Origin of the sequence: Pseudoalteromonas peptidolytica (genome assembly GCF_012641745.1) — a bacterium.
GTDB classification, from domain to species: domain Bacteria; phylum Pseudomonadota; class Gammaproteobacteria; order Enterobacterales; family Alteromonadaceae; genus Pseudoalteromonas; species Pseudoalteromonas peptidolytica.
Genome location: NZ_WEHZ01000003.1, coordinates 115344 through 230686, shown reverse-complemented (window position 1 = coordinate 230686; position 115343 = coordinate 115344). Strand labels below are relative to the sequence as shown.

Here is a 115343-nt window from a genome sequence, read left to right as displayed (position 1 = left end):
GCATTTGGACATCAACCTTCAGCATCAACTCAGGTTATGACGGGCGCTTCTGAGCTTATAGATGAGCTGAAACAGCTTGATCCGAATATAAAAACGCTACTGGTTGGTGGCCATGTGTCGGCACTGCCTCAGGATACTTTAGAGAAAACTAGAGTTGACTTCGTATGTCAGGGGGAGGGAACGATCACTAGCTTTCAGTTATGGCGGGCATTAACTGAAAATTTACCGCTAGATGAAGTGAAGGGGCTTGTATATAAGGACGATAAGGGAGTGTTTGTATACGGACCAAAAGCTGAAATATCGGATGACTTAGACAAAGATTTACACGGAGAAGTGTGGCATCTTCTACCGATGAATAAGTATAGGGCGCACAATTGGCAATGCTTCGGTGAACTAGAATCGAGGCAGCCATATGCTTCGATTTACACGACCTTGGGGTGCCCCTACAAGTGTGTATTTTGCTGTATCAATGCGCCATTTGATACTAATAAGTATCGTACACGAAGCCCCCGCGCTGTTGTCAATGAGATAAAACATCTTTACGAGATATATGGAGTGAAAACCTTCAAAATCATTGATGAGATGTTTGTACTTAAAAAGAATCACTACATACCTATCTGCGAGATGCTTGCGGAGCTACCTTTTGCGAGCGAACTTAATATTTGGGCTTATGCGCGGGTTGATACTGTAAAAGAAAATACCTTACCTTTGTTAAGAAAGGCAGGTATCAGGTGGCTAGCTTTAGGTATCGAATCTGGAAGTGAAGTCGTAAGAGATGGTGCCAAAAAATCATTTTCTCAAGATGATATAAGAACGATAGTCAAACAAATTCAAGATGCAGATATTAACGTAATGGGCAATTTTATTTTTGGATTGCCTGATGATGACATGAAGGCTATGCAACAAACCTTAGATTTAGCTATTGAGCTAAGGTGTGAGTTTATAAATTTTTATTCGGCGATGGCATATCCTGGTTCTAAACTTTATGTGGATGCTAATAGCTTGGGGTGGGAGTTGCCAAAAACCTGGTCCGGATATTCCCAGCACAGCTATGATTGCCAGCCTCTTCCAACGAATCATGTTTCAGCAGCTGATGTGTTAGCTTTTAGGGATAAAGCATTTCATCGGTATTTTGAAAACGTCGAGTATTTAAATTTTGTAGAGAAAAAGTTCGGTTTTTCGACCCGGCAGCATATAGAGGAGATGGCTCAAACCCGATTACGCAGAAAAATAGTCGAGCGAGAGACAAACAAAATTGGAGTTCAGTATCTGTAGCGTGAATACATTACCAACATTAGTCGTTTTAGCTGGGGGTAAAGGCACAAGGCTAAAAAGTGTTGTGAATGACCGACCTAAAGTTTTGGCGAAAATCAATGGAGTACCCTTTATTCAACACTTATTGACTTGGTGTCAAAAGCAGGGAATTACTCGTATTCACTTTTGCCTAGGGTATAGAGCCGAGCAGGTTATTCGGTGGCTCAGAGAGGAAAATAAGTCACAGATAGCTGTATCTTGGCAGGTAGAAAAGGAAGCGAGAGGAACGGGTGGCGCGATTTGTGACGCTATATCTTATTTAGAGAGCAAACATGAGTGCACCGAGATATTAGTGTGTAATGGTGATACTTTTGTCGAGTTTGAGGTCGAGCAATTTGTAAGTACCAGCCAAGTCTGTGGAGGAGGGATATTAACTACAACTGTAGACAACGCGTCTAGATTTGGTGCGATAAAAAAGTCACAAGGACTGCTGACTTCCTTTGTTGAAAAGGAAGAGAAACAAGAGGAGGGTGAGATTAATGCTGGGTGGTACTACTTAGGAAAGTCACATTTAGATACTTTACGAGTTAGAGCTATTTTTTCGTTTGAAAGGGAATACCTAATGGATCTCAGTAGGCCGCCGATACAGTGTATAAATAAAGGTAGTAATTTTCTGGATTTTGGCACTCCAGAAAGTTATCTGCATGCTCAATTTATATTCCAGGAGCTATTATGATAATTACAAGAACTCCCTTCCGAGTATCTCTTTTTGGCGGAGGTACGGACTATCCTGCTTGGTATTTAGAAAATGGTGGGGCTGTAGTTGGCACAACCATTGATAAATATTGCTATCTCAGTGTTAGAACTTTGCCTCCATTTTTTGAGCATAAACATAGGATCGTTTATTCAAAAATAGAAAACGTATGTGATCCATCAGAGATACAACATCCTGCTGTTCGTGCAGTGATGCAGCAGCACCCAACAAACCATGGTATTGAAGTACATCACTTTAGCGATTTGCCTGCGCGCTCTGGTCTTGGCTCTAGTTCTGCATTTACGGTGGGACTTATCAACGCTTTGCGCGCGTTAGAAGGAAAGATTACTTCAGCTACCCAACTTGGTCTAGAAGCTATCCGTATCGAACAAGAAGTCATTGGAGAAAAAGTTGGTTCACAAGATCAAGTTTGGGCCGCTCATGGTGGTACTAATAGCATCGAATTTAATCAAAATGGTCGAATAGATATATCTAAATTGATTATGAGGCCAGGTAATCACGCATTACTTAATGATCATATTCTACTATTTTTTACAGGTTTTACTCGAATTGCAGAAACTATTGCGGTGAAAAAAATCGAGAATGTAAAAAAGAAATTTTCGCAATTGACAACCTTACATCAGATGGCTCTGGAAGCGAAAAGCATATTGCAATCAAAAGACCCCGAGTTCAATAATTTAGGGGTAATGCTTGATGATGCTTGGCAATTAAAGCGTGAGCTAGCTGCTGGCGTTTCTAATTCTGAAATAGACGATATCTACAATGCTGGCAAAACTGCAGGAGCGTTAGGAGGGAAACTGTTAGGTGCTGGAGGGGGAGGGTTTATGATGTTTTTTGCTCCACCACATACTCACCAGAGAATAAAATCGGCGTTGTCTGACCTAATACATGTTAATTGTAATATCGGCAGTGAAGGCAGTAAAGTAGTAAGCTATGAGCATTATGAATAGGCCGCTAATCAAAAGTTTTCTCAAAGGCTGCTCGGTAGATAGGTTGTTTTACTGTGCTAGATAAAAAACCACTCGCTAATTCTTATTGTGTATATATTTATGCAAATGCTAATGAGTTAATAGGCTTTGGTCATGTCATGCGACAAATAACCCTAGCTATTGAACTCAAAAAGCTAGGAGTCTCAATCACTTTTATTTTTTCATCAATGGCGGACATGCTGCTTGAACGGTTAGGAAAGTTAGGATTTGAGTGTCAAGAAGTCGCTCCAATGAGTGTGCTGAATATACCTTCTAGAGGTTCACTGCTGATTATCGATGATTACGATGTCTCAAGCCTGAAACTTTCAAAGGAGTGTCCATGCATATACCCGATTATTTGTATGGACGATAATGTTGAGCAAATAGATTATCTATTTGACGCTGTCATCGCCCCGAGTGATGTTCTAAAACCTATACTTATGGCTAAACAAGTGTTTCAAGGTATTGAATTCCGCTTCATTCGAGATGAAATAAAAACGGCGAAAACGTCGTCCAAATGTAGTAATAGAGTGGAAGGTGTATCGGTTACTATAATGCTAGGAGCGACAGACGTTCAGGGTTTACAGCTAAAAGTGATTAATGTTATCAGCACTGATAGACGTATAGCTAGAGTCAATGTAGTGTCTACGCTTCGACTGAGTAAAGATATAGAAGAAGTGATTACTGCGAATCAACATATTGAAATACGGTACTATCAATCGCCAAAAAAACTAGGAAACATTATGTCTAATAGTGATATAGCTATTTGCGGAGCTGGCGGCACTCTATACGAGTTTTTATATCTAGGTATCCCTACAATAGCTGTTACGGTCGCTGATAATCAACTGCAGGCTCATAGCTCTGAGTTAAACTCTAAAGCCTATTTTTGTGTCGATGCGTCGAAAGATATTATGGCAGCAGTTGCTCTGATAAAACGGCAGTTAGACAAACTGATCACAAGCCCGTTTCGAAGAGAACTTATGGCTAAGTATGCAGCAAAGAGTGTCACGGGTGAAGGGGCGAAGTTGATCGCAAAGGAAGTTGTTAGGTTACTCGAAGAAAAGAGAGTAAAAATTGATAAGCATTACGATTTAAGAGAAAAGAGTTAAGGAACAAAGCAGAAATGCAGCAGCGGTTAACAACAAAAACAACTCAGTTTAAACAAGATTTTAAGATTGAAGGTAACATAGTAGGTAAAGGCCATTCTCCATACATCATCGCAGAGCTTTCTGGAAACCATGGTGGCAGCCTTGACCATGCTCTCAAGCTGATTGATGTAGCAGCGCGAACGGGTGTAAGTGCACTTAAAATTCAAACATATAAACCTGATACGATTACTTTGAATCATAACGGCCCTGAGTTTGTAGTAAAAGAAAAGCTTTGGCAGGGAAGGACGTTATATGATTTGTATGAGGAAGCCCACACACCATGGGAGTGGCACGCGGCTTTATTTAAGCAAGCGAAAATAAACAATATAACTTTGTTTTCTTCACCTTTTGATAATACAGCAGTCGATTTACTGGAAGATCTTAATTGTCCAGCATATAAAATTGCGTCTTTTGAACTCACCGATATTGGCTTAATAAAGTACGCCGCGAGCACAAAAAAACCAATTATTATGTCCACTGGTATGGCGACCTTTGATGAAATCCAAGAAGCCGTTGCAGCAGCTGCTGATGCCGGAGGTACAGAGCTTGTCGTTTTACATTGCATTAGTGGTTATCCAACTCCAATTGCTGATTGTAATTTAACCACACTTACTGATCTGCAACGAAAGCTTGGTGTGCCTGTTGGACTCAGTGATCACAGTCTTGATGATACTGCTGCAATAGCCGCTACGGCTTTAGGAGCATGTGTGATTGAGAAGCACTTTAAGCTCAAAGGAGATGATTCCAGTGTCGATTCGGCTTTCTCTTTGGATGAAGAGCAATTCAGTCGACTCGTTACAAGGGTGAAAGATACTCACGCGAGTTTAGGTGAGGTCAATTACCGTCTAACTGACAGTGAGCAGGATAATGCACCATTTAGACGCTCTTTGTACGTTGCTAAAGCGATCAAACGAGGCGAGATTTTCACCGCTGAACACGTACGTTCGGTGCGCCCAGGTAAAGGGTTGCATCCAAGACACTTAAATGAAGTAATTGGGCAAGTGGCTGCGCAAGACGTTGAATTTGGCACACCTTTAGCTTGGGAGCATGTAGTGCAATGAGTGTGTATATATTTTCCCAAGCTCGATTTGATTCCACGCGTCTTCCGGGGAAAGTATTAAAAGCAATAAATGGCCGCAGCTTGCTCGATTATCATATTGAGCGAGTAGCTCAGGTAAAACAAGCTCATCAGCATGTTATTGTCACCAGCATTGAAAAAAATGATGACTGTATTGTCACACACTTGTCCGATAAAGACGTCATCGTTCGACGAGGCAGCAAGCACAATGTTTTAGAGCGCTTTGTTCAAGCTGCTCAAGCACTTGCATTAACTGAAAGTGATTATATCGTTAGGTTAACAGGTGACTGCCCACTTGTTGATCCAACCTTGATTGATGCGCTTATTCAATTTCATTTAGAGTCAGGGACTGATTATTCAAATATTGATGTAAATACCATTCCCAGAGGTTTTGATGCTGAAATCTTTAACTTTAAAGGGCTTCTCCAGGTATTTAACGACGCTAAAGAGGCGTATCAACAGGAGCATGTTACACCTTATTTTTATCAACATCCGACATTATTTCAATGTGCTAGCCTTTCTTTTTCACCACCGCGCTCTGCCCATTTGCGCCTTTGCGTTGATGAGTTGGAAGATTTCCAACTCGTTGAAAGGGTGATAACGCATTTTGGTAACGATATAGATTTTGTATCTGCAAATGAGATTATTGACTTTTTGAATATGACTCCCGCTGTTGCAAGTATTAATGCTTGTGTGGGGCAAAAAAAGTTAGGGGAATAAGTATGATAGCAACTAAGCTTCACGGCTACGCTATTGAGCTACATCAGCTCACCCATGATGATATGGAGCAAGTTTTCAGTTGGCGTAATCAGCCAGACGTCCGAGCAAATATGCTAGATGACAAGCCTATCGCCATTGCACAACATCAAGCTTGGTTTTCAGCGATGCTTAAAAGTGATAGGGAAGCACATTATAAAATCATCGTAAAGGAAAAAGAGATCGGGGTCGTTAATATACGTGCAAATACCGCGCTGAGTGATGCCAGTGAAGCAGAAATTGGAATTTACATCGCAGACAATGACTATAAGGGAAACTTAGTCGCTTTCTCTCCGTCTTTACTTTTAATAGATTATGCCTTTGAAGAGCTTGGAATTAACGCATTAGGATCCGTAGTTAAAGCAGAAAATCGAGAGGCGCTAAGGTATAATGAGGTGCTTGGCTACACCTTGGCACCAACTGACAGCCAAGGTTTAATTAAGATAAGATTAACGCCTGACGCATACATCACAGCAACCAAGCGGATTAAAACATTTTTGAGTAGAAGTTAATGAACGAAAAATTACGAAATATTTTTGCTAGTGTTTTGGATATTCCATTAGAAGAAGTTACCGACGAGCTTGCTTATGGACAGCATGATAAATGGGACTCTATGAGTCATATGATGTTGATTGCGGATATAGAATCAAATTTTGATATAATGATCGACACTGACGATATTATTGATATGAGTTCATTTGCAAAAGCGCAAGAAATTGTTGCTAAATACGAGAGTGAATAGTGACGAACTCGGTTAATCATATCGTTGTCATCACCGGAGCCTCTTCTGGAATTGGGCTCGCTGTAGCCAAAAAAGCGGCTTTGAATGAACAATGTGTTGTCATCATGGTAGCTAAAAATGAAGAAAAGCTGGTTGCAGCAAAGAGTCAACTCGTTGCAGCAGGGTATTTGAATGTTGAACACTTCACTGCAGATATAACCATAAATGAACAGGTTACCCAACTTTTTAAATTTATCCAAAAAATAAAGCTACCTGTTTATGGGTTTGTGCACTGTGCAGGCACCATGTACGAATCCCCGTTGCTGATGACTCGCGATCATTTGGTTGATGAGCAGTACCATCAACATGTGAAGAGTGCGATTATGCTTGCTCAAGGCATAAGCAAGATAATGGCTCGAAATAAGTCCGGCAGCATCGTTTTCATTAGCTCAGTCGTCGCGCAGCAAGGCAGCCGTGGTCAAAGCGTTTACGCGGCGATGAAATCTGCATTACATGGCTTAACTGCGAGCTTGGCCGCAGAGCTTGGTACTATGAACATTCGTGTAAACGCCGTTGCGCCTGGTGTAATTGACACCGCACTGGTTGCGCATATTCCTGATGAGAAAAAACAGCAGTTAATAAAAAATACAGCATTGGGGCGTATTGGTCAGCCAGAAGAGGTTGCTGATGTGATTAACTTTTTATTTGCAGAAGAAAGTCGCTTCATTACTGGGCAAGTCATCCATGTTGATGGGGGGTTAAAGCTGGGCTTATGAGTAAGTTTTGGGCGCTTGGAAAAGCGAGTAATAGCTTGATTGTAGATGGCGAGCGCACGTTGAACTATTCACAGTTAGATACTGAAGTACAATCTGCGCTCAGCAACTTGCCAAAAAAGAAACAGTTAATTGCCATCGTTGCGCACAATTCCTTACCCTTTGTCATACACTACTTGGCTGCACTTCGAGGTGGGCATACGGTGCTGCTGCTAGACAAAAGTAAGGGAAAGGAGCAGCATCAGGTAATGCTCACGCAGTTTCATGCGAACTATTTAATTGATGGTGATTTAGTGTCTCACCTTGACCCCGATACGGTTACTCTCGCACCTGAAATTGCACTCTTACTGGGTACTAGCGGCACCACCGGTCGAGAAAAAGTAGTTAAGCTAACCTTTGAAAACCTTACCTCAAACTGCGCTGCAATAACGCAGGTTTTGCCTATATCCAAAACTGACTGTGCTATGGCTTCTTTGCCATTCTCGTACAGCTTTGGGCTCTCAATTTTACATAGTCATTTGCTTGTAGGGGCAGGAATCATTCTTGGCCAAGAAAGTTTGATGTCAAAGTCATTTTGGCAGCAGTTTACCCAGCATAATGTTAACAGCTTTTACGGGGTGCCATTTAGCTTTGAGATACTTTTTCGATTGGGGTTGCAAAGGCAACCACTGCATCAATTGAAATATATGGCTCAAGCAGGTGGACGCTTGAGTGGAGAGTTATGGGAAGCTTTAAAAGAGTTTTGTGGTTCCCAGAAGCTGCCTTTCTACGCCATGTATGGCCAAACAGAGGCCACCGCAAGGATGGCTATCATGCAGCCTGACGATTTTTTAGCTGCACCAGCTGGCGCAATTGGTAAGGCTTTACCTTTCTGCAAACTTTACATCGCCAGTGGTGAGAAAGAAGGAGAGTTATGTTTTGAAGGGGCAAATATATTCGCCGGTTATGCCTCATCTTTAGAGGATTTACGAGAGTGTGAAGACAGCACGATATTAAAAACGGGTGATGTGGCACACCAGCTAGATAACGGTATGTTGCAAATCGTTGGCCGGATAAAAAGAATCGCGAAGCTTGAAGGTAGAAGAATAAACCTTGATGATTTAGAGCGTCAGCTCAATCAGCAATTTAACTCGAGCTGTGTCATAACGAGCGATGATAAACAACTGCGAGTTTTCATCTGTGGTTCTGAACTTGGCGTTGAAAAGCAAATTGCCGAAATAGCACAATGTCACCATCGAAATGTAAAAGTTTTTAACATTGAGACCATCCCTAGACTAAGTAACGGCAAAGTGAATTACAATGCACTTATCTGACGAAGAATTGCTTGAGTTACCAGTATACGACCTCTGTCAAAATGAGAAATGGGAGTTGTTAACACCATTGCTCGATGAGCTGCATCATTTTCATAAGGTGCACTGTGAAAAATATAGCGCAACTCAGCAACTAGGAGGGACACCTCTTGCTGTTCGTGCCTTCAAAAACCAGCTCCTAAGTAGCATTGACGCTGATAAGATTCACCGCATACTCAAATCATCGGGAACGACAGGTACGCAATCTCAAATAGTCTTGGATAGCGATACTGCCCGTTTACAGTCAAAGGTACTCTCAAAAATAATGCAGCATTGGCTTGGGCCGAAAAGATTACCGCTGTTAATTCTTGATTCCAGAAAGGCGCTTGATGTTCACTCAGGTATGTCTGCCAGAGCCGCAGGTATACAGGGTATGTCTTTTTTTGGGAGAGATTATCACTTTGCACTTGATGAAAATATGGATCTGGACCTCGCGGTAATAATGAGCTTTGCTGATAAATACGCAGGTAAACCGGTTTTTATGTATGGTTTTACGTTCATAATATGGCAAAGAATAGTGCAACAACTAAGGCAGTTGGGAAAGCAGGTGGCGTTTTCCGACGCATTTCTATTGCATGGTGGCGGGTGGAAAAAAATATCTGAGCAAGCAGTTGATAAAAAAACGTTTAAACAGGAGTTGAGCGCTTGCTTTGGCAATGTCACAGTACATGATTATTACGGTATGGTAGAGCAAACAGGAACCATTTATGTTGAGTGTGAGCATGGTATGTTACATGCCCCCGTTTGGTCAGATATCAATGTAGTAGACCCTGTGACACTGCGGCCTTTGCCAGCGCATACCGTAGGTGTGGTGCAACTGCAATCCGTTATTGCTAGAAGTTACCCAGGGCACAATCTGCTTACTGAGGATTTAGCAATTATTCATGGTATTGATGATTGCGTATGTGGACGTAAAGGAAAGTATTTCACTATTCAAGGCCGAGTAGCGCAAGCTGAAGTTAGGGGGTGTAGTGATACTTTTAAATGAACAAGTACAGACACTCGTCGGTGAATTGGAGCAAGAGCCATCAAATTTATTTGCCTTCGAGCAGTCACTTATTGACACTGTTGCAGAGTTTTCCGACTTTATACTTAAGCACCGCCCCAGTGCTGAAATTGTCGCGCTGGCATTTTGGTGTAGGCGCAGTAATATCAAAAATCTCGCAATCCACTATGGTGAGCAGCTAAGGTTACGGCAGAGCAGAGTTTTCCACATTACCCCAGCTAATGTCGATACGGTCTTTCTCTATACGGTGCTCTTAAGTTTTCTTGTCGGAAACATAAACATTGTGAGATTAAGTAGCCGAAGAGGAGCAATCTCTGATGAGCTAGTCGGTTTGATACAGTGCTTTGTCAATACTGACAAGGGGGCCTTGCTGGGGAGTCGCTGTTTATTTATTGCTTATCCGGCTTCGCAGTTTCAGGTAACCGCTACTTTATCAAAATGGTGTGACAAGCGGGTGATTTGGGGTGGAGATGATGCCATATTACAGATAAACCAAGTGGCGCCAGTTGCCAATGAACTTGCATTCCCTGACAGGTTTTCTATATCTGTGTTAAGGCTGAGTTCAGAACAAGATGCAAAACTTGCAGCCAAACAATTTTTTACTGACTATCAGAGCTTCAATCAACAGGCCTGCTCCTCACCGAAGGCAATTTATTGGCTATGTACAAAACCAGCGATTCAAGACTGTTTTTGGGGCGCCTTGGCGAAGTGCGCAGATGATCATCCGCAGTTTGAGCTAAATCATCAGTTAAATAGGCACATAAATACACAGATGCTTCTTATGGCGGATTTATCATTAAAGCCAATTCGTTCAATATCACATCCAAGTTATCTAATGCTTGAGTTTGAGCAACTTAACAGCCTTTCGATACTTAATGCACACGAGGGCAATGGACTTATCTTGAGTGCTAATATTGACAGCCTTGCTCAGCTACCAGAGCATGAAAAACTTCAAACTGTAGGCTACTTTGGTATTTCTAAAGATATGGTTAAGGACATTCATGCACTTCGTAAAACACCACTTGGTAGTGCTCTGCAATTTAATCATATTTGGGATGGGGTCGATTTAGTTAAGCGTTTAAACTAGGCTAAACGCTTAACTTTGCAACAAGGCTTTTTAAAGTATCCACAATGTGCTGCACTTGCTCTTCTGATAGAGCAGGAAACAGCGGTAGAGTGACGGCCTGGTGGTAGTATAGTTCTGCTGAAGGGCAGTAACCGGCACTAAATCCAAGCTGCTTGTAGAAAGGCTGTAAGTAAATAGGAATGTAGTGCACATGTGCAAAGATACCGGCCTTTCTTAAGTTTTGGATGAGTTTTTTGTGCTCTTCTGGTGAATGGAGCGGAGCTTTGACGACGTAGAGGTGGTAAGCGCTGCGCGATGTATTCGTAACGAGTAACGGTTGGATGCCACTATTTTTAAACAAGCTGTCATAGCGTGCCGCAATCTTGTTACGCTGTTGAACAAACCTATCGACCTTCGTTAATTGCTGACATCCTAGTGCGGCATGTAAATCAGTCATGCGATAGTTAAAGCCCAGAACATTTTGTTGATAATACCAAGCGCCATGACTTGGTTCGCTAAACTCTTCTGGTTTATTAGTGATACCATGACTGCGTAGCTTAACCATAGTATCAGCGAGCTGAGGGTTGTTCGTGAGAGCCGCCCCACCTTCTGCAGAGGTCATTATTTTGACAGGGTGAAAACTAAATACACAGATGTCAGAATATTCACAGGAACCTATCTTTTTTCCGTCAAAGGAGCCGCCGATAGCATGAGAGGCATCCTCAATCACTTTAAAACCATATTGTTGAGCTAGTTCGTTGATAGCCTGCATGTCGCATGACTGGCCAGCAAAATGAACCGGTATAAGCACCCTGGGGAGTTGGTTTTGTCGCTCGGCGTGTACTAACTTGCTAGTGAGTGCCTCAATACTCATGTTACCGGTATCAATATCAATATCGACAAAATCTACACTCGCTCCGCAGTAGAGTGCGCAATTAGATGAGGCTACAAATGAATTTGGTGAGGTCCAAACAATATCACCGTTGCCAACTCCAAGCGCAAGGCAGGCAATATGAAGTGCGGATGTTGCACTGTTTACCGCGACGGCACGATCTGCCCCGGTATAGCTGCAAAGTTTTTGCTCAAACTCTGGAACTTTGGGGCCTTGAGTCAACCAGTCAGATTGCAGCACGTCGATAACTGCATCAATATCTAGCTGGTCTATTGATTGCTTTCCATATGGGATCATAACAGTGCTTGTACGTTAAATGCTTTAATCTCTTCAATGCTCATATAATCCGGATTAGTCAATGAGTTATACTCAAATCCAGGCGTTACAGCTTTCCCTTTCTCACCTAACGCGTTCATGTCAAAGTCGTTACTTCTGCTACTGAATTTTATTCCAGGAGCAATAACGAAATGGTCGTCAAACTCAAATGTGTCAAAGCTTAAATCTGCAGGGCACATTACCTCATGGAGCTTTTCTCCAGGGCGAATACCGACTACTTTTTGTGGTAGGTTTGGTGCCATTGCGGTCGCTAAATCAACGATACGAATTGAAGGGATTTTCGGTACAAAAATTTCACCGCCAAGCATACGTTCAAAGTTTTTGAGAACAAAATCAACGCCTTGTTGCAGGCTAATCCAAAAACGTGTCATATTTTCATGGGTGATCGGAATATGTCCTTTGTTTTCGTCAATAAAACGCTGGAATACCGGTACTACAGAACCTCGAGAACAGACTACATTACCATATCGAACGACTGAAAACTTGGTATTGTGGCCACCTGCCATATTATTAGCTGCAACAAATAGTTTATCAGATGCAAGCTTTGTTGCGCCATACAGGTTAATTGGATTGGCAGCTTTGTCTGTAGAAAGGGCAATTACCTTTTTCACTTCATTGTCCAGCGCTGCATCAATAACGTTTTCTGCTCCACTAATATTGGTTTTAATACACTCCATGGGGTTGTATTCTGCTGCAGGAACTTGCTTTAAGGCTGCGGCATGAATGACATAATCTACGCCTTGCATTGCCCTTCGCAAGCGATCTTTATCTCTAACGTCCCCGATGAAATATCGCATGCACCGCTGATTGAACTCTTGCTGCATTTCAAACTGCTTTAGCTCATCTCGAGAAAAAATGATTATTTTTTTTGGCTTATATCGTTCTAGCAGAGTTTTTACGTATTTTTTGCCGAAAGAGCCTGTGCCGCCGGTAATTAAAATGGTTTTATTATCAAACATTGGGGTCCACCTAAAGGTGCAATCAAAACTTTACAGTATCAAATACTGGAACTGCTACAAGCACTGTATTGATACGATAAACTAGCTACTACTCAATACTTTATATCACTTCTAATCATTTTGCAGTATTTATGCCAGTCATCACAGGAAATTTAACGATTATGATGACTTTTTACTCAAAATAGCGTAGATTAAAACTAATGATAGTGAATGGGGGTAGATATGAAAATCCAATCACAAAGTGCTGCTTTTTTTAATCGTACAGAGCAGACGGCTAACAAATTAAACGAGCAGCTATCTTCGGGCAAGCGGGTTAATTCAGCTGCCGACGACGCTGCCGCATTACAAATTATTGACAGGCTCACTTCTCAGCAAGATGGGTACAGTCAATCTATTCGTAATGCTTATGATGGTATCTCATACTCGCAGACCGCTGATTCTGCTCTGTCAGGAGTGAATGACGCAGTTTCAAGGATCCGAGAGTTGTCTATTCAAGCAGGAAATGGGGCGCTGACAGACAGCGACCGCCAAGCACTGCAAGAGGAAGTGTCTCAGCTTCAAACGCAAATAACAGAAACGTTTGAAAACACGACGTTTGGTGGAGCACAAATATTTGACGGTGAATCACGTAGTTTCCAGGTAGGTCCCGACGCTAACACGACGCAGAGTCTAGAGCAGACCGACGGTGGCTTTGCTAGTGCGATTCTCAGTGTAGATATTTCCACACAGGCTGGGGCGCAATCAGCAATTGACGCTGCTGATACAGTCTCTAAAGAGTTAAACAGCCAGCGCGCGCAGTTGGGGGCGTTTGAAAATTCGGTTTCCAGTACCATTCGCTCGGCAAGCAATCAACGAGAGAATATAGCTGCAAGCCAAAGTCGTATCCAAGACACGGATTACGCCCAAGCGGTTAGCGATCAGGTGGCTAATGATATTCTATCGCAGGCTTCCATTGCATTGAGAGGCCAAGCAAATCAGTCCGCATCATCAGTCTTGGGTTTACTGTAAATTAATACCAAAGTATTGATATAGAACAGTACAGGTGGCGATTTTTTGGCGTTTATGTCAAAAAATTGCCACTTAGGTATTGCATCCCCTTTAATCTCTCTTACAATCTAACTATTGAAAATTTTAGTAGATTGGTTCTCAAGCAATGGTCTTGATCTTAGATAACAACAATAAAAGAGCGATCGGATTAGGCGCAGCGCTTAGCTTTGTCGGTCAGGCAAATGACGTGCTAGCTGAAGAGCAATACGCGCCAAGCATCATTGATAAAAACCAAGAGCCGATTTTTGTGTTAGGTGCATTACAACACGCTTCTCATGAAGCCTTGATCAAATCGCACCCAGCAGTGCCTTTTTTATTGATAGGTGAAACGCTTAGGCCATTGCTTTCACTACCCAATGTTATTGGCCTCATTACGGAACCGTTCAGCCAAGAAGTCACAATGCAGTTACTTCATGACTGTCAACAATACTTACGGATGCTGCCAAATAAAGAAAACAAGCTGCAAAATAAGAGTTTCGACGGTCTAGTTGGAGAGACGGATGCGGTCAAAAATGTACGCTTTTTAATCTCTCAAGTGGCAAAAACAGATGCTAACGTACTGATTTTAGGCGAGTCAGGAACGGGTAAGGAAGTGGTTGCGCGTAATGTACACCTTTTATCTAAGCGTGCTCATGGCCCATTTGTGCCAGTAAACTGTGGTGCGATTCCAGGGGAGTTGTTGGAAAGCGAACTATTTGGTCATGAAAAAGGGGCGTTTACCGGAGCGATATCCGCACGAAAAGGGCGTTTTGAATTGGCGCAAGGCGGCACACTTTTTCTTGATGAAATAGGTGATATGCCACTACAAATGCAGGTTAAACTGCTACGTGTCCTTCAAGAGCGAACTTATGAGCGGGTGGGGGGCACAAAGCCAATTCAAGCTGATGTTCGTGTTATTGCGGCGACTCACCGCAACTTGGAAACCATGATAGAAGAAGGTAAGTTTCGAGAAGATTTATTTTACCGTCTCAATGTTTTTCCAATCGAAAACCCATCACTTAATGAACGTGCTGAAGATATTACGCTACTGCTGAAAGAGCTGACACGCCGTGTGAATGAACAGTCAGGTAATTCGGTCAAATTTACAGATAGAGCAGTAGAAAGTTTAAAAGCACACGCTTGGCCTGGCAATATTCGGGAGCTTGCGAATCTTGTAGAACGTATGGTGATTATGTTCCCTGATAAAGTTGTAGATATCACCGACCTACCACAAAAGTATCGCTACATCGAAGTCGAAGCATTTGAACCTGAATATCCAGAAGAATTGTTAGAAAAAGATGCTTTTAATGAATTGTTCAGCGAAGGCTTTAGTGACGATGAAGAGGATACGTTAGTACAAGACTTTACGTCGCAAACGGCAGGCGTAGGTTTGTTGCCGGATGAGGGGATCGAGCTCAAAGAATACCTAGCTGAACTAGAGATAGATTTGATCACGCAAGCGCTTGAACGTTATGACTATGTTGTTGCGCGTGCAGCGGAAATTTTAGGTGTTCGCCGCACCACATTGGTAGAAAAAATGAAAAAGTACAATCTTAATCGCGATTAACTTATTACACCGAAGTTAACTGTTGCTATGGTTAATACCAATTTGACTTAATACTAGCTCAATTTGAAGGAGTAAATCTGACGCTAACAGCGTTAAAAATTTCTCATTTAGAACAACTAAATATCAAAATTTTTGCCTAGTTATCGACAAGATTTTCTCGCCTCAAAATAGACCACTTAATTAAGAAAATTGGTATAACTTCGAACTACTTGTCTTGTAATAAGTGCCATCTAGATCACTTACTCTATTTTCGAAAAATCCAAAGAGACATAACTATCAATAATAGCTTGTTTGCAAAAGCAGTCATCTGCGTGGTCATTAACCATCCCACAGGCCTGCATGTGCGCGTATACTGTTGTAGAACCAAGAAATTTAAATCCCCGCTTTTTTAAGTCTTTAGCGAATTTGTCGCTGATTTCGCTAGTAGCAACGGCGTCTTGCTTATCACGCATTTTATTTACAATGGGTTGATAGTCAACAAACCCCCACTGATAACGAGCAAAGCTGCCGAAGGCTTGTTGGATCTCAATAAAGTGCCTAGCATTATTGATGGTGGCAGCGATTTTCGCTCGATTTCTAATGATACCGTCAAACGTCAATAACCTTTCAATATCTTGTTCTGTCATTTGACTGACTTTTTGCACATCAAAGTTATGAAATGCCTGCCGATAACCCTCACGTTTTTTTAGTATGGTATACCAGCTAAGGCCTGCTTGAGCGGACTCTAAGGTCAGAAACTCGAATAAGCTTTTGTCATTGAGTACTGGCTTTCCCCATTCTTTATCGTGGTACTCAATATAATCGGGTTTACTTTGATCAACCCAACTGCATCGTCTATTCATGAAAGTGTCCTTTAGCTTATTTATTGTTCGAGCTTTAGGACTCTAACATGTAACTGTACATAAATACAGTGTCAATAAATTGTTCTTTACAGTGCTTCTTTAACTTCATGTTTTTAAAGGAATATAAAGTTGGAATGTTTTTTGCTTTTTCTACATGAGTTTATTTTTAAGAGAGCGGAAAAATGGCATTAGCACATGTTATTAATCCTCAGTTTGTACCAACTACTGGTCATTATAACCCTTGCTTACTTCAAGAAGCATATGTGGGTGAGTTGAGCGATCTACGACAACAAGCAAGTTGGCTAGGTCATCTGGTTGACACTATGCCAGCAGGCGTGATTGTTTTAGATGGTCAAGGGATGATTGCCAAAGCAAATCAGATAGCAATGGATATGCTTGGAGAGCCGCTCGAGGGAGAAAAGTGGTTCAGTATTATTCAACGCTCATTTAGGCCACAGCAAGATGATGGTCATGAGGTCTCTCTTAAAGACGGTCGCCGAATTAAGCTGGATATAACAGCATTAGCGCCCGAGCCTGGGCAACTGATCCTAATGACTGATCTGACAGAAACTCGGCGATTACAGAGTCGAGTTGCTCACATGCAAAGGCTAAGCGCATTGGGAAAAATGGTGGCTTCTTTGGCGCATCAAGTTAGAACGCCATTGTCAGCAGCAATGCTTTATGGTGCCAATTTAGGCGCTACAAACTTACCACAAGCATCTCGGGAAAAGTTTCATGACAAATTGATGTCACGATTAAAAGATTTAGAAAATCAGGTGAATGACATGCTGTTATTCGCAAAAAGTGGCGAACAACAAGTGGTTGAACGGGTCTCTATGCAGTATTTACTAAGTGAAGTCAAAGCGGGTGCTGACGCTATGGTTGAACTTAATCACGCTAAGTTGGAAGCCGATTTGCCTGAGCCGGATATTGAGATACTTGGTAATCGTACTGCATTGGCGAGCGCTATTCAGAACCTTATCCATAACAGTATTCAAATTATTGGCAGTGACGCCCACATTAAGCTTAAAGCAGAGCGTGAGCCCTGTGGCGAGCACGTGCGTATTTCTGTCACAGACAATGGTCCAGGTATAGATGAAGCGCTAGTCGATAAGCTGTTCGAACCGTTCTTTACCACCAAATCGCAAGGAACAGGATTAGGTTTGGCAGTTGTAAACTCGGTAGCAAATGCACACAAAGGGTTTGTCAGGGCTGAAAATATCAAAGGTCTAGGTGCACAGTTTAGTCTGATACTACCACTGATCAAAGCGGAGGAATTATGAGTAATAAAGTGTTAGTTGTTGAAGATGATGCCGGCTTAAGAGAAGCGCTCATCGATACTTTACAGCTTTCAAGCATTGAGTGTGTCGAAGCAAACAGTGCAGAGCAAGCCGTATTGTTACTCAAGCAAGAGACGTTTTCTTTGGTGGTAAGCGATGTTCAAATGGGTGCAATGAGTGGGCTAGATTTGTTGAAATCCATAAAGCTTAACTACCCTGAGCTGCCAGTGTTAATGATGACAGCTTATGCGACCATTGATGATGCGGTTGAAGCGATGCGTTTGGGAGCCATTGATTACATGGCTAAGCCTTTTGCGCCTGAAGTGTTGTTGAATATGGTGGGTCGTTACCTACCTGAAAAAGAAAAAGAAACAGAGGGTCCTATCGTCGCTGATCCAAAGAGTATAAAGCTGCTTGAGTTGGCTGCAAAAGTAGCAAAGTCTGATGCCAGTGTAATGGTGCTTGGGCCGAGTGGATCAGGTAAAGAGGTATTAGCCCGTTACATTCATGATAAATCAGACAGGGCTGACGAACCATTTATTGCAATTAATTGTGCTGCAATTCCAGAAAATATGCTTGAGGCTACCCTGTTTGGATATGAGAAGGGCGCATTTACAGGTGCAATTCAGGCATGCCCTGGTAAGTTTGAACAAGCGCAAAAAGGGACAATATTACTGGATGAAATCACAGAAATGGATTTGGGGCTTCAGGCAAAATTACTTCGCGTTTTACAAGAGCGGGAAGTGGAGCGACTTGGTAGTAGAAAAACCATAACACTAGATGTTAGGGTGTTGGCAACCAGTAACCGAGATTTGAAAGAAGCGGTTGAAGATGGGGTATTTAGAGAAGATTTATACTATCGCCTTAATGTTTTCCCATTGGAATGGCTGCCGCTTAGAGATAGAGCAGGAGACATTACGGTATTGGCTGAGCACTTGCTATCAAGACATATGCAAAAAGCGGGTAAACCAACACCCAAGTTAAGTACTAGTGCTAAGCAAAAGTTAAATTCTCATAGCTGGCCTGGCAACGTGCGTGAGCTTGATAACGTCATCCAGCGTGCTTTGATATTGTTTCAGGGCCTTGAAATCAAAGAAGATGATATTTTTATTGAAAACTTTTCACCGATGTCTTTGGTTGAGTCAGAAACTAGCCTCACGCAGTCCGCTACAGAAGACGCTCCCAATGATGATGGCATCATCAATTATAAGGATGAGCTACAGGACAAAGAGCATCAAATTATTTTGGATACGCTTGCTAAGTTTAATGGTAAGCGCAAAGAAGTGGCTGAAGTTTTAGGCATGAGCCCAAGGACACTGCGCTATAAGCTAGCAAAAATGCGAGATCTCGGAATTGCGTTACCAGCTTAGGTGAAAGAGTCGCTCAGATATCTTGAAGGTGAGCTTAAAAGTAGGACGTGAGCTTACCTTCATTTGTACACCTCAGGCTAATACAACATCAACCTAAACGAAGCTGTTGCTTTTTTCTGGCACCTTCCTTTTCCTCCGACTGCCAATTTTTCGACAGGGTAATTTCAGCTTAACCAACTGAAATTAAAGTGTTTTAATGTTGGCATGTTTCCTGCTTTCATCAAGGTAACAAGAGTTATTTTGAGTAAAGCATCATGAAAGTACAATCATCAGCGCTATTCCAAGAAATGCAGGCAATGGCCGCAGAAGCGACAAGAAATACGCAGCCTACTGTGCAGCCAATTAAAACAGCAGCATCTTCTTCAGCTCAATTTGGAGATTTACTCTCTGACGCACTCAATTCTGTTCATGGCCTTCAGCAAGACGCAAAGAAAAAAGTGACGGCGGTGGAGATGGGTGATCGTAGTGTTTCTCTTGCTGAGGCGATGATCGCAAAACAAAAATCATCGGTCGCTTTTGAGGCAACGGTACAAGTTCGCAATAAACTTGTCGAAGCCTATAAAGAAATCATGAGCATGCCAGTTTAACAAAATGATTGTGGAGAGTAATCGTGGCTACTAATCAATCAACAGATCTTACACTTTCCGACGCAGCGCTGAATAACGACAGCGGTTCGGACGAGCAACAAGAGCAAAAGTCTGGCTACTTCAGTGCGCTAAGCGGTGTCGATATGTTGCGCCAGGTTACTCTGGTTATTGCGTTAGCTATTTGTTTAGCAATTGCCATTTTTATCATTATTTGGGCCCGCCAGCCAGACATGCGTCCGCTGGGTAAATATCCTACTGAAGAGCTAGTTGAGACGCTAGACTTCCTAGACCAACAAAAAATTGAGTACCAATTAGACGGTAATACTATTTTAGTTGCTGAATCGGATTACCAAGATGTTAAGTTGCGTATGGCGCGTGATGGTTTCACCCAATCTCCTAGCTCCGGTACTGATATTTTAATGCAGGACATGGGTTTTGGTGTTAGTCAACGTCTTGAAAGAGAACGGCTAAAGCACGGTCGTGAGCAGCAGTTGGCAAGAACGATTGAAGAGCTGCAAGATGTAAATCGTGCAAAAGTACTGTTAGCTATTCCAAAGGAGAACGTATTTGCCCGTCGTGAAAAGAAACCATCTGCGACAGTGGTGATCACGCTAAAGCGTGGCAGAACTTTAGGAGGAGAAGAAGTTGACTCTATCGTAGATATCGTGGCATCAGCGGTACAGGGGCTGGAGCCATCACGGGTAACGGTGACTGACCAAAATGGACGCTTACTTAACTCAGGTTCACAAGATTCGCTTGCTGCTCGCTCTAGAAAAGAGTACGAAATTGAACGTAAGCGAGAGCAAGAGTACTTAGAAAAGATAGACAGTATACTGATCCCAACAGTGGGCCTAGGCAATTTTACGGCCCAAGTTGATCTGACGATGGACTTTAGTGCAGTTGAAGAAACACAAAAACGCTATAACCCTGATTTACCAGCGGTCAGAAGTGAAACAACTTACGAAGAAAACAATATTGGCGGTCTATCAGTGGGGATCCCAGGAGCGCTGACGAACCAACCTCCACTTAACTCAAATATCCCTGAAGTTGCAGGTCAAGGAGGAAACGGTAATGGCACTACGCCTAGCAGTATTCAAAAAGAAGCGACCCGTAACTACGAACTTGATACGACGATTAGTCATAAGCGTCAACAAACTGGCGTTATTCGCAGAATTAGTGTGAGTGTGGCGGTTGATTACCTACCTCAGCCAGATGCCGAAGGTAATATGACTATGGTGCCTCGTTCACAAGAAGCGCTGAACAATATCCGTCGTTTGCTTCAAGGCGGTGTCGGCTTTGACATGCAGCGTGGCGACGCACTAGAAGTGGTTACTGTACCATTCGTTCGCGAAGATTTGATGGAAATGCAAGAGTTACCACTGTGGGAACAAGATTGGTTCCAAAAAACCATTCGCTTAGTTGCGGGAACGTTAGTTATCATTGTGCTAATCTTAGCAGTGGTACGACCTATGCTTAAACGTCTAATTTACCCAGATGATACACTGGAAGATTTTGATGAAGATGCTTTAACCAGCGGTGTTGACCTAGGTGATAGCACGTTAGATATGCTAAATAACGATTTCGACGAGTCAGCAGTTGGCTTCTCATCAGACGGTAGATTACAATTGCCAGACTTACATGGTGATGAGGACCTACTAAAAGCGGTACGTGCCCTTGTTGCGAATGAACCTGAACTCTCATCACAAGTTGTGAAAGCGTGGTTAACCGAAGATGACTGATGAAGAACAAAAACAATTACCCGCGGCCTTTGACGTTGAAAAATTAGATGGCGTTGATAAAGCCGCCATCTTACTGCTTAGTTTGACAGAAGAAGATGCAGCTCAAATTTTAAAACACCTAGAGCCAAAGCAGGTACAAAAGGTGGGTATGGCGATGGCGTCTATGGATGACTTATCACAGGCTAAAATTGCAGCAGTGCATAACTTGTTTATTGAGCAAATACAAAGCTTTAGTACCATAGGCTTCCAATCTGAAGACTTTATTAAAAAAGCACTGACTGCAGCACTTGGCGAAGACAAAGCAGCAAGCTTAATAGACCAAATTGTAATGGGTTCAGGTGCAAAAGGCTTAGATTCATTAAAATGGATGGACTCTAAACAGGTTGCGAATATCATTCGTAACGAGCACCCGCAAATCCAAACCATTGTTTTGTCTTACCTAGAGCCGGAGCAGTCCGCAGAAATATTGTCTCAGTTTCCTGAGAAAGTGCGCTTAGACTTAACGATGAGAATCGCCAACTTAGAAGAAGTTCAGCCCGCGGCATTACAAGAGCTAAACGAAATCATGGAAAAACAATTTGCTGGCCAAGCTGGTGCGCAGGCTGCGAAAATGGGTGGCTTAAAAGCGGCCGCTGATATCATGAACTATCTTGATACTAACGTTGAAGGCCAGCTGATGGATTCTATACGCGAACATGATGAAGAGATGTCACAACAAATCCAAGATTTAATGTTTGTGTTTGAGAATTTAATGGATGTAGAAGACCGAGGGATCCAAGCAATTTTGCGTGAAGTACAGCAAGATGTACTGATGAAAGCGATTAAAGGCGCTGATGACTCACTGAAAGATAAGATATTGAAAAATATGTCCAAGCGCGCAGCTGAAATGATGCAAGATGACTTAGAAGCTATGCCGCCTGTCAGGATAAGTGAAGTTGAAGCAGCACAAAAAGAAATTCTTGCTACCGCGAGACGTTTGGCCGATTCAGGCGAAATCATGCTTGGTGGTGGTGGTGGTGAGGAGTTCTTGTAAACCATGGTCGATAAAAAGCTGTATAAAGGTCGCCCTGTCAGTACCGAAGCATTAGATGAATTGCTAGAAAACTGGCCAATACCAGATGTGTCTGATAAACCAGAGAAATTTAGAGGGCGATCGACTGCGTTTGGCACGCCGTTGGAGGAGCTCTACAGTAAGAAACAAGTTCACGAAGAGCCTGAGCCACAAGAGCCTGAATTTCCGACGCTAACACTCGAAGAGCTTGAACAAATTCGCCAAGATGCTTATGACGAAGGTATCAAACAAGGTCATGAGCAAGGTTATATTGAGGGCTTTGAAAAAGGCGTATCAGAAGGTAAAGAAGCTGGCTATAAAGAAGGCGTTGAGATAGGGAAAGAGAAGGGCATCGAAGAAGCACAACCAATTATCGAAGAACGCATGAAAGCACTTTCAAGCTTATTAGACGAGATGCAATCGCCACTTACACGTGTTGATGATGAGTGTGAAAAGCAACTGGTATATCTTGTCAATTTATTGGCAGAGCAAGTCATTTTTAAAGAACTGAAAACCAGCCCTGAGCTTATTTTGAACGCATTGAAAAAAGCAATGGATGCGCTACCAGTTAAAGAGCAAACGGTGCGAATACATCTGCATCCAGAAGATCTCGAGTTAGTACAATCTATGTATGGTGCGGAACACATCGAATCACAGCATTGGCAGCTGATCCCTGAACCAACTCTAGATAGAGGGGGATGTGAGGTCAAAACACCACAATCTTCAATTGATATGACACTGAAAAACCGCATCAGTGAAGTATTGGAATCATTTTTGCTAGACAGTGGTATAAATCCGTAAATAAGAACTTGCCCTCATTGCCTGTTGTTCGCAAGCATTTGAGGGAAGCATCTAAATAGGTAACTACGAAATGTCTACATCAGCTGCTTTGAGCGAGCGGATCAGTAAATACAAAAAGTTTGTAAAGCCTTATGGCGTGGCCGTTGCAGGTAGCCTGACTCGAGTGGTTGGGTTAACGCTGGAAGCAAGAGGACTGAATGCACCTATTGGCAGTCAGTGCAAAATTGAAACGCTTGGCGGTTTCATTGACGCTGAAGTGATAGGCTTTAATCAAGAGACGCTTTATTTGATGCCTAACGATCATATTACTGGCGTGCTTCCTGGTGCCCGCGTTATTCCCAAAGTGAAAGATTCAGGACTGCCTGTCGGTATGGAGCTACTTGGCCGTGTTGTTGATGGCTTAGGCCGCCCTCTTGATGGCCTCGGTGCCATAGATGCCCAGCAGCACTTGAAATTTGCAGCAGCGCCGATAAACCCACTAGCTAGAAGACCGATCGACTCCCCAATGGACGTAGGGGTACGAGCCATAAATTCTATTGTTACTGTTGGGCAAGGTCAACGTATGGGTTTGTTTGCAGGTAGTGGTGTAGGTAAGTCAGTATTGCTTGGCATGATGACCCGAGGCAGTGAAGCTGATGTTATCGTTGTTGGCCTTGTAGGAGAACGTGGGCGGGAAGTTAAAGAGTTTATTGATGAAATACTTGGCGTAGAGGGGCGGCGACGTTCTGTGGTGGTTGCCGCACCGGCGGATGCTTCACCTTTAATGCGCCTTAAAGGCTGTGAAAGCGCAGTGACAATCGCTGAGTATTTTCGCGATCAAGGCCTAAATGTCTTACTACTATTAGACTCTGTAACGCGTTATGCCATGGCGCAGCGAGAAATTGCACTCGCGGTAGGTGAGCCGCCAGCCACAAAGGGTTACCCCCCCTCGGTGTTTGCAAAACTACCCGCATTGGTTGAGCGAGCGGGTAATGGCGGTGAAGGACAAGGCTCAATTACCGCATTTTTCACGGTATTGAGTGAAGGCGATGATATGCAAGACCCAATCGCGGATGCTGCTCGTGCGATATTAGATGGTCATATAGTACTTTCGAGAGAACTTGCGGATAGTGGGCATTACCCAGCAATTGATATTGAAAAGTCCATTAGCCGTGTTATGCCACAAGTTGTATCTGAAGCGCATATGCAGCAAGCTAGAGTGCTCAAGCAAGTCTACTCAATGTATCAGCAGAACAAAGATATGATCACTCTTGGTGCTTACCAAAAAGGTAGTGACCAAATGTTAGATCAGGCGATAAACATGATGCCTGCGGTCAATAATTTCTTACAGCAAGGAATGAAAGACGTTATCAACTATGATGAGTGTCTACAAAACCTTGCGCAGCTTCTGGGACAAGCATAATGGCAAACAATAAATTAGACCTACTGCTGAAATTAGAAAAAGACAAAGAAGATAACTTGCGCGCAAACTTTGTGCAAGCACAGCAACATCTTACTACCAACCAACAAAGATTATCTGGGCTCAACGATTTTCGGATGGAGTACAGTATGCAGCTTCACAATAAGGCAAAGGTTGGTTTAACGAGTGGTGGTTTCAATCAATATCATAACTTTATTAATAAGATTGAACAGGCGATAGATCAGCAGGCGAAAACCGTGAATACCGCTAAACAAGTCGTTGAGCAGCGCCGTAAATTGTGGTTAGCGCAACAAGCGAAAACCAAAGCCATTGAAAAGCTAATAGAGAAACAAGCGTTGGCACAGCAGCAAAAATTAGCCAAAGCAGAGCAAAGAATGCTGGATGAGTTTGCCACCAACCAATTTGTTCGAAGAGCACGCTCTTGGTAGGTTGGCTCGAAATATGCAAAGTAGTTAAAACGTTTTCAAATTTATGTAGTGAATGCTTAATAATGCGGCTTTTAGGCGTGTTAGCGTTAATTACAACGGCAGTATATTGCCACTTTTTGAGGTAGCTTAATAATGAATGTAATGCTTGCATCTATGCTGCAACGAGGCAGTCAAGAAGTTGAGGTTAAAGGTAAAGCCTCAGAGCAGGACGCTAATAGCCAAGAGGGTGAAACCGGGTTTCGCGTATTGATGGCTGAGCTAACTCATCAAGGCGATAAGTCTGCTCAAGAGCAAGTCGATTCAGATGGTTCATCAGACTTGGGGGCTGGTGTCACTAAGGAATTAGCTGAGTCTGAACAAAGTGTTACACCATCAGTAAAAGAAAAGGGGGGAGAAGGTGCTGTGCTATCTCAGTATCAAGGCGATAGTATACCTTCAGAGATGTCAGGCGAAGTGTTACCTGATTTACCAGATAATGATTTGTACACACAAATCAGTGCATCAAAGAAGCAAGATACTTCATTGCAGCATCCAAGTTTAGTAGCGCAATCTGTCAAAGAAGCGCTAGAGAAAGAGTCTAACGGTATTTCTGGTGCAAAATCGACAGAAGACACAGAGGTGCAGGGACAAAAGGAGCAAACTAAACCTGTTTCAGCCATAGATAGTACGCTCATTTCGACTGGCAAAGAGCAAAGAACAGATCCAAAAGCTCAAAGTATGGACAAGCTGCCAATGCAAAACCAGCCTGAGAAACATGCTGAAGATCAACTTGAGAAGTCAACTGTAGCAACTGCCATTGCGACTAAAGGGGTAGAGAGTGCGTTACAAAACAATAAAGCTGATGATGCAGACTTAGGGAGTAAAGCGGCAATAGGACTGAAAAATAGTACCGATGAAGCCGTTTTAAAAGTACAAAGCACTCAATCTACCACGTCTGATGATGACTTGCTTGCTGATGAAAAGCAGAGTAAAGCGAAGTTGAAAGAGTCAGCTACTGAATCGAACGCTACAATAGCTATAGATACCAAGAAAAGTGCAGCAAAAGGTGGTGAACAACAAGTTCAGATAATTGCAAAGTTAACTCATCAAGAACAACAACAATTAAAAGCGGTAATTGATGGTAAATTGGATGTTTATGATGCTTCTCCAGGTGTTCAAAAAGCAATAGCACTGCTCCTAGGAAACCGCTCTGGCGTAACGACGCTAGAACAGCTCAAACCTCTTGTTCAGTCGCTAAACTCAGAGAATATGACGTCAGAGGGGAAAACATCAGTTAATGATATTGTGATTTCCGAGACACAACTTACTAAGGAAAAAGTAATAACGACGCCCCTTAAAGAGGGGAAAGATATCCCTACCTCGGTAAAACAGAATGTGGATCAAAATCGTGAAAATCAAAAGTTACAAGATGTTGAAAGCAGCGTACTTGAAAAACAGAACGTAGAAAAACAAAATACCGATAAGCAAGTTATCGAAAAACTGGCAGAAAAAGAGTTAAGTCGTTCAGCGCAAGTTGAAGCGCATTCAAATAAGGAAGCGCTCAAATCTGAACGTCAGCCTTTCGTCGCAACTACACAAGCAGCACTAAAGCAAGAAACAAGCCCTGTTCAAACACCACAGCAGGATAACTCCTCTTTAAACCAAACCTTAAAAGAAGTGCAGCAAGTTCAACAAACACAGTCTTCAAACCAATCAACAGCACAGACAAAACCTGCAACTGATGCTAACCTTCAACAGGCAATCAACATTGCGCGTCAAGATGCCGCCAAGGAGCTGCATCAGCGAGTTGGTATGATGTTGAACCTAAACAATAAAGAGGCTGAAATCAGACTTGATCCTCCTGAGTTGGGGGCAATGCAGATACGAATAAAAAGTGATGCAGAGCAAGCTCAAGTGAATATCGTTGTGCAAAATCAACAGGCAAAAGAGTTACTGGAGCAGTCCATGCCTAGGTTAAGAGAAATGCTTGCAGAACAAGGGATTGAGTTAGGAGATAGCCAAATATCTTATCAGCAACAAGGGCAGAGTGATGGTGATGCTGAAGGAAATTCTGGTAGTGCTGGTGGACAAGCTGGACATGGTAGTAGTGATGACACAGCACAAAATGTACAAGCTTCACCGCAGAGAAATACTGATTCTGCAATAGATTACTATGCCTAACACCTGCTATTATTGTAGTTACAAAAGAATATAAGGGTTTGCTATGGCTGAAGAAACTGACTTAGAAATAGAAGAAACAGGTGGCTCGAAGAAGAAACTGATTATTATTATTGCGGCTGCCGTTTTAGTGCTCGGTGGTGTTGCCGGATTTTTCCTATTTTCAGGCTCAGATGCGCCAGAGGAAACGCTCGCTGAAGAAACAACAGCAAGTGAAGTGAAAGCGGAGCAAGGCAACTCAGCGCAAATTGGTAGTGCGTTGTATGTCGCGATGCCAAGACCTTTTGTTTTCAATGTACCCGGGGCAAGCCGCGATAGGATTGTGCAAATAAAAGTGCAGCTATTGGTGCGTGGAGATGTCAACGAAGAAGTTGCCAAAAAACATATCCCACTGATTGAGGGGACACTGCTTAGTGTGTTCTCAACGACAACCGCTGATGAGTTAAGCACCAGTGCTGGCAAGGAAACGCTAAGGTTGACTGCACTTGACAAAGTGCAAGCAGCAATGGAAGGGGTTGAAGGTAGTAAAGTGATTGAGCGCGTGTTATTTACCGGCTTTGTAATGCAATAAGGTAGTATTTGTGAGCGACTTATTATCCCAAGATGAAATTGATGCGCTACTCCATGGTGTAGATGAAGTCGAAGAAGACGAAATCGCAGATGGTGAAGATGGTGATGGTGCCGGCGCCTTACAATACGACTTTTCATCTCAAGATAGGATTGTGCGTGGGCGCATGCCGACACTTGAGATCGTTAACGAACGTTTTGCACGCCACATGCGGATCAGCCTTTTTAACATGATGCGACGTACCGCTGAAGTGTCTATTAACGGCGTGCAGATGCTCAAGTTTGGCGAGTATATTCATACCTTGTTTGTACCAACTAGTCTAAACATGGTGAGGTTCAGGCCATTAAAAGGGACTGGCCTAATTACTATGGAAGCACGATTAGTATTTATTTTGGTAGACAATTTCTTTGGTGGAGATGGCCGCTATCATGCCAAGATTGAGGGGCGAGAGTTCACGCCGACGGAACGACGTATTGTTCAAATGCTACTAAAAATCATCTTTGAAGACTATAAAGAAGCTTGGGCACCTGTAATGGATGTGTCTTTTGAGTACTTAGACTCGGAGGTGAATCCCGCGATGGCGAACATCGTATCGCCGACTGAAGTTGTCGTTATCAGCTCATTTCATATTGAGTTGGATGGCGGTGGCGGCGATTTTCACATTTCACTCCCGTACTCGATGCTTGAACCTATCCGAGAGTTGCTTGACGCTGGTGTACAATCTGATACCGAAGATACAGACTTGCGCTGGAGTAAGGCACTACGCGATGAGATAATGGACGTGGAAGTAGAAGTTTCGTCACAATTGCTCGAAGTAGATTTGTCATTAGAGCAGATAATGAAGTTACAAGCAGGGGATGTTATTCCAGTTGAAATGCCTGAACATGTAACGGTATTTGTTGAAGAGTTACCGACCTTTAGAGCTAAAATGGGACGGTCTCGCGATAATGTTGCACTGCAGATCAGTGAAAAAATTAAGCGTCCAGAATCTGTTAAGTCTGAACTTCATGTATTTACCAAAGGTGGTAAAAAGCTGGACTCAGATGCAGAGCTTGCTGAGCTTGAAGAGGATTTGCACCTATCAGAAGGTGTTGATTTAGATTGGTAGTCTCTAGGTGATTGTTATCATTAGACGCCAGTTGTGGGTAAAAATAAATTAAATCAGGTAGTAATCAATGAGCGATGATCAAGATACTATGGACGAATGGGCTGCAGCATTAGCTGAAGCAGAAGGCTCTGACAACGATGGCGAGCCAGAAGTTGCTGAATTAGATGAGCTGAAAGACTCTGGCACTGCCTTATCGTCAGATGAAAAACGAAAACTTGACACGATCCTAGACATTCCAGTCACTATCTCAATGGAAGTAGGTCGTTCAAAAATAAACATACGAAACCTTTTACAGCTAAACCAAGGCTCTGTTGTGGAGCTGGATCGTGTCGCAGGTGAGCCGCTAGATGTACTAGTTAACGGAACGCTCATTGCACATGGCGAGGTTGTGGTTGTGAATGATAAATTTGGTATTCGTTTAACCGACGTAATAAGCCAAGTTGAGCGTATTAAAAAGCTACGCTGATGCGAATAGGTGGGTACTTGAGTTTATTTAGCTTAGCGGTTACAACAACCGCTAGCGCGGCACCAACATCTGTCGCGACGGTAACGCCAGTAGGGTCAGCAGCCTCTGGGTTAAGTGCTGAGCTACTTTCTATGGGACTGTCACTAATACTGGTCATTGGACTGGTGTTAGGGCTCGCTTTCATCTTAAAGCGCTTGAATCCAAATATGGTCAACCAAAAAGATTTCAAAGTGATCCGTAGTGTTTCGCTTGGCACCAAGGAGAGGTTGTTAGTTATTGAACTGGACAATAAACACCACCTGCTTGGAGTGACGCCGAACAATATCAATTATCTCTATCAATTAGAAACACCACTTGATGATATTAATCGAACGCCTTTTGCCAATGAGTTACAGAAATTCTTGGCAGGAAAAGGTCGCGCTGAAAATAACAACAATAAGACAAATCATGATTAGATTGCTGATACTTTGCTTACTTATTTTCTCTGGCACTGTTGGCGCCGAAGGCATCGAAGCGATAAACGTTACGACTAACCCCGATGGCTCTCAGGAGTATTCTGTCACGCTACAAGTATTAGCAATAATGACAGCGTTAAGTTTTATTCCTGCGGCTGTTATTATGATGACTTCCTTTACGCGTATTATCGTTGTGTTAGCAATTTTAAGACAAGCCATTGGCCTTCAACAGTCTCCTTCTAATCAAATCCTTCTGGGGTTAACCTTGTTTTTGACATTGTTTATTATGGCGCCAATTTTCTCACAAATTAATGATCAGGCTGTTCAGCCTTATATTAAAGAAGAAATCACATCTATACAGGCGTTAGAGCGGGCAAAAGAGCCAATGAAAGCCTTTATGTTGTCGCAAACACGGATAAAAGATTTAGAGACATTTGCAAAAATCGCCGGCTATGACAAATTAGATAGTCCAGAAGACACCCCGTTTATTGTGATAATCCCCGCTTTTGTTACCTCTGAGCTACAAACTGCCTTTATTATTGGCTTTATGTTCTTTATTCCATTTTTGATTGTCGACCTGGTGGTCGCGAGTGTATTAATGGCCATGGGTATGATGATGCTTTCACCTATGATTGTCTCTTTGCCATTTAAAATTATGTTATTTGTATTGGTAGATGGATGGGGTTTGGTGATGGGTACGCTCGCGCGAAGCTTCGGGCTGGGGGTGTAACGTGGAACCAGAAGTTTTCGTTGATATTTTGAGTGATGCGCTGTTTATCGTAATAAAGTTAGTGTCTGCTATAGTGATACCTGGGCTTTTAATTGGACTAGTGGTTGCGGTGTTTCAAGCGGCGACGTCAATCAATGAGCAAACGCTCAGCTTTTTGCCAAGGCTTATTATCACAATTATGGCACTAATTGCTGGAGGTCATTGGATAACTCAAGTCCTGATGGACTACTTTAACCTACTCGTGATGCGAATCCCTGAAATAGCGGGTTAATCATGGAGTTTACCTTTGCAGTGATCATGCAGTGGTTGAGCGACTTTTTGCTGCCGCTGGTGCGTATAAGCTCGATGATCATGGTAATGGCAGGGTTGGGAGCACAAAGTATTCCCGCGCGGATCAAGTTTGCGCTTGCCGTTGTTATTACATTTGCAGTCGTTCCCGCTTTACCCAAATCGGAATTTACCGACTTATTTTCATTTTCTATGATTTTTGTTGTTATTCAGGAAATGATAACAGGTATTGCGATAGGATTTGGGTCACTATTATTATTAAATACTTTCATTATTGCCGGCCAGATATTGGCGATGCAAACGGGTCTTGGTTTTGCGTCAGTTGTCGACCCCGCCAATGGATTAAGCGTACCTGCGGTCAGTCAGTTTTATCTAATCTTAGCAACACTGCTGTTTTTTGTTTACAACGGACACCTCATGATGATCCAGATGGTTGTATACAGCTTTGAGAGCTTCCCCATTGCTGGTAATTGGTGGAAAGTTGATAACTTTTGGCTTATTGTCAACTGGGGAGGGTGGATGTTTTCAACTGCGCTTGCATTATCCTTGGCTCCGCTAACCGCTATGCTGGTTATCAACATCTCGTTTGGGATTATGACCCGAGCAGCTCCGCAAATGAATATATTCTCAGTTGGCTTTGCGTTTACACTTGTGGCCGGTTTAACAATTATTTGGGCTACTTTAGAGAATTTTTTAGCACAATTTGAATTTCAGTGGCTAAAAATGACAGAGCTAATGTGTAACCTTATTGGTTGTACGGTATAGAGGTGCAAGTAAAAGATGGCAGAAGATTCAGGTCAAGAGCGCACCGAAGAGCCCACAGCAAAAAAAATTAGTGAGGCAAGAAAAAAAGGACAAGTGGCGCGCTCAAAAGAGCTCGGGACGACATTTGTATTGTTATTTTCTGCAATAGCATTGTTACTGTATGGACCAGGGATCGGCAAAGCGCTCTACAATGTAATGGGCAGAATGCTATCGTTAAATCGCAATGAAACGTACGATACAACAAAAATGTTTGCGGTTTGGGCAGATGTTGCCGATGAATTACTGTTTCCTATGGCTATGTTCGTTTTTATTATCGCTATTGCTGGAGTGGTTGGAAATACATTGCTTGGTGGGTTTAACTTTTCATGGGAGGCTGCGGCACCAAAAGCCAGTAAAATGTCACCAATGAAAGGCATTAAGCGCATGCTAGGGCCTCAAGCTGCAATAGAGTTGTTAAAATCAATACTAAAGTTTGTACTCGTTGCTGGCTTTGCTATCTTATTGATTAAAATATATTTTTATGAAATATTGCATTTAAGTATAGAGCAGATCCCCTCAAGTATTGAGCATGCGCTAGAGATTATCGCGTGGATGTTTTTAGCTCTGAGCTGCACTATGATAGTGATTTCCGCGATTGATGCCCCTTACCAAAGTTATAATCATCATAAACAACTAAAAATGACCTTACAAGAGGTGAAAGATGAATATAAAAACGCCGAAGGTGATCCGCAAATAAAAGCCCGGATCCGCCGTACTCAAAGAGAAATGTCGCAGCGGCGGATGATGCAGGATGTGCCAGATGCAGATGTTGTAGTAACAAACCCAACTCACTATTCTGTCGCGCTAAAATACGATACTGAGCGGGCTGGAGCGCCTATTGTTCTGGCAAAAGGGGTTGATGAATTGGCGATGCAGATAAGAAAGATTGCAATTGGCCGAGATGTACCCATCGTTGAATCTCCAGCGTTGACTCGTTCTCTTTATCATACAACAGAGATCGGAGATCAAATTCCAGAGCAATTATTTACAGCAGTTGCTCAAGTGCTAGCTTACGTTTTTCAACTTAACCGGTTTCAAAAGGGCAAAGGCAAACGGCCAACTGCCTTAAGCAAAAACCTACCAATACCTAATGAACTTAAGCACTAGTTAATCTTGATTTCAAGCTGGAATACATATTGCATTGATTTATCTGTGTCAAATTTTTGCATGTGTTAAGTTATGGAACTTAAAGCAGTTTTACAGCAACTCAATCGAGATAAAAAAGAATACGCTAAGGGGGTGGGGACACCTCTGTTGGTATTAGCTGCATTAGGTATGGTTATTTTACCTTTACCACCTTTTTTACTCGATATTTTATTTTCTTTTAACATAGCACTCGCGCTGGTGGTGCTCCTGGTGACGGTTTACACCATGAAGCCATTAGAGTTTGGTATGTTTCCAGCAGTACTATTGATAGCCACAATAATGCGCTTAGCATTAAATGTTGCAAGTACCCGAGTGGTACTTCTTGAAGGGCACAATGGTGGTGATGCCGCAGGTAAAGTAATTGAGGCATTTGGTAGTGTGGTTATTGGTGGCAACTATGCCGTTGGTCTGGTTGTATTCCTTATTCTCATCATCATTAATTTTGTCGTTATTACCAAAGGTGCAGGCCGTATTTCTGAAGTATCCGCACGTTTTACGCTTGATGCAATGCCTGGTAAACAAATGGCGATTGATGCTGACCTTAATGCAGGGTTTATTTCTGCCGACGAAGCAAGAACTCGCCGTGATGAAGTGACACGTGAAGCTGACTTTTATGGCTCGATGGATGGTGCCAGTAAGTTTGTTAAAGGTGATGCGATTGCTGGCATAGTGATCTTAGCAATTAATATTATTGGTGGTCTTTTTGTTGGCATGATCCAACATGACTTAAGCTTTGGTCGTGCGATGGAAGTGTATACTATGCTAACTATCGGGGACGGACTGGTCGCACAAATCCCTTCATTATTATTGTCTATTGGTACCGCGATAGTTGTTACTCGTCAAAATGAATCGCACAACATGGGCGATCAGTTTAAGAGTCAGCTTGGTAATGAAAAATCACTATCGATTGCTTCTGGTATTTTAATTACGATGGGTCTGGTTCCAGGCATGCCTCACGTTGCTTTTTTGGGTTTAGGGGCTTTGTTGGGTTACATCGCTTACTACACCAGCCAGCAGAAGAAAAAAGCCGAAATTGAAAAGGCAGAACAAGCGGCGAAAGGCTCTTCGGCAAAAGGTGGGCAGCAGCAAGAGCAAAAAGAGCTTGGCTGGGACGATGTTCAACCTGTCGATGTAATAGGTCTAGAAGTTGGTTACCGTCTCATCCCACTAGTCGATCAGGCACAAGGTGGTGAGTTATTAAGTAGGATTAAAGGAGTTCGTAAGAAGCTCTCACAAGAGTTAGGTTTTTTAGTACCACCAGTTCATATCCGCGATAACCTAGAATTAGACCCTAATGCTTATAATATTACCCTTATGGGGGTAGGCTCTGGAACTGGTGAGTTAAAGCATGGTGACGAATTGGCGATTAATCCAGGGCAAGTATTTGGCCCAATTAAGGGCATAGAAACCAAAGACCCAGCATTTGGATTGGATGCGGTATGGATTAAGCCGGATCAGAAGGACGAGGCGCATTCTCTTGGTTATACAGTTGTTGATGCAGCAACTGTAGTTGCCACTCATATCAGTCAGCTGCTTACAAATAATGCTTCATTGTTACTTGGCCATGAAGAAGTACAAAACCTTTTAGACATGCTAGCTAAAAGTCACCCCCGTTTAGTTGAAGGCCTTGTACCCGATATCTTGCCTTTGACTACGGTGGTTAAGGTATTACAAAATTTACTTAATGAAGGTGTTGCTATTCGCGATATGCGCTCAATTGTGCAAACACTTGTCGAGTATGGCCCTCGCAGTCAAGACCCTGATGTACTAACCGCTGCAGTGCGAATTTCCCTACGTAGACTAATCGTACAAGATGCTGTTGGAGGAGACGATGAAATCCCTGTCATAACATTGGCACCTGAGTTGGAACAGATGTTGCATCAGTCACTTCAGAACGCAGGTGATGAGGGGGCAGGCATAGAACCTGGCTTGGCAGAGAGGCTTCAAGAGTCATTAAAAGAAGCACATCATAACCAAGAAATGCTAGGTGAGCCGTCCATCTTATTAACCTCAGGTATGTTAAGAAGTGTATTGTCTAGGTTTGTTAAACACACTATCCCAGGTTTACGAGTGATGTCGTATCAAGAAGTGCCTGAAGAGAGACAAATCAAGATAGTAAGCTCGGTAGGACAATAGAGGATAAAGGGGCTGTAACATGAAAATTAAACGTTTCTTTGCAAAAGATATGCGTACGGCTTTAAATGAAGTTAAAGAAGAGCTTGGCGCAGATGCTGTCATCATGTCTAACAAAAAGCTGGCTGATGGTGTTGAAATTGTTGCTGCAATTGATAATGACCGCACAGCTGCACCGGTGCAACAACCTACAACTGGCCGAGCTAGTGCACCAAAAGAAACACAAACGCGTTTTGTGCGACCAGAGCCTCGTCAAGCACAACCAGCTAAGCAAGCTCAGGTAGCTGACAGCTTAGAGGCGCTTTTGGAGCGTCAAGCTCCACGTCCTCGCTCACCAGAGCTTGCCTCTATGTTCTCGCAGTCAGGCATTGACACAGAACAGATGCTAGGCAACCAACGCAAGATGCAACCAGAGGCGAAGCCTACTTACAGGTCAGCGCCACAAACTCATCGTCAATCTTTTGACTTTGAAGATGAAGCCACAGAGCAATCGAAGCCGTGGGGAGAATCTGATGACCTCGATAATGGCTTTGGTGATGATTTAACTGAGGTTCATAGCAAAAAAGATGAAATGAGTGCAATGCGCGAAGAGATGAACTCAATTCGCCAGCTGCTAGAGCATCAGGTATCTGGGCTAATGAAACAAGAAATGGCGCGTCGCGATCCGACACGAGCTTGCCTTGTAGACCGTCTGGAGGGGATGGGGATTGATAAAGAAGTTGCTGAACAAATGGCATGCTTCATTCCAGATGATGTATCAAGAAAAGAGGCGTGGAGCGCACTCTTAAATATGGTCATAAATCAGATGCACACCACCAACAATGATATTTTGCGTCAAGGTGGCGTTTTTGCAATGGTCGGCCCGACTGGTGTAGGTAAGACAACGACAGTGGCAAAACTTGCAGCATTGGGCGCGCAAAAATACGGTGCAGATAAAGTTGCACTAATTACAACGGATACCTACAGAATTGGCGCTTACGAGCAACTAGCAACCTATGGTAGAATCATCGGCTGTCCAGTTAAGCAAGTAAAAGATGCAAATGAACTTGCAGAAGTGCTTTATCATTTACGTAATAAGCGTCTAGTATTAATAGATACGGCAGGAATGAGCCAAAGAGATTTGCGCTTAACTGAACAGTTAAATACACTTATGCGTAGCGCAAGAGTTGATATTAGAAGTTATTTAGTGTTAAGTGCGACATCACAAATGAACGTGTTGCAAGAAACGGTAAGACACTTCCAAAAAGTAAATTTAAGTGGCTGTATTTTCACAAAACTTGATGAAAGTCTAAGTTTAGGTGAGATTATTAGCATAGCGATTCAAAATCGCTTGCCAATAGGGTATCTTACCAACGGTCAGCGAGTGCCAGAGGACATTCGTGTAGCAAATGCTCAAAAGCTAGTAAAAAAGGCTGAGCAACTGTATTTAAAAAGAATAAAAGCACAGCACTCTCGACGTGTACCTGTAGCGTCAGAGTCAGTAGGAATGTATGATTAACACAGTTTTAGATCAAGCAAGTGGCCTGCGTAGAATGAGTCAAAGTAGCAACCAGGGTGTAAAAGTCATAGCCGTGACCGGCGGAAAAGGGGGAGTGGGAAAAACCAATGTTTCGCTCAATACCGCTATTGCTATGGGTCAGCAAGGACAGCGTGTTCTTGTTTTAGATGCGGACTTAGGCTTGGCAAACTGTGATGTGATGCTAGGTCTAAGAGTCGAAAAGAATTTATCACATGTCTTATCAGGAGAGTGTGAACTAGATGAAATTCTAGTTGAAGGGCCTGCAGGTATAAAAATTGTACCAGCTACGTCAGGGTCTCAGAATATGGTTGAGCTCACTCCAGCAGAGCATGCTGGGTTAATAAGAGCTTTTAGTGAACTAAATACACAATTTGATGTGTTAATTGTTGACACTGCAGCCGGAATTTCGGATATGGTGTTGAGCTTTTCTCGTGCCGCTCAAGACGTACTCGTGGTAGTGTGTGATGAACCGACATCCATTACAGATGCCTACGCATTAATTAAAGTATTAAGTCGAGAACATGGAGTTTACCGCTTTAAAATAGTGGCCAATATGGTTCGTAGCATGCGTGAAGGTCAGGAACTTTTTGCTAAACTATCAAAAGTGACCGATCGTTTTCTTGACGTTGCTCTAGAGCTTGTCGCGACAGTACCGTTTGATGAAAATATGCGTAAGTCATCACGTCGACAAAGGGCTATCGTTGATTTATTTCCAAGCTCTCCTGCAGCTGTTGCTATTAAAGGCTTAGCTACGAGAGCGGCTAAGTGGCCAATTCCTCATCAGCCTTCTGGTCATTTAGAATTTTTTATTGAACAACTTGTAAACGGGTGATTATGGCTTCTCCGGTCAACAGAGCTGCGGGATATCAAACTTCTGACCATATTCATAAGGTGGTTGAAAGGCATGCTCCACTTGTCAAAAAAGTGGCGTGTCACCTAATCGCTCGACTTCCGGCAAGCGTGCAACTTGATGATTTGATCCAATCAGGAATGATAGGGTTAATTGAGGCAACAAAAAACTTTGACGCCAGTAAAGGTGCCAGTTTTGAAACTTTCGCGGGCATACGTATTCGAGGTGCGATGCTTGATGAAATTCGTCGTGGAGATTGGGCTCCCCGATCTGTCCACAAAAATAGTCGAATGGTTGCAGAGACTATATCTGAGCTCGAATCTCTCCTTGGTCGAGAACCAAAAGACACTGAAATCGCTGAAAAACTTGATATATCTCTAGATGAGTACCATCATATTTTACATGATGTAAATGCAAGCAAAGTAATAGGCATTGAGGATCTTGGGGTAGACGAAGATGTGATTACCCCTGCAAATAGCGATTTTGCGCTAGACAAACCGTTTAATAACGTTAAAAATGAACGTTTTAACGAGTCTTTAGTAAATGCGATAAAATCATTACCAGAAAGAGATGCCATGGTTTTGTCGCTTTATTATAACGATGAAATGAATTTAAAAGAGATTGGCGCCATTTTAGATGTCAGTGAATCTCGAGTAAGTCAAATTCACGGTCAGGCAATGATAAAGCTAAAAGCTAAAATCAATGACTGGATAAATTAGAGTACATAAAATAGTTGGGTTCGAACCTCACTGGAGGAAGTTTTGGATAAGAACATGAAGATTCTCGTGGTTGATGATTTCTCTACTATGAGAAGAATAATCAAAAACCTATTAAGAGATTTAGGCTTTACAAATGTTCAAGAAGCTGATGATGGTAGTACAGCACTTCCGATGCTACAAAATCAGGAGTTTGACTTTGTAGTAACTGATTGGAATATGCCAGGAATGCAAGGGATCGATTTATTGCGAGCAATACGAGCTGATGCAAAGTTGAAACATATTCCTGTGCTTATGGTAACCGCGGAAGCAAAAAAAGAGCAGATCGTTGCTGCAGCACAGGCTGGGGTTAATGGTTATATCGTGAAACCATTTACGGCAGGTACACTTAAAACCAAGCTTGAAAAAGTATTTGAGCGCTTAGGCTAACAGCAAGGGGAAATGGCCTATGTCTGTAAACGCTGCGCCTCAAATTACACTCGAGCAAGCTAAACAACTTGTAGAGCTATTAGAGCAAGGTGAACAAGAAAAAGCGGATCAGCTGATTTTAGAGGCTGCTAACAAAGAGCAATCCGAGTTATTTGCAGAGGTTGGCAAGCTTACTCGTCAGTTACATGAGTCATTGAAAAACTTTGAGCTGGATACTCGCCTTGCAGACCTCACAACGGAGGCCATTCCTGACGCTAAACAGCGCCTCAACTACGTCATGGAAATGACGGAGAGCGCTGCAAACAAAACGATGGACGCTGTCGAAGAAAGCTTACCGTTGGCACAAAACCTTGCCGACGAACTAGCACAAATAAAGCCAACTTGGGATCGTTTAATGAGTAGAGATATTCAGCTCGGAGAATTCAAATCTCTGTGTCACGACCTAGATAGCTTTATGCAGACTTCGAAAACACGTACGGACGAGTTACAAGGTTTGATGACAAACGTGCTCATGGCACAAGATTATCAAGACTTAACTGGTCAGGTCATCCGCCGTGTCATTGAATTAGTTCGAGAAGTAGAAGATAGTCTCATTCATCTCCTTACTGTGTTTGGTTCAGCAGACGAAACACAGGCCGGTACTAAATCGAATGAAAATGAAATAAAAACAACAGAGACTATCAGTGATGAATTGTCTGGGCCTGAAGGTCCAATTATTGACGCTGAATCACGAGACGACGTGGTTTCTGGTCAAGACGAAGTCGATGACTTGCTATCTAGTTTAGGCTTCTAGTTGGAGAGTGTGTATGAGCTTTGAAGTCGATGAAGATATCTTGCAGGACTTTCTTGTTGAAGCAGGCGAAATATTAGAGCTTTTATCTGAGCAGCTTGTTGAGCTAGAAAACAACCCTGAAGATAAAGAACTTCTTAATGCGATTTTCCGTGGCTTCCATACTGTTAAAGGTGGAGCTGGATTCTTGGGCATGACGGAGCTGGTAGACGCTTGTCATGGTGCGGAAAACGTATTCGATGTGTTACGACAGGGACAACGAAAAGTAACTTCCGAATTGATGGATGTTATCTTACAGTCTTTGGATACAATCAATGAGATGTTTGCTTGTATCCAAAATCGTGAAGAGCCTGAAGCTGCTGATCCTGCGTTGCTTGAAACACTTCACAAACTCAGTCAACCAGCATCTGAGGACGAGGTAGTTGAAGAAGTCGCTTCAGCACCTGTTGTAGAAACTGAACCAGTACCTGAAGTTAGTGCAGATGATATTTTATTTGACGTCGATACTGATGGCGACGCCAGTTCTAGTATTGATGAGATAACTGAAGAAGAATTCGAAAATTTACTTGATGAGTTACATGGTTCAGGAAATGGTCCCGCTCCGACCAGTACAGAAAGCCCGGAAAGTGCACCACCAAGCAGTGATGATGGCGACATTACTGATGACGAATTTGACAATCTATTAGATGAGTTACACGGTGTCGGCAAATTTGGCGGGGCACCAAACAGTGAAGACCCTGTTCCTAAAGAAGCTCAAGCACCAGCGCAAGTCAGTGAGCAAGCAAATGCCAACGGTGGAGACGATGAGGAAATCACAGATGATGAGTTTGAAGCCTTATTAGACGAGTTACATGGAAAAGGCAGTGCGCCAAAAGCAACTGAAGAAGCGGTAACGCAAGCTCCAACGCCACCACCCAAACAGCCTGAAGCGAAAGCAGCTTCAAAACCGGCGGCTAAGCCAGCGGCTAAACCAGCTCCTAAAGCCGAAGCAAAACCTGCGCCTCAAAAAGAAGCAGAGCCTGCAAAGGCCGCAGCTCCTGCAGCTAAAAAGCCAGCTGCACAAGCAGAAACAACAGTACGTGTCGACACAAAACGTCTTGATGAAATCATGAATATGGTCGGTGAGTTGGTATTGGTACGCAACCGTTTGGTCAGTCTGGCGAATAACACAAATAGTGAGAGTATGGGTAAAGCCATATCAAACCTTGATGTGGTGACAGCTGACTTGCAAGGCGCTGTAATGAAAACTCGAATGCAACCCATCAAGAAAGTGTTCGGTCGCTTTCCTCGGGTTGTAAGAGACCTTGCTCGAAGCTTAAAAAAGGAAATCAATCTTGTTTTACAAGGTGAAGAAACTGATTTAGATAAAAACTTAGTTGAAGCGCTTGCGGATCCGTTGGTTCACTTGGTACGAAATTCTGTTGACCACGGAATTGAGATGCCAGATGTTCGAGAAGCGTCTGGTAAGCCAAGAATGGGAACCGTGACACTTTCAGCTTCTCAAGAAGGGGATCATATTCTACTGACCATTCGTGACGATGGTGCAGGTATGGATCCTGAAAAGTTGAAGAAAATTGCTATTAATAAAGGCGTGATCGATTCAGACCAAGCAAGCAGATTGTCGGATACCGAAGCGTACAATCTAATATTTGCCCCTGGCTTTTCAACAAAAGAACAGATATCTGATATTTCAGGCCGCGGCGTCGGTATGGATGTCGTAAAGACTAAAATTACCCAACTTAATGGCTCTGTTAATATACAGTCAGAACTCGGAGTTGGCACTGTATTAGAGATCAAGGTTCCATTGACACTGGCCATTTTACCTACCTTAATGGTTGTGGTTGGAGAGCAGACCTTCGCACTACCGCTCGCGGGAGTGAGCGAAATCTTCCACCTTGATTTGACTAAGACCAATGTAGTTGATGGACAGCTCACTATCATTGTTCGTGAAAAAGCCATACCACTGTTTTATCTCGAACATTGGCTGGTGAAGGGCGCAGACCGAAGCATGAGAAAAGCAGAGGGTCATGTTGTAATAGCTCAGATAGGGACTAAACAAGTGGGTTTTGTTGTTGACTCCCTTATCGGTCAGGAAGAGGTGGTGATAAAGCCCCTTGATGCCTTATTGCAAGGTACACCAGGTATGGCTGGGGCAACTATCACTTCTGATGGTGGCATTGCTTTAATCCTAGATGTGCCTAACTTATTAAAACACTACGCTTAAGTTTTTAAGCGTAGTCAAATGCTAGAGCGGTTTGACTGCTCTGCTGTAGAGCAAAATAAAAGAGCGTTGCCAATGGCAGTTAAAGTATTAGTTGTTGATGACTCGAGCTTCTTTCGTCGCCGAGTCAGTGAAATCTTAGAAAAAGACAGTGAAATCAAAGTTATAGACTTTGCAGTTAATGGTAAAGAGGCGGTTGAAAAAGCCGCTTCGTTGCGTCCAGATGTGATTACAATGGACGTAGAAATGCCAGTACTCGATGGTATAAGCGCTGTAAAGCAAATAATGCAAGCGACGCCAACCCCGATACTGATGTTTTCGTCGTTAACGCGGGAAGGCGCCAGTGCAACGTTAGACGCGCTTGATGCGGGTGCTGTAGACTTTTTGCCTAAAAAATTTGAAGACATTGCTAGAAACAGCGAAGAGGCGATAAAGTCATTACAGAACAAAGTGAAAGAGATTGGCCGACGTCGAGTGAGCCGATTTACACGGCCAAGTATTTCGACTTCGAATCGAACAATAGAGCCAAAGCCAGTCCGAAACGAGACATTAAGACCAGCAGTGCCTCAGCCAGATAGAAGCTTTCAAAGATCGGCAACCACTTCTTCACCGGCTGCCTCTGCCGCAAGAGCATCTGGGAAAAAATATAGTTTAGTAGCGATTGGCACTTCAACGGGGGGGCCTGTTGCGCTGCAAACAATTCTAACGCAAATACCTGCAAACTTCCCTCATCCGATCCTGCTTATCCAACACATGCCAGCCGCATTTACCCCTGCATTTGCAGCCAGGCTACATAGCCTGTGTAAGATTAAAGTGAAAGAAGCAGAGCATGGAGATAGACTCATGCCTGGAGTCGCCTATCTTGCTCCTGGTGGAAAGCAAATGATGGTTGAAAGTCGAGGTGGCAGTAAAACGTTAAAGGTTTTTGAAGATGATAGTCCGAGAATAACCTACAAACCTAGCGTTGATATCACCTTCGCAAGTGTCGCTAAAGCATATGGTGGTGACGCATTAGCTGTTGTGTTAACTGGTATGGGAGCTGATGGTAGAGATGGCGCTAGGATGTTAAAGCAGGTAGGAGCTACAATCTGGGCACAAGATGAAGCTACCTGTGTAGTGTATGGCATGCCGCAAGCGGTTGCGAGTGCGGGCCTAGCATCAGATAGTATTGCGTTACAAGACTTTGCGTCGAGAATTAACAAGGAAGCGGGTAATCAATAAGCCCACTGGCAAAGTTACGTTGCCGAAGCTTGCAATTATCGAACTTTTAAAACAAAAAATAACATTGAGTTTGTATAATAAAGGCCGCATTATGCGGCCGTTATGAGCGAAGGAATATTGAGTGAAAATTTGGACGGTAGCAAATCAAAAAGGTGGCGTGGGCAAAACCACAACAACGGTAAGCCTGGGCGGTATTTTAGCTGAACAAGGCCATCGTGTTTTATTGATTGATACCGACCCTCATGCTTCACTGACTTATTACTTTGGTATAGATTCTGAAGAGTTAGAAGTTAGCGTTTACGATATTTTCATACGTGGAAATAGCATGACGGGGGAAGAGATATTGCAAGCACTTTGCCCGTCAACCATTGAAAATCTTGATATCCTTCCTGCGACTATGGCTATTGCCACGTTAGACAGGAGTATGGGCAACAAGACTGGCATGGGTCTGATCTTGAAAAAGTCTATTGAGAAAATTGCGGATCAGTATGATTATGCGATTCTGGATTGTCCACCGGTACTTGGTGTATTGATGGTTAATGCGCTTGCTGCAAGTGAGAGAATATTGGTCCCAGTACAGACAGAATTTCTTGCCTTGAAGGGGCTCGATAGAATGATGCGAACTATGGAGCTGATGCAATCTTCACAACAAAAACAATATCAGTATACGATAATACCCACGATGTATGATAAGCGTACAAAGGCATCTTTAGAGGCATATAAAACATTGTTGGCGACTTACAAAGATGCGGTTTGGCCGGGCGTGGTTCCGGTTGATACAAAATTTAGAGATGCCAGCCTTGCACAACAAGTTCCAGTGCAGTTTTGTCCAAAGTCTCGGGGCGTATTTGCCTATCGTGCTTTGTTGGATTATTTAAAGCAGCTAAGCTAGAGAAGAGAATGAGTAAGCACTTATTTGCAAATGAAAAGGTAATGAAACAGTACCTTAGTGCGTTACTACAGGAAGAGCCTGAAGTACAAGATTGCGCTTTATCACCTGTTGCGAAGCTATTGGAACAAGTAAAAGACCCTGATGTGGAGCAAGAAATAGTTCCCGCAGCCGCCGACATTAAGCCAACAACGATTGAATCGATGACTGAAGTACAAGAGCAAGAGGTGAGTAAATTTGCTCAAGATCTTGAAGTCACTGAAAATACATCTATTATCAAAGAACAGGCAACGATAGAAGCGACGTCAGCGCGTGACGCTTACCAAGAAGGTGAGTTTCAAGCATTATTTTTTGAAGTTGCAGGTCTAACGCTCGCGGTTCCGCTGAAGTCTCTTGGCGGTATACACCAGTTAGGTGAGGTCAATCAATTGTTTGGCAAACCTAAATGGTTTAGAGGGGTGATGTTAAACCGCGAAGAAAAACTAAATGTTGTAGATACTGCGATGTGGGTGATGCCTGAAAAATTGACACCTGAGCTTCAAGATAGCCTGAATTATCAATATCTAATCATGCTTGGAGATAGTAGTTGGGGGCTATTGGCAGAAAAGCTCGTCAATAACTTGACACTCAAGCCTGAAGACATAAAGTGGCGTACCAGCGACAGCAAGAGACCTTGGCTAGCTGGGGTGATAAAAGAAAAAATGTGTGCGCTAATAGATGTAGAGAATTTAAACCGTTTGCTAGAACAAGGCCTCGATAGTCGAGAGCAGTAACTAGTATATTGATGGAGTGAGACCATGAGCCAAGATAGACTACTTTCTGCAGACAAAAATGCTGATAGTAATGATGAAGTATTGCAGTGGGTTACTTATAAGCTTGAAGAGGAAACTTACGGTATTAACGTAATGCAAGTACAGGAAGTGCTGCGCTATACAGAAATTGCACCTGTTCCAGGCGCACCAAGCTATGTGCTTGGTATTATCAATTTGCGTGGTAATGTCGTTACCGTAATAGACACGCGAGCAAGGTTTGGCCTTCAGAGCGCGGAAGTTACAGACAATTCACGGATCGTAATTATCGAAGCTGAAAAGCAAGTGATCGGTATTTTAGTCGACAGTGTTGCTGAAGTTGTGTACTTGCGTAGCTCGGAGATTGATAGTGCTCCAAATATAGGTACAGAGGAGAGTGCTAAGTTCATCCAAGGTGTCTCGAACCGAGAAGGCGAGTTACTGATTTTGGTTGATCTTAATAAATTATTAAGTGATGACGAATGGGATGAGCTGAGTCATATTTAGATGTTGGAAGTAGTAAACGCTCAAATCGTTTTACTCGTCATATCAATAACCTCAAGCGCACTCGCGATAGTGTGCTTGAGGTTTGTTTTTGTGTTGGGTAAAAAATTACAAAAAGAAAGATCGAATATTATGCAAGCTTCAAGTGCATTGCAGGGAGCTGAGCAGCAAATTGCGATATTGCGCAGTGAAGTTGCAGAGCTTCGCGCTAGCATAATGAGTGTTGGTAAACGAGTAGTGACAACAGAGCAGGAGCTCCATGAACTTGCAAATCAGCAAGCAGCACAAAAATATGACGATCCAGACGCAAAAATTTACTCTCGAGCGGTAAAAATGGTTGAGCTGGGGGCTGATATTGAAGAAGTCATGCGAGAGTGTGAGTTGCCTCGTGCTGAGGCCGAGCTATTAATGTCTTTACATAACAAATCAAAATAATGTTGGTTGCAAGCTAGAGGGGGACTAGGCCTTTATATCTAGCTTGCCACGAAACCCCTCCCAACCGGGAGGAAACTTTCCACGCATAATGTAAGAGAACGCAATAAGTTCAGCGATAACATAATATAACTCTCTAGGAATTTCCTGATGTAGCTCTAAGGCGCTTAATGTCTGTACTAAAGATTCGTCCTCATGGATCATGATGTTCTTTTCTTTTGCGAGCGCAATAATCTCTTCCGCTAATTCACCATAGCCTTTGAAGGTCACTTGAGGTGCGCTTCCGGCTTCGTAAAGTAATCCAATTGCTGATTTTTGCGTCATTAGTATTTACACCTTAATGTTAATAATGGCATGTTCAGAGAAGAATTTGTCTTGAAAACTGGCTTCTTCCCTCAAGTCTATCTCGGCTACTTGCAGTCCGTGAGCGGCGAGTTTGTGCCTAAGAGTTGCCAAATGGGGTTCAGCGAGTTGTTTCACTTGGTTGGAAGTTGCAACTAGTGCACATTCCAGAGCTTTATCCATTAGCTCTGCTTGGGCATGGATCTGGCCTTTATCAGCAAAATCAAAACACAAGCGAATAAACCACACTGACTTCTCAGGCATTCCAGCTTTGGGCGACTTTTTATACTCTCCGATTTGTAACTGTGTTTGCTGTTGCTCTTGTCCAACCTTTGTAGGGAATAGCAAATTAACGATGAGCTGCGTTTCACTATCTTGTTTCCCTAAACTCGTGGTTTGTAATTGAGATTGTTGTGGTTGTAGTTGGTTGTGTAGTTGTCCCAAGTCATTTAAAAGCTCTTTTGCGATTGGCTGTTGTAACGCATCTGCAACTTGTTTAGGAGAGAGCATTTTTAACTGTGGCAACAACGTCTCTAGCAGTGCCTGCATCTTTTGATTTGCGCTTTCTTTGCTAGTGTCTTGACCTGCGACTTGGCCACCTAAAAGAGAAAGTAGCAAGCGTTCTAACATTTGTGTAAAGCTAGATTGGTTCAAGCTTGATGTCGTATTACTAAACGGCGTTAAGCTCAGTTGACTTTCTAGTTGATTTTTAACTGCGAGTGCCGAAATAGAACGCTCATCCAATAGCCGAGAGAACGCTTGGTTTACCAGTTTTTGTAGCTCAGGCATTTGACTTAACGAATCAGCTTTTAACGCTTTTGCTATCGTGTTAGAGGCTTGCTGTAGCGGGCTTTGAATATTGTCTTTTCTTCCCAGCTTTGCGGTTGGCATGTTTAGTAAGACTTCAATGATCCCTTTAACTTCTTTGGTGACAGAGTGAGTAAGCTGTTCACTCGAAGCATATGGTACAAACTGTGCAGTTTTATCAACAAGCAAAGGTGCGGTGTGTGCTTTAAGATACAGTGGTCTCTCTAGAATTTGAGTAACCTGCCGAAGCTGCTTAGTGTCTAGCTGCTCCTTACCAGTGAATGTGTCTAGTAATAAAGAGAGGGCTTTTTGCTTCATTTCAAAATCGACGGGAAGCGCTTGGTACTTTGGTGCTGTGCTAGGGTTTTGTTGTAAGTAGTGGATGATGGAGGCGGTTAATTTCTCGCGATTAATAGGGGGCTGGCTCTGTTGTAATGGTACTGATGATTGTCTCATCATATCGAGCTGGCTCTGCTTTATTTGGCCAGTGAGCTGCTGTAGCGGAGTACTTATCTTACTTTCGTTGTGCTGGTTTACGTCTTGGGCTTGTATGATGGAGCTTGGTAATAGGCGCTTAATACTCTCATGTTGATTATTAGATGTCAGCAAGGCTTGAGAAGCATTAGATTGATGGGGTTGTTGTTTGCCAAAAGGTCTGCCGATCAGCACTTGCAATGCCCGCGCGACGCTTGACTTTATTTGTTGCAGGCTGACCTCAAATAATGGTGTTTCGTATTGGAGTGTATGTATTGAAGTTGGGTTGGTGCTATTTATTGGCGTAATGGGTTTTGCAATCGCACTTACTTGATGCAGCAATGCGCTAAGCGGTTTGATCGTTTCCACTTTTATTTGTCGTGCTGGCATTGTCACGTCTACCCCGTTGATGGCTGCTTTGAGCTCACCTTTTTGCCATGTTGAAGAAGGTGGCCAATTACTGGGGATCCTCGGTAGGCTAATTGGGCGATCGTTAATATTAAGCATTACCCCGTTGACTAGAGGCTTTACATTGATGGGGCTAAGCTGGCTAGAGATAAGTTTAATAATCATTGATTTAGGTAATGTGATGCTAAACAGAGGATCACTAAATTGATTTACTATTTGCAAAAGAGTATTGTTTTGTTGAGTACTTAGATTTGCAAACAGCTTGCTCTCACTTGCCAGTAATTGTGCGACGGGATGTGGGACCGGTACCTTCAAATCAAGGGAATTAATGCGCAATGTAGAATCAGGCTGCACAGTTGCCGAAGACTGAATAATTGTACTGTTGGTTTGGCCTTTAAGTGTCGCCAAAATATCAAAAAGCTGACTCGTCAATGTGACTTGAGCTTGTAATTTTGGGGTATGGAAAGTAACTACTTTCCCTGTTTCGTCGATACTAACTTGCGCTTCTTGGAGCTGATTAGGTTGAGTTGGTGGTTTCAACGCAATTTGGATAGTTTGCCAGCGACCGTCAATTGTCACATCCATCTTTAGTTTATCATTGCTAATGTGAATGTTTTTTGCTGCAAAAGGCTGGTTGTTAGTCAAGTCTAATTTAGATACTTCGCTATTATCTGTGCTTATCACAGATGCTGTCGTAGTATTTGTTGTAATTGGCAGCTTATTCATTATTTTAAATCAAATTTTCGCTAATCGATCGCATCGGATTATTCGTATTACCATACCATTATGTTAGACTAACGCCCAATTTTAGGTAAAGAGAAGCCCAGATTTGCTAGAGATAGACACCGTCACTTGTACCAAACAAGATAGATGCTTGTTTGACTCATTAAGTTTCACTCTCCATTCGGGGCAGATCATGCAAGTTGAAGGCCCAAATGGTGCCGGTAAAACGTCACTGTTACGAATAATTGCGGGCTTTGCCAGAGCGGATGAAGGTCAGATCCGATATAACCATACCGATATTCGAGAAGATTATGATTCATTTGCAGCTGAACTGTTGTTTATTGGTCATAAAACAGGTGTTAATCAACAACTGAATGCCTACGAAAATGTCCAATATTGGTTGCAAGTACATGGTGCAAAAGCCAGTGAAGAAGAGGTTTATGAGCTGTTGGCAAAGCTGGGTCTAATAGGGCTTGAAGATGTACCGGTGCGTACCCTTTCAGCGGGTCAACAGCGTCGTGTTGCTTTGGTTCGTTTATGGCTGAACAAAGCTAAATTGTGGATACTCGACGAACCATTTACCGCATTAGATAAAAAAGGTGTTGCCTTGTTGCAAACCCAGTTTCAGTCCCACCTCGATGCAGGCGGAGCAATTTTACTGACTACACACCAAGATCTCACCGCACATTTCGCGCAGTTACAAACTTTGACATTGGAGTACCGTTTGTAATGCAGACTCATCATTCATATTGGTTAGCGTTCAAATCCGTTTATACAAAAGATGTGACACTCGCATTTAGGCAACGTGCTGAAATCGTTAACCCATTACTGTTTTTTCTGATTGTCATCACGTTATTCCCTTTAGCGATTGGGCCAGAGCCTGCATTACTTACCAGAATTGCGCCGGGCATAATTTGGGTAGCAGCCCTGTTATCGACTATGTTAGGGCTAGATAAACTATTTCGGGATGACTATAACGATGGCTCGCTAGAACAACTGATAGCATCGCCTTATCCGTTGTCATTATCTGTACTTGCCAAAGTGGCTGCACACTGGACCGTAAGTGGTCTACCTATGGTACTACTAGCGCCATTATTTGCATTGTTAATGAATTTAGAAACGCAGTCCCTGAACGCGACAGTGTTAACCTTGTTAATTGGGACACCTTTGTTAAGTTTTATTGGAGCTATAGGGGCAGGGCTCACCGTTGCATTGCAAAAAGGTGGAATTTTGATGAGCTTACTAGTCCTGCCGCTGTATATTCCTGTATTAATTTTTGCAACATCCGCCATTGATACCAGTAGCATGTCTCTTGCTTATGGCGGTCAGCTTGCAATCCTTGGTGCGATGCTTGCCGTTGCCATTGTCGCCGCACCAATTGCCATATCGTCAGCTTTAAGAGTGAGTGTAAGTTAAAATGTGGAAGTGGTTACATCCTTATGCCAAAGCGGAGCGTGCTTACCAATTGTGTAACACCTTGCTTCCTTACTTTGCCGTGATTGCGGTGGTGGGTTTACTTGTTGGATGGGTTTGGGGGCTTGCCTATGCGCCCGCAGATTATCAACAAAAAGACAGCTACCGGATAATCTTTATTCATGTGCCTTCAGCGATTTGGTCAATGGGTGCGTATTCATCTATGGCCATAGCAGCCATTATTGCTTTGGTGTGGCAAATTCGTAACGCCGAACTGGCAGTTATCTCAATCGCGCCAGTTGGTGCAGCTATGACTGCAATAGCATTAATTACCGGAGCTGCTTGGGGTAAACCAATGTGGGGCGCTTGGTGGGTGTGGGACGCCAGATTAACCTCTGAGCTTATTCTGTTATTTTTATATTTTGGTGTATTGTCACTTTATCATGCGTTCGAAGACAAAAAATCAGGGGGGAGAGCTGCCTGTATTTTAGCAATAGTTGGTGTAGTTAACTTACCAATTATTCATTTTTCAGTTGAATGGTGGAACACGCTACATCAAGGCTCTACCATCACAAAGTTTGATACATCAGCAATCGATCCATCTATGTTATGGCCATTACTAATTAATATTGTCGCCTTTGCAGGTGTGCTGGGAGTAGTAACGCTTATTCGCTTAAAGAATGAAATTTTGCGTTGTGAGCAGCATCGTCCTTGGGTACGTGAATTAGTGAATAGGGGATAATTATGCAGTTTGAATCCTTCAGTGAATTTCTAGCAATGGGCGGCTATGGTTTCTATGTATGGCTGTCCTTTGGTTCATGTGCGCTTATATTAGTGGGCATCTTAGTCAGCTCTCTTGCCGATGGTAAAAAGCTCAAGCAAGCCGTGAAAGCTCAAATGGCACGAGAAGCACGGATTAAAAAAGCAAAAGAGGAGTCACAAGCATGAATCCTAGACGCAAAAAAAGACTATTTGCCGTCGTTGCAGCTGTCTTTGGTATTGGTGCATCGGTTGGCTTAACCCTCTATGCACTGCAAGAAAATATCAATTTATTTTACACCCCTAGTGAGTTAGTTGAAGGCAAAGGTGAGCTTAAAGAAAAGCCTCAAATTGGACAAAAACTCCGCATTGGTGGAATGGTGGTTCCGGGCTCTGTTGAGCGAGATGAATCATCGCTAGATGTGTCGTTTAAACTTATTGATACCGGACCTATGGTGACTATACGTTACCGCGGTATTCTGCCTGATCTGTTTCGTGAGGGACAAGGGATAGTAGCACAGGGAACCTTGGTTGAAACCAATGTGGTTGAAGCATTTGAAGTGTTGGCAAAACACGATGAAGAGTATATGCCTTCAGAAGTTGCTGAAGCCGTTAAAGGCATAAAGCACGAAAAGCCAAAATATAATTTAAATAGCGAGAACTAACTAAGATGATCCCTGAAATAGGTTACTTCGCCTTAGTTCTGGCGATGTCGTTGAGTTTACTACTGTGTATTTTCCCGTTATGGGGCGCATACACAGGCAATCTAAGGCTAATGAAAGCCGCGCCTTCACTAGCCATTGGTCAATGTATTTTGGTGGTGTTTTCCTTTTTGGTACTGATTTATATAACCTTAATGGATGACTTTACCGTGGCTTATGTTGCCCATCATTCAAGTAGTAGTTTGCCTTGGTACTATAAAATTACCTCTACTTGGGGTGGGCACGAGGGCGCTATTCTACTTTGGTTAGTGATGCAGTCAGTTTGGACCATGTTGGTCGCAGTTATGTCTAAATCACTGCCTTGGGTGCTTCGAGCCAGAGTATTGGGCGTATTAGGCTTTTTAGGTGTAGGCTTTATGCTTTATACCCTATGGATGTCTAGCCCTTTTGAGCGTTTATTACCTTATTTCCCTGTAGAAGGCCGCGACTTAAATCCATTGTTACAAGACCCAGGTATGATTATTCATCCACCTTTGTTGTATATGGGCTATGTTGGCTTATCAGTATCCTTTTCTTTTGCAATCGCCGCATTGTTAACAGGTAAGCTGGACAACACGTGGGCTAAATGGTCTCGTCCGTGGACGATGGCTGCATGGGGCTTTTTAACTTTAGGTATCACCATTGGTAGCTGGTGGGCATACTCAGAGTTAGGCTGGGGAGGCTGGTGGTTCTGGGATCCAGTAGAGAACGCATCGTTAATGCCATGGCTTGTCGCAACAGCGTTACTGCATTCATTGTCGGTAACAGAAAAACGGGGTGTGTTTAAGTCTTGGACGGTACTTCTTGCCATTACTGCATTTAGTTTATGCTTACTCGGTACGTTTATTGTTCGCTCAGGTATTATCGTATCGGTGCATGCGTTTGCAACTGATCCTGATAGAGGTTTATTTATTCTATCTTTCTTGGCCGTGGTGGTTGGGGGGAGTCTAGCCTTATATGCAACCCGAGTTTCGCAAGTTTACAGTGAAGGCAGATACCAGTTTATTTCAAGAGAAGTAACGCTTTGGGTCAATAACATCTTTTTGGTCGTAGCGACTCTTATTGTGCTACTTGGAACACTTTTGCCTATGATCCATAAAGAATTAGGTTTAGGTTCCATTTCGATTGGAGTCCCTTTCTTTAATCAGATGTTTGCAATATTGACCGTGCCATTTGCTATTTTGCTTGGCATAGCGCCAATGTTACGTTGGAAGCAAAATAAAATGCCACCGCTAGTTAAAAAGTGGGTAGTACTATTGTTCGCTACTTTAGTCATCACCACTGCATGGTTATTCTCAAGCTTTGAAGTAGTTGCTCCCCTTACTTTTGTTGCTACTGCATTGGCTGTGTGGATCTTTATTGCGACTGCGACTGACTTATTTAGCAAAGTGTCGGTTCATTCGAGTCTAACTGTCGGACTTAAAAAGCTTGGGCTGAGCTATTGGGCAATGGTACTTGGTCATGTTGGTATCGCATTTGTTATCGCATCCGTTACGTTAACCTCGGCATACTCGGTAGAACGCTCTGTTAGTATGAAACCAGGCGAAACGGCAATGTTAAATGAGTACGAATACCGCTTTGACGGCGTAAAAGAAATTAGAGGGCCAAATTACGGTGGTCACGCAGGGGTCGTGACAGTATTCAAAGATGGCGAGAAAGTTACTAAGCTGTACGCAGAAAAACGCCGTTATGATATTGGTATGCAGTTTATGACTGAAGCTGCGATAGATGATGGCTTTTTCCGTGACTTGTACCTCGCACTCGGAGAACCATTGTCGGCAGGTGCATGGTCACTCAGGATTTATCACAAACCCTATGTCAGGTGGATGTGGCTTGGTGGTTTACTTATTTCATTTGCTGGGTTTATTGTACTGGCAGATAAACGATACCGTGGCCGCGTAAAAAAGCCGCAACAGCAGGAGGCTTAATATGAACCGTAAATTATTAGGTTTAGTGCCTTTTTTAATCTTTATCTTCTTGTGTGTATTTTTATATCAAGGCTTATTTGGAAATCCGAGAGAGCTTCAGACAGGTCGACTTGGGCAAACGATGCCTGAGTTTGCTTTACCAGACTTAATGGATAGTAACAAAGTCTGGACAGCTGACTCACTCAAAGGTGAGGTATACCTTATGAATGTTTGGGGCACATGGTGCCCGACATGTATCGCAGAGCTTGGCTATCTGACAGAGCTAAGAGAGCGAGGTGTGAGGATCATCGGCCTGTATTATGAACAGGCGTATGACCCGGACTTTGGCGATCAATTCGACATTAATGCGTTAAGGGCCGATGTAACTAGCATGCTGAGTCGTGCAGGTGACCCTTATCAATTCAATATCCTTGACTTGGAGCGTTCTTTGGCACTTGATTTGGGCGTTTCGGGAGCCCCAGAAACTTTTCTAGTAGACAAAAACGGTAAGATCTTACTGCATCACACAGGCGATATTAATGAACGCGTGTGGCGCAGCAAGTTTGCTCCAATCTATCAGGAGTTAACACAATGAAATACCTCATACTAATTGTGTTTATGTTCGTAGGTTTTGCAAGCGAGGCCGCAGAAGATAAGTACAACTTTGCGACTCCAGAGCGAGCGCAAACGTTTCGAGAACTAACCCATGAACTGCGTTGTCCTAAGTGTCAAAATCAAAATATTGCAGATTCGGATGCTGTTGTGGCTAAAGACTTGCGCGATAAAGTGATCACTTTAGTGAACGAAGGTAAGTCCAAGCAAGACGTGATTGACTATATGATAGACAGATATGGCTATTTTGTGCATTACCAGCCACCTGTCACGCCTGCAACCATTGTGCTTTGGGTACTACCTGTCGTGATTATTGTGCTTGGCTTTGGCTTTATTGTATTTCGCCAAAAGCGTGCAGCGAAAAAGCAGGATTGGAATGCCACAGATGAACAAAAACTCGCTGAGCTTATTAACCAATATCAACGTCAGGAGCGTGAGCTGTGAGTGAATTTTCAACCGATTTAACACAAATGTGGTTTTTATTTCTGCTTCTTAGTGTTTTTGCTGGTTTGTTCGTCGTTTTTCCTTTTATCAAAAAAGAGAGAAAGGTAGTGGTTGATGATGACGCCAATGCCGAGCGTATTGGTATTTTCCATCAGAGGCTAGAAGAGCTCGAAGATGAGCTTGCTAATCAACGAATCGAAAAAGACAGTTATCATGAATCAGTGATCGAGTTAAAACGCAGATTACTCAATGAGCTGTCTCCTGAGCAATCATTAACAAGTCGTGGTGATAATCGAGTTTTAGCGGTCACGGGGATCGCGTTTATGGTGCTTGTAACAGCGATTTTTTACTACTACACAGGTAGCCATAGACAAATCGCTAACTGGAATGAAGCTATTGAAAATCTTCCAGAGTATGGCGAGCGAGCTGTAATGCAAACTGGTGAGCCGTTAAATGCTAATGAGCTACAAGCTTTTGCTCTAGGGCTTAGAACAAAACTTGCTACTGCCGGTGATGATGCAGTGGCGTGGATGTTACTGGGGCGTGTGGCAATGTCGTTGGGTGACTTTGAAATGGCAACGCAAGCTTTTGATAAAGCGTTAGCAATGCAGCCTGATAATAATAATGTCTTAGTTAATTACAGCCAGGCATTGTTGATTGAAGGGTCAGAGCAGAGCATGAACCGCGCAGCCAAGATGCTTTCAAAAGTCCTGAATTCGGAGCCTACGAACATTGATGCCATTAGCCTTTTGGCACTTATCGCCTATGAACGTCAGGACTGGGCTGAGTCTAAAGCAGCGTTTGAAGTGCTGATGGCACAGCTAACGCAAGACGATCCTCGTTATCAGATGATAGCCGGTCGTATTGCGGAGCTTGAACAAAGGCTTGGGCAGCAAGAGCCAGAAGCTGTAAATAGTGCGGCGAGCATTAACGCTACAGTTACTATTGCCGAGGCGTTACAAGGCGACATTCCGTCAGGAAGCACGTTATTTGTTTTTGCAAAAGCGCAAAATGGTCCAGCGATGCCATTAGCTGTGGCGAAAATTACAAACTTTAACTTGCCAATCACGGTTGCTCTGGATGATAGTATGGCAATGATGCCTGAATTAACCTTATCTAACTTTTCTCACGTTACAGTTACCGCACGCATTTCTAATGACGGTTCGGTGATGCCATCAGATGGTGAGCTGGAAGGGGTTTCAAATGTGATAGAGCTAAAACAAGGTGGCAGTCAGGTTAATGTCGAGATTAGTCGTGTCTTAACAAATACAGGGAAATAAATGCTTAAAGTTGTGCTCACAGGTTTACTAGCACTCACCGTCATTGGTTGTGCACAGGTACCAGAAGAGAAAAAAGATCCACGAGATCCATTACAATCCATTAATCGACCTCTATATGATTTTAATATGGATGTTTTAGATGCTTATATTTTGCGCCCAGTGGCTAAGGGGTATGTGTCAGTTACCCCTGCGCCTGTGCGAAGTAGTATTGTCAACTTTACGACAAATATTGCCGCGCCGACTGACGCGGTGAATGCTGCGCTGCAAGGTAAGCCAGATTACATGGCCATAAATGTAGCTAGATTTTTGGTCAATTCAACCGTTGGTATTTTTGGTCTATTTGATGTAGCAAAAACACTCGGACTGGAGTTGAAAGATGAAGACTTTGGTCAAACCCTTGGCGTGTGGGGAGTAGGTGATGGTGCCTATATTATGGTGCCAGGCATGGGACCTACTACAGCAAGAAATTTAACAGGTGATGTAGTCGATAATCTAGTGTTGCCTGAAATTGCGCTCAGTACGCCGCAAACTATACTGGTATTTGCGCTACGGGCAGTGGAGGCCAGAGCGGCATTGATGTCGCAAGAAAAATTATTAAATGAATCATTAGACCCATATACATTCTTAAAAGATGTTTACTATCAGCGTCAATTGTATGAGCTATATGATGGTAACCCTCCACTAGAGGAAGAGCCTGATGATTTTGATGAAAACTTTTTAGAAAACTTGTAGTTATATTTTTCTTAACACTTGCTCAAAAGAGGCTGCTTAATTAAGCAAACTGGAGCAATGGACTAAGCTAGTAAATATAAAGGTCGGCTAATGCCGACCTTTATATTTTCAGATGCTCACGAGGCAAAAATTTTGCTATTTAGTTGTTCTAAATAAGAAATTTTTAACGCTGTTAGCGTCAGATTTACTCCTTCAAATTGAGCAAGTATTAAGTCAAATTGGTATTATTACCTTTTAATACGTATAACTATATATCTTGTAGCAGAGCATAGACGAATGAGCACCTATATTAGGTCAATTAAAATCGCCAGTTCAAGTTTGCCCACCATGTCCTACCTGGCTCGTTGATCCTCGCTATTTGCTCATAGCCACTTACCGCAGCACCAGAGCGGCTCAAATGTTCTGCGTATGTTTTATCAAGTAAGTTGTCAATACCGGCACTGAGCTGAATAGCATTGTTATATTGATAGCTAGTATTTAATGCGAAAGTACCAAAACCGGCTGTGGTTGATGTATCTTGCCCGGCAATATTGCCTTGCCCAATAGCGATTCTGTGTTGGCGCTTAACAAGTCGTACAAGACCACCTATTTGCCATTTGTCTGACAGCTCCTGCGTTGCGGCAAATCGCAGTTGCAAAGGCGGCTGCTGTGCCAGTGCTGTATTATCGGTCAAATTGTTACCTTTAACATAATCAAGGCTGCTGGTTAATTGTAGTGCCTTACTGACTTGCCATCTTATTTCCGCTTCAAAGCCGAATGTTTCAGCATCAATATTACGCGTCACTTTTGAAGTCATATTCATTTTTTTGAACATATTGTCAATCAACAAATAGTCATCAATTTGATTATAAAATGCAGAGGCACTGAGATTAATGTCTTTAAATTGATGAACAACGCCAACATCTAATTGCGTTGTCTTTTCTGTTTCGACATTAAAAGCCGAAATGGCTGTTTCACTGCCTCTATTGCTGCCAACCACTTCCCAGTAGTCTGGAAAACGCTCGGTTCTTCCTAAACCAATAAAGTAGCTACTGTTTTCAGATTGCGCTTGATAGCGAGTAAAGCCACTATATAAGGTGTCTTCTCTTGTTTGATTCGCTGTTGGGTTAGGTTTCATTGTCATCATCGCACTTATCATGGTGCGGTGATCCTCACTTTTCCAATCATCAATGCGAAGTCCCGTTACCCATTGGCTTGTATTGCTTAATTCATACTCGAACTCAGCAAACATACCTAACTGCCTAAACTCAGCGTCAAGTTGACGAGGCATTGTCTCTACTGGACTATTATACTGATCACGACTGATCCTGTTGCGGTGTTCGTTTTCTTGATAGTCTAACCCATAAATAAATGTATGTTTGCTGTTGATATCCGAAGTGAGTGTCAGCTTTGCACCATATGTTTTTCGATCAGGGTTAGAAGAAGTTGGCTTTTTCATCATCATGTTGGGGACGAATTGACGCAAGCTATGATTGTCCATGATGTGATCAACATAGTTGTAATAGGCATTAAATTTCAGCTCATCAACCATTTCAGACAAAGCAGATAATTTAATATTCAGACCTATATTTTCTCGGTCAAATAAGCTGCCATCCATCATACGATCTGCATAGGCGACTTCACCATCACTCACGCCATAAGTTAAGGAATAAAATGAGTCATCATCAGGTGTGTAGGCAAACTCTGTATCTATATTCCACCTTTCATAGGCTGAGTGAACATCGACTCCACTGCCGTCCTCGTAGTCATCGGCGTCGCTATAATTCGCTGCGACACGTGCATAACCATTTTGATTGCCAACTTTAATATCTGAATTTACGCTATGGCGACCTTGGCTAGATACCACAGCATTTGCAAAACCTACTATTTCTGATTTATCCAAACGATCAGTTTCACGTTCGAAAACAACCGTTGCTGCACTATTACCTGGACCATAAAGAACGGTTTGAGGCCCTTTTATTACTTTTAAAGTGTCATATGATTGAGGGGTAATATAAGCGGTAGGAGGATCCATTCGATTGCCACAGCCACCAAGCGTTTGTCCATTATTGGCGATAATTGCAATTCTTGAACCAGCCATGCCTCTAAATACCGGATCTGAGCTTGCGCCACCTTTTTTAACCAAAGAGAAACCAGAAATAGAAGACAGTAAATCGGCACCATCTTGTGCTGGAAGAGGCTGGCGTACCGCTTTGGTATCAGTGGAGAGGGTGAGCGGTGTTTGCATTGGAGCAATAATAACAATTCTTTCTATTTCATCTGCACTGGCTGTCGATAAAAGAGAAAGAATACTGAGAGAAAGTAGCGTGCGTTTCATAAGTTCACATTAGTCCATTGTTTTTGTGAGCTTATTTTATCGCTTTCATGATGGTAGTGGGATGCGACAGATTGTCGCAGTCCGCTGCATATTACTCAATGGCTTTTATTTGGGTGTCACTCCATAACTGCGACGATTGATATAGCTGGGCAATGCGCTCAGGTGAGACTCCCAAAGGTTTTGAGACAGTTTCAACATTATCCCAATCTCCTTTTTCCATTGATTCTGCAAGATCTAAGTAAATACCAAACTGACTTGGCTTTTTCAGCAATGTGGCCTTTATCTCTTGAGATAATGGCAGTTTAGTCAAGAGTGTTGCCATTTCATCATCCAATATTGCATCCATAAGTGACATCATGCCAATAAGAAATGCACTGCCTGTATCAGAAACTTTGCCAGCTTTGGTGGCAACGGCTTCCATAAAGTGAGCTCGTAGTAATGAAAGAGACAGTAGTTCTTTTGGTTTTTCAGTGTTAAGTTGCGATGCAAAAAGTAATGAAATAAGACGCTTTAACTCGATGCTACCCAGTACAACTAATGCTTGTTTTATTGTTGAAATCTCAGCTCTACGTTTAAACACAGCGCTGTTGGCGTAGCGCAATAACTTATAACTAAGATTCACATCACGCTCAAACACTTGCGTAATTCGTGCAAGATCAGGCTCGACACTTGACGTTTCATACAGAAGCTCCGCCATTGCAAGTTCTGAAGGCGCTAATGCTTTGGTTTTTACCATTTCTGGTTTAGCAAAAAAGAAGCCTTGAAAGAATTTAAAGCCAAGAGATTTAGCCAATTCAAATTGTTCGTATGTTTCTACTTTTTCGGCAACTAAGTCAATGTTAGGGAAATCTTTAATGGCTGCTTTGATGATATTGATTTGGTCTGTGCTGGTAGAGAGAAAGTCGACTTTTATTTGATCAACATAAGGAAAAAAATGCCGCCATACATTTTGGTGTTGGTAATCGTCTAATGCGAGTGTATAACCTTTTTCTTTTAGTTCTTTAACGTGTGCGAGCAGTCTTTTTCCTGGCTGTACTGTTTCCAATATTTCCACAACGACCTGCTCTGGGGATAGCATTTGGGCGTAACCTTTGGATAAAGTTTCCAGCGTAAAGTTAATATAGGCAGGGTGTTGATTGGTCAAATCATCAAGACCAAAAGTGAACTGGCTGCCTTCAATCAGGCGGCTTGTGGCCTCATCGCCATCTATCTCGGGAAATACATTATTCAGACTGTCTCTGAATAATAGTTCGTAGCCAATCAACTCCCTTTGGACATTAAAAATGGGCTGACGAGCCGTGTAAAAATACATAAATACTACCGTCCAAACAAAATGATATTGGCTTTAATATAAGGTAAAAGTGCTACGAGGTCACGCAGGGAAACATAGTTTGTAATGATTGAGTAAAGTATGCACTAGCCAAATGTGTAAACCTCACGCTGAAAGCGCGTCATCACCTTCAAAGTGTGCTGGCTAGATCATAGAGTAACCTTCAGTGACTAAAAATGAAGAGTCAGCTCATTTTGCATCCAAACGTCAGATCCCTGAACGCTTCAAAGGAAGATATAGCAAAGTACACTGGTCTCAGGAGGTTGGGTGAGAAGTAGCAGCATGTTATAGTGATCCTTTATGTTTTGGCTTTTATTCAAAGTGAGTTATAAATCAAACAATTGAGCACTATAAAGCTCACATTTGGAGAAGAGCCCAACTTACTTAGGAGGCTAAATTGGAGATAGGTACGATAATCTCACTTGCACTTTACTTCATTGCAATGTTGGGAATAGGGTTGTACGCATATAAAAAGTCCACCAGTGATGTGTCAGGTTATATGCTGGGTGGTCGCAGCTTACCCCCTAGCGTAGCGGCATTGTCAGCAGGTGCTTCAGACATGAGTGGCTGGATTTTGATGGGTCTGCCCGGTGCGATGTTCTTAACTGGATTCAGTAGTACATGGATTGCAATTGGCCTTGTGATTGGGGCATGGTTAAACTATTTACTGGTTGCACCACGTCTAAGGGTTTATACAGAGTATGCCAATGATGCAGTAACAATCCCTGACTACTTTGCCAATCGTTTTGAGGACAAGGGTAATGCACTAAGAATTGTGTCGGCTTTGGTTATCATCATATTCTTCACGCTTTACACCTCATCGGGTGTAGTTGCTGGTGGTAAGCTGTTTGAAAGCTCATTTGGACTTAGCTATGAAAGCGGAATGTATATTACTACTGGGGTAGTCGTTCTTTATACGTTATTTGGTGGCTTTTTGGCAGTTAGTCTGACCGACTTTGTTCAAGGCTGCATCATGTTTATTGCTCTTATCTTGGTGCCACTGGTAACCTTCTCGCTATTGGATAACCCTCTTGGGCAAACCCTGAATGAATTAAATCCAACCATGTTAACTTGGATTGGTTCAGCGGGCGCAATTGGTATTGTTTCTGCGATGTCTTGGGGTCTTGGCTATTTTGGTCAACCACATATTATCGTACGTTTTATGTCAGTTCGAAGCGTAAAAGATATGCCTACAGCACGTCGGATCGGAATGACTTGGATGATAGTTGCAGCTTTAGGTGCGGTTGGTACTGGTTTATTCGGCGCAGCTTATGCTCACGAAAAGGGCATTGTAGTGGAAGATGCAGAAACCATCTTCTTAATTTTGTCTCAACTACTTTTCCACCCCCTGATTGCTGGCTTCTTGTTAGCAGCAATTCTAGCGGCAATAATGAGTACAATCTCATCTCAGTTGTTGGTTAGCTCGAGCTCATTAACAGAAGACTTTTATAAGATTTTTATTCACAGAGCAGCCACAGATAAAGAGTTAGTGCTGGTTGGTCGTATTAGTGTTGTGGTTGTAGCGCTAGCTGCGATTTATTTAGCATATGACAGAGATAGCTCAATTTTAGATTTAGTAAGTAATGCATGGGCGGGGTTTGGTGCAGCATTTGGTCCACTTGTATTGATTAGTTTGTTCTGGTCTCGTATGAATTTTGCGGGTGCCCTTGCCGGTATGATTTCAGGTGCAGTGACAGTATTGGTTTGGATCTACGGACCATTTACTTATAACGGTGAGCCGCTTAGTGCGACACTATATGAAATTGTTCCGGGCTTTGTCGTCGCAACAGCTGCAATTATTGTGGTTAGCTTAGTGACAAAAGAGCCAAGTAAAGCAATTACAACACTCTTTAATAAAGTAGAAAATGCGCTAGATTAAGCGAGTGCAGGCGGGCTGTAAACAATGTTTGCAGCCTACTTTTTTGTAATTAATCTGAGCTGCGAATAATTAATGTTTTTCTAACAGCCAGTTTTAGCGTTAACTGTGTTGAGTTCACTTCCAATGGCCGACTATTGATGCGTAAATTCGCCTTGCCTAGAGGATTTAGGTACCTTAGCGAGAGTAGGACGTAAAAGCAGTGTTTTCCTACTGTGTTTTTAGGTGTAACAGAAGCGCTAATATCGCCGCGATGGGAGTCGTAACTAAGCCTACCCAGCCGCCGGTGTAAAGCACTGCTAAAATCATGCCTATATCAACTCCTGCTACTGTGCAGTTTGCTGTCTCTTTTTGTGATACGTTACACTTTAAAATACTTGTGAACAATTCGGCGAGGATTAATCCTAAAAGCGGCAAAAGTGCGACTATGGCACAGTAAAATAATATCCGTCTAAAATTTTGCGTTTTCATGAATATATCCCTATAAAACTGAAATGTTATGCTAGCTTCGTTACTGAAAACTAGAAAGTCTAATCATCGAAGGTAAAACTGGCTGGTGAAAAAGTCAACATAGATAAATGCAGCGTGTTACAAGGTGCATCGAGCATTCGTTTTTTTGTTATAATCTGCTAATTATCAGCACAATTATACCATTGGCAATTAATGACATTTAACGAATTACAACTTCACCCAGAACTTCTAAGCGCGATTACTGAGCTTGGATTTGAGTCGCCGACACCTATTCAACAAAAGAGTATTCCACAGATCTTAAGTGGTAATGATCTCATAGCAAGTGCTCAAACTGGAACCGGTAAGACCGCCGCTTTTATGCTTCCGATTTTGCATCGTATGCTAAGTGCCTGTGTAAAGAGTGAAAAATCAGTCAGAACTTTGGTGTTAACACCCACTCGTGAGCTTGCGCAGCAAGTGGCTGAACACACGGAGAAATTGCTGAGCCATTCTCACTTGAATGTTGTGTGTTTATATGGAGGGGCGAATATCGGTCCTCAAGAAAAGCGGTTGAAGGCAGGAGTGGATATTGTTGTTGCTACGCCTGGACGTTTACTCGATCATTTAATAAAGGGCACTTTAACGCTCAAGAATATTCAACATTTGGTTTTTGATGAAGCCGATCGCATGTTAGATATGGGCTTTATGGGTGAAATTAAGCGGATCATGCGTACCATGCCGCATGAGCGTCAAACTCTACTATTTTCAGCAACGGTTGACGATACTGTGCTATCCCAAGTAAAACCTTGGTTGAATAATCCTAAACGAGTGGGTGTTGAAACCCAAAATAGTACCGCGAGCACCGTTACACAAATTTTCTATTCAGTAGACGAAGACCGCAAACGTGAACTTATTTCTCATCTGATTGGCAAAAATAATTGGCATCAGGTACTGGTATTTACGCGCACAAAAAATAGTGCTGATAACTACGCCAAAGAGTTAAATAAAGATGGCCTTAAAACTGCCGCCATCCACGGTGATAAGTCTCAAGGCGCGCGCGATAAAGCACTATCTCAATTCAAGTCAGGCGAAATTCGTGTCTTAGTTGCAACAGACGTAGCAGCTCGTGGCATTGATATTGACTCACTAAACTATGTTTTCAATGCAGAATTACCCTATGTTGCAGAAGACTATGTGCACCGTATCGGTCGCAGCGGTCGCGCCGGGCAAAATGGTCAAGCTATTTCACTTGTGAGTATTGATGAACAATGGCTGCTGGAAGAAATAGAAATTTTCTTAGATGAACGATTTGCGCCGCAATGGCTTCCTGGCTATGAGCCTGATTTAACCAAAGAGCCTAAAGATTCTCGCCGCAACTCCGGTAAGTCCAAAAAGCAACGGGATAAAAAGCGTATTCTTGGTGCACGAACTAAGCGCAGAAAGTAAATAGTTTTCGTTCTACCTTGTAAGGGGAGAAGCTTTTACTAAATGTGCTGGGCAGGCAAATGTAGGCTATGCAATTTGTTACGCAACTTTGCGAATGATTACCTTTGCAACTGCCCACGCTTGCCTCAACTATCGGGTTTTAGAACACTTAATTAAGCTAATCGGTATTACTATCGCTCTCCAGTAAATAAACGCTGATGTGTTTTTCGTGCATACTCATCTGACATACCACCGAGATAGTCCGCCAAAACGCGCATTTGCTGCGTATCATCTTTTGCTTCTTGGTAGAGTGCTTGAGTCGTGTAGGGTAATAAACGCATGGGATCACTGGCAAACACTTCAAATAAATCAATAAGCAGGTTTTGACCACTAAATTCGATTTGCTGCATTTTAGGCTCACGAATAAGTCTCTGATATACAAACAGCTTTAATACTTGCAGTATCTGTTGAAACTCGGAGTCCATCTCAACGGTGAAATGGAGCAATGCTGAGTCAAAATCTGAGTCTTGGACGGTGAGTTTACAGTGCACAATAAACAGGTTTACCAGTTCACCAATTGTGTCTTTACGCTGTGATTCATCTTCTGAAAAAAGGCTCTGTGTGATCCTATCAAGATTATTCTTTAGCCAAGCTGAATCTAGTTTATGTAATTCAGGAAGCGCAAAATTATGCCACTCGGCCTCGTTGAGTGTTTCGGTTGCAATCGCATCCTCTAAATCATGAACCGCATAGGCGATGTCGTCAGCGTATTCCATTATCGCACAATCTAACGACTTAAACTTAGTCTTACGACGGAAGGAGTCTTTCACCTCAGTTTCTTGCAGCTTTGTCTGGTCGTTTTGAGAAAATGGAGAGAGGATCCAGTCAAATACAGATTCGTCACATTGATAGATCCCTTTTGCTGGCAGCCAATCACTCGAGAGTATATATTTTCGACTTTGTGTTTGCGTTGGTTGGTGATACCAGAGTGTGTCGATTAATGCAGGATATTTAATAAATCCGAGTAAGGTGCGGCGTGTTAAGTTCATGCCAAAACCTTTGGTATAAGGCTCCAACTTGGTAACAATACGCAAGGTCTGAGCGTTTCCCTCAAATCCTCCGTGATCACGCATTAGATAATTAAGTGCTATCTCACCGCCGTGACCAAAAGGTGGATGACCAATATCGTGAGCTAGACATAACGTCTCAATCAGACTGGTTGAAGGAAAGTGTTCAAATTCAGGGTGGTGCTTTCTCAAGTGACGCAGTAACCCGCTTCCTATTTGTGATACCTCCAACGAGTGGGTTAGTCGTGTTCGATAAAAATCATTTACGCCTATGGCCATGATTTGGGTTTTAGCTTGTAAGCGCCTAAAAGCTGCTGCATGGATTATTCTCGAGCGATCTACCTGCCATGCCGAGCGATTGTCATGAGGCCTATTCTTTTTCTGCTCTAAAAGCCGCTGCTGCCAAGCGTTAACCATCATACTACTTGTTCCTTTTTCTTAAATTCAAGATGTCGTCTAAACTTTGTACGATAACTGCACGAAAATTCGCGTTTAATTGCAGCTTTTGATATTATCGGCCGCTATTTTGAATACTGTAAATTATGACGTATTAAGTGTATCTACACCAAATAGTAACAGAAGAAAGTAATTATTATGTGTAGATCATAGCAAGGTTCTGAGAGTAATAAGGAGATAGGCTCTGCTTTAGAACAGCGTCGCAATGGGGAGTAGGTATGCAAGTAAAATTAATTAAACTATTGGTTGCGTTAGTGACGGTTTGGGCGCTCATCTATCCGTTTCTACAAGAGCCAGAGCCTCAATTTACACCTGTAGAAAATGATGCGGAAGAAATTGAGATTGTTAAAGTAGTGCCTGAAAAGCCACTTCACAGTGTCAAGTTACCCAACTTTTCAGCCATTAAAGATATTCAAGCAAAGAAGAAAGCGTTTTTTGATTTTATCAAGCCTCATGTTGAGGCTGAAAACAAGCTGATTTTGGAGCAACGTGCAACACTTGATATCGCACTGATGATGTTACAATTTGGCGAAACACTGACACGTAAACAGGTTGAAAAAGTTGCTGTTATTTTCTCTAAATACGATTTAAAAAATGAGAAAATCAATGAAGCGTCATTAAAAAAAGCACTGCGTCGAGTTGATATCATTCCAAAAGAGCTAGCATTAATGCAAGCGGCTAATGAATCGGCATGGGGAACTTCTCGGTTCGCGCGGATCGGGTTAAATTTTTTTGGACAATGGTGTTACACCAAGGGCTGCGGTATGATCCCAAAGCGCCGTGCTGATGAGGCTGAGCATGAAGTTCGTGCATTCAAGTCAGTACGTGCAGCTGTTAAATCTTATTTTAGAAATATCAATACGCATGAAGCGTACAAGGAGTTAAGAGGAGTACGTGCAGGCTTGAGAGCCGAAAAAGTACCTATAGAAGCAACGGCACTAACCGCTGGTTTGCTTAGCTACTCAGAGCGAGGCGAAGATTATGTTAGTGAACTAAATGATATGATCAGACACAACAGAGCGTATTTTGATGAAGAATAAACTAGTGGTGGCGGTGGCGCTTTTGGTTACTTGGTGGAGCTCGTTTGCTTTTGCTAGTACCGTGACATTTTCTTATGATAGTTTTTATGACCGCCTAAAAGTCGTGAATAAAGGCGAGTTTGAGTTTGCTCGAGTTGGCTTTTATTTAGTCGACACCGTAAGCATGCAGCCTTGCCAAATTAGTAGTGGTAACATTGTGACAGAATCGGCCAATTTTCAGCTATCGTTTACTGAAGAAGCACAATTATTGTTGCCGTTTGACAAAGCGCTTGATAAGGATAAAGCGAAAGTCATTATTGATACCCAAGGTGGCGATACAGAATGCCAGCTAAAAATGCAAATAGAGGCAGAGCTATTTCACGCCGACTCTATTAGCAGGTCTGATTTATACAAGATGCAGGTGGAATTTGAATCCTTATTAGCAGATCTGTCAGGTTTCTTTATTAAGCACTTACTATCCTTCCTTTTACCAGAGCATAAAGGGGTGATCGTTACATTTAACGATGATGCGGCTTTAAAAAGTACAGCCACACAGTGTAATACGCAGAACTGCCAAATTAGCATTCCATCAAGCTGGGAGCATAATACAGCGCCTTTTGCAAACGCAGCGGATATTAAATCAGTTCAACCTTGGCTCGCGTTGTAACACTAATTTTAAGTATAGATATGTCACGTTCACTGTGTTGCCAGCTATAGCACAAAAACGCAGTGAACTTTCCCTTACTCATGTTATCACACCAAAAACCTCAGTAATTCCAAACGTCACATAAGTAAGCAATGTGGTGCCCGTTTCCAAGTTTGCCTTATACCCATTAGCTTTAATACTTGCCTGCTCAGTTTGAAGAAGCAAATCAGACGTTAACTGCGTTAAAAATTTCTTATGTAACAACTAAATAACCTGATCTGCGGATAAAGAATGCCTTTCTAGTAGCCAGTTTTAGTGCTAACTGCGATGAATTCACTTCCAATAGCTAGCTATTGGAAGTGAATTTGCCTTGCCTAGAGGGGGAAAGGTACTTCAGCGAGAGTAGGGCGCGGAAGTGGTATTATCGACAAGATTTTCTCGCCTCAAAATAGCAAGCTTAATGAAGTTTATGGTATTGAGCACTCCCCTTTTTAGCTGATATTTTTATTGTTTTTTTATCAACAATATCAATATCTAATTAATCTTGTCATTCATCTTGTATAGTTGTAGGTACAACCCTTAAATGGAAACTTAATGTTAAATAAATGCGTTGTTAAAGTTTCAGTGGTGTGTTAATAATGGCTTGATTATTAAAAAAACTACAGAGTAATTATTAACTTAAGGGGAAACAGGATGACCTATAAATTACCACTCAGTGCGCTCTCCATAGCAGTGTTAATCGGCATGAATCAACAAGTTAACGCTGAAGAAACAGAACAAGTAGAACGTATTGAAGTGACAGGTTCACATATTAAGCGTACAGATCTCGAAGGCCCTTCACCTATCCAAAGTTTATCTGCTGCGGATCTTGCATCAACAGGATCAACAGATCTCATCGGTGCATTACAAAAATTACCGGTATCCGGTGCTGGTACATTCAGTACTCAAGGTAACTCGAGCGATGATACCGCTAATGGCGGCTCTAGTGTCGCACTTAGAGGGTTAGGAGCGTCATCGACATTGGTGCTTATAAATGGCCGACGTGTTGCAGTCAGTCCATTTGCAAAAGACATTGAAACGTCATTTGTTGATTTGAATACCATACCAGTATCATCGGTAAAACGTATTGATATTTTAAAAGACGGTGCTTCAGCAACGTACGGCTCTGATGCGGTTGCAGGTGTAATTAATATTATTTTACGCGATGACATAGACGGGTTTGAAGTTGCAGCTAAGCTATCAGACACTGCTGATGGTGGCGCTGATGAGCAAAACTTTACTATTTTGTGGGGATCGTCAACGCAAAATGGTCATCATAACTTTTCACTGGATTACTTTAAGCGTGGCCACTTAACTTATGCTGATCGGGACTATACAGCATCTGCAGATCAACGCTTTAGAGGAGGAAATAACTCCCTAAGTTCGGCGGGTTATCCGGGCAGTGTTGAGGTAGTCAGAAGTATGCTAACGGATGAGCAGTGGGCAAGACTGCCAGTCGTCCGTACTGAAGATGATGGCACTCAAGTGAGACAAACAACTTTTGCTGATATTTGGGGTAACGATACCTGCGATCCTGCGCTAGATATTGGCAATATTTGTCGCTATGACTTTGCGTCACATATGACTGCTATCCCTTCCACAGAGCGTATTAGTTTTAACTACAATGGCGTGCAAGAAATTATGGATGGGGTTGAAGGATTTGCAGAAATCTCAGCTCAACATACATCAACCTTTATTCAAGGTGCAGGCTCTCCAAGCTTCACTGAGTTATTTATGGATGGTGACAACCCAAACCACCCACTATTTAACGATCCGGACCACTTTTTACATGGTGTAGATATTTCAATGCGCCGCCGTACTGTGGATATAGGTAATCGTAAGAAAGATGTTGATTCTGAGTATTATCGTGCAGTACTTGGTGCACGTGGTGAGTGGCAAGCTTGGTCATGGGAAATTGCTTACTCGGCGATTCGCTCAAGTGCAGTAGAGAAAGGCTTTGATGGTTTCCCTAACAAAATAAGAGCACAACAAGCAATTGATGAAGGGCTATGGAATCCATTTGAACCAAGTACTAACACAGAAGCGGGACTGGCATTTTTTGAAACAACGACAACACGTTACGGTGCATCAACAATGCAGTCACTAGACGGTACGGTGTCAGGTGAATTATTTGAACTTGGTGCAGGTTATGTTGCAGCTGCATTTGGCTTTGAACATCGCTATGAGAAAATAGAAGACAACCCTGATAGCCAGTATATTCGAGGAGAAATCTTCGGTACTGAAGCGACCCAAGCGAATGGTGATCGTGATAACACAGCAATTTTTGCGGAGTTTAGTGTACCGCTACTTGACACGCTAGAGTTACAATTAGCCTTACGTTATGAAGATTACAGTGACTTTGGTACCACTACAGATCCAAAAGTGGCATTCCGATGGGCGCCTCTGGATAGTTTAGTTGTGCGTGGTTCATGGGGTACTGCATTTAGAGCGCCTTCGTTAGTCCAGCTACACCTTGGCCGGACTGACGAATCACCAAGTGTGATTGACCGAGAACGTTGTCGCCAAACTGGTGCAGATGATGACTGTAGCCCTTATGAGTATACTGCTATTGTCTCTGGTAACAAAAACTTGCAACCTGAAGAGTCTGAAAACTATAACTTAGGGGTAGTATGGCAAGCCACTGAAGACTTTAGTATTGGTGTTGATTACTGGAATTATGAACAGGAAGATCTCATTAAGAAGATAGGTGCGCAAAAGCTGGTAGATTGCTGCGGTACTGATCCTAATTTAGTTGTGCGAGCGCCTAACCAAGGCAGTACGTTAGGTCGTATTCTAACAATCAATGATACTTTCGTTAATATCGGTGGACGCGAGACGGATGGCTTCGATGTTAATTTAGCATATGCACTAACAACGCAAGAGTTAGGGGAGTTTAAGTTTAATTACAATTTAACTTATGCGTTAAGCTTTGAAGAACAATCGTTTGCAAGTGACGAGCAGGGCAATTCATTCAACCTTTCTGAGGATCTAAATGGTGAATACCAACATCCTGAATTTCGCTGGACTGCTGGCGTGGATTGGGCGAAAAACGATTGGCTAGCAAATATCAGTGTTAATTACATCGATTCATATAGGGATCTTGCTGATAGCGAAGGGAATAAGTACAAGATTGACTCTTGGACCACGGTAGATACTAGTGTGAGTTACATCGGTGTTGAAAAGCTGACGGTGACATTAGGTGCATCTAATCTATTTAATGAGGAAGCACCATTAGCGCCATCGGAGTCTATGGGTATTGATAATAAAACGCATAGTATTCTTGGTCGCCAAGCATACGTGAAGTTCGCTTATCAATTTTAATCGCTTGTTTAAGCACAAAGCCGCACTTTGAAGTGCGGCTTTTTAGTGTTTAGCCTTATCGCTTTGAATAAGGATAAAACTAACTGTAATAATTGGGATCAGGCCTTGACTCTAGAGGTTGTTTCTTCGAGCTCTTTTGCAGCGTCAGGATCATTGAAAACAGTGACATCAAATTCATCTTCTGACTTCGCAACAACACAAGTGACCATACAATCACCAGTGACATTAACAGCCGTTCTTGTCATATCAAGTAATCTATCGACACCGATAATTAACGCAATCCCCTCAACAGGTAGTCCAACTTGATTTAACACCATAGCCAACATAATCAAACCGACACCTGGAACGCCTGCAGTACCAACAGAGGCGAGTGTGGCTGTAAGAATAACCATTAAGTAATCATTTATTGTAAGGTCAACGCCGAATACTTGGGCAATAAAGACAGTTGCCACCCCCTGCATAATCGCAGTACCATCCATATTGATAGTTGCACCAAGCGGTATAGTAAAAGAAGCAACCGAATTATGCGCACCTAACTTTTTAGTTGCGGTTTCTAATGTCACTGGCATAGTCGCGCTGGAACTCGAGGTGCTAAATGCAAACATGCAGGCATCTTTCATTTTTTTGAGGAAAACAACCGGGCTTAGCCCTGTAAGTAACTTAAACAAAATAGAGTAGTTAATAAACGCATGAATAAGCAGTGCTAAGACTACCACCATAAAGTATTTTCCAAGCTCAACAATTAAGCCCATATCGATGGTAGTAAATAACTTGGCCATCAAACAAAATACCCCGTATGGTGCAACGTTCATCAGTAAAGTGACAAGCTTTAGTACAATAGTGTTTAAATCTTCAAATACTGCGGCCAATCGAGCCCCTGCATCTCCACTCAGTGCCATGGCAATACCAAACAACAGTGCGAACACAATGATTTGCAACATATTGCCGTTAGCCATCGCATCAATTGGGTTGGTTGGGAACATATTGATAATAACTTGAACTAAGGTTGGCGCTTGCTTTGCATCGAACGAAGCTGTGCTGGGTACTTCAACGTCTCCACCTGGAGCAAAAAACAGAGCCAGCGTTATCGCAACTGTAATTGCTATCGCAGTTGTGATCAGATAAAGACCGATAGATTTCCCACCTAATCGGCCTAACTTTTTCGGATCGCTTAGACTACACGTACCACACACTAATGAAATAAAAACTAAAGGAACAACAAGCATCTTTAAGCTTGCAATAAAGATTTGGCCACCGATATGAAACAAACCATCAACAAAAAAACCTTTAACAGGCAGGTCAAAAAGACCTAAAGGTATAAGTACTTCTTTGCTGTCGCCAAGTATGGTCTGGAGTATAAAGCCTAACGCTACGCCTAATACCATACCTATCATAATGCGCGCCGTTAGGCCCATTTTTTGATTTTCTGACATTGTCCTAACACTATGTATTTTAAAATCCGTAAAGCTTAACAGGCTTAGCGCAGATGAACAGCATTTAGCGATAGAAAATCGAGTTAATCTAATAAAAAATTGTGATTTTATCGCTAAAATTGGGTTACTATTGAGCAATAATAAAATTAACTTAGCTAGGGAGACAGGTAAATGCCCTTGATGCGCTATTTTGGCTTGCTGATAATCGCATTTTTACTGACTGCATGCGGCGGTGGCGGCAGCATTCAAAAAGATACTGACAATGGAAATGGTGATGGTAGTGATGGCACATACGCTATAACATTATCAGGTTCAGACAGCGACGGTAATACAGCAAATACACTTTCGTCCACTTCTCCTCTCATTATTACAGCAACATTAACAAAAGATGGCAGCGCGCTTGCGAATAGTCGCGTTGTTTTTGAAAGCGATGAGTTTGCAGTAATGGAACCTAGTTCAGGTTCAGTGTTAACTGATACAGAAGGGAAAGCTTCAGTTACCCTAAAGGTAACCAATGTGGTTGGAGCTGGTCGCATTACAGCGTCTTATGAACAAGGTAGTAACGCAGTATCAAAGACGTTCGATTTTACCTCTCAAGGTGGTGGTGATAACTCAGATAATACGGCCTCAGGTAAGCTTGAGGTGATGCTACTAAGCCAGTGTCCTGTGGGCTGGGATACAAATCGTGACCAAGCAATGATAGATCCAATTGCGGCGGGGTGTACGCGTGTTAATCAAGTGTCATCAAATGAAACTGCTGATATTTTTATCAAGCTCACCTCAAGTCAAACAAGTGATGCAATCGCTAATGCGCTAATTAGTGCTGAAACTACATTAGGTACCATTTTACCTGCAACTGGCACAGCGTTAACTGATAATTTTGGTATTGCTATCTTAAAGTTTCAACCTGGAAATCAAGGTGGTGCAGGGACGATAACCGTAAATTCACCAGACTATATTGATGTTACCCAAGCAATTAACTTTAACGTCGGTGTTGCGCAGCTAAATGTGTCTATTGATAACGGCCTGGTTGATGGCGATGGCGTTCAACAACAGCTTTCAGCTGGTGGTAGTACCGTGATTACCGTAACGCTGAAAGACCAAAATGGTGCCTTAATTAATAGCGCATTTGAGGTGGCATTTAGTTCCCCCTGTTCATCTGCTACACCGGCTTTGGCCGAACTTGATGAAAGTGTGAACACGTCAAACGGTATTGCACGCTCTACTTACCGCGCTAAAGGCTGTCAAGGTGAAGACCGCATTTCAGTGACCATTCAAAACGGTAGTTCGCCAATTAACAAAGAAACCACGATTGAGATCGACAGTGCACTTGCACAGGCCGTACAGTTTTTGCCAGAAGAAGAAGGCTTCAACCAGTTTATTGCTTTACCTCCAGGCGAAGGGGGCTTGCCGACGCAATCAGTCGTGAGCTTTAAGCTAGTCGATGAAGACAATCTTGCAATTCCCCGTGCTCGTGTTGATTTCAGGTTATCTGATGAGCAAGGCTTGGCCTCTCTCACGCAAATCACGGGTAATACCAATGCTAATGGTATTGTGAGAACTACAGTTAAGTCAGGTATCGTACCGGGGCCACTTGTTGTTAGTGCATGTTATATCCCAGAAGAATCTTACGTTAACTTGCCAGATGGTGACGCAATAACTTGCTGGACAGATATTGCAAAGGCATGTAACGATACTGATGCTACAAACGATGATGTTCGTTGTCCTACCGGCGTTATGCATACAATCCCACTAAGTGAACAGATTTTTGGTGTTTCTTCAGGCTTAATATTAAGCTCTGGTGTTACCGATCAAGATACATTTGATGCCTCTCCAACCACGTTTAATACCAATTCACTTAATCATAGTGGAGTAACCACCGATATAAGGTTATTTTTTGGCGATCAATTCAACCAATTTAATGCTGATGGGGTCGCTGCAACCGTTATTGCAGAGGCTGGGGCAATAGGTAGCCTTGATTCACCTGATACTTATGATTGCCGAACAAACCAGGCTTCTTGTACTGTTGTGTGGCGCAGCCAAGGCGATAGACCTTTTTATGATTATCGTTGGGGTAATCGAATCGGTGACATTGACGGTAATTCAAATACATATGAAGGAGTTGCACCAAAATTGGCCGCAACTCTATCGAATAGCCAAAAAGCAGAGCCCTCAAATTGGAATTGTGATCCTTATTTTGGCAGTCCAGCTCCTTGTATTGAGGGGATGTTAAGACAAAGAGATGCATCTATAACTGATGGAGAAACGACAGCTCTCAGACGCGTAGTGGTTGGGGGGCGCGTAAGCGTGCTAGCTTTTGTTAAAGGTCAAGAGAATTTTCGAGATGAACAATCCAGTGATGGTATTGAGCGTAGGAATGGTCGATTTGATATTGGTGAATATAGGCAAGAGTATGATCTGACTGAAGCTTTTTTAGACACAAATGAAAATGGACGGTTCGATAAAGAAGATTGTGATGTTGCTGCTAACTCGGGTCCATGTTCTCCTACTGGGACGAAGAATGGCGGGCATGACGATTGGTGGATAGATGCAAATAATAATGGTTTATTTGACTTTGATACTGATGGCAACGGCACTTTTGAAGGCGATGGCAGGTATAACGGGTTGCTGTGCTCGGAAGCTGCCGAAAATGCTGGTGAGTGTACTAGGGAACTGGTAAATGTCTACAGGCAGTTTGAATTAGTAATGTCTGGAGATGTGCCCTATGTCCGCTTCACGGTGTTTCAGTCATTAACAGACTCAGGTACTTGTGCTAATAGTAATGGCTTAGTTTTGGAAACGTCTGATCAAGATGGCTATTGTGATATCGCAGAAGTAGACTTTACTGTATCAGACAGCCCTGCTTCTGTTCCTATCACTATCTTCTTTAGTGATGAGTTTGGAAATCCATTGCCCGCCGGCACTGATGTGGAGATTTCCACAAATAATGGCGAATTAACAGGTGGGACAATCACGCGCGTAGTTAGTAACAGTGGAAAGGCAATACCAGGTGAAATTGAGGTTATTCTAGTACCCGAAACTGAACCAAACAATAAGTTTGAAGGTCTTCTGAACATTAAATTTACATTTCCTGCTTTAGGAGATGATGACAGCGACAGGAAAGTTAGAAACAAAGGTATAAAAGTCAGAGACGCAGGTTAATTCTTCAAATGCCAACTTTCGGGTTGGCATTTTTCTTTCTATTCCTTTATATTCCCGTGCCTTAACCTTATATAAAAGAAAACGTCCCTAAGTTGGCTGTTTATTGTACATAAATTGGATAATAATTCAGTGATCAGGGAAAAGTTCGTATATTTAGCTTGTAACAATAGGTGTTTGTAGATATACCTATAAGTAATTCAACGCCCAAGTAAGGGCAAACACAGACAGAATCGGTCAAAAATAGGCAGCTATGGGCAAATCGCTAGTAATTGTAGAGTCTCCCGCGAAGGCAAAAACAATCAATAAATACCTCGGCAAGGACTACATTGTTAAATCCAGTGTGGGTCATGTTCGAGATCTTCCTACTTCAGGCGCAGGCAAAACAAAAGGTTTGGCAACTAAGTCGCCAGCTGAAGTGCGCAAAATGTCACCTGAAGAAAAAGCGCAATACAAAAAGCAAAAAGACTATGCAAACTTGGTTGCGAGGATGGGGATTGACCCTGAAAAGGGTTGGGAACCGCATTACGAAATTTTGCCTGGTAAAGAAAAGGTAGTTCAAGAGCTACAAAAACTTGCTGAAGATGCAGACCACATCTATCTGGCGACGGATTTGGATAGAGAAGGGGAAGCGATTGCTTGGCACCTTGAGCAAATCATTGGCGGTGATGAAAGTAAATACAAGCGCGTGGTATTTAATGAGATCACCAAAAATGCGATAAAGCAAGCTTTTGAAGATCCAGGTGAGCTAAATACTGACATGGTATATGCACAACAGGCAAGACGATTCCTTGACCGTGTTGTGGGCTTTATGGTTTCGCCATTGCTTTGGCAAAAGGTTGCCAGAGGGCTGTCTGCTGGTCGAGTGCAATCAGTTGCAGTAAGATTACTTGTTGAACGAGAGCGTGAGATAAAAGCATTTATTCCAGAAGAGTTTTGGGATATTCACGCAGATGTTAAAGCAACAAAAGATGATATTCGCCTAGCGGTTACTAAGTTTAAAGGCGAAGCATTTAAACCAGTAAATAAAGCGCAGGCTGATACTGCTGTACAAGTGCTTGAAAACAGTGTTTACGAAGTCGTCAAAGTTGAAGAAAAGCCAAGCAAGAGTAAGCCGAGTGCGCCATTTATTACATCAACAATGCAGCAAGCGGCAAGTACTCGCTTAGGTTATGGGGTTAAGAAGACCATGATGCTAGCCCAGCGTCTCTATGAAGCTGGTTACATTACCTACATGCGTACCGACTCGACAAACCTATCCAATGACGCGCTTGAAATGTGCCGTGGCTACATCGAAAACGAGTTTGGTAATAAATATTTACCGGACGCGCCACTGCGCTACTCGGCGAAAGGAAATGCACAAGAAGCACACGAAGCTATTCGTCCTTCAGATGTAAACGTGTTGTCTGGTCATCTTGATGGCGTGGAAGCGGACGCTAAAAAACTGTATGAGCTGATTTGGCGTCAATTTGTGGCCTGCCAGATGACCCCAGCTGAGTATGATCTAACGACGCTTACCGTGGCGGCAGAAGACTACACCTTGAAGGCTAAAGGCCGCGTACTTAGGTTTGACGGTTGGACTCGTGTACAACCTTCAGTTCGTAAGAAAAATGAAGAAGATCAAGCGCTACCAAGTGTAAGTGTGGGTGATAAACTCAACTTGATTGCATTAGACCCGAAACAACACTTTACAAAGCCACCTGCGCGATATAGTGAAGCAAGTTTGGTTAAAGAGCTAGAAAAGCGAGGTATTGGCCGACCTTCTACCTATGCTGCTATTATCTCGACCATTCAAGATAGAGGCTATGTACGTGTAGAGAATCGACGTTTTTATGCCGAGAAAATGGGTGAAATTGTTACCGACCGCTTGGTGGAAAACTTCAACGACTTGATGAACTTTGATTTCACTGCGAAGATGGAAGGTCGACTGGATGATATTGCAGAAGGTGAGCGGGTTTGGACGCAGGTACTAGACAAGTTCTATGCTGATTTTTCTCATCAGTTAGAAATTGCTGCCGGTGATGAAAATGAAGGCGGAATGCGACAAAATGTCATGGTAGAAACAGACATTGACTGCCCAACTTGTTCAAGAAAGATGGGGATCCGTACAGCTTCAACCGGTGTTTTCTTGGGTTGTACTGGTTATAATTTGCCCCCCAAAGAACGTTGTACCACAACAATTAACCTTGTATCAGGTGATGAAGCTGTTGCAGCGGATGCAGATGAAGAGGCAGAAGCTGAGTCACTTCGTCACATGAAGCGGTGCCCTATTTGTGAAACAGCAATGGACTCGTACCTCATTGATGAAACCAAAAAGCTTCATGTCTGTGGTAATAATCCTGCATGTAAGGGTTATGTGATTGAAACTGGTTCATTCAAAATCAAAGGCTATGATGGCCCTGTTATTGAGTGTGACAAGTGTGGCGCGGATATGCAGCTTAAATCTGGGCGATTTGGCAAATATTTTGGCTGTACCAACGAGTCGTGCAAAAATACGCGAAAATTATTGAAAAATGGTGAGGCTGCGCCACCTAAGGAAGATCCAGTTCCATTACCTGAATTAGAGTGCGAAAAATCAGACGCGCATTTCGTGCTACGTGATGGTGCATCTGGTATTTTCTTAGCGGCGCATACGTTCCCTAAATCGCGAGAAACAAGGGCACCAAAAGTTGCAGAGCTTAAACGCTTTAGAGATAGAATTTCGCCAAAATTTTATTATTTGGCTGACGCACCAGAGCAAGACTCAGATGGAAACTTGGCAATTGTGCGTTACTCAAGAAAAACCAAGACTCAATATGTAATGACCGAAGTAGACGGCAAGGCTACTGGCTGGAAGGCAACTTACAGCAATGGTAAATGGGTTGAGGAAGAAAAGGCGACACGTAAGAAAAAAGCCTAACCGCTTTTTAAGAACATAAGGCTGCTCAATCTCTTGAGCAGCCTCTTACCTACATATGTTACTACTATTTGACTTCTACATCTTTGACTTTTTGATATCCAGTCGCTTGTAATTCATCGTTAACACAGCTTAGTACATACCTTTTTAGTTCGGAGGCTTGTACCTCATCATCTTTTGCCCAATCAAGGCACATTTCAGTTAGCTCTTGAACCAAGTCTGTGGGTGCAACTGGTAACTCATCGTTTGCCTTTACCAAAGTAGAAGCAAATAAAGACAGAGCGATTAATGATGAAGTTAAGGTTTTCATTCGTTTTACCTGTTAATTGAAAGAACAAGCACGTTTTAAAGCAAAAATTAAAATAAAGAAAACGAATTAATTTTGTCTTAAAGAGCAAAAAATTGATTTAAGTTATGAACAATAAAACGTGAGAATTAGGATTCATAATGCTACATTTAGCGGTTAAATGTAATCTTTAGAACAAGGTAATGAGTAATAATATGGAACAAGATGTTAGGTCTAAAAGTGAGCAGCCTAATCGCTACGAGCACCTTTTAGAGCGAACTCTTTTTAAAGGTAGATGGCTTCTAGCTCCTTTTTTTGTTGGTTTGTTATTAGCGATAGTACTACTGCTATTAAAGTTCTTTAAGCAGCTCTATGTCATGACTATCACCGCGCTTAGCGCGACAAATCAAGAGCTGTTAATTGGTATTTTGACACTGGTTGATACTGCTCTTTTGGCAGGGCTATTAATCATCATTATTTTTAGTGGGTATGAAAATTTTGTTTCGAAGTTAAATGTTGAACCGCAAGAAGATAAGCCTACCTGGATGGGAAAGGTTGGGTTTTCTGGCCTCAAAATCAAGCTTATTAGTGCCATTGTGGCTATCTCAGCCGTAGAACTATTAAAAGTATTTATTCACTCTCACGAGTTAACCAGCGAACAACTCGCATGGAAAGTTGGGATCCATATCACTTTTGTTATTTCTGGGGTGTTATTCTCTGTGACAGACTTTATAAACAGTCGGACGCATTCCCACTAAGCGTTACTCAACCTTCTTACTCGCATATAAAAGTAGCAAGCTGATAGCTATACAGTAGCCAAACATCACAAGTACGCTACTGATAGCTTGATGATGCTCTAAAAGGTAAGCTTTTAGAGCACTGTCTAAAACCAGAGCGAACATGCAGGAGAGTGAGAGTGAAATAGTATTGTTAACAATACTGCCAAGTGCAATACACAGCATAAAACTGGATACTGAGCCTGCAAAAATGAGAATATAAACGGAGTAAGGTTGTGGTGCAGACAAGCTGTCGCAAACAACTATGATAATAAGTTGATATAGTGCCAGGCATAGAGCCAGTTTGCATGCGGCAATGTGATATGCCCGTTTAATGGAAGTCAGGCTCGAGTAGATAGGAAGCAAATAAAGTTGATCCCAGCTCATCCTAGTTTGTAGCTTTGACCAACACACGAAAATCGCAACCATAATTGTCAGCACATCCATAAACATCATCAAAAACTGAGAGTTGGCATCAAAAAACACGGCGGCAATTATTGCAAGGAGACCTGCTAACACAAAAAGTTGGCAGGTTTGTAGCAGCAAGTTTCCAGAAAAATAACTCATAGGCATCAAAAAATGCCGAAACTTCTGTGTCAACCAAGCTGGCGTGAAAGTATGAACAGGTAGTAAACCCGTTTGAATATTATTAAGGTAGGTTTGATAGGCCTCTGGGTGCCAGTGGCAGTTTTTTTGCCTTGTAAAAATGAAGTATAAAGCAATGAGGCTCGGTGGGATCGCTAACGCGGCTAATGTAGTTGGTTGGTGACCAAAAAACATAGCAGCCATTAAAAGCAGCATAAAGAAGTAACTATTGTGCTTAAAGTGGCGACTGCTTCTTTGCGTGAGCAAAAAGAAGTAGCCGCAGTATGCGCTGGCAAATAGCATGCTACAGATAACCTCAAGCACCGGTTGGTTTATCATAGCTAGCGCATTGAACGCGTAGCCAAGTAATAAAATAAGTCCACCTTGCTTGTAAACATGATGCTTGAGCGCAGGGAATAACATTGCACCTTCTTGCGCCTGAAGTTTGACAACTTGCCAGCAGAACGCCATCCATAAAGCACTAAGTGAGAAAACTAAAGCAAAACTTTGAAGATGTTGATCTGCTATCATGAACGCAAAAGGAGACACTAATGCGCCTAATACGCCAGGAATGAAGAAGTTGGCTGAGCCACATTCTTTCATCCACAGTCCAGAGAATCCTGACCAGTAATTTGCCTTGCCGATGAATCTCATTGATGTAGCTCCACAAAAAGCTGCTCAAGATTTGTGATGTTATGTTCAGGTTTTTTGGATCTTAAGTTACAGGAGCTTGCTTGATATACGGTAGAACGCTGAGACTGATGAAGTATTGTGGCTCCGGGTAAAGGGTCGCTGGCGCTATTTGGAACAATTTTGATCTGTTCTTTTAAGCTGTCGAGTTCTCCCGAAACGAGTACCTCTCCGTCTTTGATGATTGCAATATGGCTCGCGATACGTTCGACATCTGAGGTGATATGGGAAGAGAAAAGCACCCCTGAACCTGTGTCCAATGCTAACTCAAACAAATCACTCATAAAAGCTCGGCGTGCAATGGGGTCTAAGCTGGAAACGGGTTCATCCAAAATCAGTAACTGTGGACGGTATGACATAGCCATGATAAGCGCCAAGCTTTGTTGCTGTCCGCCAGAAAGGTTACTAACTAGCGCGTTGCCATCAAGCTCAAGTCGCGATAGCCATGTTTGCTCTAGCGTACTGTCCCAGTTAGGGTAAAAGCTTCTGTGTAGTGCTATTGCATCATTGACTTTAAATCCTTGATAGCCACACGGTTGTTGGGGTACATATCCGATTCTTTGCTTGCATGCAGGACTAAGCTGCCGATTGTCACTGTCTAAACACCTTACGACTCCCGTGTTTTGTGAGATCAGGCCAAGGGCGATACGTAATAATGTGGTTTTACCCGCACCATTTCGCCCCAATAACCCCATCACCATACCCGGCTCAATAATAAGGTTGATATTGTTTAAAACAGCTTTACCTGCAAACTGCTTATTTACTTGATCAAATTCTAGTAGTGGGCTTGTCATTATTCTTGTTCCCAGTTTTTATCTATCAATGATAACAACTCTGTTTTACTTATCCCCAGTTGCTTAGCGTCAGTGATTAAAATACTTAAATTTTTTTGCAGAAGGTTGTCCGTTTGTTGCATGGCTAGTTGCTTTGCCACCCGGGTTGGCTGACCGCGTCTGCGTTCAAGCCAACCTTGATCTACTAGTTGCCCAATTGCACGAGATACTGTCATGGGGTTGACTGCAAAGTACTCTGCAAGTTTTCTCACCGAAGGCAATTCGTCTCCGGGATGTGCTTTACCAGACACGATTAATCGCACTATTTGATCAAATAGCTGTTTGTATATGGGCTCTGCGCTGTTGGGGTTGACATGAATAAGATCTAGCATTACTCTGATTCTACTGTATTAATACAATAATACACTGATACACTCATTTAAAGTTAGCATACTGGCGATGAGTCAACAAGGAATTAACTATGAAAAAGCCATTTAACATTAAGAAAAACTTAGTAAAGTTGGCGGCAGTACCCTTACTTATTAGTGCTGCGTTGCCACTTCGTGCAGCGACATCAGCAGTTGAATTAGCGCCTTGCTACGCTAAACACCTGAGTGATAGAGTGCAGTGTGGTACATTGTCGCAACCATTAAGTGATGAAAAACAAGATCAAAAAATTGATATTCACTTTGTGGTTATTCCTGCTATCAAGCCCTTATATCCGCAAGAAGCAATACTCGCGTTTGCAGGCGGTCCTGGGCAGTCGGCGACGAGCATCGCAGCGAACTTTGAGCGCATTTTAAAATATGCCAGAGAGAATAGAGACATCATCCTTGTTGACCAAAGAGGAACTGGAAAGTCTAATCTTTTACAGTGTGGGCTTGATGATCTCGCAAGCCAGTTTGCTGTGGATGATACTTTATTAGGCTTAGACTTTTACAAAGAAGACACTATTGAGTGTAAAGAAAAACTAGCGACAGACTTGTCTGATTACACCACCCCCGCTGCGGCCAAAGACTTCGACGCGGTAAGAAAAGCGCTTGGCTATAGTAAGCTGCATTTATACGGTGGCTCTTATGGCACTCGTATTGCACTTGAGTATATGAGACAGTTCCCTGATAGCGTGGCGTCAGCAGTATTAGACGGGCTTGCACCAAGTAACCAAAGCTTATTAGCGATTGGCGGGGCGATTGAAGACTCGTTGAATGCGTTGTTTAAACAATGCCAGTCGGATCAAAAATGCGCCCAAGCTTACCCTAATTTAGCCCAGCGTTGGCAATCATTACTGACACAAGTTGAGCAAACTCCACTTAAAGTATCCGTTTTGCACCCAAGGACAAGTCAGCCATTAGATATGACAATGACTAAGTCTAAGCTATATGGCGCAATCAGGATGGCTCTTTATGCTCATCCTTCAAGAGTGTTGATCCCACTTGCTATTAGTGAAGCGAGTAAAGGTAACGTATTACCTTTAGTGGGTATGATGGCGCCGAATGAGGACGGTATGGATCTCGCCCTTGGTATGCATCAGGCCATTGTATGTGGTGAAGACTGGGCAAGGTTATCAGGTGCCGATAAAGAGAAGTACAGCAAGAATTATATTGGTAAGACAATGGTTGAAGGTCTCGATATTACCTGCCCAATATGGGATGTTAAACCGGTTCCTGATAGCTACTATGACCCTGTAGAGTCTGATATACCAACGCTTTTGCTATCTGGTGGTTTAGACCCAGCTACGCCAGCAAAGTGGGCTGAAGTGGCGATGGAAAAACTGACTAATGCAACCCATTTAGTGGCACCGACAGCAACTCATATTGTTGCGAGTCAAAGCTGTGCAAATAAACTTATTGCTAAGTTTTATGATGAAAAAGCTGTCGGAGATTTTGATACTAGTTGCCTTCAAGAAGATACACGTAAGCAATTCTTTATGAATATTAATGGCCCAGCCAGCATTGCTGATAAGGAGTAAGTCATGATCCAAGTAGATAACTTATATAAAAAAATTGGTGAAGTGAACGCGTTAGATGGGCTTTCATTCACTGCCAGTGATGGCCAAATTACGGGGTTACTAGGCCCGAATGGTGCTGGTAAAACAACATGTTTGCGCACTGTGTTTGGTTTGCTTCAGGCTGATAAAGGTCATGCCACGATAGATAATATTGATGTTGCTAAAGAGCCAACAAAAGCGAAGCAGCAACTTGGTTTATTTCCCGATCCATGTGGGCTTTATGAGCGAATGACACCACGTGAATACACTCAGTTTTATGCACAGTTGAGTGGTATGGAACCAAAGGCAGCCGCAGCTGCCACACAAACGGTACTTGAGAAGTTACAAATGCTTGATATCGCTGATAGGCGTTGTAAAGGGTTTTCTCAAGGTCAGAGAATGAAAACAGCGCTAGCACAAGCGATTGTGCATAAACCAACAAATATTGTTCTGGATGAGCCGACTCGAGGGCTGGATGTAATGAGTACCAGAGTGCTACGTGATCTGCTGTTGATGTTAAAAGCACAAGGTCACTGTGTGTTGTTTTCAAGCCACGTAATGCAAGAAGTCGCAGCACTTTGCGATCATGTGGTCGTGATGGCCAAAGGGAAAGTGGTCGCACAAGGCTCCCCGCAGTCACTTTGTGAGCAAACAGGTAAAACCTCCTTGGAAGAAGCATTTATCACCTTAATTGGTACAGATGAAGGAATTGCGGCATGATGAAGTTGATTTCAATATTGTTTAAAAAAGAAGTGCTAGATGCAAGTCGAGATAAGCGCTCAGTAATGGCCGGACTTTACTACTGTATTGGTGCGCCTATCTTAATGTGTGTACTGTTTACTGTGATGTTTAAACAAATGGCATCACCAGAGGCATTAAAAATCACGATAAAAAATGCACATAATGCACCAAATCTCGTGCAGTTCCTTGCAAGTAAAGAAATTGAACATGGAGAGGGAGAGGAAGTTAAAGCGATTACTTTGGAGATCAGTGACGATTATCAGGTCAATATGACGCAAGGAAAGAGCGCCACGGTATTTATTATTGCGGATAAATCAGAGCAAAAACTACGTGCGTCAATTAATCGTTTGGAACGTAATTTGATGCTATACAACAGCGAAGTTGCTTCACTACGTCTGGTGGCCCGTGGTATTGACCCAACCATTGCCCGCGCAATCGACGTGCAAACACATGATCAAGCAACGCCTACTTCTAAAGGTGGATTTGTGCTTGGGATTGCCACGCTATCTATTATTATTTCGCTTTTTTACGCTGCGATGGGAATGGCCATTGACAGCAGTGCAGGGGAGAGAGAGCGCAACTCTTTACAACTGTTATTGAGTCACCCAATAAGCACAACACATATTGTACTAGCTAAAGTAGGCGCAATTGCAGGTTTCTCTATCATTGCATTAATTTTAACCACTGTAGTCTCTAAGTTTGCATACAACATGGTGCCGTGGGAAATGATGGGTTTTACCGTTATTATTGATTTTACGTTTATTGTTACAGCGATTTTAATTGGCTTACCAATAGCACTAATGTCTGCCAGTTTGCTTATCTTTATCTCTTTTCTTGCCAAGTCTTTTAAAGAAGCACAATCTTATGTCGCAATGGCGTTGTTTATTCCAGTAATGATGAGTATGGCGACAACGTATGATATCGCCACGGATATTATGCAGTGGATGCCTATCGCGGCTCAGCAAAATGCCATGATAGAGATCATCAAAGGTAATGCTATCCCTGTAACGCAGTTATTACTCTCTAGTGCGGTAACTTTGGGGCTATTTGCTATCTTTACCTACTTAAGTAGCCGCATGCTGAAAAGTGAAAAAGTGGTGTTCGGATTATAATATCAATGAATTAGTTCGCTTGAGATCTACACCCCAAGATAAATGAAAATGGCGCTCCATGTAAGCGCCATTTTTTGTATTTAACCTCACTGTAAATTCACGTATAATCAGCGCCCCATAATTGATGTAGTAATGTAGCAAAGCTTGAAAGCTTTACTACAGGCTTGAGTAAGTATGAGTACGGCACCTAACACCATGATAGAGCAAGATAATCGTAAAGAAGTTTTAGAGTTCAATAAGCTGCAAAAGCGTTTGCGCCGCAATGTCGGTAATGCCATTAAAGATTATAATATGATCGAAGAAGGTGACGTCGTAATGGCTTGCATCAGTGGTGGTAAAGACTCATTTGCAATGCTGGATATTTTGCTAAATCTAAAAAAAGCAGCACCGATCCATTTTGATGTTGTAGCGGTAAACCTAGACCAAAAGCAGCCTGGTTTTCCTGAGCATATTTTGCCCGAGTACTTTGAAAGCTTAGATATTCCATACTACATCATAGATAAAGATACCTATTCAGTGGTTAAAGAAAAAGTACCTGAGGGTAAGACTACCTGTGGGCTCTGCTCTCGTTTACGCCGTGGTACTTTATATTCTTTCGCCGAGAAAATTGGCGCGACGAAAATAGCGTTAGGTCACCACTTAGACGATATTGTTGAGACACTGTTCCTAAATATGTTCTATGGCGCGAGAATGAAAGCGATGCCACCAAAGCTGCGTTCAGATGATGGTCGCAATGTGGTGATCCGCCCACTAACTTATGCTCGCGAAAAAGATCTGCTTCAGTATGCCGAGCATAAAGACTTTCCAATCATTCCATGTAATCTATGTGGCTCACAAGAAAACTTACAAAGGCAGAATATCAAGTCTATGTTGGTGGAATGGGACAAGAAAACCCCTGGCCGCGTAGAGAATATTTTTAAATCTATTCAAAACGTTAGCCCAAGTCAGTTGGCAGATACAGAGTTATTCGATTTTGAAAGTCTGCCTCTTGATAGAAATGGTGAACGAGAAGCGTATGACTTTAATGAGGCTGTAGTTTCGTCAACAAATATAGATGAGTCACTCTTTATTGATGTGACAAATATTTAATACCTATTAGCATTAATATTTGCTCAATTTGAAGGCGTAAATTTGACGCTAACTGCGTTAAGATTTTCTCACCTCACAATAGACCACTTAATTACGACAATTGGGATAACTTCTCGTTGCGCTAGGTGCCTTTACCTAGCGCTGTATTTAGCCTCCTTTTAAAGTGGCTTTAGCAGTCCGCCTTTTTGCTCAAATCTCCAATCAATCAACCCCATTTTGACTTTATTACTGAACAGTATTACTGAACAGTTTGCGCTGCCCGATAGAAGGTTCATGTTTAACAAAACGGGCATGGATGCTTCCTTCACCCTCGGGTTAATGGGTATTACATGCGTTCGAGACTGAGGTCAGAGTGTAACTCCCCCAAAAAATGAAACAGTTCATAAGTAGAATTTTCCATCAACTAAAATAGGAAAATTTACGATGAGAAAAAGCAAGTTCACCGAAACTCAAATTGTCAGCATGATCAAAGAAGCTGAGCCAGGCAGTCCTTACCAAAATGGTTTTGTGGAAAGGTTTAACCGAAGTTATCGTGAAGAAGTGCTCGATTTATACTTGTTTGAGTCACTGCAAGAAGTACGTGAAATCACAGATGAGTGGTTAGATATTTATAATTATGAGCGACCTCATGATTCACTAGGTGATATGACACCAATTGGTTATCTTGAGGCTGCATAAAATTCTACGAAATAGCTGTACTAAATTGGGTGGAGTTACAAGAGCGGGGAACTCAATCAGTGCTTTATTAAAAATTTATCATTAGGAGCAATCCAATACTAACTGTGTTGGAAATTGCAATTATTTTCTATTTGTTATTTTAAATGCAACTAATAATTGTTACTATTTGTGTGCTGTTTTTATAATTATCTTGTGTGACCCCTAATGAACAAAATATCTAAGCTTTCCCTTATTGTCTTAGCGATAATGTATCCCTCGCTGCAAGTGTCAGCAAAGCAACAAAATGCTCAAGAAGAAATGACAGAGCAAGAAATTGAAACGATCACGGTGGTGAGCCGAACATTGAATCTATATCGTAATGGTGAGTCCACTACGGCAAAGCTTGCGGTTGACCCATTAAATTCAACTCAGATGATTACCTCGCTGAATGCGAATTTGATCCATGACTTAGGTGCAAGAGACGCTAAGGACTTATACCGCAATATTGCAGGTGTTAGTCAATTCAGTTATGCCGGAGTCACAGCACGTGGTTTTCGTCAGGAAGAAATTTACTTTGACGGCTTAAGAGGAGACCCATACGTTGGTTTTAACGTACCGCAACTTTTTAATGTTGAACGTGTCGACTTTTTAAAAGGACCATCAGGTATGCTCTACGGACCTGGTGCACCAGGGGGGCTATTTAACTACATTACAAAAAAGCCACAAGCAGAATTTAGTGCAAACACACGTATCATCTTTGGTACAGACAACCGTTTTGGTGGCTCTTCAGAAGTCACCTCTGAAGTTGCTGAAGCACAAAGCATTCGACTCGGCGCGTTTTATGAACAACAAGATACCTATCGTGATAACAGCGCCAGTGAAGTCGCAATAATTGACGCAGGCTATGCCTATGACTTTGATGATGCACGTCTGGTACTGCAATATACACACTACAAACAAGATCTTGATGCTAACCGACTTCGCGGTGTGCCAGCAGATGATAGTGGCGAGTTTCTGACCTATCCACAATGGAATCATAATGAACCATCCGACTTTTTAGATCTGACATCGGATGTACTACAAGCGAGTTTGGTTGGTGAGCTAACTTCATCTCTAAATTACGACGTAGCACTGCGCTATATTGATAATGAGCAATCACAGAACTATCATGAGCCAAGGGCGTTAATAGACAGTGACGGTAATGGGAAGATTGACTTAGTAGCGCGTGAGTTTCGCGATCAATTAAGAGCGCAATCCCAACTGTCGTTTGCTGCAAACTTTGTCTATGAGAGCCAAGCATTCAGTGCCGAACAGCGTACAGCATTTGGTATTGACATCTATTCAGGTGAAGAAGATGCCTTGTTAGGCCGTGCCTCCGCTTCAAATGACTTTATTTTCCGCTATCTAAATGGCACCTCTCTAAACTCTGATATTTTGCCACTGTCGTTACATAAGCCACGTTATGGAGAAACAGACCCGAGCCAATACAATGTCAAATTTGCGCCACAGCGCACTACAAAGCAAAAGCGTAACGGTGCTTACGTTTTAAATGAACTAGCTTGGGATAAATTTACTCTAGTTAGCGGTATGCGTTTCGATAAGTTTGAGGACGATGCGAACGGCACTAAATTTGACGATAGCAACATCAGCTTTAGAGTGGGTGGTATTTATAAGCTATCTAACGACGTGTCTATATACTCACAATGGGCTGATTCTTATGAGCCTCAGGGCGTTTCGAGTCAGGATGTGCAAGCTGGTGGACCGTTCGACCCGACAACTGGCGACATCATTGAAGTAGGTGTTAATGCTGAGCTATTCAGCGGCAGCACGTTGTTGAAGGTGGCGGGTTACGAAATAAAGAGGCAAAACCTGCTGCAAAGTACAGGGGTCGACCCAGAACAAGATGGAGTTGATAATCTAACTGCAATTGGTGAAATAACCAGTAAAGGTGTGGAGGTTGAACTTATCACTGACGTGACACCAGATTGGGTGGTGAGTTTTGCTTATGCTTATAATGATGCCAAAATCACGGCTGATAATGGCTCTGGTGGGATCCGCAATAGTGTCGGTGATAGATTTGCCAATGCGCCAGAAAATCAATTGGGCATTTGGACAAGATACCAGATCCCACAATGGAACTTAGCATTTGCTGTCGGTGGGAATTATGTCGATGAGCAATTGAGCCTATCGGGGCAAACGCTTAATTCATACTTTGTTGCTGATACTTCAATCATTTGGGAAGTAGACAACTACAGCGTGTTATTTAGAGTTGAAAATGTCTTCGACAAAGAATATGCCGAGTCTGGTTTCTTAGCACGTACCGGGCATTTCCCGGGCGACCCTAGAAATGCGTTTCTTGAGTTCACCTATAATTGGTAGTTTATCGTTGTCATCAGTCGTTGTGAGGGCTAAATGTTAGACAAAACCAAGCAAAGAAAACGACTGCGGAAACTGTATGATTTGCATGCTTGGGTTGGTTTTCAGCTTGCGATGGTCATGTTTGTGATCCTCACAACCGGCACGATTGCAACGGTATCAAATGAAATTGACTGGCTTGTCTTTGAGCAAATGCGAGCGACGGACAAGCCCCAAGGAGAGTCTGAGCATACTGCGACAGCTTGGCGTGCGATGTACGAGTCAATCTCAACGCAATACCCTGATGGACGTATGTTAACGTTAGGCACTATTGGAGGCGACTATTTTACATATCGAGCGCGTGTGTCGTTTGAGAGTGGTAAAGACAGATATGTACATGTCGATCAATGGACTTATGAAGTAACAGGGGATATTTCAACACTGACCGTACAACGGTTTTTTAGAGACTTCCATCGTTATATGTTTATGCCTGCCGTCCCTGGGCTACCAATCGTTACTTTTTTCGCTTTTGTCTTATTGATTTCTCTTTACACCGGTCTACAAACCACAAAAAACTGGAAAGTAGCGCTTTGGCGTGTGCGACTAACAAAAGGGTCGAGGGTGCTGTTAAGTGATTTACACAAGATGCTAGGGTTGTGGGGACCCTGGTTTACTACCATCATTATTCTGACGAGCTTTTGGTATTTATTTGAGTTTGGTTTACGGGTAGTCGATCATAGTTTGGAGCCAAGAACACCAAAAATAGAACAAATCAAATCAGTTCAAGGTCAAGTCGCGCTCTCTGGTGAGCAGTTCGAGGCTGCTTTTAATCAAGCTCAGGGAGCTATCAACGGTTGGACTATCACCAGTGTACATTTTCCAAGAACAGAAACATCTGCACTACGCTTTCAAGGTGTAGCCAGTAACCCATTACTTCGTGATCGTGCTCATAAAGTCTATATCAACCCCGCAACATTAGCGATCGTCGAGGTCCAAGCGCCGCAAAACCTAAAACTTAGCAGTTATCTCAATGAGTATGCCGATCCACTGCACTTCGGCTATTTTGCTGGGCTGGGCTCAAAATTGGTGTGGTTTTTAATGGGGGTTGCATTGAGCGGAATGTCATTAACAGGTGTGTTGATGACATGGAAGCGGACAAAATCATCACATATCACTCGAGCACAACTCGCTACCGCGCCACTCTTTTTGCTATCCGCGCTTTACTTCGTGTTCTGGATACAGAGATATATCTAGTCATGACAGGTTATTCTTGATTTTTCCTTAATTTTGGTAGCCTGACTGACAAGCAGAACAAGGGTTTTATTTTATTGAACTTAGAGGCTGGATTTTTCGTATAAATTGTTGTTATTTATGAATAGTTCTATGAGTTAGTAAACGGATAGAGCGACAAAGCAACGAGTAGTGAATTGATACTCCAGCCTTTGTTTGCCTGCATGACTTACTATATAGTTGATAACAACCCTATTTAAACGCACTTGGCGAAAGTAAATGTGCACGAGAGGCTTCGGTGAGACGACTACCACTAACATTTAAGTACATATTTTGTATAGCGGCTTTGGCAATGGGGGCCACAAATGTGCATGCCCAAGAGAGCATGTCACAGCAAACTTGGCAAACTTCGACATCTTTACCCGTAGCATTTCAGGAAATTTATCCGACAGTTTTTATCAATCGCATTTTTGTAGGTGGTGGGTTTAGTGCTTCGGAGCTGGAGACTTTTCAAGGGCTTGGTCCGTCCGATAAGGTGTATCTGTTAAATCCATCGGAGGAGATATGGAAGCGTGCTCCCTCTTTACCTGATCCGAGGCACCATATAGGGTTTGCAAGTAATATTCATTACCTCTATGCAATAGGTGGATTTAGCGGAACAAAGGGAGCAGTATGGAAACCTCAATCGACAGTATATCGCTTAGATGGTCGCCTCAGACGTTGGGTGTCAGCACCAAGTTTACCAAGTCCTTTAGCTGAATCTGTATATGCTAGCATGGGGATGAATATTCATGTTATTGGTGGCAAGACTCTTGATGATGATTCTGTTAGCAACATTGATAGTACAGCGCACTATGTATTAAAAAACAATGCTTACTGGAGTAGAGCAAAGCCGTTGCCGAGTCCAAGAAGTTCTGCGGCCAGTACAGTGATTGGCGATGATATTTATGTAATTGGTGGGCGGACAAGCGGGGATGAAGCTACAAATTTAAACACGGTAGAAGTTTATAACAGCACAACTGATTCTTGGAGAGCGTTGGCACCTCTACCCATAGCGGCAGCTGGTTTAGCCGCAAGCGTGATTAACGGTAAGATCTTGGTTACTGGTGGCGAAGCTCTTGATTATCAAAATGAACAGGATACTGGCAAGGTTTACAAGTCTGCATGGCTTTATGATCCAAAACTTGATGCCTGGCAATCGTTGCCGGATATGCCATTTCCACGTCATGGCCACGGTCAAGTGAGTCATAATGGCTGGGTTTATGTGATGGGAGGCGCTTCAAAACTAGGCCCCAAAGAAACGCTAAAGAGTACGGTTAAATTCAAGTTACTCGATTAGTGCACTGTCACAAAAATAAGGTAAATCAGAGGAGGAGTCTAACAAGACTCCCCTTGTTATTAGAGGAATATCAATCTGCTAGCGGTGATTGATAGCCATCAGGCTTTAATGCCAATACATCACAGTCAAGACTGTCGATAACATGCTCAGCAGTATTACCTACAAGCGCTGCGCTCAAGCCGGTACGACCAACAGTACCAATAACGACAAGTTCAGCATCTTTCTCTTTGGCAACATGCGGGATCACATCTTCAGGTAGACCTTCTTTGATAATGCAGTCATGTCTGTCTATCGAGAAGGTATCTGCTAACGCAAAGGTTTCATCTTCATGGTGTTTTTTAACCGCTTCATTGTACTGCGATGGGTTAAACTCGGGGATCTCAATAGCAATATTGACAGGCGTCGCAGGGTAAGAGTTGACCAAACTAAGCTTCGCGTTTGCCAACCCACATAAAAATTGTGCATCAGTAATAATACGCTTATTTAACGTTTGGTGTTGCTCATTATCACTTACAGAGTTGACTGCGGCGATAATATTGCCTTGCTCAGGCCATGCGTGATCTTTCACCAGTAGGAGCGGAGCGGGGCACTTTCGAATAAGGTGCCAATCGGTAGGCGTAAAGATAACGGACTTTAAAGTGTCATGCTCGTGAGTAGATTTAATGACGAGGTCATACTCATGCTCAAGCACGGTTTTGATGATGGCTTCGTATGGACGGTTATGCCAAACTACTTTGGTTTTTATATTGACGTCGGGGAAAGCTTTGACCATATCCGCCAGCCACAGCTCTCTATCTTTGATCACGGCTTCACGCATGCTTTCACGTTCGCCTTTAGATAACATGGTTGTCATCTCGTAAGAGAAGTCGTAGATAGACATAAATGCGGTGATATCTGCACCGGTACGTTTAGCGAGGTTAATAGAACGCGCTAGGCTATTCTGACGCTCTTTGGTTGGGTCAATAACGGTGAGTATATTTTTAATTTGATCCACGACTATCTCCTTAAAACGGCAAATTAACAATAAGAGCCGCAAGCTAGTATTACCTTTGCGACTCTATTGAGTGTAACCGATCTTACTTAAGGATAAAGCCCTAACAATAATTAGTTTGTTTTAAATCAAGATGCAATTGATGCTGTTTCAGCGAGTGCCTCAGCATCATTAATCGTAATGAACTTACCTTCAACCTTTATGATCCCTGCTTTTTGAAAACGACTGAGCAGGCGGCTGATAGTCTCAACGGTTAAACCTAAGTAATTGCCAATTTCACCACGCGTCATCGTAAAGCGAAACTCTTTGCGAGAAAAACCGCGTTCACCAAAGCGGTTGGAGAGATTAAATATAAACGTAGCTAGGCGCTCTTCCGCTGTTTTTTTGTTAAGAAGCAACAGCATTTCTTGGTCATAATTAATTTCACTACTCATTAAACGCATGATTTGCTGGCGTAACTTAGGTAATTTTCCAGCAAGTTCATCTAACGTATCAAATGGGATCTCACATACCATTGAGGTCTCTAATGCTTGTGCAAAGCTTTGATGCTGCATCTTATTGATGGCATCAAAACCAACGAGATCACCCGCTAAGTGAAACCCTGTGATTTGTTCATCACCTTGCTCTGACAGGGTATAACTTTTAAATGAACCAGAACGAACAGCAAAAATAGCATTTAGCTTACTACCAGATTCAAATAGATAGTCGCCTTTATGTAGGGGCTTTTTGCGTTCGATAATTTCATCCAGCTTATCCATTTCGCTGCCATTTAATGAAAAGGGCAAGCATAGCTGGCTGATGCTGCAGTTGTTACAGCTAATGGTGCATTGGCTCTTCGAGCGATTTTGATTACTTAAGTCCATAAAATTTCCATAAGTCTGTGACGCACACGAAGGCACTCCAGTTACTACTCATTTTTTGAGTGGCCTGGGGTGTCGCAAACTCTCACAACACGCAAAAGATGAAACTGTTTTTAATTGGAGCTCCTACTCTCAAAAAATGTCACTAGTCATCTAAAATGATGAGTTTGCTTAGATAAGGATAGGTTAATGTACTAGCTTATCAGTTGCAATAATAATTAGATAAACGCCGTACCAAATCAGTAAGTTTCCCATGATAATTCGTGTAACTAGATGATTAATAAACTTTTGTAATAGTAACGCGGATTGTCCCATGGCAATAAGCGCAGGTAGAGTGCCTGCGCCGAAAGCGAGCATAATCAATGCGCCTTCAAGTGGGCTTTTAGCTTGGAGTGTCCAAGTTAGCGCCGAATATACTAATCCACATGGTAACCATCCCCACAATACGCCATATAGAAAGGCCTTTGGCTTTGTATTGATTGGTACCAAATATTTATTTAGCTTAACTATATGCTGCCATATTAGGCTTTTCGCCAGCGATTCAAGCCACTTTAGTGTGCTGGCGAGGCGCATAATATATATGCCTACCAATATCATAAAGACACCGCTCATCAATTGCAGCACATTGGCAATCATAGTATTTTGTTTTGCTAAACTTGCACCTAGTAGCGCAACTAATGCGCCTGCTAACGCATAGCTGCTGATACGGCCGACGTTGTAAAGTATAGCAACAACTAAACTTGGCAATTGTTTACTGGCAAGCTGTAATGAGCTGGCTATTCCCCCACACATGACCAAGCAATGTCCACTACCAGCAAGCCCCATGATAAGTGCACTCAGCAGGCTAACCTCATTCATGTTAATTATCTTGGTCTGACTTATTTGTGGAGCGTTTAGCGTTATTTTCGTCCGCTTTTATTTTATCGTCGTCAAATAAAATGCTGTGGCCTTGTTTATTCAAGTCGGAAAATTGCTCACTTCTTACCGCCCAGAAGAAAATACCAATTGCAATAATGACGAATAAAATAGCGATAGGTATTAATACGTAGATAATACTCATAGTTTTAATAGCCTTAATGAATTTCCAATTACGATGATGGAGCTTGCTGACATACCGATCACCGCAATCCAAGGGGGGATCAAGCCAAGTGCCGCGAGCGGTAAGATGGAGCCGTTGTACATTAATGAAATGGTGAGGTTTTGCTTTACAATCCTTCGTGTTTGCTTCGCTACCTGCTGTAGTGCCAAAATGGCGTTTAAATCACTGTTGAGTAGTACGACATCCGCTGTGTTTTTTGAAATATCAGCGCCAGTATCCATCGCAACAGATAAATGAGCACTATTAAACACAGGGCTATCATTAATACCATCACCCACCATAGCGACCACTTCACCTTGCTCTGACCACGTATCTACTGCTTGTTGCTTAAGCTCTGGTGTACAGCCAATTTGATAACTATCGAGCGCCAGCTGAGCAGATAGCTCCTTACCTGCGTTAGAGCTATCACCTGTGAGCATGTGGCATGTAAGGCCAGCTTGTTGTAGTTTCTCTACGACAGACTCCGCATTATTTTTGACCTTGTCGTTGAAATAAAAATCGGCAATGGCTTTACCATCAACAAATAATGTAGCTTGCGCAAAAGAAGCATGGTTATTAAACCAATGACTTTTACCCAAGGCTAACTCATGGCTACGCCAGCGGCCTTTAATACCTGACCCAGCAATGACTTCAACATCTTGAATTAAGTTATCTGCAGGTGTTATGTGGGCAAATGCACGTGCAATAGGGTGCTCTGAAAAACGCTCTAATGCTGCCGCAAGTTCTAGAATTTGAGATTCTGTATATTGAGTCTGTAGTATTTCAACATGTTTAATTGAAAAGCGACCATCCGTCAAAGTCCCTGTTTTGTCAAACGCCACGCGTGTGAGTTTTGTTGCAGTTTCAAGGACATGTGCTTCTTTGATTAAAATTCCTTTTTTGGTTAGCGAAGCCACAGCGCAGGTTAAAGCAGTTGGTATAGCCAAGCTTAGGGCGCAGGGGCAGGTAGCAACTAACACCGAAATTGTAACCCAAAACGCTTTATCTGGTGAAATAGGATACCAGCCAATTGCCGTTATGGATGCAAATACAAGTAGGCAGGCAACAAACCATTGAGCCACTTTGTCGGTTACTTCGACCAGTTTTGGGCGTTTTGTAAGTGCATTATGTTGTAACCGTATTATCTGGTTCAACAGGGTGTTCTGACCAATTTTATTAATTTCTAGCGTGATCACACCATCGTGATTAACAGTACCGGCATATACCTGGTGACCTTGATACTTTTTAACAGGTTGGTGTTCACCTGTCATCATAGACTCATCAACAGTGGTATTACCGCTGATGACTAAGCCATCCGCTGGAATGGTCTCGCCAGCCTTGACTAGTATACGATCGTTGAGTTTAAGTTTTTTTGCTGCGATATGCTGTTCGTTGTTCTGATCATCGATTTTTCTGGCAGTCAGTGGTAGTAATTTTTGTAGGTTAGCGGTAAATTCGCTGGCTTTTAATCGAGCTCTAAACTCTAAATATTTACCCAATAATAATAAAAAGGTAAACATACAGATAGACTCAAAATATACCTCACCGACTTCCATAAATGTGGCATAGGTACTCGCGCCATAGGCACCAAAAATAGCTAAGGAAACCGGCAAATCCATATTCAGTTGTTTGGCTTTTAGCCCTTTAACGGCATTGGTTAAAAATGGCATTGCTGAATATAAAATAACCGGGGAGGCAAGGATCAGGCTTATCCAGCGGAAGTATTGCTCAAAATCTTCTTCCATTCCTGAAAACATGCCAAAATACATGGCAAATGCAAACATCATGACTTGCATGGTCATCAAACCCGCAACACCTAACCGACGGATATATGCTTTTGCTACAGCTTGTTTTTGGGCGGCTTCTTCATCGGCTTGAAAGGGGTAAGCTTTATAACCAATTTCCATTAAGGATTTTATGATGTCACTGAGCTTAACTTTTTTGTCTTGCCACACTATCATCGCGCGATGAGTTGAGGTGTTGACATCGACACGAATGATCCCCCCAAGAGCCAATAGTTGTTTTTCTATTAGCCAAGCACAGGCGGCGCAGCTTATGCCTTCAACACTCAATAACACCTCTTTGGTGTCGCCGCTCGTCTCTACGAAATCTTCTTGTATCTCGTCATTATCGTAGCTGAGCAGCATTTTTAGCTGCTCGGGGATCAGCTCTTCGACTTTTCCCGCACTTTCAGTTCGGTAAGTGTAATAATCGCTCATCCCTTGAGAAATAATAGTTTCTGCAACGGCCTGGCAGCCGATACAACACACAGGTTGAGTATTACCCTCAAAGGTAACTGAGCCTACAAATCCCTTGGGAATAGGCTCTAAACAATGAAAACACGAGTTGGCCATGGCAGTTTACTTATACTGAGGAGTAATTGCGATGATGCCATTGTGTGGAAGTTGGATCTTTTCTTTCATTTTCCAACTATTATCCATAGGCTCTATAAATACAGTAAATGCACCTTCATGGGGTTCATCAAATAAACCGGTGAACGCTCCGCTGGCATTTTTAGTAAGGGTGACGTCGAAATCGTATTTTTCTATGGTGCGGTGATAAAAAGAGAGTTTTAGTGCGTGAACTTTTGAAGCGTCGCCTTTGGTGAATTTAAACGTTACTTTTTGTTCTGCAACTTGCAGATCACCATGTAAGTAGAGTGCTTTGGCTTTATCAAACTTACTGAGTTCGAGATTGATCGCTTTACCTTTTTTGTAGTAATCATCAACGACCATATCGGGGCCATTACCGACGGCAAATGTGATGAGAAAAACACAGGCAACGACAGTGACAAGTGGGAAAAACATTAAAAACCAAGGCCAAAAATTCTTATACCAAGGGGTAGGGTTCATAGTTGCTCACATGGCTATAAAACTTGCGGATATTCTACCGTAAGTTACGGTAAATACCTAAAAAAAAGCCTCCAAATAGGAGGCTTTTTTGATCTCAAATAAAGTTCTAAACGGGCTGTTTACTTGTCTTGTGACAGGCTGTAAACATACGCCGTTAACAGGTGAACTTTATCTTCACCTAAGATGTCTTTCCAAGCTGGCATTACACCGGCACGGCCATGACGAAGTGTATCTTCAACTGCACGTTGAGAACCACCATAAAGCCAAATATTATCGGTTAGGTTTGGTGCTCCGAATGGTAGATTATGGGCAACAGAACCTTTACCATCCATACCGTGACATGCTGCACACATCGCAAATTTAGCTTTACCTGCATCCGCATCTTTTTGGTTAACAGTACGTCCAGACAGACTGAGTACATAAGCCGTCATTTCTTTAATACCTTGATCACCAAGTGCATCTTGCCAACCAGGCATTGCGGCAACACGACCGTGAAGTAATGTCGCTTTAATTGCGTCTGGTGTTCCGCCGTATAACCAATCTTTGTCAGTTAAGTTTGGAAAGCCTGTACCGCCACGAGCGTCAGAACCGTGACATTGTGCACAGTTTTGTGCAAATAGACGTTGACCGATCTCAAGTGCTTCTTCGTTTTCAGCTAATGCTAAAACATCTTGCTTAGCAAATTCTTGGAAGATAGGGCCAAAACGGTCTTCTGCTGCTTTCACTTCTTGGTCAAGCTGAACCCACTCGCCATTGGCTTTAGCTTCAGCGATCGCGTTTTTGGACTCTTCCAAAGTAGTAATACCTTGGTTTGAACTCGTCCAGTTCAAAAAGCCCTTAAAATTACCAAGACCTGGATAGGCTGCAAGATAATAAACAGACCAAACAAAAGTTGCGAAGAACATGTATGTCCACCACTTAGGTAGTGGGTTGTTTAGTTCCTCAATTCCGTCAAACTCATGACCACAGCTTTCGCCTTCTTTGACGCCTACATAGTTTTTTAGGTTCCAAAGCAGCAAGCCGAAAATCAGAGCTAGACATGCAAGGGTTAGTACGATAACCCAAATACTCCAAAAGCTAGTCATTTTTCAGACTCCTTTTCCTCGTTAGAGATAGTGCTATTGTGTTTTTTCTCATCTTCAAAAATGGCATTAGCTGCGTCGTCGAAACGGCGCTTAGAACGCTTGCTATATGCCCACACAACAATCACTAAAAACAGTACCAAAATTACCAGAGTCAAAATGCCTCTGTATGTGCCGTAATCCATAACAATTACTTCAAATGTGTGCCAAGTTGCTGTAAGTAAGCGATTAGTGCTTGCATTTCTGTTGCACCTTCGCCACCGTTCATCGCGTGGATTTCATCAACTTGCGCTTGTAGTTCAGCATCATCACCGTAGCCTTTGCCATTGTAGCGGTCTGACGACTTATCAATACCAAAAGCATCACGGAACACTTGTAATTTTTTCAGAGTATAAGTGGTATCTACCTTAGTAGTATCAAGCCAAGGGTAGCCAGGCATATTTGACTCAGGTACTACAGAGCGAGGATCCATTAGGTGCGCATAATGCCAATCGTCTGAATAACGTTGACCAACGCGAGCAAGGTCTGGACCTGTACGCTTGGAGCCCCACTGGAATGGGTGATCCCATACCGACTCACCTGCTACAGAGTAGTGACCATAACGCTCTACTTCATCACGGAATGGACGAACCATTTGTGAGTGACAGTTATAACAACCTTCACGAACGTAGATGTCACGACCTTCCATTTCAAGCGCAGTCAGTGGGCGTAGACCCTCTACCGGCTGAGTGGTATCTTTTTGGAACATTAGGGGAGTGATTTCAACTAATGCACCAAAGCTAATCGCGAATACCGTTAAGATAGCCATTAGGCCAACGTTCTTTTCGACGATTTCGTGTTTGTTTGTTGAGTTATTGTTGCTCATACTCGACACCCCTTAAGCCACTTGCGGGTTTGCATCAGTGGCTAATTGACCACTTTTTGCAGTAACCGTACGGAATACGTTATAAGCCATTACTAGCATACCAACCACGATGAATACACCGCCTAGGAATCGCATAATATAGAAAGGCTTAGAAGCTTCTAGTGACTGAACAAAGCTGTACATTAATGTACCGTCAGCATTAACTGCACGCCACATTAGACCTTGCATAACACCAGAGATCCACATTGCAACGATGTAAAGTACAACACCTACTGTGTGCAGCCAGAAGTGCGTATTAACTAGCTTGATGCTGTACATATTACCGTGACCAAATAGCGCAGGGATTAAGTGGTAAATTGCACCGATAGAAATCATAGCAACCCAACCTAGTGCACCTGAGTGTACGTGACCAACAGTCCAGTCGGTATAGTGAGAAAGTGCATTTACTGACTTGATTGCCATCATCGGACCTTCGAACGTAGACATACCGTAGAAAGATAGAGATACAACTAGGAAGCGCAGCACTGGGTCAGTACGTAGTTTGTGCCAAGCGCCAGATAGCGTCATGATACCGTTGATCATACCACCCCAAGAAGGAACGAATAAGATAACTGACATCACCATACCTAAAGATTGAGTCCAGTCAGGTAGCGCAGTGTAGTGTAAGTGGTGAGGACCTGCCCAAATATAAAGAGAAACAAGCGCCCAGAAGTGAACAACTGATAAACGGTATGAGTATACCGGACGACCAGCTTGTTTTGGTACGAAGTAGTACATCATACCAAGGAAGCCCGCAGTTAATAAGAAACCTACTGCGTTGTGGCCATACCACCATTGAACCATTGCATCTACAGCACCTGCGTAGATTGAATATGATTTAGTTAAAGATACAGGGATAGCCATGCTGTTTACAATGTGAAGCACTGCAACAGTAATGATGAAGCCAGCATAGAACCAGTTTGCTACATAGATGTGTGACACTTTACGCTTGATAAGAGTACCAAAGAATACTACAGCATAAGTAACCCATACTACTGCAATTGCGATATCAATTGGCCACTCTAGTTCAGCATATTCTTTAGAAGAAGTAATACCTAGAGGAAGCGTGATAGCCGCAGCTACGATAATGGCTTGCCAACCCCAAAAGGTAAATGCGGCAAGTTTGTCAGAGAACAGGCGCGTTTGACACGTGCGCTGAACAACATAGTAAGAGGTTGCAAATAGTGCACTTGTACCAAATGCAAAGATTACTGCGTTCGTGTGTAACGGACGAAGTCTAGAGTAAGTTAACCATGGAATGTCGAAGTTTAACGCAGGCCACGCAAGTTGCGCTGCGATAAATACACCTACACCCATGCCAACAATGCCCCAAATCACTGTCATGATAGCGAATTGGCGTACAACTTTATAATTGTACTCAGTTTGTGATGCTACTGTTTGGCTCATTTTCTGGATTCCGCTGCAATTTATTGCGATTAGAAATGAATTACCTGAATTACAGGCCCTAGTTATATTTCCTCAAGCCCGTCATGTTTTAACTCAAAATATGAGTGAAAACCTAACCAGCCCGAGAAACCTTTATTTTTGCGAGGAAATGATAATTTTTTTGCTTATGAAAAGATACCTAAAACGCCTAAAATTATGACATCAATCAAGTTTTCAAACGCTTTTTGTTCGCTTCTTAAGCAACCTAGCAATTCCCCCGAAACTTGCGTACACTGCGCAGGATTCAGAAGTGACGGTAAACCCCTATGGTTGTAAAGCAATTAACAATAGGATTGCTAGGTATTTTCCTCGTGGCCTGTTCAGACCCAAATATCATTATACATGAAAGTTCAGAAAAAAGTGAAAGTTCAGTAACAAGAAATGTCTGTAAATTTTCATCACCATGTAACTTAACACCTCAGGTCTCTATTTATCTGGGCTCTGGGCAGGTAGAACCTGAAACCGAATTTACCATAGGACTCAAAAGTGCGACTAAAGTAGTGGTGCACTCAGCTTGGTTGGAAGGTGAAAACATGAATATGGGCAGAATTCCAGTCTTCTTCGACGCAGACACACTAGAGGCCTCGACAATGGTTGGTATGTGTACGGATAAATCGATGCGTTGGATGTTACGTTTGGAATTGAGTGTGGACGGAGAACGGCTTTTCGCATCTCATGTTATTGCGGTTAACTATCGATGATTAAAACGATTTTTATTGAGTATTTAAAATTTGCACTGGAACAAAAGTTGATAGAAGCGACTGCTGCTGCAAACAGTGCTCGTGCAGATGCGACTCATGAACAAAGCGCTGCTGAAACCCAATATGACTCACTCAGCATTGAGTATGGTTATTTGGCTGAAGGGCAAAGCGAGCGCGTTGATGCAATGTATTTGGCAAAGCAACAGATCTTCAATCAGGTGAGTAATCCAGTTAGTAACACGATTACCTATAATGCGTTAGTTGCAATAGATGATGAACAAGGTGACCGCCATTGGTTTTATTTTGCACCTAGTGAAGGTGGTCTAAAAATTCAATATAAAGAGACCCCTGTACTTGTAATCACGTTTGACGCACCACTTGCAAAGCGCTTGCAAGGGCTTACCATCGATGATGATATTTCGTTTTTATTCAATGGTCAGGAACAAACTTTAACGGTGTCGCAAATTCTCTAGAGATTGCTGACAGCTATTTATGAGAACAGCTTTTTGCGTACTACGTCACGATACGTTGAAGGGGACTTGCCGATCAGCTGGCGAAACACACGACTCAATTGACCTTGAGAGTTGAACCCACAGGTCAGGGCAATATCCTGTATGGATAGATTACTACTGGCCAGTAGCTCTTTACACATTTCAACCCTTACTTGCTGTAAGTAGCCGACCGCTGTTTGGCCCGTAGCTTGTTTAAAACGGCGATTGAAGGTGCGATAACTCATATCAAACTGACTTGCTACAGCTGGTAAAGTGATCTCATCAGCGGCATTGTTCTTGAGCCAAAATTGGATTGCGGCGATCTGTTCGTCAGCATGACGGTCAACCGCACCTTCTAAATAGCGCTGCTCTTCATATGGTTTTCGGATCTCGTGAGAAAAGTTTTGCTGTACATGATGTGCCGCATCTGTGCCATATAACAGTTCTATAAGATGAACTATAACGTCTGCCAGCGCATTGAGACTGGCGATGGTGTAAATCCGCTCGGATTGCGTGATAAAGTAATCTGGTTTTAATTCGACATTAGGATAAAGCTGCGAGAATTGCTTGGCAAAATGCCAATGGGTTGTGGCTGAATGGCCGTTTAACAATCCTGAGCTGGCTAAAAAACACACCCCTGTACCAACACCAATTAAGGTGCTGCCTGCTTCCCACGCATCTGCGAGCGATGCGCTCAATTCTTGATTCTGTTTTACTATAGGTCGTGGATTACGCCAAATACTCGGTACGATAATATAGTCATACAAGGGTAATGCGCTAAAATCGCTTTGTGCTTCTAATGTGATGTATTCATCCGCTTTTATTGCCTCACCATGACTACTACAAAGCACAATGTCTAAAGGGGTATAAGCGTCTTTTAGATGTACTTTCGCAAAGGCTTGTCCCGCTTTTAGCATCTCCAATGGTAAAGTAACACTCGTAATGAGCATATGTCGATAAAGAACAATGGCGATTTTTGTACAAGGCTTCATCTGCTCCGACCTCTTCAAGTTGGCGAAAATTAATTTATATATGGCGCATTTTGATAAGAGCTATGTGAAAATGCAATTAAAATCACAGCATTATCTTAGTTCAGAAGTAGAAATAACATGACAGCATTGCCAATTATTGTAGGAATGGGGGGGATTAACGCCGCTGGGCGCACCTCTTTCCATCAAGGCTTTAAACGGATTGTACTCGACAAATTAGAGGCCAAAGACAGACAAGAAACATACTTAGGTCTTGCAAGCTTGATGAACTTAGTCCGTTTTATTGATGGTCAACTTGTAGATAACGACAACCAAGTAATAAGAGAATCTGAAGTTGAATCGCGTTTTGGTGAGCAGATCTTAGCGGGTACGTTAATTCGTAAGATCGAAAAAAACCACTTTGATGTTGACGCTACTCCTTGGCAGCAGAAACTGACAATGAAAACGAATAACGACAGTAAAATTGTATTTAACTGTCGCAAACGCGATTTACCTAATCCCACACCTGAGAGTTGGCAAATACTCGAACTCGATCCGAAAACAGTCGAAGTCACCATTACGGATCAAGTTGAAGTAAAACATGACAGCTACAGAGATAACCCGATTAAAGCTGCTGGACAATTACCAACAGGGTTTGATCCCGCGTTGATGTATAACAGTCGCTATCAGCCCAGAGGTTTGCAGGCTACGATTTTTGCCGCTACGGATGCTATCCGCTCAACTGGTCTAGAGTGGGAAAATGTGATGAACAGTGTACGCCCTGATCAAATAGGTACATATTCAGCGTCTATTGCAGGGCAAATGCACGATGAAGGGCTAGGGGGACTAGTTCGTAGCCGTTTACGTGGTGATAGGGTAAGCACCAAACAGCTAGCGCTCGGACTCAACACGATGTCCACTGATTTTATCAATGCGTATGTGACAGGAAGCGTTGGCACTACATTTACAACAACAGGCGCATGCGCAACCTTCCTATATAATTTACGCGCCGCGGTTAACGATATACAAGCAGGTCGGACTCGCGTAGCAATCGTTGCCAGTGTTGAATGTGCTATTACTCCTGAAATTATAGAGGGGTTTGGTAATATGGGAGCGCTGGCGAACGAAGAGGGGTTACGTAAACTTGATGGCACTGATGAAGTAAACTATCGCAAAACAAGCCGTCCTTTTGGCGAAAATTGCGGCTTCACTATCGGAGAAGGTGCTCAAGTGGCTATCTTAATGGATGATGCTTTAGCACTGGAATTAGGTGCCCATATTATGGGATCTGTAGCAGATGTGTTTGTTAATGCTGATGGGGTAAAGAAATCGATAACCGCCCCAGGTCCTGGCAACTATATTACTATGGCTAAATCAGTTGCACTTGCTCAACAAATTGCCGGTTCAGAGGCGTTAGCAAAACGTAGCTTTATTCTTGCCCATGGCTCAAGTACACCACAAAATCGTGTTACAGAGTCACTGATATATCATAAATTAGCACAAACGTTTTCGATCAATGGCTGGAAAGTTGCGGCGCCAAAAGCGTATGTTGGTCACACCATTGCGCCAGCTTCTGGCGATCAATTAGCAATGGCACTGGGGGTGTTTGAATACAATATCATGCCAGGGATCACAACCATTAGCGGTGTTGCTGATGATGTATATGACGAGCATCTAGATATTCGTACCGAGCACTATCATTGCGACCCTATGGATATAGCGTTTATAAATTCAAAAGGGTTTGGTGGAAATAACGCCACTGCGACTGTGTTTTCTCCTACACTCACTAAAAAGCTGATAAGTAAGCGTTATAGTCAAGAACAACTTACTGAATATGAACAAAAATTAGGACAAACATCACAGCGGCAGGTTGCGTATCAATACGCCGCAGATCATGGTCAATTTGAGATTATTTATCGCTTTGGCGAGGGGATGATTGATGAATCTGCACTGGTGATAAGCGAACATGAACTATCTATTCCAGGGTTTACACAAAGCATTCAATTGTGCTCACATAACCCCTATGCAGATTTGACCGAATAAGTAAGACAAGAAAGATTAATGTTAAGCAAGCAAGGCGTACAGGATGTACGCCTTTTTTCGTCACAGAAATAAAGTTTGCTGAAGTGAGAGGCTGAGATTAAAGTTATAGCAATTGATGTTAATACACTTCCCCGAAAGGAATATCAGCATGCGAAAAATCAAAGGTAGCACTTTATTCTTGCCGCTACTGGGCACTTTACTTCTTATCTCCAGTAGTTACTCGGCTCACAGCAAACCGACATTGACAGCAGAGCAGTCTGATCCCAAGGCTATGGCGTGGATGCAAGGTTTCCCGCCCAAACCAGATAAGCGGATAACGCAACCCGATAGTAACTTTTTTAGTTTTCCTAAATTGCGGTGGTCTGTGTGCAATATGAGAGCGCTCTTGCCAACAGAAAGCATAAAGCGTCAGATTGCTGGTTATCGGCCACTAGAGTTTGATTTACTAGCAGGTATTGACGATGTGACATTTTTACCATCAGGAAATGACAAGGAGCTTACTTGGGAACAAAGCCTGAAAGCAAATTATACTGATGGCATCATAATTTTGCATCAAGGCAAAGTTGTCTATGAACGATACTTTGGCTGCTTAGATCAAACTCAAAATCATGCTGTTATGTCTATGACAAAGTCGGTGACAGGCCTTATTGCTGAAATGCTTATTGCAAAGGGAAAGCTAGATGAAAACCTTATGGTATCCAGTATTATTCCTGAATTAAAAAATTCAGCTTTTGGCGGCGCAACCGTGCGCCAGGTGATGGATATGACAACTGCACTAGAATATAGTGAAAACTATGCAGATCCAAAAGCGGATATATGGCAATACGCATATGCAGCAAACCCGCTGCCAAAACCAAAAGGATATGAGGGGCCGCAAGGTTATTTTGAATACCTGCAAACGATTAAAGCAAGCGGTGAACATGGTGAATCGTTTGGGTACAAAACAGTAAATAGTGATGTACTAGGGTGGATTATTTCTCGTGTAACTGGGAAAAAGTACAACGAGGTGGTATCTGAGCTCTTGTGGCAACCCCTAGGCATGCAACAAGATGCAGACGTTACTGTTGATGGTCTCGGCACTCCTTTTGCTGGAGGCGGGATAAGTGCTAGTTTACGTGATATGGCAAGACTTGGCCTTACGATGTTAAATCAGGGGAAAGTAGCAGGTATACAAGTTATTGACAAAGCTGCTGTCGGTAGCATTGTTGCAGGTGGGTCTACCCAAGCTTTTGAGAAAGCGGGATTTTCCACTTTGCCAAATGGCAGCTACCGGAGTATGTGGTGGCACTTTCATAACCAATATGGCGCGTATGCTGCGCGTGGCGTACATGGGCAAACAATTTATATTGCACCAAAAGCTGAAATGGTTATTGTGCGCTTCGCATCACACCCAAGTGCAGGTAATAGCGTCATTGACCCGACGGCATTGCCTGCATACGCTGCAGTAGCGGAGTATTTGATGTCTAAAAATCAATGAGTGCTTAATACCAATTTGACTTAATACTTGCTCAATTTGAAGGAGTAAATCTGACGCTAACAGGGTTAAAAATTTTTCATTTAGAACAACTAAATAGCAAAATTTTTACCTTGCCTACACGGATGTAGGTACCTTGGCGATAGCAGGACGCGTTAGCGGGGCTATCGACAAGATTTTCTCGCCTCAAAATTGACCACTTAATTAAGAAAATTGGTATAACAAATCACATTATTAGCTATCTACCAAGCTTTCTTATTATTCAAGAGTTCAGCCACTACAAAACATAGTCTAGTCACGGCTTACAAAGTGACGGTGATGAAAGGCTAGGTGCTCATCAATAAAACTTGAGATGAAAAAATAACTATGATCATAGCCGTCATGAGTGTTCAGTGTGATAGGGTAACTGGCGTTTTCAGCTGCCTCTTTAAATAACCAAGGTTTTAGCTGCGCTTCTAAAAACTGATCCTCAGTGCCTTGCTCTATCAATATCGGTCTTTTTACTGGCTGGTCGTAATTCGTCATTAATACCGTGGCATCATACTGCTGCCAGTGCTGGGGCTCGTCCCCCAAATAACCTGAAAAGGCTTTTTCCCCCCAAGGGCAGTTACTCGGGTTAACGATAGGGCTGAACGCTGAAATGCTGGTATACATATCCGGATTTCTGAGTCCAATGACAAGGGCGCCATGACCACCCATTGAATGACCACTAATGGCTTTTTGATTGTTGACAGGGAAGTGCGCTTCGATAAGCTCTGGTAGCTCTTGTGTCACATAATCATACATCTGATAGTGCTTATTGTATGGTGCTTGTGTGGCATTGACATAAAAGCCGGCACCGAGGCCAAAATCGTAACTAGCATTTTCATCGTCAGCCACATCTTCTCCACGTGGACTGGTATCCGGTGCTACTATGGCAATACCTAGTTCGTTGGCTTTTTTAAAAGCACCTGCTTTTTGCATGAAGTTTTCATCGCTGCAGGTTAACCCTGAAAGCCAATATAACACAGGCACTTTTTTCCCTTCATTGACAGTTTCAGGTAGAAAAATAGCGAACGTCATATCGCACTGAGTTGTTTGACTCGAGTGCTTATAGCGTTTGTGCCAGCCGTTTGACACTTTGTTGCTGGAAATCAGTTCCATCGAATTCTCCTTTATGAAGCGAGATAGGGCGCGAACGCGCCCTTGAAAAATATTGTTAGTAGTGGATCACTGACCGAATACTCTTGCCTTCGTGCATTAAATCAAAGGCGTCGTTTATGTCTTCAAGCTTCATAGTGTGAGTGATAAAGTCATTGAGCTTGAACTCACCGTCCATGTAGCGCTCGACAATCTCAGGAAGCTCCGAGCGGCCTTTTACACCACCAAAAGCGCTACCACGCCATACTCTGCCTGTGACTAGTTGGAAAGGACGTGTCGATATTTCTTGTCCTGCACCTGCAACGCCGATGATCACAGACTCACCCCAGCCTTTGTGGCAGCACTCAAGTGCACTTCTCATGACATCGACATTACCGATACATTCAAATGAGAAATCTACTCCGCCATCCGTCATTTCAACGATAACATCTTGGATTGGCTTATCAAAATTCTTAGGGTTGATAAGATCGGTAGCACCAAGTTTTTTCGCAAGCTCGAATTTGTCTTCATTGATATCAACGCCAATAATACGACTCGCACCAGCCATCGTTGCGCCAATGATAGCGGATAAGCCGATACCACCAAGGCCAAAAATAGCGACGGTATCGCCTTTTTGCACTTTAGCAGTATTCATTACTGCACCCATTCCCGTAGTCACACCACAGCCAAGCAAGCAGATCTCTTCAAGAGGCGCTTCCTTATTTACTTTAGCCAAAGAGATCTCTGGTAATACCGTGTACTCAGAAAAGGTTGACGTGCCCATGTAATGGTAAATGGGTTTACCGTCTTTATAAAAGCGAGTTGTGCCATCTGGCATTAAGCCTTTACCTTGGGTTTCACGGATCTGCTGACAAAGGTTCGTTTTACCAGATTTACAGAACTTACATTCGCCACACTCTGGTGTGTACAATGGGATCACGTGGTCGCCAACGGCAACGCTGGTAACGCCTTCACCAACCGCTTCAACGATACCTGCGCCTTCATGACCTAAGATGGCTGGAAATACGCCTTCTGGATCGTCGCCAGACAAAGTGAAAGCATCGGTATGACATACGCCCGTTGCCGTGATTTTTACTAAGACTTCGCCTTTTTTCGGTGGCATTACATCCACTTCTTCAATGCTAAGAGGCTGACCTGGGCCCCACGCTATGGCGGCTTTGGATTTAATAAATTCAGACATTGTGTTTTCCTTTCTTTAAAACATGATGAAAAGTATAACGGCTTTATAATTTTTGATAATCTATAAAAATAATAAAGACTTTTACGTGAGTGTAATAGTGGATAGGTGGGTTGGTATTGATGAATTTGTTGCCGTAGCAAGTTATGGCTCATTCAGTGCAGCGGCAATACAGCTGAATACGTCAGTCGCGCAGGTGAGTCGTCGCGTAAAAATGCTTGAGCAAAGATTAAACGTACAGCTATTAATGCGTACCACAAGAAAGCTTGCCTTGACCCAAGAAGGAGAGGTTTTTCTATCTCATGCAAAACATTTACAGCATGGATTAGATGATGCGACAGCGGCGATAAGACAGCGTGACAGACAGCCGACGGGAAAGTTAAAGCTCACTGCACCAGTTATGTATGGTGAGTCTTATGTTATGCCAGCAGTAGTTGAATTTATGCGTTTATATCCCAAAGTGGAAGTAGAAATGCACCTTACCAATAACCAAGTCGACTTACTTGATAAGGGATTTGATTTGGCGATCCGACTTGGGAAATTACAGGACTCTTCGCTAAGAGCAAAACGCTTAACGACACGTAGTACCATGGTGTGTGGTGCAAACAGCTATTTGAATCAACGGGGTCAGCCGCACACCTTGGATGAGCTTTTGGATCACAACTGCTTAATTGGCAATAGTAGTGAGTGGCGTTTTGTTGAGCATGGCAGGACTAGGCAGATTAAAGTCGGTGGTTCGCTTCGTTGTAATAGTGGCTGGGGGCTGGTGGAAGCTGCAAAGCAGGGGTTGGGTTTAGTGCAACTACCACACTATTACGTTAAACCAGCGCTCGATAAAGGCGAGTTGACAGAAGTCTTGACCAATTTCAAGCCCGAGGAAGAGGGAGTCTGGGCGTTATATCCGCCCAGACAATTTGTAGCAACTAGTTTACGTTTGTTATTAGACCATCTAAGCGAATGCTTTAGTCAGCCGTAGCCATTGTTTCTATCGCTTGGCTCAATGCGATTTCGCGGCTAGCACAAAACGCACTGTCCCCTAAACGCTCATGAATATTCAAACGTTTTAGCTTGTCAGTAGTTTCGGTGTTTGGAGAGTAAATAAAGACTCGGCACTGTGCGTCTAATGCGTCTGTAATCGCATTCTCAATAGCCAAGCCGACGGTGACATCTATCATAGCAACGTCGCTTAAATCTAACACCATTGCATTGTACTCACTTATTTTACGGTGTTGTCTTGCGATTGCTTTTGAAACACTGAAAATCATTGGTCCAGATAGATAAAAGAACAATAGTTTACCGTTGGCTTGATCCAATAACTCACTTTCTTTTTTCGTCAGAGGTACGTCTTCATCACTATCACTATCGCTTATTGCTTTCACGTGGTTTGCCTGCACGCGACTCAAGCGCTCAATTACCATAACGTTAGAAATAAAAACACCAAGCCCTACAGCAACGATAAGGTCTACAAACACAGTCAGTAGCATTACACCATACATAATTGCCATTTGACTCATACTCAGCTTATGAGCGCGCTGTATAAAGCTCCAATCAAGAATGTTAAAGCCAACATACACAGCAATACCCGCAAGTACAGCCATCGGGATAGGCTCTGTTAACCCGCCTGCGATAAATACCACGGCCATTAAAATGAGCGCTCGAAATATGCCTGCTATTGGAGAGCGAGCCCCAACCTGAATATTAACGACGGTTCCCATTGTTGCGCCTGCACCAGGAAGTGCACCAAATAAACCGGCAATAATGTTAGCTATACCTTGGCCTCTCAGTTCTTTATCTGAGTCATGTTCTGTTCTTGTCAAACTATCGGCAATCACAGCCGTAAGCAGAGTGTCAATACAGCCTAAGGTGCCAAGCACCAGCGCATCGATAAGCATCTCTACGAATAATTCAGGTGTTAAAACTGGAAATACAAGACCAGGTAGCCCACTTGGTATTTCACCAATCCGGCGGATACTATCGGTATCAAAGATAATGACAGAGAGCAGTGTTACCGCTACTAGGGCAACCAATTGAGCTGGGACATACTGTCGCCACTTGCTTGGCATTTTGAATAAAATAGCCAGAGTAATGACACCCAAAAATAGCTCAGAGAAATGCAGATCCATCAATAAATTTGGGATATTTGATAAGGTGCCGATTACGCCACCTGCCGGAGCTTGGTGGCCAAGTAACGGGGCGAGTTGGAGGATAATGAGAATAACGCCAATCCCAGACATGAAACCTGAGATCACACTGTATGGCATTAGCGTAACGTATTTACCTAGCTTTAGTGTGCCAAGTAGTACTTGGAAGGCACCGGCCATCATCACTACAGTGAAGCCCATCGCAAGGCCATTTTCTGGGTACTTGCTCATCATCGCTGTCAGTACCGCTGTCATAATGACGGTCATAGGACCGGTAGGCTCAGAAATTAGTGAAGTTGAGCCTCCAAATAATGCGGCAAATAACCCAACAAGAATAGCGCCCCACATGCCGGCTTCTGCACCAGCACCGGAGGCTACCCCAAAGGCAAGTGCCAGGGGTAAAGATATAATAGCAGTGGTAACACCACCGAATAGGTCACCTTTGAAAGATGCGTGTTTAAATCTCTTAAATGTGATCATACTTTTGACTATAACGATCAAAGAATTGACGGCATTCTACTGATAAATGATATGCAGTGCTATGAAGGACTGGTACTACCATTTCCATGTTCAGTAGCATTATACCAATTAGTCTTAATACGAGCTCAATTTGAAGGAGTAAACCTGACACTAACTGCGTTAAAAACTTCTTATTCAGAACAACTAAATAAAAATTTTTGCCTTCTCGCCTCAAAATAGACCACTTAATTAAGATAATTGGTATTAGATACAAAAAAGCCAGTCTACATAGACTGGCTTTTTTATTTTTACTTAATCAACCTGAGCTGGCGAGGCCATTTCGGCACTCGCTTTACCCATCGGTGACTTGGAGCCAACACCTAGGCCACTATTTGCAACTACTTCACGAAGCTCATGTGGCATTGCCGGTGGTACCTGTGCAATGACGTCGTCATTCACACCTTGAGCCTTGGTCATTGGCGCTGCGGCGGTTTGGTTAAAGCGAATACGGCTATAGGCCGTATCACCATTCGCATTATGCGGTGGGGTTTCTTTAACCGTTTCAGATGCTATTTCTGCTTGTGGTGCAACTTCTTCAACCGTTTCAGATGCAGCTTCCATCTGCGGTGCAACTTCTTCAACCGTTTCAGATGCAGCTTCCATCTGCGGTGCAACTTCCTCAACCGTTTCAGATGCAGCTTCCATCTGCGGTGCAACTTCCTCAGCGGTTTCAGGCGCTGCTTCTGCTTGCGGTGTAACTTTCTGAGCGGTTTCAGGCGCTGTTTCTGCTTGCGGTGTAACTTCCTGAGCGGTTTCAGGCGCTGCAGCTTCAGTTTGCGGTGCCACTTCTTCAGCGGTTTCAGGCGCTGCAGCTTCAGTTTGTGGTGCAACTTCCTCAGCGGTTTCAGGTGCTGCTTCAGTTTGCGGTGCCACTTCTTCAGCGGTTTCAGGCGCTGCTTCAGTTTGCGGTGTCACTTCTTCAGCGGTTTCAGGCGCTGCTTCAGTTTGCGGTGCAACTTCTTCAGCGGTTTCAGGCGCTGCTTCAGTTTGCGGCGTCACTTCTTCAGCGGTTTCAGGCGCTGCTTCAGTTTGCGGTACCACTTCTTCAGCGGTTTCAGGCGCTGCTTTTGCTTGCGGTGCCACTTCTTCAGCGGTTTCAGGCGCTGCTTCTGCTTGCGGTACCACTTCTTCAACTGACTTCGCTTTTAGCTCAGCCTCATATTCAGCTGCGGCTTGATCGGCAACTGGGATGAAAGCTGTTGACTGACCTTTTTCTGGTGTATCAGGACGGCGGCGACGTTGGCCTGCTGCTCTCAAATGACGAGGTGAACGTCTAGAACGTGTACGACCTTCTTTGTTCTCATCATCATTTTCTTCAGCAAGTTGCGGTGTTGGCGACTCTGTGTCATTTACCTTGATAACTTCGTCAGCAGAAACTGTGGTATCAATTTCTGGCTGTTTCTCTTTGGCAGTCTCGTGTTTTTCAGGCGTAGCGCTTTCGCTCACGACAGCTTCATGTTTTTCTGTTTTTTGTACCGTAGGCTTGGACTTTTTGTGTCTCTGCTTCGGCTCAGGCTTTTGCTCAGATACTGCTTTTTCAGGCTGTTCCAATGGCTTGACTTCAACTTTTACTTCTTCAGTTGGAGTTGGCTCTGCTACATTGCTCTGCTCTGCGTTTGTATCCTGTACACGCACTTTCTTACGCAGATTACGTCTTTGTCTACGAGGTTTAACTTTCGCTTCTTTGACCTGTGTTTCAGTGTTCGCTGTTTCATTTACCGATTCATCAACAGCTGACTTACTGGAACGGTTGGTCTTGTCTTGATCTTGACGTTTTCTGTTATTAGGGCGACGGCGCTTACGATTATCACCTCGTTGCTCGTTGCTGGTGTTTTCATCTTTCGCTTCAACAGCAGTTTCTTTCTGCGGTTCATTACGACGACGATTATTGTTGCGACGACGGTTATTATTACGACGACGATTATCGCGATTGCTCGTGTCACGAGCTGGCTTTTCTTCACTTGGCTTTGTTTCTTCTTGGCTGTCACCAGCAAAGAGATTTTTAATCCACTGGCCAATCTTTGCGAACAAACCGGCGCTGTCCTGAGTAGGTTTGGCTTCAGGCTTGCGTGCTTGTGGTTTTTCAGCTTGAGTTGGAGCTGGAGCCGGTGCATCAGGCATCACAACACCTTTGAGTACAGGCTCTTCTTTTACGTTTGCCTGTGGTTTTGCAACTTCAATAACCTCAGGCTCGGGCGTAATGATCTGCTCGTAGCTTGCAGCTTCGGTCGTTTCATCTTTACGAAGTCGAACTACTTCATAGTGAGGTGTTTCCATGTGCTGATTTGGAATAATAACAACATGACACTCGTGGCGCTTTTCGATGCGTTGGACAGAGCGGCGCTTTTCATTTAGCAGATACGCACCAACAGCAACAGGCACTTGTGCATTTACCTGTGCTGTGTTGTCTTTGATTGCTTCTTCCTCAATAAGACGCAGGATAGATAGAGCAATCGATTCGTTTGAGCGAATAGTACCTTGACCATCACAGCGAGGGCAAGTGTGTTGGCTCGCTTCACCAAGTGATGGACGTAAACGCTGGCGTGACATTTCTAATAGGCCAAAACGAGAAATCTTGCCTATTTGCACGCGAGCGCGATCCGTGCGTACCGCTTCTTTCAAACGATTTTCTACTTCACGCTGGTGGCGTGGAGGCGTCATGTCGATGAAATCGATAACAATTAAGCCACCAAGATCTCGCAAGCGTAATTGACGAGCAATTTCATCAGCGGCTTCTAAGTTGGTGTTCAGTGCCGTTTCTTCAATGTCGCCACCTTTCGTCGCTTTTGACGAGTTGATGTCGATAGAAGTTAGTGCTTCGGTAGGGTCTATCACAATTGAGCCACCAGAAGGTAAACGTACCTCTCGCTGGAAAGCTGACTCAATTTGACTCTCAATTTGATAGTGCGTAAATAGAGGCACATCGTTTTGATATAGCTTCACACGATTGATAAAGTCAGGACGAAAACGCTCTATGTGGGCTTTTGCTTCCTCAAAAACGCGAGGCTTGTCAATTAGAATTTCACCGATATCGCGACGTAGATAGTCTCGGATTGCACGGAAAATCACGTTACTTTCTTGGTGAATTAAGAAAGGTGCTTTACCGCTGTCTGCTGCATTCTGAATAGCTTCCCAGTGCACTAAAAGTGCTTTTAAGTCGTATTCTAGTTCTTCAAACGACTTTCCAACCCCTGCGGTACGAACAATTAGACCCATACCTTTTGGTACGTTCAATCGGCTCAAGGCTTCTTTTAGCTCGATACGTTCATCACCCTCTATACGACGTGAAATACCGCCGGCTCTTGGGTTATTTGGCATTAGTACCAAGTAGCTACCAGCTACGCTGATAAAGGTGGTTAAGGCTGCACCTTTTTGGCCACGCTCTTCTTTATCAACTTGAACGATAACTTCTTGGCCTTCGCGGATCACATCTTTGATATTTGGACGACCATTGAATGTGTAACCGTCAGGGAAGTAAGTTTTCGCAATTTCTTTTAAAGGGAGGAATCCGTGACGCTCAGCGCCATAATCAACAAATGCGGCTTCTAGAGAAGGTTCGATACGGGTAATTTTACCCTTGTAAATGTTCGCTTTTTTCTGTTCGTGACCTGGGCTTTCTATATCTAAATCATACAGACGCTGGCCGTCAACCAGTGCTACGCGCATTTCTTCTTGCTGCGTTGCATTGATCAGCATACGTTTCATATTGTAATTCTCTACTCAATTTATTTACAGCGCCTAATACGTTTTCCAGCGACAGCATGTTACGCCTTGGATACTCCGGTTTAATGATGCAGTCTCACGACTGGGGAAAAGGAGTATATTCACAGTTTCCGCTTTAAATCAGGGTAAAATCACTGATTAACTGTTCGCTTCTTCACATTTATTGGTGTCGCTAAGTGGTCATGCACGGGCTAGTCATACTTGGTTTGACAAGTTTGGTCATCGCCATCTTTTGACTCAATTACTTTTCGACATTCACGAGTTGCGGCCTGCTATGCACGGGTATTATTGCAACGGTGGTCAGCGTATCAGACAAATTTTAATTTCTTGCTTTTTGGTTTTTTTCGTGTCCAGTCATTAAACGAAATATTACGCGCTTCGCATTGACTGTTCGCACGTGTTTATCTTAGATGCTCGATAAAAGCTTTGGAAATATTAGCTCTAATCTGTATGATCTGCCATCCAAGATGTGCATCACGATTGTTTTTGCGATAAAAAGCACCTCGCAAAAATTTGCGGGCTGATTATCCCACTAATAACGTCGAGATAGCAACTAAATTATTACTCAAATCAGTGATTAGGCAATGTCAGAAAAACCCGCATTAAAAGTTAGCTTTGTTACCGTGACCGAAGACCAAGAAGGTCAAAGGATTGATAACTTTTTAGTTACGCATTTGAAAGGGGTGCCAAA

General features: G+C 42.8%; 103 protein-coding genes and 1 pseudogene (2 of these 104 cut by a window edge). 75 read left to right on the top strand and 29 right to left on the bottom strand.

The window, feature by feature from the left end; genetic code table 11:
• The 12 genes in view from F9Y84_RS03565 to F9Y84_RS03510 are tightly spaced (at most 53 nt apart) and all read left to right on the top strand, a layout consistent with a single transcriptional unit that may run on beyond the window.
• Positions 1-1275, top strand: partial view of a B12-binding domain-containing radical SAM protein gene (locus F9Y84_RS03565; protein WP_167508260.1) — the 3' portion only. It extends 228 nt beyond the left edge of the window; the window shows 1275 of its 1503 coding nt (coding positions 229-1503); its start codon lies off the left edge, out of view; it ends in the stop codon at positions 1273-1275.
• Between the two features lies 1 nt (position 1276).
• Positions 1277-1990, top strand: coding sequence for a sugar phosphate nucleotidyltransferase (locus F9Y84_RS03560; RefSeq protein ID WP_167508261.1), 714 nt, complete (start codon positions 1277-1279; stop codon positions 1988-1990).
• Entirely contained in the window at positions 1987-2979 is a 993-nt protein-coding gene (locus F9Y84_RS03555) for a GHMP family kinase ATP-binding protein (RefSeq protein ID WP_147389957.1), read from the top strand. The genes F9Y84_RS03560 and F9Y84_RS03555 overlap by 4 nt, the downstream gene beginning before the upstream one ends.
• Positions 2980-3032: 53 nt before the next feature.
• The gene (locus F9Y84_RS22500) at positions 3033-4106 is read left to right on the top strand and encodes a glycosyltransferase (RefSeq protein WP_147389958.1); all 1074 of its coding nucleotides are present in this window, start codon (positions 3033-3035) and stop codon (positions 4104-4106) included.
• 14 nt (positions 4107-4120) lie between these two features.
• Positions 4121-5206 (top strand): pseudaminic acid synthase, encoded by a 1086-nt coding sequence (pseI, locus tag F9Y84_RS03545; RefSeq protein ID WP_147389959.1) that lies wholly within the window; start codon positions 4121-4123, stop codon positions 5204-5206.
• Positions 5203-5943: a cytidylyltransferase domain-containing protein gene (locus tag F9Y84_RS03540; protein ID WP_147389960.1), complete on the top strand. Its 741-nt coding sequence runs from the start codon at positions 5203-5205 to the stop codon at positions 5941-5943. Before pseI ends, F9Y84_RS03540 begins: the two co-directional genes overlap by 4 nt.
• 2 nt (positions 5944-5945) lie before the next feature.
• Positions 5946-6491 carry a GNAT family N-acetyltransferase gene (locus F9Y84_RS03535; RefSeq protein WP_147389961.1) on the top strand — a complete coding sequence of 182 codons (546 nt, stop codon included), beginning with the start codon at positions 5946-5948 and terminating at the stop codon, positions 6489-6491.
• The gene (locus tag F9Y84_RS03530) at positions 6491-6721 is read left to right on the top strand and encodes an acyl carrier protein (RefSeq protein WP_125252031.1); all 231 of its coding nucleotides are present in this window, start codon (positions 6491-6493) and stop codon (positions 6719-6721) included. Before F9Y84_RS03535 ends, F9Y84_RS03530 begins: the two co-directional genes overlap by 1 nt.
• Complete coding sequence (locus F9Y84_RS03525; RefSeq protein ID WP_167508262.1) at positions 6721-7476, top strand: SDR family NAD(P)-dependent oxidoreductase; 756 nt, start codon at positions 6721-6723, stop codon at positions 7474-7476. The genes F9Y84_RS03530 and F9Y84_RS03525 overlap by 1 nt, the downstream gene beginning before the upstream one ends.
• Complete coding sequence (locus F9Y84_RS03520; protein ID WP_147389963.1) at positions 7473-8786, top strand: AMP-binding protein; 1314 nt, start codon at positions 7473-7475, stop codon at positions 8784-8786. The genes F9Y84_RS03525 and F9Y84_RS03520 overlap by 4 nt, the downstream gene beginning before the upstream one ends.
• Positions 8773-9810 (top strand): LuxE/PaaK family acyltransferase, encoded by a 1038-nt coding sequence (locus F9Y84_RS03515; protein WP_147389964.1) that lies wholly within the window; start codon positions 8773-8775, stop codon positions 9808-9810. Before F9Y84_RS03520 ends, F9Y84_RS03515 begins: the two co-directional genes overlap by 14 nt.
• The gene (locus F9Y84_RS03510; protein ID WP_167508263.1) at positions 9794-10915 is read left to right on the top strand and encodes an acyl-CoA reductase; all 1122 of its coding nucleotides are present in this window, start codon (positions 9794-9796) and stop codon (positions 10913-10915) included. Before F9Y84_RS03515 ends, F9Y84_RS03510 begins: the two co-directional genes overlap by 17 nt.
• 1 nt (position 10916) lies before the next feature.
• On the opposite strand, the gene pseC is transcribed toward F9Y84_RS03510, so the two are convergent.
• Entirely contained in the window at positions 10917-12083 is a 1167-nt protein-coding gene (gene pseC / locus F9Y84_RS03505; protein ID WP_147389966.1) for a UDP-4-amino-4,6-dideoxy-N-acetyl-beta-L-altrosamine transaminase, read from the bottom strand.
• Positions 12080-13081: a UDP-N-acetylglucosamine 4,6-dehydratase (inverting) gene (gene pseB / locus F9Y84_RS03500; protein ID WP_147389967.1), complete on the bottom strand. Its 1002-nt coding sequence runs from the start codon at positions 13079-13081 to the stop codon at positions 12080-12082. Before pseB ends, pseC begins: the two co-directional genes overlap by 4 nt.
• Positions 13082-13303: 222 nt before the next feature.
• Between pseB and F9Y84_RS03495 the strand changes: the two genes are divergently transcribed.
• Entirely contained in the window at positions 13304-14089 is a 786-nt protein-coding gene (locus F9Y84_RS03495) for a flagellin N-terminal helical domain-containing protein (protein ID WP_125252024.1), read from the top strand.
• Between the two features lie 145 nt (positions 14090-14234).
• Positions 14235-15674, top strand: coding sequence for a sigma-54 dependent transcriptional regulator (locus tag F9Y84_RS03490; protein ID WP_147389968.1), 1440 nt, complete (start codon positions 14235-14237; stop codon positions 15672-15674).
• Between the two features lie 239 nt (positions 15675-15913).
• Here the strand turns inward: F9Y84_RS03490 and F9Y84_RS03485 are convergent, their stop codons facing one another.
• Positions 15914-16516: a DNA-3-methyladenine glycosylase I gene (locus tag F9Y84_RS03485; protein ID WP_147390472.1), complete on the bottom strand. Its 603-nt coding sequence runs from the start codon at positions 16514-16516 to the stop codon at positions 15914-15916.
• Between the two features lie 182 nt (positions 16517-16698).
• Between F9Y84_RS03485 and F9Y84_RS03480 the strand changes: the two genes are divergently transcribed.
• The 29 genes from F9Y84_RS03480 (at position 16699) to F9Y84_RS03340 (ending at position 45409) form a co-directional block, all read left to right on the top strand.
• A complete protein-coding gene (locus F9Y84_RS03480; protein WP_147390471.1) occupies positions 16699-17799 on the top strand; it encodes a sensor histidine kinase in 1101 nt (366 codons plus the stop codon).
• Complete coding sequence (locus F9Y84_RS03475; protein WP_147390470.1) at positions 17796-19166, top strand: sigma-54-dependent transcriptional regulator; 1371 nt, start codon at positions 17796-17798, stop codon at positions 19164-19166. Before F9Y84_RS03480 ends, F9Y84_RS03475 begins: the two co-directional genes overlap by 4 nt.
• A 254-nt stretch (positions 19167-19420) precedes the next feature.
• A complete protein-coding gene (fliE, locus tag F9Y84_RS03470; RefSeq protein ID WP_125252019.1) occupies positions 19421-19753 on the top strand; it encodes a flagellar hook-basal body complex protein FliE in 333 nt (110 codons plus the stop codon).
• A gap of 20 nt (positions 19754-19773) precedes the next feature.
• Positions 19774-21492 carry a flagellar basal-body MS-ring/collar protein FliF gene (fliF, locus tag F9Y84_RS03465; RefSeq protein WP_128729917.1) on the top strand — a complete coding sequence of 573 codons (1719 nt, stop codon included), beginning with the start codon at positions 19774-19776 and terminating at the stop codon, positions 21490-21492.
• Positions 21485-22525 carry a flagellar motor switch protein FliG gene (gene fliG / locus F9Y84_RS03460; protein ID WP_125252017.1) on the top strand — a complete coding sequence of 347 codons (1041 nt, stop codon included), beginning with the start codon at positions 21485-21487 and terminating at the stop codon, positions 22523-22525. Before fliF ends, fliG begins: the two co-directional genes overlap by 8 nt.
• 3 nt (positions 22526-22528) lie before the next feature.
• Complete coding sequence (gene fliH, locus F9Y84_RS03455) at positions 22529-23344, top strand: flagellar assembly protein FliH (protein ID WP_125252016.1); 816 nt, start codon at positions 22529-22531, stop codon at positions 23342-23344.
• A 70-nt stretch (positions 23345-23414) separates the two neighbouring features.
• On the top strand, positions 23415-24746 hold the full coding sequence (gene fliI / locus F9Y84_RS03450; protein WP_147390469.1) for a flagellar protein export ATPase FliI: 1332 nt from the start codon (positions 23415-23417) through the stop codon (positions 24744-24746).
• Positions 24746-25192 (top strand): flagellar export protein FliJ, encoded by a 447-nt coding sequence (gene fliJ / locus F9Y84_RS03445; RefSeq protein ID WP_125252014.1) that lies wholly within the window; start codon positions 24746-24748, stop codon positions 25190-25192. The genes fliI and fliJ overlap by 1 nt, the downstream gene beginning before the upstream one ends.
• Before the next feature lie 132 nt (positions 25193-25324).
• A complete protein-coding gene (locus F9Y84_RS03440; protein WP_147390468.1) occupies positions 25325-27352 on the top strand; it encodes a flagellar hook-length control protein FliK in 2028 nt (675 codons plus the stop codon).
• Between the two features lie 43 nt (positions 27353-27395).
• Positions 27396-27920, top strand: a complete 525-nt coding sequence (gene fliL, locus F9Y84_RS03435) for a flagellar basal body-associated protein FliL (RefSeq protein ID WP_125252012.1) — start codon at positions 27396-27398, stop codon at positions 27918-27920.
• Between the two features lie 10 nt (positions 27921-27930).
• Complete coding sequence (gene fliM, locus F9Y84_RS03430) at positions 27931-29025, top strand: flagellar motor switch protein FliM (RefSeq protein ID WP_128729874.1); 1095 nt, start codon at positions 27931-27933, stop codon at positions 29023-29025.
• 67 nt (positions 29026-29092) lie between these two features.
• Positions 29093-29491 (top strand): flagellar motor switch protein FliN, encoded by a 399-nt coding sequence (gene fliN / locus F9Y84_RS03425; protein WP_125252010.1) that lies wholly within the window; start codon positions 29093-29095, stop codon positions 29489-29491.
• Positions 29492-29508: 17 nt separating this feature from the next.
• A complete protein-coding gene (fliO, locus tag F9Y84_RS03420; protein ID WP_373865587.1) occupies positions 29509-29946 on the top strand; it encodes a flagellar biosynthetic protein FliO in 438 nt (145 codons plus the stop codon).
• A complete protein-coding gene (gene fliP, locus F9Y84_RS03415) occupies positions 29939-30676 on the top strand; it encodes a flagellar type III secretion system pore protein FliP (RefSeq protein ID WP_125252008.1) in 738 nt (245 codons plus the stop codon). The genes fliO and fliP overlap by 8 nt, the downstream gene beginning before the upstream one ends.
• A gap of 1 nt (position 30677) precedes the next feature.
• On the top strand, positions 30678-30947 hold the full coding sequence (gene fliQ / locus F9Y84_RS03410; RefSeq protein ID WP_125252007.1) for a flagellar biosynthesis protein FliQ: 270 nt from the start codon (positions 30678-30680) through the stop codon (positions 30945-30947).
• 2 nt (positions 30948-30949) lie between these two features.
• Positions 30950-31729, top strand: a complete 780-nt coding sequence (fliR, locus tag F9Y84_RS03405; RefSeq protein ID WP_147390466.1) for a flagellar biosynthetic protein FliR — start codon at positions 30950-30952, stop codon at positions 31727-31729.
• 15 nt (positions 31730-31744) lie between these two features.
• Positions 31745-32875 carry a flagellar biosynthesis protein FlhB gene (gene flhB / locus F9Y84_RS03400; protein ID WP_128729876.1) on the top strand — a complete coding sequence of 377 codons (1131 nt, stop codon included), beginning with the start codon at positions 31745-31747 and terminating at the stop codon, positions 32873-32875.
• 72 nt (positions 32876-32947) lie between these two features.
• Positions 32948-35050, top strand: coding sequence for a flagellar biosynthesis protein FlhA (gene flhA / locus F9Y84_RS03395; RefSeq protein WP_147390465.1), 2103 nt, complete (start codon positions 32948-32950; stop codon positions 35048-35050).
• A 19-nt stretch (positions 35051-35069) separates the two neighbouring features.
• On the top strand, positions 35070-36545 hold the full coding sequence (flhF, locus tag F9Y84_RS03390) for a flagellar biosynthesis GTPase FlhF (protein ID WP_125252003.1): 1476 nt from the start codon (positions 35070-35072) through the stop codon (positions 36543-36545).
• Complete coding sequence (locus F9Y84_RS03385) at positions 36538-37398, top strand: MinD/ParA family protein (RefSeq protein ID WP_125252002.1); 861 nt, start codon at positions 36538-36540, stop codon at positions 37396-37398. Before flhF ends, F9Y84_RS03385 begins: the two co-directional genes overlap by 8 nt.
• 2 nt (positions 37399-37400) lie before the next feature.
• A complete protein-coding gene (locus F9Y84_RS03380; RefSeq protein ID WP_128729878.1) occupies positions 37401-38135 on the top strand; it encodes an RNA polymerase sigma factor FliA in 735 nt (244 codons plus the stop codon).
• Between the two features lie 42 nt (positions 38136-38177).
• Positions 38178-38561 (top strand): chemotaxis response regulator CheY, encoded by a 384-nt coding sequence (gene cheY / locus F9Y84_RS03375; RefSeq protein WP_125252000.1) that lies wholly within the window; start codon positions 38178-38180, stop codon positions 38559-38561.
• A gap of 19 nt (positions 38562-38580) precedes the next feature.
• Positions 38581-39354, top strand: coding sequence for a protein phosphatase CheZ (locus F9Y84_RS03370; protein ID WP_128729879.1), 774 nt, complete (start codon positions 38581-38583; stop codon positions 39352-39354).
• 13 nt (positions 39355-39367) lie between these two features.
• Positions 39368-41575, top strand: coding sequence for a chemotaxis protein CheA (locus F9Y84_RS03365; RefSeq protein WP_168756740.1), 2208 nt, complete (start codon positions 39368-39370; stop codon positions 41573-41575).
• A 72-nt stretch (positions 41576-41647) separates the two neighbouring features.
• Entirely contained in the window at positions 41648-42793 is a 1146-nt protein-coding gene (locus tag F9Y84_RS03360) for a protein-glutamate methylesterase/protein-glutamine glutaminase (protein WP_125252078.1), read from the top strand.
• A 121-nt stretch (positions 42794-42914) separates the two neighbouring features.
• Entirely contained in the window at positions 42915-43685 is a 771-nt protein-coding gene (locus F9Y84_RS03355; RefSeq protein ID WP_125251997.1) for a ParA family protein, read from the top strand.
• Positions 43686-43693: 8 nt separating this feature from the next.
• Positions 43694-44455, top strand: a complete 762-nt coding sequence (locus F9Y84_RS03350; RefSeq protein ID WP_125251996.1) for a chemotaxis protein CheW — start codon at positions 43694-43696, stop codon at positions 44453-44455.
• A 24-nt stretch (positions 44456-44479) separates the two neighbouring features.
• A complete protein-coding gene (locus F9Y84_RS03345) occupies positions 44480-44977 on the top strand; it encodes a chemotaxis protein CheW (protein ID WP_010369098.1) in 498 nt (165 codons plus the stop codon).
• Positions 44978-45409, top strand: a complete 432-nt coding sequence (locus F9Y84_RS03340; protein ID WP_147390790.1) for a DUF2802 domain-containing protein — start codon at positions 44978-44980, stop codon at positions 45407-45409.
• 24 nt (positions 45410-45433) lie between these two features.
• Here F9Y84_RS03340 and F9Y84_RS03335 read toward each other — a convergent pair whose 3' ends face one another.
• Together F9Y84_RS03335 and fliK are read right to left on the bottom strand one after the other, a co-directional pair.
• Positions 45434-45730 (bottom strand): EscU/YscU/HrcU family type III secretion system export apparatus switch protein, encoded by a 297-nt coding sequence (locus tag F9Y84_RS03335; RefSeq protein WP_125251994.1) that lies wholly within the window; start codon positions 45728-45730, stop codon positions 45434-45436.
• Positions 45731-45736: 6 nt separating this feature from the next.
• On the bottom strand, positions 45737-48163 hold the full coding sequence (gene fliK, locus F9Y84_RS03330) for a flagellar hook-length control protein FliK (protein ID WP_147390789.1): 2427 nt from the start codon (positions 48161-48163) through the stop codon (positions 45737-45739).
• 103 nt (positions 48164-48266) lie between these two features.
• Here fliK and ccmA point away from each other — a divergent pair, with 103 nt between their 5' ends.
• Genes ccmA through F9Y84_RS03280 form a run of 10 tightly spaced genes read left to right on the top strand, consistent with a single transcriptional unit; the run spans position 48267 to position 56008 of the window.
• On the top strand, positions 48267-48890 hold the full coding sequence (gene ccmA / locus F9Y84_RS03325) for a cytochrome c biogenesis heme-transporting ATPase CcmA (protein ID WP_125251992.1): 624 nt from the start codon (positions 48267-48269) through the stop codon (positions 48888-48890).
• A complete protein-coding gene (gene ccmB, locus F9Y84_RS03320) occupies positions 48890-49576 on the top strand; it encodes a heme exporter protein CcmB (RefSeq protein ID WP_128729884.1) in 687 nt (228 codons plus the stop codon). Before ccmA ends, ccmB begins: the two co-directional genes overlap by 1 nt.
• Position 49577: 1 nt before the next feature.
• Entirely contained in the window at positions 49578-50315 is a 738-nt protein-coding gene (locus F9Y84_RS03315) for a heme ABC transporter permease (protein ID WP_125251990.1), read from the top strand.
• Positions 50316-50317: 2 nt separating this feature from the next.
• A complete protein-coding gene (gene ccmD / locus F9Y84_RS03310; RefSeq protein WP_128729885.1) occupies positions 50318-50521 on the top strand; it encodes a heme exporter protein CcmD in 204 nt (67 codons plus the stop codon).
• A complete protein-coding gene (ccmE, locus tag F9Y84_RS03305) occupies positions 50518-50997 on the top strand; it encodes a cytochrome c maturation protein CcmE (protein WP_128729886.1) in 480 nt (159 codons plus the stop codon). Before ccmD ends, ccmE begins: the two co-directional genes overlap by 4 nt.
• A gap of 5 nt (positions 50998-51002) precedes the next feature.
• Positions 51003-52961, top strand: coding sequence for a heme lyase CcmF/NrfE family subunit (locus F9Y84_RS03300; protein ID WP_128729887.1), 1959 nt, complete (start codon positions 51003-51005; stop codon positions 52959-52961).
• 1 nt (position 52962) lies between these two features.
• Positions 52963-53535, top strand: a complete 573-nt coding sequence (locus F9Y84_RS03295) for a DsbE family thiol:disulfide interchange protein (RefSeq protein ID WP_128729888.1) — start codon at positions 52963-52965, stop codon at positions 53533-53535.
• On the top strand, positions 53532-53996 hold the full coding sequence (locus tag F9Y84_RS03290; RefSeq protein WP_147390788.1) for a cytochrome c-type biogenesis protein: 465 nt from the start codon (positions 53532-53534) through the stop codon (positions 53994-53996). The genes F9Y84_RS03295 and F9Y84_RS03290 overlap by 4 nt, the downstream gene beginning before the upstream one ends.
• Before the next feature lie 26 nt (positions 53997-54022).
• Complete coding sequence (ccmI, locus tag F9Y84_RS03285) at positions 54023-55276, top strand: c-type cytochrome biogenesis protein CcmI (protein WP_185745581.1); 1254 nt, start codon at positions 54023-54025, stop codon at positions 55274-55276.
• Positions 55277-56008, top strand: coding sequence for an MlaA family lipoprotein (locus tag F9Y84_RS03280; RefSeq protein WP_147390787.1), 732 nt, complete (start codon positions 55277-55279; stop codon positions 56006-56008). It abuts the gene before it with no gap.
• 298 nt (positions 56009-56306) lie between these two features.
• Here F9Y84_RS03280 and F9Y84_RS03275 read toward each other — a convergent pair whose 3' ends face one another.
• Positions 56307-58325, bottom strand: coding sequence for a TonB-dependent copper receptor (locus F9Y84_RS03275; RefSeq protein WP_147389284.1), 2019 nt, complete (start codon positions 58323-58325; stop codon positions 56307-56309).
• Between the two features lie 91 nt (positions 58326-58416).
• On the bottom strand, positions 58417-59637 hold the full coding sequence (locus F9Y84_RS03270; protein WP_128729891.1) for an EAL and HDOD domain-containing protein: 1221 nt from the start codon (positions 59635-59637) through the stop codon (positions 58417-58419).
• Between the two features lie 415 nt (positions 59638-60052).
• Here F9Y84_RS03270 and putP point away from each other — a divergent pair, with 415 nt between their 5' ends.
• On the top strand, positions 60053-61534 hold the full coding sequence (putP, locus tag F9Y84_RS03265; protein ID WP_147389283.1) for a sodium/proline symporter PutP: 1482 nt from the start codon (positions 60053-60055) through the stop codon (positions 61532-61534).
• Positions 61535-61741: 207 nt separating this feature from the next.
• On the opposite strand, the gene F9Y84_RS03260 is transcribed toward putP, so the two are convergent.
• The gene (locus F9Y84_RS03260) at positions 61742-62002 is read right to left on the bottom strand and encodes a hypothetical protein (protein ID WP_147389282.1); all 261 of its coding nucleotides are present in this window, start codon (positions 62000-62002) and stop codon (positions 61742-61744) included.
• Between the two features lie 192 nt (positions 62003-62194).
• On the opposite strand from F9Y84_RS03260, the gene F9Y84_RS03255 reads away from it, so the two are divergent.
• Complete coding sequence (locus tag F9Y84_RS03255) at positions 62195-63427, top strand: DEAD/DEAH box helicase (RefSeq protein WP_147389281.1); 1233 nt, start codon at positions 62195-62197, stop codon at positions 63425-63427.
• Positions 63428-63597: 170 nt separating this feature from the next.
• Here F9Y84_RS03255 and F9Y84_RS03250 read toward each other — a convergent pair whose 3' ends face one another.
• Positions 63598-64890 carry an anti-phage deoxyguanosine triphosphatase gene (locus F9Y84_RS03250; RefSeq protein ID WP_192503268.1) on the bottom strand — a complete coding sequence of 431 codons (1293 nt, stop codon included), beginning with the start codon at positions 64888-64890 and terminating at the stop codon, positions 63598-63600.
• Positions 64891-65147: 257 nt separating this feature from the next.
• On the opposite strand from F9Y84_RS03250, the gene F9Y84_RS03245 reads away from it, so the two are divergent.
• The 3 genes from F9Y84_RS03245 to F9Y84_RS03235 all read left to right on the top strand — a co-directional run bounded on the left by F9Y84_RS03245 (position 65148) and on the right by F9Y84_RS03235 (position 69954).
• Positions 65148-65969: a glucosaminidase domain-containing protein gene (locus tag F9Y84_RS03245; RefSeq protein ID WP_147389279.1), complete on the top strand. Its 822-nt coding sequence runs from the start codon at positions 65148-65150 to the stop codon at positions 65967-65969.
• Positions 65959-66615, top strand: a complete 657-nt coding sequence (locus tag F9Y84_RS03240) for a DUF2987 domain-containing protein (protein ID WP_147389278.1) — start codon at positions 65959-65961, stop codon at positions 66613-66615. The genes F9Y84_RS03245 and F9Y84_RS03240 overlap by 11 nt, the downstream gene beginning before the upstream one ends.
• Before the next feature lie 672 nt (positions 66616-67287).
• On the top strand, positions 67288-69954 hold the full coding sequence (locus tag F9Y84_RS03235; protein ID WP_147389277.1) for a TonB-dependent receptor plug domain-containing protein: 2667 nt from the start codon (positions 67288-67290) through the stop codon (positions 69952-69954).
• A gap of 98 nt (positions 69955-70052) precedes the next feature.
• Here the strand turns inward: F9Y84_RS03235 and F9Y84_RS03230 are convergent, their stop codons facing one another.
• The gene (locus F9Y84_RS03230; protein WP_147389276.1) at positions 70053-71387 is read right to left on the bottom strand and encodes a dicarboxylate/amino acid:cation symporter; all 1335 of its coding nucleotides are present in this window, start codon (positions 71385-71387) and stop codon (positions 70053-70055) included.
• Between the two features lie 171 nt (positions 71388-71558).
• Between F9Y84_RS03230 and F9Y84_RS03225 the strand changes: the two genes are divergently transcribed.
• Entirely contained in the window at positions 71559-74549 is a 2991-nt protein-coding gene (locus F9Y84_RS03225) for an Ig-like domain-containing protein (RefSeq protein ID WP_147389275.1), read from the top strand.
• A 250-nt stretch (positions 74550-74799) separates the two neighbouring features.
• On the top strand, positions 74800-77445 hold the full coding sequence (gene topA / locus F9Y84_RS03220) for a type I DNA topoisomerase (RefSeq protein WP_147389274.1): 2646 nt from the start codon (positions 74800-74802) through the stop codon (positions 77443-77445).
• Positions 77446-77509: 64 nt separating this feature from the next.
• Here topA and F9Y84_RS03215 read toward each other — a convergent pair whose 3' ends face one another.
• Complete coding sequence (locus F9Y84_RS03215; protein ID WP_147389273.1) at positions 77510-77752, bottom strand: hypothetical protein; 243 nt, start codon at positions 77750-77752, stop codon at positions 77510-77512.
• A gap of 179 nt (positions 77753-77931) precedes the next feature.
• On the opposite strand from F9Y84_RS03215, the gene F9Y84_RS03210 reads away from it, so the two are divergent.
• A complete protein-coding gene (locus F9Y84_RS03210) occupies positions 77932-78486 on the top strand; it encodes a TIGR00645 family protein (protein WP_125253850.1) in 555 nt (184 codons plus the stop codon).
• A gap of 3 nt (positions 78487-78489) precedes the next feature.
• Here the strand turns inward: F9Y84_RS03210 and F9Y84_RS03205 are convergent, their stop codons facing one another.
• From F9Y84_RS03205 to F9Y84_RS03195, 3 genes are read right to left on the bottom strand one after another with little or no spacing between them, the layout of a single operon-like run.
• Positions 78490-79743 carry a hypothetical protein gene (locus F9Y84_RS03205; RefSeq protein ID WP_125253851.1) on the bottom strand — a complete coding sequence of 418 codons (1254 nt, stop codon included), beginning with the start codon at positions 79741-79743 and terminating at the stop codon, positions 78490-78492.
• Positions 79740-80573 (bottom strand): ABC transporter ATP-binding protein, encoded by an 834-nt coding sequence (locus tag F9Y84_RS03200; RefSeq protein WP_147389272.1) that lies wholly within the window; start codon positions 80571-80573, stop codon positions 79740-79742. Before F9Y84_RS03200 ends, F9Y84_RS03205 begins: the two co-directional genes overlap by 4 nt.
• Positions 80573-80944, bottom strand: a complete 372-nt coding sequence (locus F9Y84_RS03195; protein WP_125253853.1) for a GntR family transcriptional regulator — start codon at positions 80942-80944, stop codon at positions 80573-80575. Before F9Y84_RS03195 ends, F9Y84_RS03200 begins: the two co-directional genes overlap by 1 nt.
• A gap of 89 nt (positions 80945-81033) precedes the next feature.
• On the opposite strand from F9Y84_RS03195, the gene F9Y84_RS03190 reads away from it, so the two are divergent.
• The 8 genes and pseudogenes from F9Y84_RS03190 to F9Y84_RS03155 all read left to right on the top strand — a co-directional run bounded on the left by F9Y84_RS03190 (position 81034) and on the right by F9Y84_RS03155 (position 91062).
• Positions 81034-82521, top strand: a complete 1488-nt coding sequence (locus F9Y84_RS03190; protein ID WP_147389271.1) for an alpha/beta hydrolase — start codon at positions 81034-81036, stop codon at positions 82519-82521.
• Positions 82522-82524: 3 nt separating this feature from the next.
• Entirely contained in the window at positions 82525-83259 is a 735-nt protein-coding gene (locus F9Y84_RS03185) for an ABC transporter ATP-binding protein (protein ID WP_128729906.1), read from the top strand.
• On the top strand, positions 83256-84392 hold the full coding sequence (locus F9Y84_RS03180; protein ID WP_147389270.1) for an ABC transporter permease: 1137 nt from the start codon (positions 83256-83258) through the stop codon (positions 84390-84392). The genes F9Y84_RS03185 and F9Y84_RS03180 overlap by 4 nt, the downstream gene beginning before the upstream one ends.
• A gap of 195 nt (positions 84393-84587) precedes the next feature.
• The gene (gene ttcA, locus F9Y84_RS03175; RefSeq protein WP_125253885.1) at positions 84588-85481 is read left to right on the top strand and encodes a tRNA 2-thiocytidine(32) synthetase TtcA; all 894 of its coding nucleotides are present in this window, start codon (positions 84588-84590) and stop codon (positions 85479-85481) included.
• Between the two features lie 477 nt (positions 85482-85958).
• Positions 85959-86159: pseudogene (locus tag F9Y84_RS03170) on the top strand (integrase core domain-containing protein); the annotation flags it as partial.
• A gap of 204 nt (positions 86160-86363) precedes the next feature.
• The gene (locus F9Y84_RS03165; RefSeq protein WP_147389268.1) at positions 86364-88517 is read left to right on the top strand and encodes a TonB-dependent siderophore receptor; all 2154 of its coding nucleotides are present in this window, start codon (positions 86364-86366) and stop codon (positions 88515-88517) included.
• Positions 88518-88550: 33 nt separating this feature from the next.
• Positions 88551-89747: a PepSY-associated TM helix domain-containing protein gene (locus F9Y84_RS03160; RefSeq protein WP_147389267.1), complete on the top strand. Its 1197-nt coding sequence runs from the start codon at positions 88551-88553 to the stop codon at positions 89745-89747.
• 328 nt (positions 89748-90075) lie between these two features.
• On the top strand, positions 90076-91062 hold the full coding sequence (locus tag F9Y84_RS03155) for a Kelch repeat-containing protein (protein WP_147389266.1): 987 nt from the start codon (positions 90076-90078) through the stop codon (positions 91060-91062).
• A 70-nt stretch (positions 91063-91132) separates the two neighbouring features.
• Here F9Y84_RS03155 and uspE read toward each other — a convergent pair whose 3' ends face one another.
• From uspE to ccoN, 10 genes are all read right to left on the bottom strand, one after another.
• Entirely contained in the window at positions 91133-92056 is a 924-nt protein-coding gene (gene uspE, locus F9Y84_RS03150; RefSeq protein ID WP_147389265.1) for a universal stress protein UspE, read from the bottom strand.
• A gap of 125 nt (positions 92057-92181) precedes the next feature.
• Positions 92182-92916 (bottom strand): FNR family transcription factor, encoded by a 735-nt coding sequence (locus F9Y84_RS03145; RefSeq protein WP_147389264.1) that lies wholly within the window; start codon positions 92914-92916, stop codon positions 92182-92184.
• 183 nt (positions 92917-93099) lie between these two features.
• On the bottom strand, positions 93100-93771 hold the full coding sequence (locus tag F9Y84_RS03140) for a sulfite exporter TauE/SafE family protein (RefSeq protein WP_125253862.1): 672 nt from the start codon (positions 93769-93771) through the stop codon (positions 93100-93102).
• A 1-nt stretch (position 93772) separates the two neighbouring features.
• Positions 93773-93973 carry a cbb3-type cytochrome oxidase assembly protein CcoS gene (gene ccoS / locus F9Y84_RS03135; RefSeq protein ID WP_125253863.1) on the bottom strand — a complete coding sequence of 67 codons (201 nt, stop codon included), beginning with the start codon at positions 93971-93973 and terminating at the stop codon, positions 93773-93775.
• Complete coding sequence (locus F9Y84_RS03130) at positions 93970-96345, bottom strand: heavy metal translocating P-type ATPase (protein ID WP_147389263.1); 2376 nt, start codon at positions 96343-96345, stop codon at positions 93970-93972. Before F9Y84_RS03130 ends, ccoS begins: the two co-directional genes overlap by 4 nt.
• Positions 96346-96351: 6 nt before the next feature.
• Positions 96352-96843, bottom strand: a complete 492-nt coding sequence (locus F9Y84_RS03125; protein WP_125253865.1) for a FixH family protein — start codon at positions 96841-96843, stop codon at positions 96352-96354.
• A gap of 119 nt (positions 96844-96962) precedes the next feature.
• Entirely contained in the window at positions 96963-97928 is a 966-nt protein-coding gene (gene ccoP / locus F9Y84_RS03120) for a cytochrome-c oxidase, cbb3-type subunit III (protein ID WP_125253866.1), read from the bottom strand.
• The gene (locus tag F9Y84_RS03115) at positions 97925-98110 is read right to left on the bottom strand and encodes a cbb3-type cytochrome oxidase subunit 3 (protein ID WP_125253867.1); all 186 of its coding nucleotides are present in this window, start codon (positions 98108-98110) and stop codon (positions 97925-97927) included. The genes ccoP and F9Y84_RS03115 overlap by 4 nt, the downstream gene beginning before the upstream one ends.
• A 5-nt stretch (positions 98111-98115) precedes the next feature.
• The gene (gene ccoO / locus F9Y84_RS03110; protein WP_125253868.1) at positions 98116-98790 is read right to left on the bottom strand and encodes a cytochrome-c oxidase, cbb3-type subunit II; all 675 of its coding nucleotides are present in this window, start codon (positions 98788-98790) and stop codon (positions 98116-98118) included.
• A 12-nt stretch (positions 98791-98802) separates the two neighbouring features.
• Positions 98803-100236, bottom strand: coding sequence for a cytochrome-c oxidase, cbb3-type subunit I (gene ccoN, locus F9Y84_RS03105; protein WP_099028745.1), 1434 nt, complete (start codon positions 100234-100236; stop codon positions 98803-98805).
• Between the two features lie 350 nt (positions 100237-100586).
• Between ccoN and F9Y84_RS03100 the strand changes: the two genes are divergently transcribed.
• Both F9Y84_RS03100 and F9Y84_RS03095 read left to right on the top strand, forming a co-directional pair.
• Positions 100587-100976, top strand: a complete 390-nt coding sequence (locus F9Y84_RS03100) for a hypothetical protein (RefSeq protein ID WP_241651556.1) — start codon at positions 100587-100589, stop codon at positions 100974-100976.
• The gene (locus F9Y84_RS03095; protein WP_147389262.1) at positions 100973-101449 is read left to right on the top strand and encodes a transcription elongation factor GreAB; all 477 of its coding nucleotides are present in this window, start codon (positions 100973-100975) and stop codon (positions 101447-101449) included. Before F9Y84_RS03100 ends, F9Y84_RS03095 begins: the two co-directional genes overlap by 4 nt.
• Before the next feature lie 17 nt (positions 101450-101466).
• Here the strand turns inward: F9Y84_RS03095 and F9Y84_RS03090 are convergent, their stop codons facing one another.
• Positions 101467-102459, bottom strand: a complete 993-nt coding sequence (locus F9Y84_RS03090) for a GlxA family transcriptional regulator (protein WP_128729914.1) — start codon at positions 102457-102459, stop codon at positions 101467-101469.
• A gap of 117 nt (positions 102460-102576) precedes the next feature.
• On the opposite strand from F9Y84_RS03090, the gene F9Y84_RS03085 reads away from it, so the two are divergent.
• Positions 102577-104478: a beta-ketoacyl synthase gene (locus F9Y84_RS03085; RefSeq protein ID WP_128729915.1), complete on the top strand. Its 1902-nt coding sequence runs from the start codon at positions 102577-102579 to the stop codon at positions 104476-104478.
• 148 nt (positions 104479-104626) lie between these two features.
• Positions 104627-105955 carry a serine hydrolase domain-containing protein gene (locus tag F9Y84_RS03080; RefSeq protein ID WP_147389261.1) on the top strand — a complete coding sequence of 443 codons (1329 nt, stop codon included), beginning with the start codon at positions 104627-104629 and terminating at the stop codon, positions 105953-105955.
• 288 nt (positions 105956-106243) lie between these two features.
• On the opposite strand, the gene fghA is transcribed toward F9Y84_RS03080, so the two are convergent.
• Positions 106244-107095, bottom strand: a complete 852-nt coding sequence (gene fghA / locus F9Y84_RS03075; RefSeq protein ID WP_147391349.1) for an S-formylglutathione hydrolase — start codon at positions 107093-107095, stop codon at positions 106244-106246.
• A gap of 55 nt (positions 107096-107150) precedes the next feature.
• On the bottom strand, positions 107151-108272 hold the full coding sequence (locus F9Y84_RS03070) for an S-(hydroxymethyl)glutathione dehydrogenase/class III alcohol dehydrogenase (RefSeq protein WP_147391348.1): 1122 nt from the start codon (positions 108270-108272) through the stop codon (positions 107151-107153).
• Positions 108273-108369: 97 nt separating this feature from the next.
• On the opposite strand from F9Y84_RS03070, the gene F9Y84_RS03065 reads away from it, so the two are divergent.
• Entirely contained in the window at positions 108370-109245 is an 876-nt protein-coding gene (locus F9Y84_RS03065) for a LysR substrate-binding domain-containing protein (protein WP_125253877.1), read from the top strand.
• Here F9Y84_RS03065 and F9Y84_RS03060 read toward each other — a convergent pair.
• Both F9Y84_RS03060 and rne read right to left on the bottom strand, forming a co-directional pair.
• Positions 109232-110890 carry a SulP family inorganic anion transporter gene (locus F9Y84_RS03060; protein ID WP_147391347.1) on the bottom strand — a complete coding sequence of 553 codons (1659 nt, stop codon included), beginning with the start codon at positions 110888-110890 and terminating at the stop codon, positions 109232-109234. The genes F9Y84_RS03065 and F9Y84_RS03060 overlap by 14 nt on opposite strands.
• 291 nt (positions 110891-111181) lie before the next feature.
• Positions 111182-114634, bottom strand: a complete 3453-nt coding sequence (gene rne / locus F9Y84_RS03055; protein WP_168756739.1) for a ribonuclease E — start codon at positions 114632-114634, stop codon at positions 111182-111184.
• Positions 114635-115236: 602 nt separating this feature from the next.
• Between rne and rluC the strand changes: the two genes are divergently transcribed.
• Positions 115237-115343 carry the start of a 23S rRNA pseudouridine(955/2504/2580) synthase RluC gene (rluC, locus tag F9Y84_RS03050; protein ID WP_125253881.1) on the top strand. The gene runs 844 nt beyond the window's last position, so 107 of the gene's 951 nt are visible here — the first part of the coding sequence; it begins with the start codon at positions 115237-115239; its stop codon lies beyond the right edge, outside the window.

Bases quoted from the DNA above. Each gene is read 5' to 3' on its own strand.
- ttcA (WP_125253885.1), top strand. From the start codon at position 84,588: ATGATAGAGCAAGATAATCGTAAAGAAGTTTTAGAGTTCAATAAGCTG.
- F9Y84_RS03190 (WP_147389271.1), top strand. From the start codon at position 81,034: ATGAAAAAGCCATTTAACATTAAGAAAAACTTAGTAAAGTTGGCGGCA.
- ccoN (WP_099028745.1), bottom strand. From the start codon at position 100,236: ATGAGCCAAACAGTAGCATCACAAACTGAGTACAATTATAAAGTTGTA.
- F9Y84_RS03205 (WP_125253851.1), bottom strand. From the start codon at position 79,743: ATGAGATTCATCGGCAAGGCAAATTACTGGTCAGGATTCTCTGGACTG.
- F9Y84_RS03370 (WP_128729879.1), top strand. From the start codon at position 38,581: ATGTCTGTAAACGCTGCGCCTCAAATTACACTCGAGCAAGCTAAACAA.
- F9Y84_RS03155 (WP_147389266.1), top strand. From the start codon at position 90,076: ATGGGGGCCACAAATGTGCATGCCCAAGAGAGCATGTCACAGCAAACT.
- F9Y84_RS03555 (WP_147389957.1), top strand. From the start codon at position 1,987: ATGATAATTACAAGAACTCCCTTCCGAGTATCTCTTTTTGGCGGAGGT.
- F9Y84_RS03350 (WP_125251996.1), top strand. From the start codon at position 43,694: ATGAGTAAGCACTTATTTGCAAATGAAAAGGTAATGAAACAGTACCTT.
- F9Y84_RS03185 (WP_128729906.1), top strand. From the start codon at position 82,525: ATGATCCAAGTAGATAACTTATATAAAAAAATTGGTGAAGTGAACGCG.
- F9Y84_RS03270 (WP_128729891.1), bottom strand. From the start codon at position 59,637: ATGTATTTTTACACGGCTCGTCAGCCCATTTTTAATGTCCAAAGGGAG.
- fliH (WP_125252016.1), top strand. From the start codon at position 22,529: ATGGTCGATAAAAAGCTGTATAAAGGTCGCCCTGTCAGTACCGAAGCA.
- F9Y84_RS03300 (WP_128729887.1), top strand. From the start codon at position 51,003: ATGATCCCTGAAATAGGTTACTTCGCCTTAGTTCTGGCGATGTCGTTG.
- F9Y84_RS03145 (WP_147389264.1), bottom strand. From the start codon at position 92,916: ATGGACTTAAGTAATCAAAATCGCTCGAAGAGCCAATGCACCATTAGC.
- fliR (WP_147390466.1), top strand. From the start codon at position 30,950: ATGGAGTTTACCTTTGCAGTGATCATGCAGTGGTTGAGCGACTTTTTG.
- F9Y84_RS03345 (WP_010369098.1), top strand. From the start codon at position 44,480: ATGAGCCAAGATAGACTACTTTCTGCAGACAAAAATGCTGATAGTAAT.
- flhB (WP_128729876.1), top strand. From the start codon at position 31,745: ATGGCAGAAGATTCAGGTCAAGAGCGCACCGAAGAGCCCACAGCAAAA.
- fliN (WP_125252010.1), top strand. From the start codon at position 29,093: ATGAGCGATGATCAAGATACTATGGACGAATGGGCTGCAGCATTAGCT.
- F9Y84_RS03315 (WP_125251990.1), top strand. From the start codon at position 49,578: ATGTGGAAGTGGTTACATCCTTATGCCAAAGCGGAGCGTGCTTACCAA.
- fliP (WP_125252008.1), top strand. From the start codon at position 29,939: ATGATTAGATTGCTGATACTTTGCTTACTTATTTTCTCTGGCACTGTT.
- ccoS (WP_125253863.1), bottom strand. From the start codon at position 93,973: ATGAGTATTATCTACGTATTAATACCTATCGCTATTTTATTCGTCATT.
- F9Y84_RS03115 (WP_125253867.1), bottom strand. From the start codon at position 98,110: ATGGATTACGGCACATACAGAGGCATTTTGACTCTGGTAATTTTGGTA.
- flhF (WP_125252003.1), top strand. From the start codon at position 35,070: ATGAAAATTAAACGTTTCTTTGCAAAAGATATGCGTACGGCTTTAAAT.
- F9Y84_RS03160 (WP_147389267.1), top strand. From the start codon at position 88,551: ATGTTAGACAAAACCAAGCAAAGAAAACGACTGCGGAAACTGTATGAT.
- fliL (WP_125252012.1), top strand. From the start codon at position 27,396: ATGGCTGAAGAAACTGACTTAGAAATAGAAGAAACAGGTGGCTCGAAG.
- F9Y84_RS03490 (WP_147389968.1), top strand. From the start codon at position 14,235: ATGGTCTTGATCTTAGATAACAACAATAAAAGAGCGATCGGATTAGGC.
- F9Y84_RS03210 (WP_125253850.1), top strand. From the start codon at position 77,932: ATGAGTAATAATATGGAACAAGATGTTAGGTCTAAAAGTGAGCAGCCT.
- F9Y84_RS03200 (WP_147389272.1), bottom strand. From the start codon at position 80,573: ATGACAAGCCCACTACTAGAATTTGATCAAGTAAATAAGCAGTTTGCA.
- F9Y84_RS03130 (WP_147389263.1), bottom strand. From the start codon at position 96,345: ATGGCCAACTCGTGTTTTCATTGTTTAGAGCCTATTCCCAAGGGATTT.
- F9Y84_RS03295 (WP_128729888.1), top strand. From the start codon at position 52,963: ATGAACCGTAAATTATTAGGTTTAGTGCCTTTTTTAATCTTTATCTTC.
- fliG (WP_125252017.1), top strand. From the start codon at position 21,485: ATGACTGATGAAGAACAAAAACAATTACCCGCGGCCTTTGACGTTGAA.
- ccmE (WP_128729886.1), top strand. From the start codon at position 50,518: ATGAATCCTAGACGCAAAAAAAGACTATTTGCCGTCGTTGCAGCTGTC.
- F9Y84_RS03335 (WP_125251994.1), bottom strand. From the start codon at position 45,730: ATGACGCAAAAATCAGCAATTGGATTACTTTACGAAGCCGGAAGCGCA.
- F9Y84_RS03165 (WP_147389268.1), top strand. From the start codon at position 86,364: ATGAACAAAATATCTAAGCTTTCCCTTATTGTCTTAGCGATAATGTAT.
- F9Y84_RS03485 (WP_147390472.1), bottom strand. From the start codon at position 16,516: ATGAATAGACGATGCAGTTGGGTTGATCAAAGTAAACCCGATTATATT.
- F9Y84_RS03385 (WP_125252002.1), top strand. From the start codon at position 36,538: ATGATTAACACAGTTTTAGATCAAGCAAGTGGCCTGCGTAGAATGAGT.
- F9Y84_RS03250 (WP_192503268.1), bottom strand. From the start codon at position 64,890: ATGGTTAACGCTTGGCAGCAGCGGCTTTTAGAGCAGAAAAAGAATAGG.
- F9Y84_RS03255 (WP_147389281.1), top strand. From the start codon at position 62,195: ATGACATTTAACGAATTACAACTTCACCCAGAACTTCTAAGCGCGATT.
- pseB (WP_147389967.1), bottom strand. From the start codon at position 13,081: ATGTTTGATAATAAAACCATTTTAATTACCGGCGGCACAGGCTCTTTC.
- F9Y84_RS03070 (WP_147391348.1), bottom strand. From the start codon at position 108,272: ATGTCTGAATTTATTAAATCCAAAGCCGCCATAGCGTGGGGCCCAGGT.
- topA (WP_147389274.1), top strand. From the start codon at position 74,800: ATGGGCAAATCGCTAGTAATTGTAGAGTCTCCCGCGAAGGCAAAAACA.
- ccmB (WP_128729884.1), top strand. From the start codon at position 48,890: ATGCAGACTCATCATTCATATTGGTTAGCGTTCAAATCCGTTTATACA.
- F9Y84_RS03235 (WP_147389277.1), top strand. From the start codon at position 67,288: ATGACCTATAAATTACCACTCAGTGCGCTCTCCATAGCAGTGTTAATC.
- F9Y84_RS03140 (WP_125253862.1), bottom strand. From the start codon at position 93,771: ATGAATGAGGTTAGCCTGCTGAGTGCACTTATCATGGGGCTTGCTGGT.
- F9Y84_RS03365 (WP_168756740.1), top strand. From the start codon at position 39,368: ATGAGCTTTGAAGTCGATGAAGATATCTTGCAGGACTTTCTTGTTGAA.
- F9Y84_RS03090 (WP_128729914.1), bottom strand. From the start codon at position 102,459: ATGAAGCCTTGTACAAAAATCGCCATTGTTCTTTATCGACATATGCTC.
- ccmI (WP_185745581.1), top strand. From the start codon at position 54,023: ATGTGGTTTTTATTTCTGCTTCTTAGTGTTTTTGCTGGTTTGTTCGTC.
- F9Y84_RS03290 (WP_147390788.1), top strand. From the start codon at position 53,532: ATGAAATACCTCATACTAATTGTGTTTATGTTCGTAGGTTTTGCAAGC.
- fliJ (WP_125252014.1), top strand. From the start codon at position 24,746: ATGGCAAACAATAAATTAGACCTACTGCTGAAATTAGAAAAAGACAAA.
- F9Y84_RS03060 (WP_147391347.1), bottom strand. From the start codon at position 110,890: ATGATCACATTTAAGAGATTTAAACACGCATCTTTCAAAGGTGACCTA.
- F9Y84_RS03480 (WP_147390471.1), top strand. From the start codon at position 16,699: ATGGCATTAGCACATGTTATTAATCCTCAGTTTGTACCAACTACTGGT.
- F9Y84_RS03085 (WP_128729915.1), top strand. From the start codon at position 102,577: ATGACAGCATTGCCAATTATTGTAGGAATGGGGGGGATTAACGCCGCT.
- F9Y84_RS03280 (WP_147390787.1), top strand. From the start codon at position 55,277: ATGCTTAAAGTTGTGCTCACAGGTTTACTAGCACTCACCGTCATTGGT.
- rne (WP_168756739.1), bottom strand. From the start codon at position 114,634: ATGAAACGTATGCTGATCAATGCAACGCAGCAAGAAGAAATGCGCGTA.
- fliE (WP_125252019.1), top strand. From the start codon at position 19,421: ATGAAAGTACAATCATCAGCGCTATTCCAAGAAATGCAGGCAATGGCC.
- F9Y84_RS03225 (WP_147389275.1), top strand. From the start codon at position 71,559: ATGCCCTTGATGCGCTATTTTGGCTTGCTGATAATCGCATTTTTACTG.
- F9Y84_RS03240 (WP_147389278.1), top strand. From the start codon at position 65,959: ATGAAGAATAAACTAGTGGTGGCGGTGGCGCTTTTGGTTACTTGGTGG.
- ccoO (WP_125253868.1), bottom strand. From the start codon at position 98,790: ATGAGCAACAATAACTCAACAAACAAACACGAAATCGTCGAAAAGAAC.
- F9Y84_RS03215 (WP_147389273.1), bottom strand. From the start codon at position 77,752: ATGAAAACCTTAACTTCATCATTAATCGCTCTGTCTTTATTTGCTTCT.
- F9Y84_RS03530 (WP_125252031.1), top strand. From the start codon at position 6,491: ATGAACGAAAAATTACGAAATATTTTTGCTAGTGTTTTGGATATTCCA.
- F9Y84_RS03080 (WP_147389261.1), top strand. From the start codon at position 104,627: ATGCGAAAAATCAAAGGTAGCACTTTATTCTTGCCGCTACTGGGCACT.
- pseI (WP_147389959.1), top strand. From the start codon at position 4,121: ATGCAGCAGCGGTTAACAACAAAAACAACTCAGTTTAAACAAGATTTT.
- F9Y84_RS03535 (WP_147389961.1), top strand. From the start codon at position 5,946: ATGATAGCAACTAAGCTTCACGGCTACGCTATTGAGCTACATCAGCTC.
- F9Y84_RS03540 (WP_147389960.1), top strand. From the start codon at position 5,203: ATGAGTGTGTATATATTTTCCCAAGCTCGATTTGATTCCACGCGTCTT.
- F9Y84_RS03125 (WP_125253865.1), bottom strand. From the start codon at position 96,843: ATGAACCCTACCCCTTGGTATAAGAATTTTTGGCCTTGGTTTTTAATG.
- F9Y84_RS03275 (WP_147389284.1), bottom strand. From the start codon at position 58,325: ATGAAACGCACGCTACTTTCTCTCAGTATTCTTTCTCTTTTATCGACA.
- F9Y84_RS03180 (WP_147389270.1), top strand. From the start codon at position 83,256: ATGATGAAGTTGATTTCAATATTGTTTAAAAAAGAAGTGCTAGATGCA.
- fliK (WP_147390789.1), bottom strand. From the start codon at position 48,163: ATGAATAAGCTGCCAATTACAACAAATACTACGACAGCATCTGTGATA.
- F9Y84_RS03095 (WP_147389262.1), top strand. From the start codon at position 100,973: ATGATTAAAACGATTTTTATTGAGTATTTAAAATTTGCACTGGAACAA.
- ccmD (WP_128729885.1), top strand. From the start codon at position 50,318: ATGCAGTTTGAATCCTTCAGTGAATTTCTAGCAATGGGCGGCTATGGT.
- fghA (WP_147391349.1), bottom strand. From the start codon at position 107,095: ATGGAACTGATTTCCAGCAACAAAGTGTCAAACGGCTGGCACAAACGC.
- fliI (WP_147390469.1), top strand. From the start codon at position 23,415: ATGTCTACATCAGCTGCTTTGAGCGAGCGGATCAGTAAATACAAAAAG.
- F9Y84_RS03230 (WP_147389276.1), bottom strand. From the start codon at position 71,387: ATGTCAGAAAATCAAAAAATGGGCCTAACGGCGCGCATTATGATAGGT.
- F9Y84_RS03340 (WP_147390790.1), top strand. From the start codon at position 44,978: ATGTTGGAAGTAGTAAACGCTCAAATCGTTTTACTCGTCATATCAATA.
- F9Y84_RS03440 (WP_147390468.1), top strand. From the start codon at position 25,325: ATGAATGTAATGCTTGCATCTATGCTGCAACGAGGCAGTCAAGAAGTT.
- F9Y84_RS03360 (WP_125252078.1), top strand. From the start codon at position 41,648: ATGGCAGTTAAAGTATTAGTTGTTGATGACTCGAGCTTCTTTCGTCGC.
- ccoP (WP_125253866.1), bottom strand. From the start codon at position 97,928: ATGACTAGCTTTTGGAGTATTTGGGTTATCGTACTAACCCTTGCATGT.
- flhA (WP_147390465.1), top strand. From the start codon at position 32,948: ATGGAACTTAAAGCAGTTTTACAGCAACTCAATCGAGATAAAAAAGAA.
- F9Y84_RS03495 (WP_125252024.1), top strand. From the start codon at position 13,304: ATGAAAATCCAATCACAAAGTGCTGCTTTTTTTAATCGTACAGAGCAG.
- F9Y84_RS03195 (WP_125253853.1), bottom strand. From the start codon at position 80,944: ATGCTAGATCTTATTCATGTCAACCCCAACAGCGCAGAGCCCATATAC.
- F9Y84_RS03475 (WP_147390470.1), top strand. From the start codon at position 17,796: ATGAGTAATAAAGTGTTAGTTGTTGAAGATGATGCCGGCTTAAGAGAA.
- F9Y84_RS03520 (WP_147389963.1), top strand. From the start codon at position 7,473: ATGAGTAAGTTTTGGGCGCTTGGAAAAGCGAGTAATAGCTTGATTGTA.
- pseC (WP_147389966.1), bottom strand. From the start codon at position 12,083: ATGATCCCATATGGAAAGCAATCAATAGACCAGCTAGATATTGATGCA.
- F9Y84_RS03245 (WP_147389279.1), top strand. From the start codon at position 65,148: ATGCAAGTAAAATTAATTAAACTATTGGTTGCGTTAGTGACGGTTTGG.
- F9Y84_RS03380 (WP_128729878.1), top strand. From the start codon at position 37,401: ATGGCTTCTCCGGTCAACAGAGCTGCGGGATATCAAACTTCTGACCAT.
- F9Y84_RS03260 (WP_147389282.1), bottom strand. From the start codon at position 62,002: ATGAAAACGCAAAATTTTAGACGGATATTATTTTACTGTGCCATAGTC.
- F9Y84_RS03515 (WP_147389964.1), top strand. From the start codon at position 8,773: ATGCACTTATCTGACGAAGAATTGCTTGAGTTACCAGTATACGACCTC.